This window comes from Pseudomonas sp. SWI7, assembly GCF_006351945.1.
In the GTDB taxonomy this organism is placed as follows: domain Bacteria; phylum Pseudomonadota; class Gammaproteobacteria; order Pseudomonadales; family Pseudomonadaceae; genus Aquipseudomonas; species Aquipseudomonas fulva.
This window is the reverse complement of sequence record NZ_CP040930.1, coordinates 3,857,801-3,970,596: the sequence shown is the minus strand read 5'-3', so window position 1 is coordinate 3,970,596 and position 112,796 is coordinate 3,857,801. Positions and strand designations below refer to the sequence as shown.

General features: G+C 62.2%; 108 protein-coding genes and 1 pseudogene (2 of these 109 running past the window's edge). 55 read left to right on the top strand and 54 right to left on the bottom strand.

Going from position 1 to position 112,796, the window contains the following annotated elements; genetic code table 11:
* The 4 genes in view from dapF to FH041_RS18110 are tightly spaced (at most 13 nt apart) and all read left to right on the top strand, a layout consistent with a single transcriptional unit that may run on beyond the window.
* Positions 1-556: the 3' portion of a diaminopimelate epimerase gene (gene dapF / locus FH041_RS18125; protein WP_027913408.1), read on the top strand. 275 nt of this gene lie to the left of the window's left edge; the window shows 556 of its 831 coding nt (coding positions 276-831); the start codon falls outside the window, past its left edge; it ends in the stop codon at positions 554-556.
* Positions 557-569: 13 nt separating this feature from the next.
* A complete protein-coding gene (locus FH041_RS18120) occupies positions 570-1,280 on the top strand; it encodes a DUF484 family protein (RefSeq protein ID WP_023532867.1) in 711 nt (236 codons plus the stop codon).
* A complete protein-coding gene (gene xerC, locus FH041_RS18115; protein ID WP_027913407.1) occupies positions 1,280-2,176 on the top strand; it encodes a tyrosine recombinase XerC in 897 nt (298 codons plus the stop codon). The genes FH041_RS18120 and xerC overlap by 1 nt, the downstream gene beginning before the upstream one ends.
* Positions 2,176-2,871: an HAD family hydrolase gene (locus FH041_RS18110; RefSeq protein WP_028686763.1), complete on the top strand. Its 696-nt coding sequence runs from the start codon at positions 2,176-2,178 to the stop codon at positions 2,869-2,871. Before xerC ends, FH041_RS18110 begins: the two co-directional genes overlap by 1 nt.
* Positions 2,872-2,948: 77 nt before the next feature.
* Here the strand turns inward: FH041_RS18110 and sutA are convergent, their stop codons facing one another.
* The 3 genes from sutA to glnK form a co-directional block, all read right to left on the bottom strand.
* Positions 2,949-3,278: a transcriptional regulator SutA gene (sutA, locus tag FH041_RS18105; RefSeq protein WP_023532471.1), complete on the bottom strand. Its 330-nt coding sequence runs from the start codon at positions 3,276-3,278 to the stop codon at positions 2,949-2,951.
* 517 nt (positions 3,279-3,795) lie between these two features.
* Entirely contained in the window at positions 3,796-5,127 is a 1,332-nt protein-coding gene (locus FH041_RS18100) for an ammonium transporter (protein ID WP_023532646.1), read from the bottom strand.
* A gap of 47 nt (positions 5,128-5,174) precedes the next feature.
* Positions 5,175-5,513, bottom strand: coding sequence for a P-II family nitrogen regulator (gene glnK, locus FH041_RS18095; RefSeq protein WP_002555808.1), 339 nt, complete (start codon positions 5,511-5,513; stop codon positions 5,175-5,177).
* 363 nt (positions 5,514-5,876) lie between these two features.
* Here glnK and FH041_RS18090 point away from each other — a divergent pair, with 363 nt between their 5' ends.
* A complete protein-coding gene (locus FH041_RS18090; RefSeq protein WP_027913405.1) occupies positions 5,877-6,134 on the top strand; it encodes an accessory factor UbiK family protein in 258 nt (85 codons plus the stop codon).
* 35 nt (positions 6,135-6,169) lie between these two features.
* Here FH041_RS18090 and FH041_RS18085 read toward each other — a convergent pair whose 3' ends face one another.
* Positions 6,170-8,179, bottom strand: a complete 2,010-nt coding sequence (locus tag FH041_RS18085; RefSeq protein ID WP_111475156.1) for a DUF4034 domain-containing protein — start codon at positions 8,177-8,179, stop codon at positions 6,170-6,172.
* Between the two features lie 232 nt (positions 8,180-8,411).
* On the opposite strand from FH041_RS18085, the gene FH041_RS18080 reads away from it, so the two are divergent.
* The 6 genes from FH041_RS18080 to FH041_RS18055 all read left to right on the top strand — a co-directional run bounded on the left by FH041_RS18080 (position 8,412) and on the right by FH041_RS18055 (position 13,947).
* Positions 8,412-9,902 (top strand): YifB family Mg chelatase-like AAA ATPase, encoded by a 1,491-nt coding sequence (locus FH041_RS18080; protein ID WP_125921885.1) that lies wholly within the window; start codon positions 8,412-8,414, stop codon positions 9,900-9,902.
* A gap of 212 nt (positions 9,903-10,114) precedes the next feature.
* Positions 10,115-10,582 carry a helix-turn-helix domain-containing protein gene (locus FH041_RS18075; RefSeq protein WP_027913402.1) on the top strand — a complete coding sequence of 156 codons (468 nt, stop codon included), beginning with the start codon at positions 10,115-10,117 and terminating at the stop codon, positions 10,580-10,582.
* Entirely contained in the window at positions 10,579-11,154 is a 576-nt protein-coding gene (locus FH041_RS18070) for a PIN domain-containing protein (protein WP_140174923.1), read from the top strand. The genes FH041_RS18075 and FH041_RS18070 overlap by 4 nt, the downstream gene beginning before the upstream one ends.
* A 179-nt stretch (positions 11,155-11,333) precedes the next feature.
* Positions 11,334-12,110, top strand: a complete 777-nt coding sequence (locus FH041_RS18065) for an alpha/beta fold hydrolase (RefSeq protein ID WP_027913400.1) — start codon at positions 11,334-11,336, stop codon at positions 12,108-12,110.
* Entirely contained in the window at positions 12,110-12,907 is a 798-nt protein-coding gene (locus tag FH041_RS18060) for an SDR family NAD(P)-dependent oxidoreductase (protein WP_028686766.1), read from the top strand. Before FH041_RS18065 ends, FH041_RS18060 begins: the two co-directional genes overlap by 1 nt.
* A 128-nt stretch (positions 12,908-13,035) precedes the next feature.
* Positions 13,036-13,947, top strand: a complete 912-nt coding sequence (locus FH041_RS18055; protein WP_027913398.1) for a LysR substrate-binding domain-containing protein — start codon at positions 13,036-13,038, stop codon at positions 13,945-13,947.
* A 285-nt stretch (positions 13,948-14,232) separates the two neighbouring features.
* Here FH041_RS18055 and FH041_RS18050 read toward each other — a convergent pair whose 3' ends face one another.
* The 4 genes from FH041_RS18050 to ycaC form a co-directional block, all read right to left on the bottom strand.
* The gene (locus FH041_RS18050) at positions 14,233-16,074 is read right to left on the bottom strand and encodes an amidohydrolase (RefSeq protein ID WP_049695298.1); all 1,842 of its coding nucleotides are present in this window, start codon (positions 16,072-16,074) and stop codon (positions 14,233-14,235) included.
* A 71-nt stretch (positions 16,075-16,145) separates the two neighbouring features.
* Positions 16,146-16,964, bottom strand: coding sequence for an alpha/beta fold hydrolase (locus FH041_RS18045; RefSeq protein ID WP_027913397.1), 819 nt, complete (start codon positions 16,962-16,964; stop codon positions 16,146-16,148).
* 37 nt (positions 16,965-17,001) lie between these two features.
* Positions 17,002-17,568 carry an antibiotic biosynthesis monooxygenase gene (locus FH041_RS18040; RefSeq protein WP_027913396.1) on the bottom strand — a complete coding sequence of 189 codons (567 nt, stop codon included), beginning with the start codon at positions 17,566-17,568 and terminating at the stop codon, positions 17,002-17,004.
* A 113-nt stretch (positions 17,569-17,681) separates the two neighbouring features.
* The gene (gene ycaC, locus FH041_RS18035) at positions 17,682-18,311 is read right to left on the bottom strand and encodes an isochorismate family cysteine hydrolase YcaC (protein ID WP_027913395.1); all 630 of its coding nucleotides are present in this window, start codon (positions 18,309-18,311) and stop codon (positions 17,682-17,684) included.
* 234 nt (positions 18,312-18,545) lie between these two features.
* On the opposite strand from ycaC, the gene FH041_RS18030 reads away from it, so the two are divergent.
* On the top strand, positions 18,546-19,973 hold the full coding sequence (locus FH041_RS18030) for a mechanosensitive ion channel family protein (protein WP_027913394.1): 1,428 nt from the start codon (positions 18,546-18,548) through the stop codon (positions 19,971-19,973).
* Positions 19,974-20,002: 29 nt separating this feature from the next.
* On the opposite strand, the gene FH041_RS18025 is transcribed toward FH041_RS18030, so the two are convergent.
* Together FH041_RS18025 and FH041_RS18020 are read right to left on the bottom strand one after the other, a co-directional pair.
* Complete coding sequence (locus tag FH041_RS18025; protein WP_027913393.1) at positions 20,003-21,289, bottom strand: FAD-binding oxidoreductase; 1,287 nt, start codon at positions 21,287-21,289, stop codon at positions 20,003-20,005.
* A 159-nt stretch (positions 21,290-21,448) separates the two neighbouring features.
* A complete protein-coding gene (locus tag FH041_RS18020; protein WP_027913392.1) occupies positions 21,449-22,939 on the bottom strand; it encodes an aldehyde dehydrogenase family protein in 1,491 nt (496 codons plus the stop codon).
* Between the two features lie 133 nt (positions 22,940-23,072).
* On the opposite strand from FH041_RS18020, the gene FH041_RS18015 reads away from it, so the two are divergent.
* Both FH041_RS18015 and FH041_RS18010 read left to right on the top strand, forming a co-directional pair.
* Entirely contained in the window at positions 23,073-23,963 is an 891-nt protein-coding gene (locus FH041_RS18015; protein ID WP_049695297.1) for a LysR family transcriptional regulator, read from the top strand.
* A gap of 136 nt (positions 23,964-24,099) precedes the next feature.
* Positions 24,100-25,494 (top strand): VOC family protein, encoded by a 1,395-nt coding sequence (locus FH041_RS18010; protein WP_104926641.1) that lies wholly within the window; start codon positions 24,100-24,102, stop codon positions 25,492-25,494.
* A 38-nt stretch (positions 25,495-25,532) separates the two neighbouring features.
* Here the strand turns inward: FH041_RS18010 and FH041_RS18005 are convergent.
* Positions 25,533-25,844: pseudogene (locus FH041_RS18005) on the bottom strand (methyl-accepting chemotaxis protein); the annotation flags it as partial.
* 26 nt (positions 25,845-25,870) lie between these two features.
* Positions 25,871-26,797, bottom strand: coding sequence for a LysR substrate-binding domain-containing protein (locus FH041_RS18000; RefSeq protein ID WP_027913388.1), 927 nt, complete (start codon positions 26,795-26,797; stop codon positions 25,871-25,873).
* A 154-nt stretch (positions 26,798-26,951) separates the two neighbouring features.
* On the opposite strand from FH041_RS18000, the gene FH041_RS17995 reads away from it, so the two are divergent.
* Positions 26,952-28,340: a NorM family multidrug efflux MATE transporter gene (locus tag FH041_RS17995; RefSeq protein WP_027913387.1), complete on the top strand. Its 1,389-nt coding sequence runs from the start codon at positions 26,952-26,954 to the stop codon at positions 28,338-28,340.
* A gap of 50 nt (positions 28,341-28,390) precedes the next feature.
* Here FH041_RS17995 and FH041_RS17990 read toward each other — a convergent pair whose 3' ends face one another.
* Complete coding sequence (locus tag FH041_RS17990) at positions 28,391-30,058, bottom strand: bifunctional diguanylate cyclase/phosphodiesterase (protein WP_111475526.1); 1,668 nt, start codon at positions 30,056-30,058, stop codon at positions 28,391-28,393.
* A 291-nt stretch (positions 30,059-30,349) separates the two neighbouring features.
* On the opposite strand from FH041_RS17990, the gene rep reads away from it, so the two are divergent.
* Both rep and xpt read left to right on the top strand, forming a co-directional pair.
* Positions 30,350-32,359: a DNA helicase Rep gene (gene rep / locus FH041_RS17985; protein WP_027913385.1), complete on the top strand. Its 2,010-nt coding sequence runs from the start codon at positions 30,350-30,352 to the stop codon at positions 32,357-32,359.
* Between the two features lie 62 nt (positions 32,360-32,421).
* Entirely contained in the window at positions 32,422-32,994 is a 573-nt protein-coding gene (gene xpt / locus FH041_RS17980) for a xanthine phosphoribosyltransferase (RefSeq protein ID WP_023532789.1), read from the top strand.
* Positions 32,995-33,054: 60 nt separating this feature from the next.
* Here the strand turns inward: xpt and FH041_RS17975 are convergent, their stop codons facing one another.
* From FH041_RS17975 to dadA, 5 genes are all read right to left on the bottom strand, one after another.
* The gene (locus tag FH041_RS17975; protein WP_140174921.1) at positions 33,055-34,911 is read right to left on the bottom strand and encodes an acetyl-CoA hydrolase/transferase C-terminal domain-containing protein; all 1,857 of its coding nucleotides are present in this window, start codon (positions 34,909-34,911) and stop codon (positions 33,055-33,057) included.
* 263 nt (positions 34,912-35,174) lie between these two features.
* Positions 35,175-35,624, bottom strand: coding sequence for a cytochrome c5 family protein (locus tag FH041_RS17970; RefSeq protein WP_225806663.1), 450 nt, complete (start codon positions 35,622-35,624; stop codon positions 35,175-35,177).
* 109 nt (positions 35,625-35,733) lie between these two features.
* The gene (locus tag FH041_RS17965; protein ID WP_023532512.1) at positions 35,734-36,282 is read right to left on the bottom strand and encodes a cupin domain-containing protein; all 549 of its coding nucleotides are present in this window, start codon (positions 36,280-36,282) and stop codon (positions 35,734-35,736) included.
* A gap of 94 nt (positions 36,283-36,376) precedes the next feature.
* Positions 36,377-37,450 carry an alanine racemase gene (gene alr / locus FH041_RS17960; protein WP_027913382.1) on the bottom strand — a complete coding sequence of 358 codons (1,074 nt, stop codon included), beginning with the start codon at positions 37,448-37,450 and terminating at the stop codon, positions 36,377-36,379.
* Between the two features lie 80 nt (positions 37,451-37,530).
* Positions 37,531-38,835: a D-amino acid dehydrogenase gene (dadA, locus tag FH041_RS17955; RefSeq protein ID WP_140174919.1), complete on the bottom strand. Its 1,305-nt coding sequence runs from the start codon at positions 38,833-38,835 to the stop codon at positions 37,531-37,533.
* A 154-nt stretch (positions 38,836-38,989) separates the two neighbouring features.
* On the opposite strand from dadA, the gene dadR reads away from it, so the two are divergent.
* Positions 38,990-39,478 (top strand): transcriptional regulator DadR, encoded by a 489-nt coding sequence (gene dadR / locus FH041_RS17950; protein WP_003258963.1) that lies wholly within the window; start codon positions 38,990-38,992, stop codon positions 39,476-39,478.
* Between the two features lie 22 nt (positions 39,479-39,500).
* Here dadR and FH041_RS17945 read toward each other — a convergent pair whose 3' ends face one another.
* Positions 39,501-39,854, bottom strand: a complete 354-nt coding sequence (locus FH041_RS17945; protein WP_027913380.1) for a YkgJ family cysteine cluster protein — start codon at positions 39,852-39,854, stop codon at positions 39,501-39,503.
* Between the two features lie 102 nt (positions 39,855-39,956).
* On the opposite strand from FH041_RS17945, the gene FH041_RS17940 reads away from it, so the two are divergent.
* Entirely contained in the window at positions 39,957-41,249 is a 1,293-nt protein-coding gene (locus FH041_RS17940) for an FAD-binding oxidoreductase (protein ID WP_088522819.1), read from the top strand.
* A gap of 6 nt (positions 41,250-41,255) precedes the next feature.
* Here FH041_RS17940 and FH041_RS17935 read toward each other — a convergent pair whose 3' ends face one another.
* Complete coding sequence (locus tag FH041_RS17935) at positions 41,256-41,486, bottom strand: DUF1127 domain-containing protein (protein WP_140174917.1); 231 nt, start codon at positions 41,484-41,486, stop codon at positions 41,256-41,258.
* A gap of 176 nt (positions 41,487-41,662) precedes the next feature.
* On the opposite strand from FH041_RS17935, the gene FH041_RS17930 reads away from it, so the two are divergent.
* Entirely contained in the window at positions 41,663-43,093 is a 1,431-nt protein-coding gene (locus FH041_RS17930; RefSeq protein WP_042138954.1) for a PLP-dependent aminotransferase family protein, read from the top strand.
* A gap of 58 nt (positions 43,094-43,151) precedes the next feature.
* The gene (locus FH041_RS17925) at positions 43,152-44,705 is read left to right on the top strand and encodes a phospholipase D family protein (protein WP_028686771.1); all 1,554 of its coding nucleotides are present in this window, start codon (positions 43,152-43,154) and stop codon (positions 44,703-44,705) included.
* Positions 44,706-44,715: 10 nt separating this feature from the next.
* On the opposite strand, the gene FH041_RS17920 is transcribed toward FH041_RS17925, so the two are convergent.
* On the bottom strand, positions 44,716-45,855 hold the full coding sequence (locus tag FH041_RS17920) for an MFS transporter (protein ID WP_027913375.1): 1,140 nt from the start codon (positions 45,853-45,855) through the stop codon (positions 44,716-44,718).
* A 181-nt stretch (positions 45,856-46,036) separates the two neighbouring features.
* Complete coding sequence (locus tag FH041_RS17915; RefSeq protein ID WP_023532569.1) at positions 46,037-47,530, bottom strand: aldehyde dehydrogenase; 1,494 nt, start codon at positions 47,528-47,530, stop codon at positions 46,037-46,039.
* 193 nt (positions 47,531-47,723) lie between these two features.
* Between FH041_RS17915 and FH041_RS17910 the strand changes: the two genes are divergently transcribed.
* Entirely contained in the window at positions 47,724-48,083 is a 360-nt protein-coding gene (locus tag FH041_RS17910; protein WP_028686773.1) for a cupin domain-containing protein, read from the top strand.
* An 83-nt stretch (positions 48,084-48,166) separates the two neighbouring features.
* Here FH041_RS17910 and rpmG read toward each other — a convergent pair whose 3' ends face one another.
* Together rpmG and rpmB are read right to left on the bottom strand one after the other, a co-directional pair.
* On the bottom strand, positions 48,167-48,322 hold the full coding sequence (rpmG, locus tag FH041_RS17905; protein WP_003253507.1) for a 50S ribosomal protein L33: 156 nt from the start codon (positions 48,320-48,322) through the stop codon (positions 48,167-48,169).
* Between the two features lie 11 nt (positions 48,323-48,333).
* Positions 48,334-48,570, bottom strand: coding sequence for a 50S ribosomal protein L28 (gene rpmB, locus FH041_RS17900; RefSeq protein ID WP_003253504.1), 237 nt, complete (start codon positions 48,568-48,570; stop codon positions 48,334-48,336).
* 361 nt (positions 48,571-48,931) lie between these two features.
* Between rpmB and FH041_RS17895 the strand changes: the two genes are divergently transcribed.
* A complete protein-coding gene (locus tag FH041_RS17895) occupies positions 48,932-50,521 on the top strand; it encodes an ABC transporter substrate-binding protein (RefSeq protein WP_140174915.1) in 1,590 nt (529 codons plus the stop codon).
* A gap of 100 nt (positions 50,522-50,621) precedes the next feature.
* Here FH041_RS17895 and radC read toward each other — a convergent pair whose 3' ends face one another.
* The gene (gene radC, locus FH041_RS17890; RefSeq protein ID WP_125921887.1) at positions 50,622-51,302 is read right to left on the bottom strand and encodes a DNA repair protein RadC; all 681 of its coding nucleotides are present in this window, start codon (positions 51,300-51,302) and stop codon (positions 50,622-50,624) included.
* Positions 51,303-51,425: 123 nt separating this feature from the next.
* On the opposite strand from radC, the gene coaBC reads away from it, so the two are divergent.
* The 4 genes from coaBC to argB all read left to right on the top strand — a co-directional run bounded on the left by coaBC (position 51,426) and on the right by argB (position 55,547).
* On the top strand, positions 51,426-52,637 hold the full coding sequence (gene coaBC, locus FH041_RS17885; RefSeq protein ID WP_023532606.1) for a bifunctional phosphopantothenoylcysteine decarboxylase/phosphopantothenate--cysteine ligase CoaBC: 1,212 nt from the start codon (positions 51,426-51,428) through the stop codon (positions 52,635-52,637).
* Between the two features lie 5 nt (positions 52,638-52,642).
* Positions 52,643-53,098, top strand: coding sequence for a dUTP diphosphatase (dut, locus tag FH041_RS17880; protein ID WP_027913372.1), 456 nt, complete (start codon positions 52,643-52,645; stop codon positions 53,096-53,098).
* A 119-nt stretch (positions 53,099-53,217) separates the two neighbouring features.
* A complete protein-coding gene (locus FH041_RS17875; protein ID WP_097223507.1) occupies positions 53,218-54,609 on the top strand; it encodes a phosphomannomutase/phosphoglucomutase in 1,392 nt (463 codons plus the stop codon).
* 29 nt (positions 54,610-54,638) lie between these two features.
* Complete coding sequence (argB, locus tag FH041_RS17870) at positions 54,639-55,547, top strand: acetylglutamate kinase (protein WP_023532327.1); 909 nt, start codon at positions 54,639-54,641, stop codon at positions 55,545-55,547.
* A 103-nt stretch (positions 55,548-55,650) separates the two neighbouring features.
* Here argB and pyrE read toward each other — a convergent pair whose 3' ends face one another.
* A complete protein-coding gene (gene pyrE / locus FH041_RS17865; protein WP_027913370.1) occupies positions 55,651-56,292 on the bottom strand; it encodes an orotate phosphoribosyltransferase in 642 nt (213 codons plus the stop codon).
* Positions 56,293-56,372: 80 nt separating this feature from the next.
* Between pyrE and FH041_RS17860 the strand changes: the two genes are divergently transcribed.
* On the top strand, positions 56,373-57,152 hold the full coding sequence (locus tag FH041_RS17860; RefSeq protein WP_023532406.1) for an exodeoxyribonuclease III: 780 nt from the start codon (positions 56,373-56,375) through the stop codon (positions 57,150-57,152).
* A gap of 34 nt (positions 57,153-57,186) precedes the next feature.
* Here FH041_RS17860 and FH041_RS17855 read toward each other — a convergent pair whose 3' ends face one another.
* Both FH041_RS17855 and rph read right to left on the bottom strand, forming a co-directional pair.
* Positions 57,187-57,555, bottom strand: a complete 369-nt coding sequence (locus FH041_RS17855; protein ID WP_023532399.1) for a DUF4870 domain-containing protein — start codon at positions 57,553-57,555, stop codon at positions 57,187-57,189.
* Positions 57,556-57,577: 22 nt separating this feature from the next.
* Positions 57,578-58,300: a ribonuclease PH gene (rph, locus tag FH041_RS17850; RefSeq protein ID WP_023532860.1), complete on the bottom strand. Its 723-nt coding sequence runs from the start codon at positions 58,298-58,300 to the stop codon at positions 57,578-57,580.
* A 225-nt stretch (positions 58,301-58,525) separates the two neighbouring features.
* On the opposite strand from rph, the gene FH041_RS17845 reads away from it, so the two are divergent.
* Both FH041_RS17845 and gmk read left to right on the top strand, forming a co-directional pair.
* Complete coding sequence (locus FH041_RS17845; RefSeq protein ID WP_027913369.1) at positions 58,526-59,389, top strand: YicC/YloC family endoribonuclease; 864 nt, start codon at positions 58,526-58,528, stop codon at positions 59,387-59,389.
* Between the two features lie 13 nt (positions 59,390-59,402).
* Positions 59,403-60,023, top strand: coding sequence for a guanylate kinase (gene gmk / locus FH041_RS17840; RefSeq protein WP_027913368.1), 621 nt, complete (start codon positions 59,403-59,405; stop codon positions 60,021-60,023).
* A 63-nt stretch (positions 60,024-60,086) separates the two neighbouring features.
* Here the strand turns inward: gmk and FH041_RS17835 are convergent, their stop codons facing one another.
* Entirely contained in the window at positions 60,087-61,628 is a 1,542-nt protein-coding gene (locus FH041_RS17835; protein WP_059183523.1) for an APC family permease, read from the bottom strand.
* A gap of 109 nt (positions 61,629-61,737) precedes the next feature.
* Positions 61,738-63,120: a glutamine synthetase family protein gene (locus FH041_RS17830; protein WP_140174914.1), complete on the bottom strand. Its 1,383-nt coding sequence runs from the start codon at positions 63,118-63,120 to the stop codon at positions 61,738-61,740.
* Positions 63,121-63,326: 206 nt separating this feature from the next.
* Between FH041_RS17830 and FH041_RS17825 the strand changes: the two genes are divergently transcribed.
* From FH041_RS17825 to FH041_RS17805, 5 genes are all read left to right on the top strand, one after another.
* Positions 63,327-64,199 carry a LysR family transcriptional regulator gene (locus tag FH041_RS17825; protein WP_027913365.1) on the top strand — a complete coding sequence of 291 codons (873 nt, stop codon included), beginning with the start codon at positions 63,327-63,329 and terminating at the stop codon, positions 64,197-64,199.
* 237 nt (positions 64,200-64,436) lie between these two features.
* Positions 64,437-64,700, top strand: a complete 264-nt coding sequence (gene rpoZ, locus FH041_RS17820; RefSeq protein WP_012312123.1) for a DNA-directed RNA polymerase subunit omega — start codon at positions 64,437-64,439, stop codon at positions 64,698-64,700.
* 59 nt (positions 64,701-64,759) lie between these two features.
* On the top strand, positions 64,760-66,868 hold the full coding sequence (spoT, locus tag FH041_RS17815; RefSeq protein ID WP_027913364.1) for a bifunctional GTP diphosphokinase/guanosine-3',5'-bis pyrophosphate 3'-pyrophosphohydrolase: 2,109 nt from the start codon (positions 64,760-64,762) through the stop codon (positions 66,866-66,868).
* Positions 66,869-66,891: 23 nt separating this feature from the next.
* Positions 66,892-67,272, top strand: a complete 381-nt coding sequence (locus FH041_RS17810) for a RidA family protein (protein WP_009684531.1) — start codon at positions 66,892-66,894, stop codon at positions 67,270-67,272.
* Between the two features lie 57 nt (positions 67,273-67,329).
* A complete protein-coding gene (locus FH041_RS17805; RefSeq protein WP_027913363.1) occupies positions 67,330-68,061 on the top strand; it encodes a hypothetical protein in 732 nt (243 codons plus the stop codon).
* A 60-nt stretch (positions 68,062-68,121) separates the two neighbouring features.
* Here FH041_RS17805 and FH041_RS17800 read toward each other — a convergent pair whose 3' ends face one another.
* The gene (locus FH041_RS17800) at positions 68,122-68,973 is read right to left on the bottom strand and encodes an SDR family oxidoreductase (RefSeq protein WP_027913362.1); all 852 of its coding nucleotides are present in this window, start codon (positions 68,971-68,973) and stop codon (positions 68,122-68,124) included.
* Between the two features lie 165 nt (positions 68,974-69,138).
* Here FH041_RS17800 and exbB point away from each other — a divergent pair, with 165 nt between their 5' ends.
* The 6 genes from exbB (at position 69,139) to FH041_RS17770 (ending at position 75,843) form a co-directional block, all read left to right on the top strand.
* Positions 69,139-70,101, top strand: a complete 963-nt coding sequence (exbB, locus tag FH041_RS17795; protein WP_028686778.1) for a tonB-system energizer ExbB — start codon at positions 69,139-69,141, stop codon at positions 70,099-70,101.
* Between the two features lie 3 nt (positions 70,102-70,104).
* Positions 70,105-70,533 carry a TonB system transport protein ExbD gene (gene exbD, locus FH041_RS17790; RefSeq protein ID WP_027913360.1) on the top strand — a complete coding sequence of 143 codons (429 nt, stop codon included), beginning with the start codon at positions 70,105-70,107 and terminating at the stop codon, positions 70,531-70,533.
* On the top strand, positions 70,530-71,261 hold the full coding sequence (locus FH041_RS17785; RefSeq protein WP_140174913.1) for an energy transducer TonB: 732 nt from the start codon (positions 70,530-70,532) through the stop codon (positions 71,259-71,261). Before exbD ends, FH041_RS17785 begins: the two co-directional genes overlap by 4 nt.
* A 94-nt stretch (positions 71,262-71,355) precedes the next feature.
* Positions 71,356-72,282 (top strand): hydrogen peroxide-inducible genes activator, encoded by a 927-nt coding sequence (locus FH041_RS17780; protein WP_023532770.1) that lies wholly within the window; start codon positions 71,356-71,358, stop codon positions 72,280-72,282.
* Between the two features lie 3 nt (positions 72,283-72,285).
* On the top strand, positions 72,286-74,364 hold the full coding sequence (gene recG / locus FH041_RS17775) for an ATP-dependent DNA helicase RecG (RefSeq protein WP_027913358.1): 2,079 nt from the start codon (positions 72,286-72,288) through the stop codon (positions 74,362-74,364).
* A gap of 75 nt (positions 74,365-74,439) precedes the next feature.
* Positions 74,440-75,843: an aminoacyl-tRNA deacylase and HDOD domain-containing protein gene (locus FH041_RS17770; RefSeq protein WP_027913357.1), complete on the top strand. Its 1,404-nt coding sequence runs from the start codon at positions 74,440-74,442 to the stop codon at positions 75,841-75,843.
* A 32-nt stretch (positions 75,844-75,875) separates the two neighbouring features.
* On the opposite strand, the gene FH041_RS17765 is transcribed toward FH041_RS17770, so the two are convergent.
* The 4 genes from FH041_RS17765 to FH041_RS17750 all read right to left on the bottom strand — a co-directional run bounded on the left by FH041_RS17765 (position 75,876) and on the right by FH041_RS17750 (position 78,216).
* Positions 75,876-76,250: a helicase gene (locus tag FH041_RS17765; RefSeq protein WP_140174911.1), complete on the bottom strand. Its 375-nt coding sequence runs from the start codon at positions 76,248-76,250 to the stop codon at positions 75,876-75,878.
* 146 nt (positions 76,251-76,396) lie between these two features.
* Entirely contained in the window at positions 76,397-76,696 is a 300-nt protein-coding gene (locus FH041_RS17760; protein ID WP_023532344.1) for an HU family DNA-binding protein, read from the bottom strand.
* A gap of 189 nt (positions 76,697-76,885) precedes the next feature.
* The gene (locus FH041_RS17755) at positions 76,886-78,034 is read right to left on the bottom strand and encodes an NAD(P)/FAD-dependent oxidoreductase (protein WP_027913355.1); all 1,149 of its coding nucleotides are present in this window, start codon (positions 78,032-78,034) and stop codon (positions 76,886-76,888) included.
* Positions 78,035-78,048: 14 nt separating this feature from the next.
* Positions 78,049-78,216: a rubredoxin gene (locus FH041_RS17750; protein WP_023532601.1), complete on the bottom strand. Its 168-nt coding sequence runs from the start codon at positions 78,214-78,216 to the stop codon at positions 78,049-78,051.
* A 167-nt stretch (positions 78,217-78,383) separates the two neighbouring features.
* Here FH041_RS17750 and FH041_RS17745 point away from each other — a divergent pair, with 167 nt between their 5' ends.
* The gene (locus FH041_RS17745; RefSeq protein ID WP_027913354.1) at positions 78,384-78,941 is read left to right on the top strand and encodes a chorismate lyase; all 558 of its coding nucleotides are present in this window, start codon (positions 78,384-78,386) and stop codon (positions 78,939-78,941) included.
* Entirely contained in the window at positions 78,941-79,831 is an 891-nt protein-coding gene (ubiA, locus tag FH041_RS17740; RefSeq protein ID WP_028686782.1) for a 4-hydroxybenzoate octaprenyltransferase, read from the top strand. Before FH041_RS17745 ends, ubiA begins: the two co-directional genes overlap by 1 nt.
* Before the next feature lie 94 nt (positions 79,832-79,925).
* Here the strand turns inward: ubiA and FH041_RS17735 are convergent, their stop codons facing one another.
* Complete coding sequence (locus FH041_RS17735) at positions 79,926-80,297, bottom strand: hypothetical protein (RefSeq protein WP_049695286.1); 372 nt, start codon at positions 80,295-80,297, stop codon at positions 79,926-79,928.
* A gap of 172 nt (positions 80,298-80,469) precedes the next feature.
* Here FH041_RS17735 and phoB point away from each other — a divergent pair, with 172 nt between their 5' ends.
* The 3 genes from phoB (at position 80,470) to FH041_RS17720 (ending at position 84,061) form a co-directional block, all read left to right on the top strand.
* The gene (gene phoB / locus FH041_RS17730; RefSeq protein WP_023532543.1) at positions 80,470-81,159 is read left to right on the top strand and encodes a phosphate regulon transcriptional regulator PhoB; all 690 of its coding nucleotides are present in this window, start codon (positions 80,470-80,472) and stop codon (positions 81,157-81,159) included.
* Between the two features lie 114 nt (positions 81,160-81,273).
* Positions 81,274-82,581 (top strand): phosphate regulon sensor histidine kinase PhoR, encoded by a 1,308-nt coding sequence (gene phoR / locus FH041_RS17725; RefSeq protein ID WP_027913351.1) that lies wholly within the window; start codon positions 81,274-81,276, stop codon positions 82,579-82,581.
* Between the two features lie 139 nt (positions 82,582-82,720).
* Positions 82,721-84,061, top strand: coding sequence for a hemolysin family protein (locus FH041_RS17720; RefSeq protein WP_027913350.1), 1,341 nt, complete (start codon positions 82,721-82,723; stop codon positions 84,059-84,061).
* Between the two features lie 33 nt (positions 84,062-84,094).
* Here FH041_RS17720 and FH041_RS17715 read toward each other — a convergent pair whose 3' ends face one another.
* The 8 genes from FH041_RS17715 to FH041_RS17680 form a co-directional block, all read right to left on the bottom strand.
* Positions 84,095-84,991, bottom strand: coding sequence for a M23 family metallopeptidase (locus FH041_RS17715; RefSeq protein WP_027913349.1), 897 nt, complete (start codon positions 84,989-84,991; stop codon positions 84,095-84,097).
* A 110-nt stretch (positions 84,992-85,101) separates the two neighbouring features.
* Positions 85,102-85,998, bottom strand: coding sequence for a response regulator (locus FH041_RS17710; RefSeq protein ID WP_027913348.1), 897 nt, complete (start codon positions 85,996-85,998; stop codon positions 85,102-85,104).
* Between the two features lie 165 nt (positions 85,999-86,163).
* A complete protein-coding gene (phoU, locus tag FH041_RS17705; RefSeq protein ID WP_027913347.1) occupies positions 86,164-86,934 on the bottom strand; it encodes a phosphate signaling complex protein PhoU in 771 nt (256 codons plus the stop codon).
* A 106-nt stretch (positions 86,935-87,040) separates the two neighbouring features.
* A complete protein-coding gene (gene pstB / locus FH041_RS17700; RefSeq protein WP_028686784.1) occupies positions 87,041-87,874 on the bottom strand; it encodes a phosphate ABC transporter ATP-binding protein PstB in 834 nt (277 codons plus the stop codon).
* Between the two features lie 104 nt (positions 87,875-87,978).
* A complete protein-coding gene (gene pstA, locus FH041_RS17695; RefSeq protein WP_177438171.1) occupies positions 87,979-89,595 on the bottom strand; it encodes a phosphate ABC transporter permease PstA in 1,617 nt (538 codons plus the stop codon).
* Positions 89,596-89,666: 71 nt separating this feature from the next.
* Positions 89,667-91,955: an ABC transporter permease subunit gene (locus tag FH041_RS17690; RefSeq protein ID WP_140174906.1), complete on the bottom strand. Its 2,289-nt coding sequence runs from the start codon at positions 91,953-91,955 to the stop codon at positions 89,667-89,669.
* 137 nt (positions 91,956-92,092) lie between these two features.
* A complete protein-coding gene (locus FH041_RS17685; RefSeq protein ID WP_088522815.1) occupies positions 92,093-93,091 on the bottom strand; it encodes a phosphate ABC transporter substrate-binding protein PstS in 999 nt (332 codons plus the stop codon).
* Positions 93,092-93,249: 158 nt separating this feature from the next.
* On the bottom strand, positions 93,250-94,539 hold the full coding sequence (locus tag FH041_RS17680) for an MFS transporter (RefSeq protein ID WP_140175147.1): 1,290 nt from the start codon (positions 94,537-94,539) through the stop codon (positions 93,250-93,252).
* A gap of 352 nt (positions 94,540-94,891) precedes the next feature.
* Here FH041_RS17680 and FH041_RS17675 point away from each other — a divergent pair, with 352 nt between their 5' ends.
* Positions 94,892-95,290, top strand: coding sequence for an acyl-CoA thioesterase (locus FH041_RS17675; protein ID WP_003253317.1), 399 nt, complete (start codon positions 94,892-94,894; stop codon positions 95,288-95,290).
* A 70-nt stretch (positions 95,291-95,360) separates the two neighbouring features.
* A complete protein-coding gene (locus tag FH041_RS17670; protein ID WP_088522814.1) occupies positions 95,361-96,266 on the top strand; it encodes a D-hexose-6-phosphate mutarotase in 906 nt (301 codons plus the stop codon).
* A 15-nt stretch (positions 96,267-96,281) separates the two neighbouring features.
* Here the strand turns inward: FH041_RS17670 and FH041_RS17665 are convergent, their stop codons facing one another.
* From FH041_RS17665 to FH041_RS17645, 5 genes are all read right to left on the bottom strand, one after another.
* A complete protein-coding gene (locus tag FH041_RS17665) occupies positions 96,282-96,815 on the bottom strand; it encodes a DUF3299 domain-containing protein (RefSeq protein ID WP_027913341.1) in 534 nt (177 codons plus the stop codon).
* 47 nt (positions 96,816-96,862) lie between these two features.
* Complete coding sequence (locus FH041_RS17660) at positions 96,863-97,108, bottom strand: GlsB/YeaQ/YmgE family stress response membrane protein (RefSeq protein ID WP_023532347.1); 246 nt, start codon at positions 97,106-97,108, stop codon at positions 96,863-96,865.
* 108 nt (positions 97,109-97,216) lie between these two features.
* A complete protein-coding gene (locus tag FH041_RS17655; RefSeq protein ID WP_028686788.1) occupies positions 97,217-98,299 on the bottom strand; it encodes a 5-(carboxyamino)imidazole ribonucleotide synthase in 1,083 nt (360 codons plus the stop codon).
* Positions 98,300-98,309: 10 nt separating this feature from the next.
* Entirely contained in the window at positions 98,310-98,801 is a 492-nt protein-coding gene (gene purE / locus FH041_RS17650; protein WP_023532690.1) for a 5-(carboxyamino)imidazole ribonucleotide mutase, read from the bottom strand.
* Positions 98,802-99,058: 257 nt separating this feature from the next.
* Entirely contained in the window at positions 99,059-99,976 is a 918-nt protein-coding gene (locus FH041_RS17645; RefSeq protein WP_027913339.1) for a LysR substrate-binding domain-containing protein, read from the bottom strand.
* Positions 99,977-100,158: 182 nt separating this feature from the next.
* Between FH041_RS17645 and aspA the strand changes: the two genes are divergently transcribed.
* The 4 genes from aspA to FH041_RS17625 all read left to right on the top strand — a co-directional run bounded on the left by aspA (position 100,159) and on the right by FH041_RS17625 (position 105,049).
* A complete protein-coding gene (aspA, locus tag FH041_RS17640; protein WP_023532531.1) occupies positions 100,159-101,583 on the top strand; it encodes an aspartate ammonia-lyase in 1,425 nt (474 codons plus the stop codon).
* Positions 101,584-101,760: 177 nt separating this feature from the next.
* Positions 101,761-102,753: an AraC family transcriptional regulator gene (locus FH041_RS17635; RefSeq protein WP_028686789.1), complete on the top strand. Its 993-nt coding sequence runs from the start codon at positions 101,761-101,763 to the stop codon at positions 102,751-102,753.
* Between the two features lie 149 nt (positions 102,754-102,902).
* Entirely contained in the window at positions 102,903-103,946 is a 1,044-nt protein-coding gene (locus FH041_RS17630) for a histone deacetylase family protein (protein WP_027913337.1), read from the top strand.
* Positions 103,946-105,049 (top strand): polyamine ABC transporter substrate-binding protein, encoded by a 1,104-nt coding sequence (locus tag FH041_RS17625; protein WP_140174904.1) that lies wholly within the window; start codon positions 103,946-103,948, stop codon positions 105,047-105,049. The genes FH041_RS17630 and FH041_RS17625 overlap by 1 nt, the downstream gene beginning before the upstream one ends.
* Before the next feature lie 49 nt (positions 105,050-105,098).
* Here the strand turns inward: FH041_RS17625 and FH041_RS17620 are convergent, their stop codons facing one another.
* A complete protein-coding gene (locus FH041_RS17620; RefSeq protein ID WP_225806664.1) occupies positions 105,099-106,628 on the bottom strand; it encodes a PLP-dependent aminotransferase family protein in 1,530 nt (509 codons plus the stop codon).
* Positions 106,629-106,752: 124 nt separating this feature from the next.
* Here FH041_RS17620 and FH041_RS17615 point away from each other — a divergent pair, with 124 nt between their 5' ends.
* Positions 106,753-107,199, top strand: coding sequence for a GNAT family N-acetyltransferase (locus FH041_RS17615; RefSeq protein ID WP_028686792.1), 447 nt, complete (start codon positions 106,753-106,755; stop codon positions 107,197-107,199).
* A 6-nt stretch (positions 107,200-107,205) separates the two neighbouring features.
* Entirely contained in the window at positions 107,206-107,883 is a 678-nt protein-coding gene (locus tag FH041_RS17610) for a GNAT family N-acetyltransferase (protein WP_104926654.1), read from the top strand.
* Positions 107,884-107,954: 71 nt separating this feature from the next.
* Here the strand turns inward: FH041_RS17610 and oadA are convergent, their stop codons facing one another.
* Together oadA and FH041_RS17600 are read right to left on the bottom strand one after the other, a co-directional pair.
* Positions 107,955-109,763 (bottom strand): sodium-extruding oxaloacetate decarboxylase subunit alpha, encoded by a 1,809-nt coding sequence (gene oadA, locus FH041_RS17605; protein ID WP_027913332.1) that lies wholly within the window; start codon positions 109,761-109,763, stop codon positions 107,955-107,957.
* A 97-nt stretch (positions 109,764-109,860) separates the two neighbouring features.
* On the bottom strand, positions 109,861-111,276 hold the full coding sequence (locus FH041_RS17600; RefSeq protein WP_027913331.1) for an acetyl-CoA carboxylase biotin carboxylase subunit: 1,416 nt from the start codon (positions 111,274-111,276) through the stop codon (positions 109,861-109,863).
* Positions 111,277-111,466: 190 nt separating this feature from the next.
* Between FH041_RS17600 and FH041_RS17595 the strand changes: the two genes are divergently transcribed.
* Positions 111,467-112,429: a LysR family transcriptional regulator gene (locus tag FH041_RS17595; RefSeq protein ID WP_027913330.1), complete on the top strand. Its 963-nt coding sequence runs from the start codon at positions 111,467-111,469 to the stop codon at positions 112,427-112,429.
* Here the strand turns inward: FH041_RS17595 and FH041_RS17590 are convergent.
* A complete protein-coding gene (locus FH041_RS17590; RefSeq protein ID WP_080992801.1) occupies positions 112,371-112,589 on the bottom strand; it encodes a PA3496 family putative envelope integrity protein in 219 nt (72 codons plus the stop codon). The genes FH041_RS17595 and FH041_RS17590 overlap by 59 nt on opposite strands.
* Positions 112,590-112,711: 122 nt before the next feature.
* Positions 112,712-112,796: the 3' portion of a transcriptional regulator HexR gene (gene hexR, locus FH041_RS17585; protein WP_023532857.1), read on the bottom strand. The gene runs 782 nt beyond the window's last position; the window shows 85 of its 867 coding nt (coding positions 783-867); the start codon falls outside the window, past its right edge; the stop codon is at positions 112,712-112,714.

Below are 112,796 nucleotides of genomic sequence, written 5' to 3'. Positions count from 1 at the left end.
CGCCAAGAAGCGCATACGCGTGGAAACCAAGAGCGGCATCATCGTGCTGGACGTACAGAACGACGGCCAGGTTAGTGTCGACATGGGTCCGCCACGCTTCGTCCCTGCCGACATCCCGTTCGTCGCCGACGAGCAGTCGGTGAGCTACCCGCTGGAGGTAGACGATCAGGTGCATTCGATTGCCGCGGTGTCCATGGGCAACCCTCACGCCGTACTGCGCGTGGACGACGTGGTCAGCGCCCCTGTGCATCAGCTGGGGCCGAAGATCGAACACCACCCGCGCTTCCCCCAGCGCGTCAATGCCGGCTTCCTGCAGGTCATTGACCGCCATCGCGGCAACTTGCGCGTGTGGGAGCGCGGTGCTGGGGAAACCCAGGCGTGTGGCACTGGCGCCTGTGCAGCTGCCGTGGCGGCCATCAGCCAAGGCTGGATGGACTCGCCCGTCGCACTTGACCTGCCGGGCGGGCGCTTGCATATCGAGTGGGCCGGGCCAGGCAAGCCGGTGGTGATGACCGGCCCGGCCGTACGCGTCTACGAAGGACAGGTTCGATTCTAAGCGAGTAACCGTCATGACCGATCACCCCAAGGATATACCCCAGCAGGCCGCTGAGCTCGATGCCGAAGCGGTGGTCGCCTACCTGCGTGCTCATCCAACCTTTTTCACCGAGCATGATGAGCTCTTGGTCGAGCAGCACATTCCCCACCAGCGCGGTGACAGTGTTTCGCTGGTCGAGCGCCAGCTCAAGTTGCTGCGCGACCGCAACATCGAGATGCGCCACCGCCTTTCGCAGTTGATGGACGTGGCCCGCGACAACGATCGGTTGTTCGACAAGACCAGACGCCTGATCCTGGACCTGCTCGATGCAACCACGCTGGAAGACGTGGTGATGGTCGTCGAAGACAGCCTGCGTCAGGAGTTCCAGGTACCTTTCGTCAGCCTGATCCTGTTTGGCGACAACGTAGCGCCGGTGGGGCGCTGGGTCAGCAACGCCGAAGCCCAGCAAGCGATCGGCCCGCTGCTCGGTAGCGGCAAGACCGTCAGCGGCAGCTTGCGCGAGCACGAGCTGGCGTTTCTGTTCGGTGAGGAGCAACGCCGCGACGTGGGCTCCAGCGCGGTGGCGACCTTGGAGCACCAGGGGTTGCATGGGGTGCTGGCCATTGGTAGCCGCGACCCGCAGCATTACAAGAGCAGTGTCGGCACGCTGTTCCTGAGCTATATCGCCGAGGTGCTGGGCCGTGTGGTCCCCCGCGTCAGCCAAAGCCTGCGCCCGGTGCGCTGATGGAGCGCCAGCTGGAAGCTTACTGCGCACACCTGCGCAATGAGCGCCAGGTCTCCGAGCACACGCTTGTGGGCTACCGCCGGGACCTGGAGAAGGTCATGGCGTACTGCAGCGAGCAGGCTATTGGTGGCTGGCAAGCCTTGCAGATTCAACACCTGCGCCAGCTGATCGCGCGCCAGCATCACCAGGGCCAGTCTTCGCGCAGCCTGTCCAGGCTGCTATCGGCGGTGCGGGGCCTGTACCGTTACCTCAACCGCGAAAAGATCTGCCAGCACGATCCTGCCAATGGCCTGAGCGCCCCCAAGGGGGAGCGTCGATTGCCCAAGGTGCTCGACACCGACCGTGCCTTGCAACTGCTCGATGGCGGCGTGGACGATGATTTCATTGCCCTGCGCGATCAAGCCATTCTCGAATTGTTCTATTCCTCGGGCCTTCGCCTTTCGGAGCTGACCAACCTTGACCTCGACCATGTCGACCTGGCCGGTGGCCTGGTACAGGTGCTGGGCAAGGGCGGCAAGGCCCGCGTGCTGCCGGTAGGGCGCAAGGCGCGGGAGGCACTGCAGGCGTGGTACCGCCTGCGCGGCGCCGGCAACCCCAGGGATCGCGCCGTCTTCATCACCCGGCAAGGCAATCGCATCAGCCCACGCGCCGTGCAACAGCGGGTCAAGGTGGCCGGGGAACGCGAGCTGGGCCAGCACCTGCATCCACACATGCTTCGCCATTCCTTTGCCAGCCACGTGCTGGAATCGTCCCAGGACCTGCGCGCTGTACAGGAAATGCTCGGACACGCCGACATCGGCACGACGCAAATCTATACGCACCTGGATTTCCAGCACCTGGCAACGGTGTACGACAGCGCCCATCCCAGGGCCAAACGCAGCAAAGGCAACGACTGATGAACATCAAGCTGATCACCTTCGACCTCGACGATACCCTTTGGGATACTGCGCCGGTCATTGCCAGTGCCGAAGTCGTGCTGCGCGACTGGCTTCAAGCCAATGCCCCGTTACTGGGCGATGTGCCTGTCGAACATCTGTTCGCCATCCGGGAACGGATCGTCCTGGCAGAGCCCGAGCTCAAGCACCGCATCAGCGCCTTACGCCGCCGCGTGCTGACCCGCGCCCTCGAAGACGTCGGCTACGGCCAGATGCAGGCACAGCAACTGGCCGAGCTGGGGTTCGAGGTGTTCTTGCAGGCCAGGCACAAGGTCGAGATATTCCCGGAAGTTCAACCGATGCTGGAATTACTGAGCCAGCATTACGCCCTGGGTGTCATCACCAATGGCAATGCCGATGTCAGCCGGCTGGGGCTGGCCGATTATTTCCGCTTCGCCTTGTGCGCGGAGGACCTGGGCATCGGCAAACCCGACCCGGCCCCGTTTGTAGAGGCCCTGCGCCGCAGCGGCGTGCCTGCCAGCGAAGCGGTGCACGTCGGCGATCATCCTCGCGATGACATTGCCGGTGCTCAGCGCGCCGGGCTGCGCGCGGTTTGGTTCAACCCCCAGGCCAAGGCGTGGCCCGGTGAGCAAGCACCCGACGCCGAAATTCAGCGCCTGTCGCACCTGCACGAGGTGCTCGCCCGCTGGCAATGACCTTGCCGACAGCACCTCCCTGCGCAAGCCAGGCATAAAAAAACCCGCAGCGACGGCGGGTTTTTCGAAGGCATCGCTTAGATAGGGCGACTGCCGTATTTATTGTCCGGCTTCTTGGGTGGGTCGGCGACCACGTTGGCCTCGACTTCCTGAACCTTGCCACCACGCGACAGGAACTCTTCCATGGCCTTGGCCAGGGCATCACGCTCCTTTTGCTTGGCTTCCAGGCTGGGCATCTCGTCTACCGAGACAGCCGCCTTGGATTTGCCCTTGGCAGCGGGTGCAGGACTGCTGTCGTCGTCGCCAGCGTCTTCTGCAACATCATCGGCAGCCGCTTCAAGGCCGTCATCAGCCTCGTCTTCATCACCGACCTCGAGGTCATCATTTTCCAGATCGTCGTCGCTCATGTTCTACCTCATGACGTGCAAAAGCAGGTTAGTTAGAGACCAGTGCTGCCGTAGACCGGCAGCTTCTGGTGAAAATTCCACTGGCCGTGGGTTCGACCACGGCCTTTGGGCCAACGCATCTGACGGACGGCTGTACCCGGGTGGGCCTGCACGTGGCAGTGCCGCACAAAACCTGTGACCCCTGCTGGGCCACGCGCTTTTTAGCCAGCCTGGCAAAGGCCGGCAGGGGTGATGAATGTACGTTCCAGCACCCTTCGGCGCGCATTCTAGCGCGCTCGCAGAAAAAGCAAAGCGCCATGAATGCCCCAACTTTTGTAAGTTTTGTACCCGTGTCACAAATAGACGGGATAAACCGTTTGCGCACGTGAAAATGCTGGGCAAGTGATCAAAAAAAATGGCAGCAGGTGCCGCTTCTGAGCGCCTTGCCAGCCCCCTGCGCGCACGCTTGATCAGGCCGACCTTAAACACAAGACGAAAAAATGCCCGGCGAGCCGGGCACATTTCTGCAGCGTCGTTGTTAGAGGTTGTAGCCGCGTTCGTTGTGCTGCGCCAGATCCAGACCAACGGATTCTTCTTCTTCGTTGACCCGAAGCCCCATCACCAGGTCCAGGACCTTGAGGATGATGTAGGTGACGATGGCGGTGTAGGCCACGGTGAAGATCACGCCTTTGGCCTGCACCCAGACCTGCATGCCGATATCGGTGACCGCGCCGAAGCCACCCAGCGCCGGGGCTGCGAACACGCCGGTCAGGATGGCGCCGACGATACCGCCGATGCCGTGTACGCCAAACGCATCCAGGGAGTCGTCGTAGCCCAGCTTGCGCTTGAGGCTGGTGGCGCAGAAGTAGCAGATCACGCCCGATGCCAGCCCGATGACCAGCGCGCCCATCGGCCCCACCGTGCCCGCTGCTGGCGTGATGGCAACCAGGCCAGCGACCACGCCCGAGGCGATACCCAGCGCACTGGGCTTACCGTGACCGATCCATTCGGCGAACATCCAGCCCAATGCCGCGGCAGCCGTGGCGATCTGGGTGACCAGCATGGCCATGCCCGCAGTGCCGTTGGCCGCAGCCGCCGAACCGGCGTTGAAACCGAACCAGCCGATCCACAGCATGGCCGCACCCATCAGCGTATAGCCCAGGTTGTGCGGTGCCATGGGTGTGGTCGGGTAGCCTTTACGCTTGCCCAGTACCAGGCAGCAGACCAGGCCTGCGATACCAGCGTTGATGTGCACGACGGTGCCGCCCGCGAAGTCCAGCACGCCCCAATCCCACATCAGGGCACCGTCACCGCTCCATACCATGTGGGCGATCGGAGCATAGACGAGGGTGAACCAGATGCCCATGAACACCAGCATGGCCGAGAACTTCATGCGTTCGGCGAAGGCACCCACGATCAAGGCTGGGGTGATGATGGCGAACGTCATCTGGAAGGTGATGAACACTGCTTCAGGGAACAGCGCCGTGGCCGAGGTCAGGCTGTCAGGCGTCACGCCGCTGAGAAATGCCTTGGAGAAGCCGCCGACGAAGGAGTTGAAATTGAGTACGCCCTTCTCCATACCGGTGGTATCGAAGGCCATGCTGTACCCGTAGACGACCCAGAGAATGCTCATCAAGCCAGTGATGGCGAAGCACTGCATCATCACCGACAGCACGTTCTTGGAGCGCACCATGCCGCCGTAGAACAGCGCCAGGCCTGGGATGGTCATGAACAGCACGAGCGCCGTGGCGGTGAGCATCCAGGCGGTGTCGCCGGAGTTGAGTGCTGGCGCGGCCTCCTCTGCAAGGGCGAGCCCTGGCATGACGAAGGACAATAGGGCTCCTAGCCCTGCGATCTTACGCAGAGTCATGTTGTTTTCTCCTGGGGCGTTGGGTTTGGTGAGGCTTGTGTTGCTGCTTAGATCGCGTCGGTATCGGTCTCGCCGGTACGGATGCGGATCGCCTGCTCCAGATTCACCACGAAGATCTTGCCGTCACCGATCTTGCCGGTGTTGGCAGCCTTGGTGATGGCCTCGATTACCCGATCCAGGTCTTTGTCATCGATAGCAACATCGATCTTCACCTTGGGCAGGAAATCGACCACGTATTCGGCACCGCGATACAGTTCGGTGTGACCCTTTTGACGCCCGAAGCCTTTGACTTCGGTGACGGTGATGCCCTGCACGCCGATTTCCGACAGTGACTCGCGCACGTCGTCCAGCTTGAACGGCTTGATGATGGCTGTGACTAGCTTCATGAAACTCTCTCCCGATTTGGTGGACTTGCCCCAGGAAAACAAACCCGTCTCAAGTCTAAGCGCAGCGGTTGCCTTTTGTAACGCGTCGTCGGCATGCGCACTGCCTGGTCACAAGGAACTGCATCAGTGCATGGCTCGCTTAGCACTTTGCAGAAACCTTGCCAGGTCTGTGAACACCAGCGAAATCAGGGGGTTGGCCCGACGTTACAGCTTTGGCTAATCGCCAGCACTCAACCTGTGCACCCATACGGTGCGAGGCTGGTTCGGGCTTTGCGCGAAAAACGTGCAACACCGCCTCGTCATGGGAGGCACAAGGGTGCGTGCTACACTGGCCGCCATTTCTCGACACTGGTGGACACCCTCATGCTCGCGCCCAAAGCCCTTCTCGACGCCCTGAGCGACCAGGCCTCGCGCCTGTTCAGCAGCGACAACACCCAGCCTCGGGCCGAGCTGGAAAGCCAGTTCAAGGCCTTGATGCAAGGCGCTTTGAGCAAGCTCGACGTGGTCAGCCGCGAGGAGTTCGACAGTCAGATGGTGGTGCTGGCACGCACCCGGGCTCGCCTGGAGGCGCTGGAACAACAAGTCGCAGAACTCGAAGCGCGCCTGGAAGGCAAGCGCTGACACCAAAGCTGCGTGACCCAGCCTCCTATCGACTTTCAGCGCGCTTCAAGCCTGCTGGCCGGTCGATCCAGGCCAGGTTTGGGCGGCAGTTCGCTGGGGCGTAGGGTGCCCCGGAACAACGCGGCGCCGTATTGCGTGAACAGCGTCCGTACCCTGTTGCGCGAATTGAGGACTTCGGCGTGAATGTCTTCGATGGCTGTGTCGCCAGGTCGCAGGCTCGCCGCATGGGTCACCCACTCAATGGCTGCATAGCGGCTTTGCCTGCGTGTACCTTGCCCCTGCATCCAGGCAAGCCCCAGCTCGGCACTGGCACGTGCTGCAATAGCGCTGTCCGGGTGCTCCACCAGGCTCAGCAAGTAGGCGACCGCCTCGGCTCGCTCACGCGGCTGGCCAAACTGGCGCAGCAATATGCCCAGGTGCAACCGTGCGCAGGCATTGGTCTGAGCATTGCCCAGGGCGTCTATCAACAGGCGCCTGACCTCGAGCATTTTTTCTCGATCACCCAGGTTCGTCCCCCCTTGCATCTGCAAGCAGGCCAACCGGTATTTGGCCTGGCGACTCCCTGTCTGGACGGCGCGCAGCAACCATTGCTCAGCCACTTCACAGTCCATGTATCGCCCAGGGGTATCGCTCCACTCACCCTGGTGAAGCTCGAACAGGCTTAATGCCGCACCTGACAGGGCTTGCTCGGCACCGCCTTGAAGCAAATAGTAGGCAACCTCATGCCGATCATGGGACCAGAGCAAGCGGGCCAGTTCCAGGATTTTCAGGCCGGGAGCCTGACCCGCCCGCTGGCGCTTGATCGCAATCGTCAGCCAGCGTTTGGCTTGATCGCCGCTGCGCGCCAGGCCCCACAAGCCAAAGTGATGTCCCGCGGCCCGCAGCGCGCAGGCAGCGGCGTGGGAGCGGCCATCGCTCAGGCGAAGAATCGCGGTATTGAGCAGTGCCTGCTCGTGCGCAGTGCTGCGTGTCAAAGCCGTGATGACCAAATGCCGAAGCGGTGGTCCCAGCGCCTGGATGCCGCCCAGGTCGGCAGGGCATGCAAGGCTTTGGGTAAAATCGGCCAGTGCCTTGTCATGGTCGCCCCAAACGCTCGCCTGCAACGCACCGCGCCATGCCAGCAATACGGCAGTCTCCCTAGGCCGCAGTGGGCGCACGGCCCAGTCTTCGAACAATTGCTGGTACTTGGCCACTGCGCTTGGGCGTTCGGCACTTGGGCGTTTCAAGCGTGCTTCCACGGCCATCCATCGCAGCGCGTTGCGCAACGGCTCGCTCCAGCCCCGGCAAGCCGGCATGTTGACCAACCGTTCTATGGACTCGACTTGCCCACGTCGGTCCTGCAATAGATACAACGCGTGGGCCTTGATGGCCTCGAAGCAGCCCGGCCGTGCGGTCAGTGCCTGGCTCAGCCAATAGGCCTGCGGCTCCTGGCGCTCTGTGCGCGGCTCAAGTCCATCGGGCAACATCCGAGGCAGCTCGGCCAAAGGCATCACGCCATGCCTGACCAAATACGGCGCGGCAGCCTCCTGCACCTCCACGTCCGCATGTGTACTGGGCCTGAAGCGGGCTGGCTGCTCATTGAACAGCTCGACCAGCCAGCCCGGCTCGCGAAACCTGGCACTGAGCAACTGCAAGCCTATGGCAGCCGCGACCGGCCGCTGCGAACGGGCCAAGGCTCTGAGTAAATGGGCAGTGGCGGTTTCGCACATTTGCTCGATCGCCAGCCAGCGTGCCGGTGTGCGGGCGCCGCCGTGGTCCACCTGGCAGGCACGGCTAAGGCAGTAGAAGCCCATGACGACCTGCGGGTGATAGGCCCTGGGGCAGGCATCGATCCAGGCGCGAAGCACTTGGCTCAGCGCCCTGTCCCCCTGGTCCGGGTCGACCAGCAGATGGCTCTCGACGGCTGAGAGATAGGCCGGGAACTCGCCCGGGGGCGCTTGGTACCAGCGAGCCTCCAGGGAATCGAAATAGCGATTGAGCTCGACGAACGCGTTGGTCTGAACCAGTTCGCGAATAACCTCACGGGTGTGGGTGAGCGTTTGCACAGCGCAATACCTCAAGTCCATTTCAAGGTCGAAGCGGTGCCATCCCATGGCATCGGTGGTTTGCTTGAACAACACTAAGCCAAAGAAGGCCGCTGCGCAAAACTATTGGATCCATTTCTAGGCGGTGCACAGGTAGAAATGATCAGAAGCACACTGGCATCCCCTGCCCCGTCTCGGCTCGCTATGCTGGGTCCATCCGCAGGAAGCGGTCTTGGCAGCGAATGGAGCGCCCATGTCTTTAGCCCTTGTTCACAGCCGCGCCCAGGTAGGCGTGCAGGCCCCGGCCGTCAGCGTTGAAACCCACCTGGCCAATGGCTTGCCTCATCTCACACTGGTCGGCTTGCCCGAAACCACGGTCAAGGAAAGCAAGGACCGCGTGCGCAGTGCCATCGTCAACAGTGGCCTGAACTACCCAGCCCGGCGCATCACGCAAAACCTCGCTCCGGCCGACCTGCCCAAGGACGGTGGCCGCTACGACCTGGCCATCGCCCTGGGCATCCTGGCGGCCGATGCCCAGGTGCCCGTGGCCACCCTGGCCGAGCTCGAATGCCTGGGCGAGCTGGCACTGTCGGGCGCGTTGCGGCCGGTACAGGGCGTCTTGCCCGCAGCGCTTGCCGCACGCCAGGCGGGGCGGGCACTGGTAGTGCCCCGTGAAAATGCCGAGGAAGCCAGCCTTGCCAGTGGCCTGGTGGTGTATGCCGTAGGCCATCTATTGGAGCTGGTGGCCCACCTGAACGGACAGGTACCGCTAGCTGCCTATGCCGCCAATGGCTTGCTCCTGAACCCTCGCCCCTACCCCGACCTGAGCGAGGTGCAGGGGCAACTGGCGGCCAAACGCGCGCTGCTACTGGCCGCTGCCGGGGCGCACAACCTGCTTTTCACCGGGCCGCCAGGTACTGGCAAAACCTTGTTGGCCAGCCGCCTGCCGGGCCTGCTGCCACCGCTGGATGAGCATGAAGCGCTGGAGGTCGCCGCCATCCAGTCGGTCAGCGGGCACACCCCGCTGAACAGCTGGCCACAACGGCCGTTTCGCCACCCTCATCATTCCGCCTCCGGACCTGCGCTGGTGGGTGGCGGAAGCCGGCCGCAGCCCGGGGAAATCACCTTGGCCCACCACGGGGTGCTGTTTCTGGACGAGTTGCCCGAATTCGAGCGCCGGGTACTGGAAGTGCTGCGTGAACCCCTGGAATCTGGCGAGATCGTAATCGCCAGGGCGCGGGATAAAGTGCGCTTTCCCGCCCGCTTTCAGCTCGTCGCTGCCATGAACCCCTGCCCTTGCGGCTACCTGGGCGACCCTACAGGGCGATGCCGCTGCAATACCGAGCAGATATCCCGTTATCGCAACAAACTGTCAGGCCCGCTACTGGACCGGATCGACTTGCACCTGACCGTGGCGCGCGAGAGCACCACGCTCAACAACCAGCCTTGCGGGCAAAGCAGCGCCGACGTCGCCCTTCAGGTCGCGCACGCCCGGGAGGTGCAACAACGTCGGCAAGGGTGCGCCAATGCATTCCTCAACCTCGATGGCCTGCGCCAGCACTGTAGCTTGGCAGCACCTGATCAAGCTTGGTTGGAAGGCGCCTGTGAACGATTGACGCTGTCGCTGCGAGCAGCACACCGATTGCTCAAGGTCGCCAGAACACTGGCAGACCTCGAGGGATGCACGGCAATTGGCCGGGCGCACCTGGCTGAGGCCCTGCAGTACCGTCCCGGGAGTGGTTGAGAGGCGAACGCGGTAGCTGGAAGCACTTGACCAGGCCGGAGCACCTCACCTCCTGTACATCGCATCAACCTCCAGGTGGGTAGACGCTCCTCCCCAAGCACTACTCGCCGTTTCGTTTGTTTCGAATATTGTGCATTTCGTTTGTTTCGAATATAAATTGGCTATCTGTCGTACTAGGCGCCGGAATTCTGTTTAACGACTGGAGACAACCCATGACTACCGCCGATCTCGCTCAAGCCATCCTTCCAGATGAAAAAGCGATCACCGCGGCTATTGAGTCAAGCCGCCAGATTGCCGCGTTCGTCTCAACCAAGTTGGATACTCAGCGCATTGAGTTGGTAGATGAAGCCCAGCAACGGCAGACTGTTGAACTGCCAACGTTCGCGCTCAGATTGCTTGGCGACATACTCAACGAGCTGGCCTTGGGCAACACCGTAAAGGTGGTGCCTATCCATGCGGAACTGACCACCCAGGAGGGCGCCGATATGCTCAACGTCTCGCGTCCTCACTTGGTCAAGCTGCTGGATGAGGGGCTAATCCCACACACCAAAACCGGCAGCCACCGCCGTGTAAAATTTACTGACCTAATGGCCTACAAGGCCGATCGTGATAAAGCAAGCCAGGCCGCCATGGATGAACTGGCTGCACAAGCCCAAGAACTTAATATGGGCTATCAATGAGGCACTCACCTTTTACAGTTATCTACGACGCCTGCGTGCTTTATCCAGCACCATTGCGTGACCTATTGATGCATCTGGCTCTGACTGGCGCGTATCGCGCGCGCTGGTCCGAGCAAATCCACGATGAATGGACACGAAACGTGTTAAGAAACCGTCCCGACGTGTCAGAAACACAGCTTTATCGCACAGTCGGACTCATGAATCGGGCGATTCCTGACTCTCTGGTAAATGACTACGAGCCACTTGTGCAGGGGCTTGACCTTCCAGACGAAGACGATAGACACGTCTTGGCAGCAGCGATCAAATGTGGCGCCTCGGTGATTGTCACGTACAACCTCAAAGATTTTCCGGCCGAGATTCTGAAACGTTTTGAGATCGAGGCGTTGCATCCCGATGTATTCCTCTCCGACATCAGGGACCTTGATCAGGCAGCTGTGCTCAAGGCCGTCCAGAAGCAGCGCGCAGCCCTTAACAATCCGGTTTACTCACCCCGCGAGCTGCTGGACATCCTCCTCAAGCAGCGGCTCCCAGAGACCGTCAAGCACCTCTCGAACTACGAGCTGCTGATCTAACCATCTTGGCCGGACGCACCTGGCTGAGGCCCTGCAGTACCGTCCCGGGAGTAGTTGAGGGGCGAACCCTGGTGCCCGCCCCCCCGCAGAAACAAGGCTGTCCAGCGCCCTCAATGCCTGAATGAACTTCCCCAGCCGCTTCGCTTTCCATCTACAAAGCGAACGATTTCAGGTGCTCGATGCTCCCACACAGCCAGCAAGGCCGCGGTCCCGTTACCTTCGTGTTGATGCATTTTTTGGGTGGTTCGCACCGAACATGGTCCGCCACGGTCCCTTACCTAGACCGAGCGCATGCCTGCATCGCCCTGAACACACCCGGGTACGGCGATGCCAATGCCGTCACCGGCTATACCGTTGAAGAAATGGCCGATCAGGTCGATGCGAGCATCCGTGAGCTTGGGCTCAAGCACTGCATCCTCGTTGGCCACTCGATGACCGGCAAAGTCGCGGTCGTGCTGGCCGCTCGTCGCCCGGACTACCTTCGGGGCCTGATCCTGGTGGCCCCATCGCCTCCCGGCCCCCAGCCGATGAGCGATGAAGACCGCGACCAGCAACGGGCCTACACCGCCAGCCGGGAGCAAGCCGAAGCCTTCGTCGACGACTCGAGCTACCACAGGCTGCCCGATGCGCTGCGCGAAGTCGCCATCGCCGACGCCCAGGCCGTCAACCTTGACGCCTGGCGTGCCTGGGTCGATCACGGCAGTCGCGAGGACTGGAGCGATCGCATCGGCCTGCTGCCCTATCCGGCCCTGCTGATCTGCGGCGCCGATGACCAGCAGGTGCCCGACGCCCAAGAGCAGCGGCGCACCACCTTGTCGCACTTCCCCAACGGCACCTTGCTTACCCTGCCCGGTGCGGGCCACCTGATGCCTTACCAGACCCCTCAGGCATTGGCCGAGCCGATGCTTGATTTCGCAAGACCAATCGCTGCTGAACTTTCCCTGGGAGATCGTTGATGGATTTAGGTTTGAAAAACCGTGTGGCCCTGATCAGCGGTGCAGCTGGCGGCATTGGCCTGGCCACTGCCCACCTCCTCGCCGAGGAAGGTGTGAAGCTGGTGTTGACTGACATCGACCAGGACAAGCTCGAAGATGCCGTCAAGGCGCTGGGTGGCGCGCCCTTGCTCATCGCGGCGGACATGACCAGTCAGGACGAGGTGGATAACTTGGTCCGGCAAGCCGAAGAGCGTTATGGCCAGGTGGATATCGTGGTGCATACCACGGGGGTAACAGGCGCCAAAGGCGACCCGCTGGAAATGAAGGACGAGGATTACCAGGAAGCCTGGGATACCGACTTCTTCACCGCCGTGCGCGTGGCGCGGGCCACCGTTCCGGCGATGCGCAAACGGGGCTGGGGGCGGTTGGTGTGCATCACCTCCGAGAATGCCGTGCAGCCTTACTGGGAAGAGGCGGTGTACAACGTCGCCAAGGCCGCACTGGCCGCGTTCATCAAGAACCTGTCCTACAAGGAAGCGGCGCATGGGGTGCTGTGCAACACGGTATCGCCGGCATTTATTGAAACCAACATGACCGATGGCATGATGAAGCAGCGCGCCGAAGAGAAAGGCGTGAGCTTCGAGGAGGCCATCGAAAGCTTCCTGGAAGAGGAACGACCCGGCATCGTACAGAAGCGCCGAGGCAAGCCAGAAGAGGTCGCGGCCGCGATCGCGCTGCTGGTTTCGGAGCGGGCTTCGTTCATCAATGGCAGCAACCTGCGGGTCGATGGCGGCTCGGTGCAAAGCGTCCAGAACTGAACCTGCACTGGCGCTCGGGCCAGGGCAAGCACGCACGCGCTGCGGCCCAAGCGCCAGATGCGGCATCCAGCTTCCAGGAACGTTAAACTGCGCAGGCCGCCCTTGGCGGGTTCTGTGGAGACGCATTCTTGGAAGACCTCAACTCGCTCTACTACTTCACGCAGGTGGTCGAGCACGGTGGCTTCGCCCCGGCGGGTCGGGCGCTGAACATGCCCAAGTCGAAACTCAGCCGACGCATTGCCGAGCTCGAAGAGCGTCTGGGCGTGCGCTTGCTGCAGCGCACCAGCCGCCGCTTCGCACTGACCGAGATCGGCCAGGCTTATTACAACCGCTGCCTGGCCATGCGCGTCGAAGCCGAGGGTGCGGCCGAGATCATCGAGCGCAACCGCAGCGAACCACGAGGGCTGGTGCGCATCAGTTGCCCGACCACCCTGCTCAACGCTTGGGTCGGGCCGATGTTGACGCGCTACATGCTCAAGTACCCGCAGGTGGAGCTGTTCATCGAAAGCACCAACCGGCGCGTCGATCTCTTGGATGAAGGCTTCGACATTGCCCTGCGTGTTCGTTTTCCGCCGCTGGAAAACACGGACATGGTGATGAAGGTGCTGAGCGACAGCACCCAGTGCCTGGTAGGCCATCCCCACCACCTGGCGCAATTGCCCGACGGTTTCGATCCTCAGCTACTGGGCACGCTGCCCAGCCTGCATTGGGGCAGTGCCCAGCGGGAGTATCACTGGGAGCTGTCCCGAGACGGTGACAACAACCAGAGCATCGTCATACCGCACATGCCGCGCATGGTCACCGACGACCTGTTCGCCCTGCGCCATTTCGTAGTGGCGGGTATCGGCATTGCGCACCTGCCACGGGTGGCCGTGCGTGACGACCTGGCAGCGGGCCGCCTGGTGGAGTTGCTGCCAGGCTGGTACCCGCGCAGTGGCATCGTGCACGCGATCTTCCCCTCACGACGCGGCTTGCTGCCTTCGGTGCGGGCATTGATCGATCACCTGGCGGACGAATTTGCGCTTTGCGACATGGCTTGAGGTTCGAGCCTGCAACGCCCATGGCCACCGCCCAAAATGTCCCGCCGCTACAGTTTCAGGGGGAGTGGGCGGCTGGTGATGGGGGCGCTCACTGATCGCGATGGGCTGCAAAGCGGCCCCGGCAAAATGAGCTGCCAAGCTGAAACCTTGGGGCCGCTGTGCGGCCCATTGCGGTCGGTTCGTCGCCCCGGCAAGGCCGCTTTCACAGAGTTAAGCGGGTTGAGGCCTGCGCTGTACTTGCAGGCTGGCTGCGACGGGTTGCTGCACAGCCCTCAGCATCTCGGCCTAGAAGGCAAAGCACGAGCAACCCAACGCGCCCCAGAACCCCTGGAAGTCATTGACCGGCACGCTGGAATGCCGGGCCTTTTCATGGCTGTGGGCATGGACACCGCACGGGCCCGAGCACTGGTGTGCCATGGCTGCCAGCGAGGGGGTGCCCACGCGCCAGTGGCCGGGCACCTTGGCGACCGGTGACCACTCAGGCAACACAGGCACCTGCGGTGGCCCCAGCTTGTCGAACTCGGCGGCGCCGTATACGACCTTGCCGTCTACCAGGGTGAGCACCGACTCGATACCCTTGATCGCCTCTTCCTCCACCGAGAAGAAATCCTGCGACAGCGCCGCCAGGTCGGCGAGCTGACCGACCTTGATCTGCCCCTTCTTGCCCTGCTCACTGGAAAACCAGGCACTGCCTTGGGTGAACAGCTGCAAGGCCGTGTCCCGGCTCAACCCTTCGGGATACAGTGCCATGCCGCCAACGGTCTTGCCGCTGACCAGCCAGTACAGCGAAGTCCACGGGTTGTAGCTGGACACGCGGGTCGCATCGGTGCCCGCCCCTACCGGCACCCCCATCTCCAGCATGCGCTTGATCGGTGGTGTCTGCTGCGCCGCTTGGGCGCCATAGCGGTCGACGAAATACTCGCCCTGGAAGGCCATGCGGTCCTGAATGGCAATGCCGCCACCCAGGGCGCGTACCCGCTCGATGTTACGGGGCGTGATGGTTTCGGCATGATCGAAGAACCACGGCAAGCCGTTGAACGGTACGTCGCGGTTGACCTTCTCGAACACGTCGAGCATGCGTGTGATCGACTCGTCATAGGTCGCATGCAGACGGAACGGCCAGCGTTGCTCGACCAAGTGCCGCACCACCGGCTCCAGTTCTTGCTCCATGGTCTGCGGCAGGTCCGGGCGCGGTTCCAGAAAGTCTTCGAAGTCAGCCGCCGAGAACACCAGCATTTCGCCCGCACCGTTGTGACGCAGGAAATCGGTGCCACTGTGCAGCTTGACGCTGGCAGTCCACTTGCGGAAATCGTCCAGCTCTTCCTTGGGCTTCTGGGTAAACAGGTTGTAGGCGATGCGCACCGTCAGTTGACCCTTGTCGGCCAGCTCCTGGATCACCGAATAATCGTCCGGGAAATTCTGGTAGCCGCCACCGGCATCGATGGCGCTGGTCAGCCCCAATCGGTTCAGTTCGCGCATGAACTGGCGCGTGGAGTTGACCTGGTATTCGAGTGGCAGCTTGGGGCCTTTTGCCAGCGTGGCGTAGAGAATCATGGCGTTCGGCCGCGCGATCAGCATGCCCGTGGGGTTGCCGAACGTGTCACGCTGGATTTCCCCGCCAGGCGGATTGGGCGTGGTCTTGTCATAGCCCACAGCCTTGAGCGCTGCACGATTGAGCAACGCCCGGTCGTACAGGTGCAGCAGGAACACCGGGGTATCCGGGGCAGCCTGGTTGATTTCCTCGAGGGTGGGCATGCGCTTTTCGGCGAACTGGAACTCGTTCCAGCCACCCACCACCCTGACCCATTGCGGGGTCGGCGTACGTGCGGCTTGGTCCTTGAGCATGCGCAGGGCATCGGCCACCGACGGCACCCCTTCCCAGCGCAGCTCCAAGTTGTAGTTGAGGCCCCCGCGGATCAGGTGCAGGTGCGAGTCGTTGAGCCCGGGAATGACGGTGCGCCGGCGCAGGTCGACAATCTGAGTGGCCGTTCCTTTGTGGGCCATGGCCTCGGCATCGCTGCCCACGGCGATAAAACGGCCATCCTTGATGGCCACGGCGGTGGCGTTGGGGTTCTCGCGGTCGACGGTGTGCAGCTTGCCGTTGAACAGAATCAGATCGGCGTCCATAGGGCCTCCTTGGAATGGAGTTCATAGGTCAGGCGCAGCGGCGTCGTCGCGACGCCGCTTGCCTGTCTGGCTCAGCGCTGGAGAAACGCCAGCAGATCTTCGTTCAGCTGTTGCGCATGGGTCACTGCGAACCCATGCGGCGCACCGGCATACACTTTCAACTCGGCGCCGGCGATCAACTGCGCGGCGCGCTTGCCGGTGGTTTCGAAGGGCACGACCTGGTCGGCGTCGCCGTGAATCACCAAGGTGGGCACGTCGACCTTGGCCAGGTCCTGCCGGAAATCGGTCTGCGAGAACGCCGTCACGCAGTCCAGCGTGGCCTTGAGCGAGGCCAGCAGCGCGATGTTCAAGGTCTGCGTCTGCACGCCCTGGGACACCTGCTGCCCCTGGTTCAGCCCGTAAAACGGGGCCGCGAAGTCGGCGATGAACTGGGCGCGGTCGGCCCGCAGCCCGGCCTCGATCCCTTCGAACACCGACAGGTCCACCCCGTCCGGATTGTCTGCGCGCTTGCCAAATACAGGCGTGACGGCCCCCAGCAGCACCAGCCCAGCCACCCGCCCGGTACCGTGGCGACCGATATAGCGGCTGACATCACCGCCCCCCATCGAAAAGCCCACCAGGGTGACCTCACGCAGGTCCAGGTGCTCGATCAATTGCGCGATGTCATCGGCGAAGGTGTCATAGTCGTAGCCGGTCCACGGCTGGCTCGACCGCCCGAAGCCACGGCGGTCAAAGGCGATGGTCCGGTAGCCGCGGCTGGCCAGGTACTCCATCTGCGTGTCCCACATGTCGGCATCCAGCGGCCAACCATGGCTGAACAGTACCGGCTTGCCAGTACCCCAGTCCTTGAAATAGATCGAAGTGCCATCACGCGTTTGGAACGTGCTCATATCGGTATCTCCTAGTGGTACGTGGAAAAAGGCTTGTTCAGCCGCGCAGCCAATGGGCGCAACGGCGGGTGATCCAGGGCATGATGTAGAACACCACAGGCAAGATGACGAACAGGTTACCGATCAGGGTGCCTCTGACCGGGCCAGCCAGTTGTGGCAAACGTTCGAATAACGGGGCCAGCAGGTGCGGCACCACCAACGTCATCGGGCAGATCACCAGGTACGTCAGCACCGCCTGTTTCCAACGCGGTGGTGGTACGGCGCGGGTGCCGGGTGGGGTGAACCAGAATTCCGGGTCCTCATGGACCTGAGGGCTGTCACCACCGTCGAGCAGCGGCAGCACGTCCCGGACCATCGCCTGGCGTTCTGCTGAGTTGACCCACGCCTGCAACAGGTCGGCGTTGGCGAACCGGACCACGGTGGTGAAGTGTAGACCGCCCTCATCGGGTCGAATGACATTGACGTCCAGGTGCCCCGCCTGGCGGCGGGCGGTGCCTACCGCATGCTTGAGCCACACTTCGTAGTCGTTCAGTGACGCGGCGCGGACCTTGTGCTGGATCACCAGGGTAACCACGTCGCGGTTGTCTTGGGCGGCGGTGTTCATCTGCATTCCTTGGGCTGAGCCTGCCCGCTTGCGCTGGGCAACAGTGGACGGGCTGAACGTTATCGAGGTGTGCGGCCCGGCGGGCACCGGCCGGGGTGCCCGCGGCGATGGGGTTACTTGCTGGCGTTGAAGGCGTTGTAGCTGGTCATCAGGTTGCGGTAGTCAGGGATATGGTTGGAGCACAGTGCGGCCAGGCCCTCGACGTCGTTGCGCCAGTCACGATGCAGTTCGCAGGCTACGCCGAACCAGGTCATCAACTGCGCGCCAGCACGGCTCATGCGGTCGTGGGCGGCATCGCGGGTCATGGCATTGAAGGTGCCGGACGCGTCGGTCACCACGAACACCTCGAATTCTTCCTCCAGGGCGGCCAGGGCCGGGAAGGCCACGCACACTTCGGTGACGACACCCGCGATGATCAACTGCTTCTTGCCAGTGGCTTTCACCGCCTTGACGAAGTCTTCGTTGTCCCAGGCGTTGATCTGGCCAGGACGCGCAATGTAAGGCGCGTCCGGGAACAGGGCCTTGAGCTCTGGCACCAATGGGCCGTTGGGGCCTTGCTCGAAGCTGGTGGTCAGGATGGTCGGCAGGTTGAAGAACTTGGCCAGGTCCGCCAGGGCCAGCACATTGTTCTTGAAGGTGTCGGGCTCGATATCGCGCACCAGCGACAGCAACCCAGCCTGGTGATCGACCAGCAGAACGGCAGCGTCGTCTTTGTTCAGGCGGTTGTATTTGAATTGAGTCATGGCGGTAGCTCCAGTAGTCGTGATTTGCAGTAGGTGGGGTGTTTCGCGTTGATGGGAGAAGATTAAAACCATCCAGTTTTCGGCGGTAGATAGCGTTTTTTGGCTTTAGCGTTCTATTTTATGAACGATGGTTCAGCGCCCTGTAGGGCCGGTTCTATGCAACGCCATGCCCATTGCCTCCTGCGTGAACCTGCTCTATTACTACCGGCAGCCCTTCCCTGTCCCGAGACCATCATGCTGGCGTTCATCCAGTCCTCCCCACTGCTGCTCGGCACCACCTTGTTGTTGCTCGACTTGATCGTTTGGCAGCTGATCCCGGCACAGCGCCATGCCTGGCGAATAGCCGCGCGGCTGACGCTGTTCCTGCTCTTCAGCCTGGTGCTGGTGGCGGCAGGGATGAGCCCGCTACAGCCCGCGCCCTGGGCCGACGACGTTGCCCGCAACTTGCTGGCCACGGTGCTTGCCATCGCATGGTGGCTGTTTGGCGCGCGCACCGTCACGGTGGTTTTCGGCCTGCTGTTGGTGGCGCGCGGCAGCCACGGCGGCCGGTTGCTGCAGGATGTGCTCGGGGCGTTGATCTTCATCGCCGCGGTGGTGGCGGCGGCCGGCTATGTACTGCAATTGCCCGTCAAAGGGCTGCTGGCCACATCGGGAGTGATGGCCATCGTCATCGGCCTGGCCTTGCAGAGCACCCTGGCGGACGTGTTCAGCGGCATCGTGCTCAACACCACGCGGCCCTATCAGATCGGTGACGCCGTTTCCATCGATGGCACGGAGGGCAAGGTGCTGGATATCGACTGGCGTGCCACGCGGCTGCTCACCAGCAGCGGTAGCCTGGCGGTCATTCCGAACTCCGTGGCTGCCAAGGCCCGCTTGCTCAACCATAGCCGTCCAACTGATGTGCATGGCGTGTCGATCAGCGTGGTCGTGCCTGCAAGCGTGCGCCCTGGCAAAGTGTTCGATGCGCTGGAAAAGGCGCTGCGCGGTACCCGTGCGCTCCTCCCTTCACCTGCCCCCAAGGTGGCCGTGAAAACCGCGACGCTCGATTCGGTGGAATACGAAGCCAGCGGTTTCATCGCCGATATGAGCGCCAAGAACGCTACGCGCAACCAGTTGTTCGACCTGGCCCATCGGCACCTGGAAGCGAACGGGGTCATCTGGAACCAGGACCTGGCGACGGCGCCGCGTAGCCGTCAACGGGAGGTGCTGGACGAAGTACGGGTGTTCCGCGCGCTGAGTGATGAAGAGCGCGACGCACTGAGCCAACACATGATCGCCGTTGAGTACCTGGCTGACACAACGATCCTGGAGGTGGGCAAGCAGTCCGAACACGTGCTGGTCATAGGGCGAGGTGTCGTATCAGCGGCGGTGCTGGAAGATGGCAAGCGCCTGGAGGCCGGACGCATGGGCCCAGGTGAAGTACTGGGTATCGACGGGCTCGTCGATGAAGACGACTCGCTGGTGGAGTTCAGAACCTTGACCAGTTGCCTGCTGTATCGCATCGACAAGCAACGAGTCAAAGCGTATCTGCAGCAGCACGGCGATGTGCAGACCGCCTTGGGCAAACTGCAACGCGTCCGACGTCAGGGTCGCGATTCGCTGCTCTTGCACAAGCCTGCTTCCATCAAGAAAGGCGGTTTCCTGAGCTGGCTGCACAAATGACGCGTCACCTGCCGTTGCGGAGCGTTGCCTTACAGCACCACGCGCAGGCACTGGCCGGCGTGGTACAGCGAGAACCCGGACTCGTAGAACGCGGTGCGCAGTGAGGTCGCGCTCACGCCTTTCATGGTCGAGAACGGTATCGGCAGGCTGGCGGCTTCCCCTTTGGACAGAAACTCGGCGAACGCCCGGCCAATGACGGTGCCAGTGGTATTGCCGCGCCCGTTATAGCCGGTGACCGCCACCAACCCTGGGGCGGGTTCGAACAAACGCATCAGGTGGTCGGGCGTAAAGTCGATGCAGCCGGTCCAGTGCATGTCCCATTCGACCTTGCCAAGCGTCGGGTAGTAGTGACGCTGGATACGGTCGGCCCAGCTGCGCACGAACCACGCGGGTTTATTGTCGACCCGGCCCAGGCTACCGAGCAGCAAACGGCCCTGATCATCGCGACGGATACTGCTGAGCACGGTGCGGGTATCCCAGGAGCCTTGGCCGTGAGGGAGTACCTTGTCGGCCTGCGCGCCCTGCAATGGCTTGGAGGCGACCTGGTAGTAATAGCCTTTGAAGAACTGCTTTTGCAGGTTGCTCCAGTCCCCTTCGGTGTAGGCGCCAGTGGAGATCACCACCTTCTCGGCGCGAACCGAACCGCGTGCAGTCTGCACACGCCAGCTGTCACCTTCGCGCGTCAGGCCCTGGACTGCGGACTGCTGGAACAGCTTGCCACCCAGGCGCACCACGGCAGCTGCCAGGCCCTGGGTGTAGCCCATCGGGTTGATGGTGCCGGCGCGCCGGTCCAGCAGGGCGGCGGCGATCTTGTCGGTGCCGCAATATTCCTGGCACTGTGCGCCGGTCAGCAGTTCGACATCGGCACCGCGCCGTCGCCATTGCTCGTGGCGGGCCTGCAGATCGGCGATGCCGGTCGCGTTATGTGCCATGTGCAGGGTGCCCTGGTGCCGCGCCTGACAGTCGATGCCCAGGCGTTCGATCATGGCGAACACATCGGCCGGGGCCTGACCCAGCACCGTGTTCAACCGGCTGCCTTGTTTCTGACCCAGGGTGGCCTCGACATCATCCGGGCGAATCCAGGTACCGGCATTGACCAGACCGACATTACGGCCGGAGCCGCCGTGGCCCACTTTCCAGGCCTCCAGCACGATCACCGACTTGCCCTGCTCGAGCAGGTGAATGGCTGCTGACAATCCGGTAATGCCGCCGCCGATCACGCAGACATCGGCGTGGTACTCCCCCGCCACGGCCTGGACAGTCACGCTCGGCACGGTGACGCATTCCCACAAGCATTCTTGACGCAGTTCGGACATGGCCCGGCTCCCGCAATTTATTCTTGTTCGAGACCGCCGTGCGGCCTTTCGCAGCCAAGCCCGCATGCCCAGATAGCGGTGCAAGCACACCGATCCTGATGGCCGCGGGCTTGGTCGCCCACCAGGGGCCGTGCCCCTGGTTCTACACCATTACGCTGATCAGTCGAACACGATGCCTTGCGCCAGTGGCAACTCACGGGAGTAGTTCACGGTGTTGGTCTGACGGCGCATATAGCCTTTCCAGGCATCTGAACCGGACTCACGGCCACCACCGGTCTCCTTCTCACCCCCGAACGCCCCGCCGATTTCGGCACCGCTGGTGCCGATGTTGACGTTGGCGATACCGCAATCGCTACCAGCCGCGCTCTGGAAACGCTCAGCCTCGCGTAGATCGGTGGTGAAGATGCAGGACGACAAGCCCTGCGGGACTTCGTTGTTCAGCCGCAAGGCTTCGTCGAAGTCATCGTAAGCCAGTACATAGAGAATCGGCGCGAACGTTTCATGGCGCACCACCTCGCTTTGCCCAGGCATTTCGGCAATGGCAGGCGACACGTAATAGGCATTGGGATACTGGTCGGCCAACTGACGCTCGCCCCCGAACACTTGGCCCCCTTCGTCGCGAGCCTTGGCCAGGGCGCCTTGCATGGCATCGAATGAGGCCTTGTCGATCAGGGGCCCAACCAGGTTGTCCTTGCGCGGGTCGCCAATGCGCACCTTGCCGTAGGCGGCCTTGACCCGAGCCACCACTTCGTCCTTGATCGAACGGTGCACGATGAGGCGGCGCAGCGTGGTACAGCGTTGCCCGGCAGTGCCGACTGCCGAGAAGAGAATGCCCCGCACGGCCAGGTCCAGGTCGGCGCTGGGTGCAAGGATCATGGCATTGTTGCCGCCAAGTTCCAGGATACTGCGCCCGAAACGTGCGGCTACACGCGGCCCGACTTCACGGCCCATGCGCGTGCTGCCGGTGGCACTCACCAGGGCCACGCGGGGGTCATCGACCAGGGCTTCGCCTGCTTCACGGCCACCGATGACCAGCTGCGCGAGACCTGCCGGCGCATCGCCGAAGGCTTTCAACGCCTTGTCGAACAACGCCTGGCACGCCAGGGCGGTCAATGGCGTTTTCTCGGAGGGCTTCCACACCACCGAGTTGCCGGCCACCAGGGCCAGGGCGGTGTTCCAGGACCAGACCGCCACCGGGAAGTTGAATGCGCTGATCACACCGACCACACCCAGCGGGTGCCAGCTTTCGCGCATGTGGTGACCCGGGCGTTCGGAGGCGATGGTCAGGCCGTACAACTGGCGTGACAGCCCCACTGCAAAGTCACAGATGTCGATCATTTCCTGCACTTCGCCCAGACCTTCCTGGGTGATCTTGCCTGCCTCGATCGAAACCAGTTCACCCAGGTCTGCCTTGTGCTCGCGCAGCACTTCGCCGAACAGGCGCACCAGCTCACCCCGGCGAGGGGCTGGCACGCTGCGCCATGCCTCGAAGGCCTGCTGAGCCTGCTCGATGCGCGCGGTAGTCTCGGCTTGACCGAGCAGTGTCACCGAAGCGATCTGGCTGCCGTCGATGGGCGTGTGTACAGCGTAATCGCCTTGCGTGTAAGCCTGGGCAGCAACCCCCAGGCGCTCGAGCAATCCAGCAACCATTGGTGTTCTCCTACATCGGTGGACAGGTTGGATATGATGTGGATCAGTATTAATCCGATCAGTTAAGCGCAACAAACGACCTTTATTCCGCATATCATTCCGTCAGGTAATGACTCGAGCCTTTGAGAACGCTATGTCAAAACGTCTGGTGCCTTCCATGACCGCCCTGCAGTGCTTCGAAGCTGCAGCCCGTCACTTGAGCTTCACCCGAGCCGCCGAAGAGCTGCACTTGACCCAGAGTGCGGTCAGCAAGCAGGTCGCGCAGCTTGAAGACCTGTTGCGTCACCATCTTTTCCTGCGCATTCGCCGACGTTTACAACTCACGCCAGCCGGCAGCCTCTATCTGGCCGAGGTGAACAAGATCCTCACGCAGGTCGATATGTCCAGCCGCTATGTGCTGACCTACGGGGAGCAGACCGAGATCCTGAAGGTCGCGACGCAGCCGAGCTTTGGTGTGCGGTGGCTGATCCCCCACCTCAAGGGCTTCGGCCGGCGGCACAGCAACATTCACTTGGACATCCGCAACGAAATGGAGCCCTTCTCGCTGTTGCAGGGCTCGGCCGACGTCGTGTTCTTCTACGGCCAGGGCACCTGGCCGGGGGCCAGCTGCATCGAGCTGTTCGGTGAAGAAGTGGTGCCGGTGTGCTCGCCAGAGTTACTGGCCGGCCGTGACCTGGCCAGTGCCGAGGCATTGACCGACCTGGTGTTGCTGCAAAGCACTTCACGGCCGGAAGCCTGGCACGAATGGTTCCTGGAGCAGGACCTGCAAAGCGTCAGCGCCTACCACGGCCCACGCTTTGACACCTTCTACATGGCACTAAGCGCTGCCCAGGCCGGCTGCGGGGTAGCGCTGGTGCCGCGCTATCTGGTCGCAAAGGAGTTGGCCGAAGGCAGCCTGGTCATGCCTTGGAACCATGCGATGCGCAGTGCCGGCGCGCACTACCTGGCGTACGCCGAACATGCCGCAGAAGTGCCCAAGGTGCGGGCGCTGGTGGATTGGATCGGTGAGCAGTTGCAGGCCTGATGCTCTAGACAGGCGTAGCGCCCTAGCCCGCCTACGTCGATCAAAAAAGGAATGACACACCTACTTTTTTTCGCTTGTAGACCGGGTGCATTCCCCGCTTTCATGTAAAGGTCAGCCATCAACCAGGAATCCAGCGATGCCCGCCCATGATTTCGTCAGCCCCGACAGCATCCGTGCGCAGTTTTCTGCCGCCATGTCGCTCATGTACAAACAGGAAGTGCCGTTGTACGGCACGCTGCTTGCGCTGGTGAGCGAAATCAACCAGCAGGTGATGGCCGAGCAGCCAGAAGTGACGCAGGCGCTGCGCTGGACCGGGGAGCTCGAACGGCTGGGCCATGAACGCCACGGGGCCATCCGAGTAGGTACGGCCCAGGAGCTGGCGACCATCGCGCGACTTTTTGCGGTCATGGGCATGCAGCCGGTGGGCTACTACGACCTCAGCAGTGCTGGGGTGCCGGTGCACTCCACCGCGTTCCGTGCCGTGCACGAGCAGTCGCTGCACGTCAGCCCCTTCCGCGTCTTCACCTCGCTGTTGCGCTTGGAGCTGATCGACAACTTGCCGTTGCGGGAAATGGCCAAGGATATCCTGGCCAAACGCCAGATCTTCACCCCTCGCGTACTCCATCTGATCGAGCAGCACGAACGCGATGGCGGCTTGAATGCCGCAGATGCTCAGGCTTTCGTAGAGCAAGCCCTGCAGACCTTCCGCTGGCACCACGACGCCACCGTCACCGCCGAGCAATACCAGCAGTTGCACGACCAGCACCGCCTGCTTGCCGATGTGGTCGCGTTCAGGGGTCCGCACATCAACCACCTGACTCCGCGCACCCTGGACATCGATGCCATCCAGCTCGGCATGCCAGCCAAGGGCATCACGCCCAAGGCCGTGGTCGAAGGCCCCCCTCCCCGCCGCCACCCAATCCTGCTGCGCCAGACCAGCTTCAAGGCCCTGCAGGAAAAGGTCGCATTCTGCGGTCAGCACGGTAGCGAAGGCAGCCACACCGCGCGCTTTGGGGAAATCGAGCAACGTGGCGCGGCGTTGACACCGAAGGGGCGCCAGCTCTATGACAAGCTGCTCGACACGACGCGTGTCGCATTGGGGGGTGCGCCCGTCGAGGCCAATGCCGCACGGTACATGGCGATACTCACCGACACCTTCGCCGCCTTCCCGGACGACCTGGCGCAGATGCGTGAACAGGGCCTGGCGTATTTTCGCTACTTCGCCACCGAGAAAGGCCTGGCCGCGCGCGATAAGCAAGGCAGGCCAACTACCCTGCAAGGGCTGATCGACGCAGACCACGTGCATTTCGAGGCGCTGGTGTACGAGGATTTCTTGCCGGTAAGCGCCGCAGGGATCTTCCAGTCCAACCTGGGCGACGATGCCCAGGCCGAGTACGGCAGCAACGCCAACCGCGCGGCCTTCGAAGCGGCGCTGGGGCTGCAGGTGCAGGATGAACTGGCGCTGTATGCGCAAAGCGAGCGCCGCTCGCTGCAGGCCTGCGCCCAGGCATTGAACCTGGTATCGCTGTAAGGCGACAGAGTGAAGGGGCACGTGGGTGCCCCACCGTGTCAGCGGAAGCGGTCCACTTCCTGACGCAACTGCGCAGCCAATCCTTCCAGCTCCCGCGCTGTGAGTGCCAGCTCGTTGGCCACCTCGCGCTGCTCACCGTTGGCCTGGGCGATGCTCTGCAAATTGCGGCTCAGCACGGTCGCTGTGCTGCTCTGCTCCTGGGTCGCCGTACTGATCACGGCAAACTGCTCACCCGCCGCACGGCTTTGTTCGTCGATGCGGGCAAGTGCTTGCGCGACCTTGTCGTTACGCTCAAGGCCGTCCTGCATCAGCTGGTTACTCTGCTCCAGTGTGGTGATGGCGTGCCCGGTGTCGGACCGGGATATAGCGCTCGCAATCAAAGGGCTGGCAGGATCACCACCTCGGGTAGCGCCATGGCAGCCACCTCTGCTTGCAGGAAGGCACTGAGGCGGCGCAGCCGCTCGCCGCCCGGTCGGGTCCGCGGCCATACCAGGTAGTAGTCCAAGCCGCTGGGGACCGCCGTGGGCCATGGCAGGCTCATGCGCCCCTGCGCCACATCTTCGGCCACCATGATCAGGTCGCCAATCGAAACACCGTAGCCACGGGCCGCTGCAATCATGCCCAGTTCCAGCGTGTCGAACACCTGGCCGCCCTTGAGCGAAACCCTGCTACCCAGGCCCAGGCGTTCCAGCCACACTCGCCAGTCGCGCTTGTCCATTGTGGGGTGCAGCAGTTCGCTGCTCGCAAGGCGCGCCGCGCACCAAGGCCCGTCATCCAGCAGCCCTGGTGCGCCCACCGGCACCAGCAGTTCGGGGAACAGCTTGCGCACCTCCCACTCCGCCGGGAACACCCCATCGCCCAGCAGCACCGCGCAATCGAAAGGTTCCTGGTTGAAGTCCACATGGTCGACGTCCATCCAGGCACTGGTCAGTTGCACTTCATTGCCAGGCTGCAGCCGACGGAAGCGGCTTAGCCGGGCCAGCAACCAACGCATGGTCAGGGTGGACGGCGCCTTCATGCGCAGCATGTCGTCTTCACCGCGCAACGTGTCACAGGCACGCTCAAGCGCGGCAAAGCCTTCGCGCACACCCGGTAGCAGCACCCGCGCCGCTTCGGTCAGTTGCAGGCTGCGGCCACTGCGCGTGAACAGGCGGCAGGCAAAGTGATCCTCCAGCGTGCGAATGTGCCGGCTGACCGCGCTTTGGGTAATGGACAACGCTTCGCCAGCACGGGTGAATGAGTTCAATCTCGCCGCGGCTTCGAATGCACGCAGCGCATACAGGGGTGGCAGCTTGCGGGTCATGAGATTCCTTGTTCGGTGGAGAAGCGGCGACCTGCGCATCATATCGCCATGATTGAAACTCATGCCAATGATCGCATTTATCCTTTTGTTAAAAGCTGACCCAAGCCTCAGAATCGCCCTTCGTCCGCCATTGTCTTTGCCAAGGATCACATCCATGCACGTCGCACCTACGCTCGAGCTCAAGGCATTACTGCGCTTGGCAGGCCCACTGATCGCCTCGCAGCTGGCGCACATGCTCATGGTACTGACCGACACCCTGATGATGGCACGCATCAGCCCGCAGGCCCTGGCCGGGGGCGGATTGGGCGCGGCGGGCTATTCGTTCGTGTCCATCTTCTGCCTGGGCGTCATCGCGGCGGTTGGCACCCTGGTAGCCTTCCGCAGGGGCGCCAATGACATCGAGGGCGCCACACGGCTGGCGCAAAGCGGTCTGTGGCTGGCCTGGGGCCTGGCCCTGTTCGCGGCGCTGGTGCTGTGGAACCTCGAACCTGTCCTGCTGCTCTTCGGGCAACAGCCTGACAACGTGGCCTCGGCGGCCGAGTTTCTCACCCTGCTGCCGTTGGCTTTGCCGGGCTACCTGACCTTCATGGCCTTGCGCGGCTTCACCAGCGCCCTGGGCCGCTCTACGCCGGTGATGGTCATCAGCCTGGTGGGTACCGTACTCAACTACTTGCTGAACGTTGCACTGATCGAGGGCATGTTCGGCCTGCCCAAGCTTGGCCTGATGGGCATCGGCCTGGTCACTGCGGTGGTCTCGATGGGCATGGCCATTGCCCTGGCGCTGTATATCCGCTGGCACCCGGCCTATGCGGCCTACCCACTGCGCAAAGGCCTGTCACGGCCATCGCTGCCAGCGTTGGGCGAGCTGTGGCGGCTGGGCCTGCCGATCGGCGGCACCTACATGGTGGAGGTAGGGCTGTTCGCCTTTGCGGCGCTGTGCATGGGCGTGCTGGGCAGTACCGAGTTGGGCGCGCATCAGATCGCCCTGCAGATCGTGTCGACCGCCTTCATGGTGCCCACTGGCCTGTCCTATGCCGTGACCATGCGCGTGGGCCATTACTACGGCGCGGGCAACTTGCTCGCAGCGCGCAGCGCAGGCCGGGTGGGTATCGGCTTCGGAGCCATGCTGATGTTCGCCTTCGCTGCCCTGTTCTGGTTGCTGCCAGACGCACTGGTAGGGCTGTTCATCGACCGGGCCGACCCGGCGTTTGCCGCCATCTTCCAACTGGCGGTCCAGCTGCTGATGGTCGCCGCCTGGTTCGAGCTCTTCGATGGCGTGCAGACCATCGCCATGGGCTCTATTCGCGGGCTGAAGGACGCCAAGACCACGTTCCTGATCGGGCTGGTGTGCTATTGGCTCATCGGGGCACCCAGCGCCTGGTTGTTCACCTTCGTCTTCGGCGGGGGCGCGGTGGGCGTCTGGTGGGGGCTGGCATTGGGGCTGGCGTGCGCCTCGGTGGCACTGACCTTCGGCTTCGAGTGGCGGATGCGGCGGTTGCTACGCCACGCCGGGACAAGCGCCGCAACGGCCACACCTGCCTGATGTCAACGACTTGATGTGGATTTGCGCATTGGCCAAGGGGGCGCGGCTGGCTAGCCTGCAAACCCCACCTGGCGATGGGACGCCTGGCGCAGGAACGGGATCAGCGCGTCTACCGGCAGGGGCTTGCTGACCAGGTAACCCTGTACCTGGTTGCAGCCAAACCCGCGCAGCAACGCCAATTGCGCTTCGCTTTCGACGCCCTCGGCCACCACTTCGAGGTTGAGGTTGTGGGCCAGGTTGATCATGGCATGCACCAGCTTGCGGTTCTCTTCGCGCATTTCCATCTGCGCAACGAAACTGCGGTCCACCTTGAGCAAGGTGATCGGCAGGCTGTTGAGGTGCACGAACGAAGAAAACCCTGTGCCAAAGTCGTCCAGCGAGAAGCGCACGCCCAGGCGCCCCAGTGCATCCATGGTCTGACGCACCCGCTCATTGCGCCGCATCACGGCCGTTTCGGTCAGCTCGAATTCCAGCCAGTGAGCATCGACACCGTACTCGGCGATCAGCCGGCTCAAGGTCGCCAGCAGCTGGCTGTCCTGGAACTGCCGGAAACTGAGGTTGACCGCCATGTGCAATGGCGCAAGTCCTTGGGTGTTCAGGGCCTGCATGTCGCGCAGGGCACGGGCGATGACCCAGTAACCCAGCGGCACGATCAGCCCGCTCTGCTCGGCCAGCGGCACGAACTCACTGGGCGGCAGCAAGCCCCGTTCGGCGTGGCGCCAGCGCACCAGCGCTTCGAGACCGACGACCCGCCCATCCGCCAGGTTCAGGCGCGGCTGATAGTGAAGTTCCAGCTCGTCACGGCGCAAGGCCCGGCGCAGCTCGCTTTCGAGATCGGCCAGGCTGCGTGCGTGGCGATTGATGCGCTCGTTGAAGACATGGAAGGTACAGCCCTGGATGGCCTTGGCCTGGCGCATGGCGATGTGCGCATGCCACATCAGCGGGTCGGCGCCGCCCTGGGCGCGGGCGTGGGCCAGCCCCAGGCTGCAGCCGAGCAGCAGGCTTTCGCCATCGACCCAGTAGGGCTCGGCCAATGCCTCCACGATGCGCTCCGCCATCCACTCGGCCCGCCCTGGGTCGCGGCGGGTGTCGATCAGCAAGGCGAACTCGTCACTGCCCAGGCGTGCCAGCTGGTCGCCTGCTTCGAGCTGATGCTTCAGACGTAGCACCACCTGCAGAATGAGGCGATCCCCACTCTGGTGCCCCAAGGCGTCATTGACGTGGCGAAAGTTGTCCAGATCCAGATGCCCCAAGGCAACGCCGCGCCCGTCATGGTCGGCCAGGCGCGTGGCCAGCAAGGCCTGAAAGCCCTGGCGGTTGGCGATGCCGGTCAAAGGGTCTTGTTCGGCCAAGCGCTGCAGGGTGGCCACCAGTGCACCTCGCTCGCGCACGTGGCGCAGGCAGCGACGCAGGCTGTCGCCATTGAGTTGGTCGCTCACCAGCCAGTCACTGACGCCGCCTGGCGCCGCCTCGGGTTCGCTGTGCAGCAGCAGGATGGTCGGCAGGTCACAGCGACCGGGTGCTGGCCGCAAGGCCGGCGTGGTCAGCACCACGGCCTGCCGGTCGCGGCTGAACAGACTGTCGACGGCATCCCAGTCGGGTGCCGTGAGCAGTACGGCCGTGCCCTTCAAGGCCGGCATGCACGCGTGCAGCAAGGCCGCCCACTCGGGCTCACTGGCCAACAGCAGCAAACGCATAGGTTCGACAGGCGCGGACAAGACGGCTCCTTAAAGCTCGACGATGCAAACGTTGACCGATAATGAGCCCAACGCAATTAATGGAAATGATTTTCACTCTTAAAAGCGGTTTTGGACAGCCTGGTCCGACGTATTTTGTCGTGCATCCTGCGCGAAAGCGGACAAACCGGCAAATACGATTTTTTCAGGCGCAAGTATTAGTGACGCTAATGATCGTTTCGAAAGTCTGACTCGAACGTCAGACGGTCACGCCACGAACACGCATGCCTGTTAGAATGCGCGGCTATTTTCTGGCGACCCCCGGTTTCTAGCATGTCCCGACTCAATCCCCGGCAGCAGGAAGCCCGTGACTATGTCGGCGGCCCTCTTTTGGTGCTCGCCGGTGCAGGTTCGGGCAAGACCAGCGTCATCACGCGCAAAATTGCCCACCTCATCCAGAACTGCGGTATTCGCGCCCAGTACATCGTGGCCATGACCTTCACCAACAAGGCCGCCCGCGAGATGAAGGAGCGGGTTGCCAGCCTGCTGCGTCCGGGCGAAGGCCGAGGGCTGACGGTCTGCACGTTCCACAACCTGGGCCTGAACATCATCCGCAAGGAGCACGACCGCCTGGGCTACAAGCCTGGGTTCTCGATCTTCGACGAATCGGATATCAAGGCCCTGCTGTCGGACATCATGCAGAAGGAGTACTCCGGCGACGACGGCATCGACGAAATCAAGAACATGATCGGTGCCTGGAAAAACGACCTGATCCTGCCTCCCGAGGCCCTTGAGAAGGCACGCAACCCGCGCGAGCAGACCGCTGCGGTCGTCTACACCCACTATCAGCGCACGCTCAAGGCGTTCAACGCCGTGGACTTCGACGACCTGATCCTGCAGCCGGTCAAGTTGTTCCAGGAAAACCCCGAGGTGCTCGAGCGCTGGCAGAACCGCGTGCGTTATCTGCTGGTCGACGAATACCAGGACACCAACGCCAGTCAGTACCTGCTGGTGAAGATGCTGATCGGCATGCGCAACCAGTTCACCGTCGTGGGCGACGACGACCAGTCGATCTACGCCTGGCGCGGCGCGCGCCCTGAGAACCTGATGCTGCTCAAGGAGGATTACCCCTCCCTGAAAGTGGTCATGCTGGAGCAGAACTACCGCTCCACCAGCCGCATCCTGCGTTGCGCCAACGTGTTGATCGCCAACAACCCGCACGCATTCGAGAAACAGCTCTGGAGCGAGATGGGCGTTGGCGACGAGATCCGGGTGATCCGTTGCAAGAACGAGGACGCCGAGGCCGAACGCGTGGCGATGGAAATCCTCACGCTGCACCTGCGCACCAACCGTCCCTACAGCGATTTCGCCATCCTGTACCGCGGTAACTACCAGGCCAAGCTGATCGAGCTGAAGTTGCAGCACCACCAAGTGCCTTACCGTCTTTCCGGCGGCAACAGCTTCTTCGGCCGTCAGGAAGTCAAAGACCTCATGGCCTATCTGCGCCTGCTGGTAAACCCTGACGACGACAACGCCTACCTGCGGGTCATCAACGTGCCGCGCCGGGAAATCGGCTCGACCACCCTGGAAAAGCTCGGCAACTATGCCACCGGCCGGGGTGTCTCGATGTATGCCGCCAGTGAGGAACTGGGGCTGGGCGAGCACCTGGATGCGCGCTACACCGAGCGCCTGCAGCGTTTCAAGCATTGGCTGGACGGCGTGCGCCACAAGGTGGCGCTGGATGATCCCATCGCCGCCCTGCATGAAATGATCCGCGACATCGACTACGAGAACTGGATCCGCCAGCAGACCGCCAGCGATAAGGCAGCGGAGTTTCGCATCAGCAACGTCTGGTTCCTGGTCGAAGCGCTGAAGAATACCCTCGAGAAGGACGAAGAGGGTGACATGACCATCGAGGACGCCATCGGCAAGTTAGTGCTGCGCGATATGCTCGAACGCCAGCAGGAAGAGGAAGAAAACGCCGACGGTGTGCAGATGATGACCCTGCACGCGTCCAAGGGCCTGGAATTTCCCTACGTGTTCATCATGGGCATGGAGGAGGAGATCCTGCCTCACCGCTCCAGCATCGAGGCCGACACCATCGAGGAAGAGCGCCGCCTGGCTTACGTGGGCATCACCCGCGCACGCCAGACGCTGGCGTTCACCTTCGCCGCCAAACGCAAGCAATACGGGGAAATCATCGACTGCACGCCCAGTCGCTTCCTCGACGAGCTGCCCCCCGAAGACCTGTCCTGGGAAGGACTGGACGATGCCCCGGTCGAGGTCAAGGCCGCACGCGGCAACAATGCCCTGGCCGACATCCGGGCGATGCTCAAACGCTGATCAACCATTACTCTTAAACACTGCCGCTGTTTGCGGCCATTTTTGTTCCGAGGAATACCATAGTGGAAGCACTGCATCAGAAGATTCGCGAAGAAGGCATCGTGCTTTCCGACCAGGTTCTCAAAGTCGATGCGTTTCTCAACCATCAGATCGACCCGGCGCTGATGCAGCTGATCGGTGACGAGTTCGCCCGCCTGTTCGCCGATGCCGGCGTGACCAAGATCGTCACCATCGAGGCGTCGGGTATCGCGCCTGCGGTGATGACCGGGCTGAAGCTGGGTGTGCCGGTGATCTTCGCACGCAAGCACCAGTCGCTGACCCTCACCGAGAACCTGCTGACGGCTTCTGTGTATTCGTTCACCAAGCAGACCGAGAACACCGTGGCCATTTCGCCGCGCCACCTGAGCAGCAGCGACCGGGTGCTGGTCATGGATGACTTCCTTGCCAACGGCAAGGCGTCCCAGGCGCTGATCTCGATCATCAAGCAGGCCGGAGCGACCGTGGTAGGGCTGGGGATCGTGATCGAGAAATCGTTCCAGGGCGGGCGCGCCGAGCTGGATCGCCAAGGCTATCGCGTGGAGTCGCTGGCGCGGGTGAAATCGCTGGAAGGCGGTGTGGTCAGCTTCATCGAGTGAGGCGGCACTGGCTCGCTTACATCCGGGCCACAAGGGGCTGCGCGGCAGCCCCTGTCGTCTTCAGGTCGCCGCCAGGCCTGCCAACAGCAACCGTTGGTACAGCTCTTCCTTGAGCCCCTGAGGCTGGTCAAGCTGCATCCGTGCCAGATGCCGCTCATACCCTTGGGGCCCTGGCGCGTCCAGCGCGGCTTTGCCCAGCTCAAGCGCCTCGCTGAGCTTGAACTTGCTTTTCAACCAGTTCAGCGCCCGTAACAAGTCCTGCTCTTCAGCCGTGAAGTCGGTCCCCATGGGGTACTCCGGGAACAGCTGTGGATGCTGCGCCCGGACTGCGGCCAGGCGCTGCGGCGTGTTATCGGCAAAACGCCTGTCGAGCTGAAAATCTTCCGCCAGCTTGCCAGCGTCCCTGGCCTGCTCGATGAGGCTTTGCTGGAACCGGGAGTCACACACCGCAAGCAATCGCGCAATGACCTCACTGTCGGTCTGCCCCCTGAGGTCAGCGATGCCATATTCGGTCACCACGATATCGCGCAGGTGGCGGGGAATGGTGCAATGGCCGTAGTTCCAGAAAATGTTCGATGAAACCTCGCCACCCGCTTCGCGCCAACTGCGCAGCAGCAGTATCGAGCGGCCACCTTCCAGCGCGTGCCCCTGGGCAACGAAGTTGTACTGCCCACCTACCCCGCTCAGCACGCGCCCGTCTTCGAGCTGATCGGCCACACCCGCGCCGAGCAGGGTCATGCCGAACACCGTATTGATGAAGCGTGCGTCCTGTCGCTGAGCACGCTTGAGCTGTTCATCACCGTAGAGCTCATTGACGAAGCCGATACCGGTCATGGCAAACCGCGCACGCTGCTCCAGGCTCATGTTGCGCAGGCGCTGGTAGAACGCTTGCGGGCCGAGGAAGAACCCTCCGTGCAGGACTACCCCCTGCTCATCGACAGCACGCCGCAGCAAGCCTGCTTCGGCCAGCGCCAGCAGCCCGTTGACGAACATCTCGCTACAGCCATACAGCCCATGCTCGAAGGGCGCGAGCCCGCCTTCCCGCTCGATCAGGGCCTGCGCGGTACTCGCGCCAAGGCTGTCGAGCGCTGCGCGGTAAGCAACGTTATCGCTCTGGCGAGCGAGCAGCGCGGCGGCAACCGCATCGCCCATGGCACCAATCCCGATCTGCAAGGTACCCCCGTCACGCACCAGGCTGCTGGCATGCAGGCCGATGCAGTGGTCCTGCGTGGTGACCGGCATGTTGGGCGTTGAAAACAATTGGCGCTGCTCGGCTTCGTCCAACAGCAGGTCGAAGGCATCCATTGGCAGCTCGGCATCACCGGGCATGTACGGCAACTGCGCATGCACCTGGCCCAGCATCAGAATGGTCTCGCCAGCGGCGCGGCGGCGTTCGACCATGGGTAACAGGTCCAGGGTGATGTCCGGGTTGCAGGCCAGGCTCAGGTGGACGGGCCGCTCCGGCGTAGCCGCCACCAGTTGGGCGATCAGGTTCAGGCCCTTGGCATTGATGTCTCGCGCGGCATGGCTGTAGTTGCTGCTGACGTAATCCTGTTGGGCCGATTCACTGGCAAGCAGGCTGCCGGGCTGCATGAAGAACTGTTCTACGCGAATGTTTGGCGGCAGGCTGTCATTGCGCAGGTCGGCCAGGTAGTGAAGCTCTTCGTAGTCGCCGAACACGCGCTCCACGAAGGGCTCGAGCAAGCGTCGCTGCAAGCCATCCCCGAGCGCCGGTCGACCCAGGGAAAGGGCCGTATAGATCGTCAGACGGCGTTCGGGCAATTCGCGGATGCGGGCATAGAGGGCGTTGACGAAAGCATTGGGTTTGCCCAGGCCCAGCGGCAGGCCCATGTGGATATGGGTTGGCAGGCGTGACAGGATCTGTTCGACGGCCTGGTCGATGGAGCTGAGGTGCATCGAGGCCTCCTGGTTCGTGCTTGGGTTCAGGAGGTTCGACAGGCAGGTAGACAGGTTGGTTGCCTGGACGGTAAGAGGAAGCCGCAGCCACCTGGGGTCTGGATAACTCGGTGGTCTTCAGCCACAGCGTAGGTCCACGCGTACGCGGTGCCTGAGCGCTCTCGCCGGGGCGCCGGACCGGCCGCGATGGGCCGCGAAGCGGCCCCGGCAAGGCAAGAGGCGAAGCTAGAATACTGGGACTGCTACGCGGCACATTGCGGTATTTACAGGCCAGACATCTTCTGAATAGCGGCCTTGAGCTCATCATCCGAGCAATCCGCGCAGGTGCCCTTCGGCGGCATGGCGTTGATGCCCGTGATGGCCTTGGCCAGGATGCCATCCAACCCACCCTGGTGGTCGGCACGCTCCTTCCAGGCTGCGTTGTCGCCCACTTTCGGCGCGCCGAGCAGCCCCGTGCCATGGCAGGCCGTGCAATGCTTGGCGATGATGTCATCCGGCGTCCTGGCAGACCCGGCACCCGTGCTGGCGGACACGGCCATGCCCTTGCATTCCTGGCCCTGGATACACACCTTGCCGACCGGCTCCAGGCGCTTGGCGATATCGTCGTTGGTCGCAGCGGTAGCGGTGATTGCCCACAGGGCCAGTACGGCGGCCGGGATGGCCAGCATCTTCTTGACTTGATTCACGCGAACACCCTCATGGTGGCTAATCATGCTCGCGGCCACGGATCCTCGAGCGCCGAAAAGTATAACGACAAGCCCGAGGCCGGGAAACGACCCTACACAGGAAAGGGGTATTGACGCGTCAATGCACTGCGCTGGATCAAAAGTTCGAGGGGGTAGCGGCACTGATCAAGCGTGCTGGCTGTTCGAACGGGTTGCGAAAACGGTGCGGGCGGGTGCTTTCGAAGTAGTAGCTGTCGCCTGCTTCGAGAATGAACAGCTCGGTACCGACCACCAACTCCAGGCGGCCTTCGAGCAGGATGCCGGTCTCTTCGCCATCATGGGTCAGCATTTCGGCGCCGGTGTCGGCGCCAGGCGGGTACACCTCGGTCAGAAAAGCGATGGCGCGGTTACGGTGCGATTTGCCAACCAGCTTCATGGTCACCGCACCATCGGAGATGTCGATCAGTTCGTGGGCCTTGTAGACGATTTGCGCAGGGCTCTCGGGTTCGAGCTCGACGGAAAAGAACTCGACCATGGACATGGGAATGCCGCTCAGTACCTTGCGCAGCGAACTGATCGATGGGCTCACACTGTTCTTCTCGATCATCGAGATGGTGCTGTTGGTAACGCCCGCGCGCTTGGCGAGTTCACGCTGGGACAGGCCCTTGAGCGTGCGGATGGCTTGCAGTCGTTCGCCGACGTCCAAAGCTGGAGCCTCCTGAGACGGGTATGCGGGTGGATGTGAACGATATCATGGCAACGCCGTTCAGTATTTACAACACACCACCCGCCCTGACGCCTTAGTCCCCCACGTATTCCCGGGGCACCCGCTTGAGGTTGCAGAAGATCTGGTAAGGGATAGTACCGGCCTGGCTCGCCACCTCAGTGGCATGGACCTGCTTGCCCCACAGTTCGACTGGGCTGCCGACCGTCGCTTGGGGCACGTCGGTCAGGTCGATGCTCAGCATGTCCATCGACACGCGACCAATGAGCGGGGCTCGACTGCCGGCAACGATGACCGGCGTGCCGTTGGGCGCCTGGCGCGGGTAACCGTCGGCGTAGCCCATGGCAACCACGCCTACACGGGTGGGCCGCGTGCTGACGAACGTGGCGCCGTAACCCACCGGCTCGCCAGCCGGCAGCTCCCGCACACTGATGACCCGCGACTGCAGTGTCATGACCGGCTGCAGGCGTTGGGCGTGTGCTTGAGGCATGTCGAACGGCGTGGCGCCATAGAGCATCAGGCCTGGCCGTACCCAATCACCGGCTGCCTGGGGCCAACCCAGCACGGCTGGGGAGTTGCGCAGGCTGCACTCTGCAGCCAAGCCCTGGCGCGCGGTTTCGAACACGGCAATCTGCTCGCTTGTGGCCTTAGCATCCAATTCATCGGCACGGGCGAAATGGCTCATGAGCACGATGCGCCCTACCTTGCCGCTGGCCAGCAGGCGTTCATAGGCATCGCGATAATCCTTGGGATGCAGCCCTACACGGTGCATGCCGGTATCGAGCTTGAGCCAGACGGTGAGTGGGCTGTGCAGCGGGCTTTTCTCGATGGCCTCCAACTGCCAGGCCGAATGCACGACGCACCACAGGTCATGTTCGACGATCAATGGCAGCTCACTGGCTTCGAAGAAGCCCTCCAACAGCAGTACTGGGCTCCTGATGCCGGCCGCACGCAGCTCCAGTGCCTCTTCGATGCAGGCCACGGCAAACCCGTCCGCCTCGGGCTCGAGCGCCAACGCGCAGCGCACGGCACCGTGACCGTAGGCGTCGGCCTTGATCACGGCAAGCGCCTTGGCGCCGGTCAGTTCACGGGCGAGACGGTAATTATGGCGCAGGGCCTGGAGGTCGATCAGGGCACGGGCGGGGCGCATGCGGCTGCCTTAAAAGTCATACGGGTTGAAATCGAAGCTGGGGCACGCGCAGGTCATTCGCGAGCACCCCAATGGATGGTTTACTGCTGATGGGCAGGCGAACCATGCCCGTGACGGGCCACTTCGCGGCTGCTGCCATAGCGCGAGATGTCCAGCCCTTGTGCACTGATCTGCGGTTTCTTGCGCGCGATCAGGTCAGCCAGCAGGCGACCCGAGCCACAGGCCATGGTCCAGCCCAGCGTGCCGTGCCCTGTGTTGAGGAACAGGTTACTGAAGGCGGTTGCACCCACGATGGGGGTGCCGTCTGGCGTCGCGGGACGCAGCCCGGTCCAGAAACTGGCTTGGCTCAAATCACCGCCGCGAGGATAAAGGTCGTTGACGATCATCTCCAGCGTTTCACGTCGACGGGGGTTGAGCGACAGGTCAAAGCCCGCGATTTCAGCCATGCCCCCAACCCGGATACGGTTGTCGAAACGGGTGATGGCAACCTTGTAGGTCTCGTCGAGGATGGTCGAGGCAGGCGCCATGTCGCCGTTGGTGATGGGCACGGTCAGGGAGTAACCCTTCAACGGATAGACCGGCGCCTTGATACCCAGAGGCTTGAGCATCTGCGGCGAATAGCTGCCCAATGCCAGCACATAGCGGTCGGCGGTTTCGAGCTTGCCATCGATCCAGACACCGTTGATGCGGTCACCTGCATGATCCAGACGCTGGATATCCTGCCCGAAGCGGAACTCCACGCCCAGGTTCAGGGCCATTTCCGCGAGCTTGGTGGTGAACAACTGGCAATCGCCGGTCTGGTCGTTAGGCAGGCGCAGTGCGCCGGCGAGGATGCCCTTCACACTGGCCAGGGCAGGTTCGACCCGGGCGATGCCATCGCGATCGAGCAATTCATAAGGCACGCCTGATTGCTCGAGCACGGCGATATCCTTGGCAGCTGCATCGACCTGGGCTTGGGTACGGAACAGCTGGGTAGTGCCCAGGCTACGGTTCTCGTACGCGATTCCGGTTTCGGCGCGCAGTTCGTCGAGGCAGTCGCGGCTGTACTCGGACAACCGCACCATGCGCTCCTTGTTCACGGCATAGCGGTTGGCCGTGCAGTTACGCAGCATCTGCGCCATCCACAGGTACTGGTCCACGTCACCGGTCAGCTTGATGGCAAGCGGAGCGTGACGCTCGAGCAACCACTTCACGGCTTTTAGAGGCACCCCTGGCGCCGCCCACGGTGAGGCATAGCCGGGCGAGATCTGGCCGGCGTTGGCGAAGCTGGTTTCCATGGCCACCGCTGGCTGGCGGTCCACCACCGTCACTTCGAACCCTTGCCGGGCCAGGTAATAGGCACTGGCGGTTCCAATCACGCCGCTACCAAGTACCAGAACTCGCATCGTTTCTTTCCCCTCGCGCACTGCCGCAGTGTGTTGTTGGACTGCCATTGATGGGCGAAGTATAGGAATTCGTGAGCAGTGCAATTCACTATATAAAAGCCTATTATTGGCGAGAATTCTCGGCACAATGGCCTTTCACGGAGGGGCATCCCCTATGAGAACCCAGCATCAAAGTAAGCGTGAGCTGGACAAGATCGACCGGAACATCCTGCGCATCCTGCAGAACGACGGGCGTATCTCCTTCACCGAATTGGGCGAGAAGGTCGGCCTCTCCACCACGCCGTGCACCGAGCGCGTACGTCGGCTGGAACGTGAAGGCATCATCATGGGCTACAACGCGCGCCTGAACCCACAGCACCTCAAGGGCAGCCTGCTGGTGTTCGTGGAAATCAGCCTGGACTACAAGTCTGGCGATACCTTCGAGGAGTTTCGTCGGGCAGTGCTCAAGCTGCCGCACGTGCTCGAATGCCACCTGGTTTCCGGCGACTTCGACTACCTGGTCAAGGCGCGCATTTCGGAAATGGCTTCGTATCGCAAGCTGCTTGGCGACATCCTGCTCAAGCTGCCCCACGTGCGTGAGTCCAAAAGCTACATCGTGATGGAGGAGGTGAAGGAAAGCCTCTGCCTGCCAATCCCGGACTGACGCCGGGCTCTACCGCGAACGCCTAGACCAGCACTTGCCGGGTGGTAGCAATGAACTGGTGCACCAGCTGCTCGGCCGCAGGGTCGATCATGGGTTCGGGCCCACGACCGCGTGGGCAGGCCAGGCGTGGGGTGGTGCCGAACAGGCGGCAGATCATTGGCCGCTCTTCATATACCGTGCAGCCCTGGGGCCCCAAATGCACGCAGTCCAGGCGCTCCAGGGCAGCGTCCTGCTCGGCCTGGGATTTGCGCGGCAGCCGAGCCATCTCTTGCGCCGAGGTAGTGACCGGTCCGCAACAGTCATGGCAGCCGGGCTCGCATTCGAACGAAGGGATGAGTTCGCGCAGGAAGTGGATTTTGTGGCGGTCGCAGGACATGACTAGGCACAGGCTGAAAATGTTCGCCCATTATAGGCCGGTTGCCCGCCCTGGGCCTGCGGCTTATCCTCCCGTTCCAGCCCATGCACCAGGACGCGTCCAATGATCCACAGCGCGCAGCACGCCGCTTCTTATTACGCCGCCAGCAGCGCGCCTCACCCTGATCATGCCTTTCTGCAGGGTGAGCACACCGCCGATGTGTGCATCGTCGGCGGTGGCTACTCTGGTCTGAACACGGCCCTGGAGTTGGCCGAGCGTGGCTTCTCGGTGATCCTGCTCGAAGCGCGCAAGATCGGCTGGGGCGCCAGTGGGCGCAACGGTGGGCAGTTGATTCGCGGGGTCGGCCATGGCCTGGAGCAGTTCCTGCCGGTCATCGGCGAGCAGGGCGTTCGCGACATGCAACGGATGGGATTGGAGGCCGTGCAGATCGTGCGCGACCGTGTAGCGCAGCACGCCATCGCCTGTGACCTGGTCTGGGGCTATTGCGACCTGGCCAACAAGCCGGCGCAAATGGCGGGCCTGGCCGAAGAGGCCGAACACTTGCGCAGCCTGGGTTACGCCCACGAACTGCGGCTGGTCGCAAAGGATGACATTCACGACGTGGTGGGCTCGCAGCGCTATGCAGGCGGGCTGGTGGACATGGGTTCTGGCCACTTGCACCCCCTCAACCTGGCCTTGGGCGAAGCCGCGGCAGCCGCGCGCCTGGGCGTGAAACTCCACGAGCAGTCCGAGGTGACCCGCATCGACTATGGCCCCCAGGTGCAGGTACACACTGCCCAAGGCCGGGTCCGGGCGCAAACGCTGGTCCTGTGCTGCAACGCCTACCTCAATGGGTTGCACGGTGAGCTGGGCGGTAAGGTATTGCCCGCCGGCAGTTACCTCATCGCTACCGAGCCGCTGGGTGAAGCGCGTGCACGTTCGCTGCTGCCACAGAACATGGCCGTGTGCGACCAGCGGGTGGCGCTGGACTACTACCGCCTGAGCGCAGATCACCGGTTGCTGTTCGGCGGCGCTTGCCATTATTCCGGGCGCGACCCAAAGGATATCGCCGCCTACATGCGGCCCAAGATGCTGCGGGTGTTCCCTCAACTGGCGGACGTCCGCATCGACTACCAGTGGGGTGGCATGATCGGGATCGGCGCCAACCGCCTGCCCCAGGTAGGCCGTCTGCCCGATCAGCCCAACGTCTACTACGCCCAGGCCTACGCAGGCCACGGGCTGAACGCGACCCATCTGGCCGCCCGGCTGCTCGGGGAGGCCATCAGTGGCCAGCAAAGCGGGCGCTTCGACCTGTTCGCCAAGGTGCCACACATGACGTTCCCAGGCGGCAAGCACTTGCGCTCACCTTTACTGGCATTGGGCATGCTGTGGCACAGGCTCAAGGAGCTGGCCTGAAAGCGGTCAAGGCCTCCAGAACGGCTTGCGGCCTTCCGAGCGCGCCTCTTGCCAGCTGAGCCCCACATCACGCAATTCATGGTCGCTCAACTGGAGCAGCGCCCTGCGGGTGCGCCAGCGGCGCAGCATCAACTGCAAGCGACTCGAAGCCTTTGGCGTAGCGTGGGTTTCGCTTCGCTGCAGGGCCTCTTTATCGCCTACCAACGGTTCATTGCGCACATCGCTCAAGCTTCCCATCGCTGCTGTCTCCCTTTCGATGACAATGTGGGGACAGCATGCAGGGTGCATGGCCTGACAATACAGATCCAAAAAAGCGTTATTATTTGGATACAGATCGGGCTTCCAGGTAACTGAATGTAGCCTTTTCAATCAATCTGTATGGTGCGTTACCCGGCGCAGCCCAGGAGTATGACGTGACGCTCTACCTGAACCTTGCCGAGGTACTCGGCGCGCGCATCGAACAGGGCCTCTATCGCCCCGGCCAGCGGCTGCCATCGGTGCGCGCACTAAGCGTGGAGCACGGGGTAAGCCTGAGCACCGTGCAACAGGCCTACCGCATGCTCGAAGACAGTGGCATGGTCTCGCCACGGCCAAAATCCGGCTATTTCGTGAGCGATCACCGCCACCTGCCGGCCTTGCCTGCGGTCAGCCGACCCGCCCAGCGCCCCGTGGACATCTCCCAGTGGGAGCAGGTACTGGAACTGGTGCGCAGTACTCCGCAGCCAGGGGTGATACAGCTTGGACGGGGCATGCCAGACATCGAGAGCCCTACCCTCAAGCCGCTGTTGCGCAGCCTCGCCCGACTCAGCCGTCGGCAGGACATGCCCGGGCTGTATTACGACAATATCCACGGCAACCTGGCCTTGCGTGAACAGGTGGCACGCCTGGCCCTGGACTCCGGTTGCAGGCTCTCCCCCTCGGAGCTGGTGGTGACGACAGGCTGTCACGAAGCCCTGTCGTGCAGCATCCGCGCCGTGTGCGAGCCTGGCGATATCGTTGCGGTGGACTCGCCCAGCTTCCATGGCGCCATGCAGACGCTCAAGGGCCTGGGCATGAAGGCGCTGGAGATCCCCACGGACCCGGTGACGGGCATCAGCCTCGAGGCGCTCGAACTGGCCCTCGAGCAGTGGCCGATCAAGCTCATCCAGATCACCCCAAGTTGCAACAACCCGCTGGGCTACATCATGCCCGAGGCTCGTAAAAAGGCCCTGTTGAAGCTTGCACAGCGCTACGACGTGGCCATTCTCGAGGACGATGTCTACGGTGACCTGGCCTACACCTACCCTCGGCCACGAACGGTCAAGTCATTCGATATGCAAGGCCGCGTGCTGTTGTGCAGTTCATTTTCAAAGACCCTTGCCCCTGGCCTGCGTGTCGGTTGGGTAGCGCCCGGACGCTACCTGGAGCGGGTCCTGCACATGAAGTACATCAGCACAGGCAGCACCGCCAGTCAGCCTCAATTGGCGGTAGCGGACTTCATCGCCAACGGGCACTACCAGCCCCATGTGCGACGGATGCGTAGCCAGTACCAACGCAGCCGTGAGTTGATGAGCGACTGGGTGACCCGGTATTTCCCACCCGGCACCCGCGTAAGCCGTCCGCAAGGCGGCTTTATGCTGTGGGTGGAATTGCCGGAACATTTCGATACCTTGCAACTCAATCACGCCTTACTGGAACAGGGCGTACAAGTGGCCGTGGGCAGCATCTTTTCCGCTTCCGGCAAGTTCCGTCATTGCCTGCGCATGAACTTCGCCGCCAGGCCTACAGCGCAAATCGAGGCGGCGGTGCGCAAGGTGGGTGAGACCGCCCAACGCTTGCTGGACGAGGACATCGTCGCGACGTAACTTTGCGTTGCCTGCCACTGTCCAACCCCAAAGCCCTGCTGCACAGGACGATCCACCGTTGAAACTCCAGCGAGCCCTACCCTTGCTGCTGACGCTGCTGCTCGGCGTCGGCGGCTGCGCCAGCGTCGATACGCCGCGCCAAACCAGCCAAGCCCTGCCGGCCGATGGCTCGGCGTTCGGCCGCTCGGTGTTGCGCCAGGCAGCACCTTATGAAGGCCGTTCCGGCTTTCGCCTGCTCCCCAACAGCAACGAGGCTTTCCGGGCGCGCGCCGAGCTGATACGCAATGCACAGGCCAGCATCGACGTGCAGTACTACATCGTCCATGACGGGCTCAGCACCCGCGCCCTGGTCCATGAACTGTTGCGGGCGGCAGACCGGGGGGTGCGGGTACGCATCCTGCTGGACGACACCACCAGTGACGGCCTGGATGCAATCATGGGCACCCTCGCCGCCCACCCGAACATCCAGATCCGCGTGTTCAACCCCCTGCACCTGGGACGCGCCACCGGGGTCACGCGCGCCATGGGCCGGTTGCTCAACCTGTCGCGTCAGCACCGGCGCATGCACAACAAGCTGTTCCTGGTGGACAACAGCATGGCCATCGTCGGCGGGCGAAACCTGGGCGACGAGTATTTCGACGCCGAGCCCAACCTGAACTTCACCGACATCGATCTGCTGGGCGTGGGCCCTATAGCAGAGCAGTTGGGACACAGTTTCGATCAGTACTGGAACAGCGCCCTGAGCCGCCCGATCACCGATTTCCTCTGGCACCAGCCCAATGCCAGCGACCTGCGCACCAGCCGCCATCGGCTGGAGGTCTCGCTGGCCGAAGCCAGAACTCGGCGCAAGGTCTTGTATGACCGCCTGATGGCCTATCAATCCCAGCCGCGGCTGGACACCTGGCGCAACGAACTCATATGGGCCCATGCCCAGGCGCTGTGGGACGCACCCAGCAAGGTGCTGGCCGATGACGAGCCTGACCCACAGCTGCTGCTGACACGGCAACTTGGCCCTGACCTGCGCGATGTGCGTCACGAACTGATTCTGGTCTCGGCTTATTTCGTGCCCGGCGAACCAGGGCTGCTTTACCTCACTCAGAGCGCCGACGCGGGCATTTCGGTAAAGCTGTTGACCAACTCGCTGGAGGCCACCGATGTGCCTGCCGTACACGGCGGTTATGCCCCTTACCGCAAGGCATTGCTGGAGCACGGGGTGAAGCTATACGAAATGCGCCGCCAACCCGGGGACCCCAGCGCGGGCAAGCTGAGTTTTCATGGCAGCTCCAATTCCAGCCTGCACAGCAAGGCGATCGTGTTCGACCGTCACAAGACGTTCATTGGCTCGTTCAATTTCGATCCGCGCTCGGTGTTGTGGAACACCGAAGTCGGCGTGTTGGTCGACAGCCCCGAACTTGCCGAATACACCCGTGCGCTGGCGGTGCAGGGCATGGCACCGGCCCTGAGCTACCAGCCTGAGCTCGTCGGCGGCAAGCTGGTCTGGGTGACCGAGGAGGACGGACAGCGGCGGGTGCTCACGTCAGAGCCTGGTAGCCTGTGGCGGCGGTTCAATGCCTGGATCAGCAAGGCGGTCGGGCTGGAAAAGATGCTCTAGCGCTGCGCAGTCACGCCGCCGCAGGCTCGAACGCTCCGGGCCGCCGGGTCAGCACCACAAGCCCAGCGGCGCCTGCTGCCATCAGCAGCGGCAAGGCGTGCCCGCTGATCCACTGGCTACCTGCGCCGGCCAGCAACGGACCCAGCAGGCAACCGATGCCCCACAGCTGGGCCACGTGGGCATTGGCTCGCACCAGGGCATCGTCTCGATAGCGCTCACCGATCAATACCAGCGACAAGGTGAACAACCCACCGGCGCTTGCGCCGAACAATACCCACACAGGCCAGATCGCCCAGGTGTGCAACAGCAGGGGGATGGCAAGGCTCGACCCCAACAATGCCGAGGCGCAACCGGTGAACAGCGCGCGCCGCGACATGTGGTCCGCCAGTGCGCCAATGGGCAACTGCAGCACCGCATCGCCGACCACCACCGTACTGACCATGAACAACGCGATTTCCGTGCTCAGGCCCTGTTGCAGGCAGTATATCGGCAGCAGGGTCAGGATCATGGCTTCGAACGAAGCGAACAATGCGATGGCCCAGGCGATCACGGGCAGCCTTCTGCAGAAGGCAAACAGGTCGGCAAAGGTGACATTGCATGCTTGCGTAGAGGGCGCGCCACCGCGGCCCAGCAACAGCAAGGGCGACACCAGCAGCAGACCGGTCGCCGCCCAGAAGCCGAAGTCGTCGTCCGACCCCAGCATGCCCAGCACCAACGGCCCTGCCAGTTGGCTCAGCGCATAGCTACTCCCGTACAGGGCTACCAGCCGTCCGCGCCACTGCTCGACCACCAGTTGGTTGATCCAACTCTCACCCAGCACGAACACCACGGTCAACGCCATGCCGATCAACAGCCGCAGCAGCAACCAAAGCGGGTAGCTTGGCAGCAGGGCCAACAGGCCGATGGACAATGCCCCACCCCACAGGCACAGGCGCATGGCCGCAGGCACGCCTACCCACCCGGCAAGACGGCTGGCTAGGCTGGCGCCGGCCAGCACGCCCAGAGCAGGCATGGCGGCCATGACGCCAATGGCGAAGCCGCCATACCCCCAGGCCTCCAGACGCAAGGACACCAACGGCATGCTCACACCCAATGCGAGTCCGACGCTCAGCACCGACGCCAGCACGGCAAAATAGGTTCCCCAACGCATGACGGCCTCCCAGGCAGCATTGTTGTATGACAGAAACAACGAAGCCGGGACGGTATGAGCCGCCCCGGCCAGTGGTGGAGTGTCCGCCCCGCGTGCAATCGAGCTGCCTCAGGCCCTGCTCAGCTCGCAACAGCGATACCAGGCACTTGGAAGCCGAATTGCCTGCTACAGGCTGCTGGAATTACAGCTTGATCCAGGTGGCCTTGAGCTCGGTGTACTTCTCCAGCGCGTGCAGCGACTTGTCACGGCCGTTGCCCGACTGCTTGAAGCCACCGAATGGCGCGGTCATGTCGCCGCCATCATATTGGTTGACCCAGACACTGCCGGCGCGCACGGCGCGGGCCGTCCTGTGCGCCTTGGAAATGTCCGAAGTCCAGATGCCCGCCGCCAGCCCATAGGGTGTGTCGTTAGCGATGGCAACCGCCTCTTCGGCCGTGTCGAAAGCAATCACGGACAGGACGGGGCCGAAGATTTCTTCCTGGGCGATCTTCATGGCATTGGTCACGCCATCGAAGATGGTCGGCTCGACGTAGGTGCCGCCGGTATCTTCCAGCGTCCGCTTGCCACCGGTCAGCAGCTTGGCACCGTCCTTGTGGCCGGCCTCGATGTACGACAGCACGGTATTCATCTGCTGGGTATCGACCAGGGCACCAACGGTGGTCTGCGGGTCCAGCGGGTTGCCGGGCTTCCAGGCCTTGAGGGCCTCGACCACCATGGGCAGGAAGGTGTCCTTGATCGAGCGCTCCACCAGCAAGCGAGAACCTGCGGTGCACACTTCTCCCTGGTTGAAGGCGATGGCGCTGGCAGCAGCCTGGGCGGCGGCCTCAAGGTCGGGCGCGTCGGCAAAGACGATGTTCGGGCTCTTGCCACCGGCTTCCAGCCAGATGCGTTTCATGTTCGATTCGCCTGCATACACCATCAGCTGCTTGGCGATCTTGGTGGAACCTGTGAATACCAGGGTGTCGACGTCCATGTGCAGGGCCAGGGCCTTGCCCACGGTGTGGCCATAGCCAGGCAGCACGTTCAGCACACCTGCCGGGATGCCGGCTTGCACCGCCAACTGAGCGATGCGAATGGCCGTCAGCGGCGATTTCTCGGAAGGCTTGAGCACAACCGAGTTGCCCGTAGCCAATGCGGGGCCCAACTTCCAGCTCGCCATCAGCAGCGGGAAGTTCCACGGGACGATGGCACCCACCACGCCTACCGGCTCGCGGGTGACCAGGCCCAGTTGATCGTGAGGCGTAGGAGCGACTTCGTCGTACACCTTGTCGATGGCTTCGGCTGTCCAGTGAATGGCATTGGCAGCGCCTGGGATATCGATGCTGGAGGCGTCACCGATCGGCTTGCCCATGTCCAGCGTTTCAAGCAGCGCCAGCTCTTCGACGTTCTTGCGCAGCAGGTCGGCGAAGCGGATCAGAATGGCCTTGCGCTTGGCCGGAGCCAGCTGTGACCATACGCCCGAATTAAAGGTCGCGCGGGCGTTTTCGACCGCGCGGTTGGCGTCGGCCAGGTCGCAGCTGGCAACCTTGGCCAGGAAGCGTCCGTCGACCGGGCTCAGGCATTCGAAGGTTTCACCGGATGCGGCATCGGTGTATTCGCCGTTGATGAAGGCGCGGCCTTCGATCTTCAGTTGCTGGGCACGTTGTTCCCAGTCTGCACGAGTCAGGGTGGTCATACGAAACTCCTCCTCTTGTTTAGGTGCAACGCTGCACTGAGGACTTGCAGGCGTTGTCGGGGTCCGGGCGTGCGACAGGCGCACACAGGCATGCAATACCCTAAACCAGCCCTTTCAAACTATCAATATATTTGACACTATCGGCTCAAACGCCCAGCGATGTTAATTTTATTGAACATACAGGAGCCCCCTCATGAGCATCGACAGCATCATCGATTTCGCCCAGGCCATTACCGAGGCCGAGCGCTATCGCCCCGCAGCCGAAAAGGTTCTCAAGGGCGAGCCGGACCAGGCCGTGTACAACCACTATGCAAGCCCCTGCGGGCAGTTTGCCGCTGGCGTCTGGGAGGGGGAAGTCGGCCAGTGGAAGGTCAACTACACCGAGCATGAGTACTGCGAAATCGTGCAGGGCGTGTCGGTGCTGCGTGACGAAAAAGGCGCCAGCAAGACACTGCGTGCGGGTGATCGGTTCGTCATACCCGCCGGGTTCAAAGGGACATGGGAAGTGCTGGAGCCTTGCCGCAAGATCTATGCATTGTTCGAGCAGAAGTAACCCCTGGCCTGCCCACCCTTTCGGCCAGGCATAAAAAAACCCGCCTCTGTTCAGAGGCGGGTTTTTTTCAGGTCGCCGATCAATTACTTGATCTTGGCTTCCTTGTACACCACGTGCTTGCGAACAACGGGATCGTATTTCTTGATCTCGATTTTGTCCGGGGTGGTGCGCTTGTTCTTGTCGGTGGTGTAGAAGTGGCCGGTACCGGCACTCGAAACCAGACGGATCAATTCACGCATGATGCTCTCCCTTAAACCTTGGCGCCAGCTTTACGGATGTCAACCAGAACGGCATCGATGCCGCGCTTGTCGATGATGCGCATGCCTTTGGCGGAAACGCGCAGACGCACGAAACGCTTCTCGGACTCAACCCAGAAACGGTGGTGCTGCAGGTTTGGCAGGAAACGACGACGGGTTTTGTTGTTTGCGTGGGAAATGTTGTTCCCGGTTACTGGACCCTTACCAGTAACTTGACAGACTCTCGACATGACTCAGCCCTCTAAAACCACATGCCCAACCCGGCATGGGTTGGCCGCTTAATCTCTCAGTCTTTGGCGCCGAGGCGCCGTGATTCTGGAGGTCTTATCGACCGGATTCGCTGATGCGACAGGCCGAGCCCCTAGAAAAGAGCGCTGCTTTATACCAGAAAGACTCGATTGCAACAATACCTGATCAACATTCGAGCCGGGGCGAACCGCCGCGGGCGGCACGGCCGCAGGCCCTATCGGACGCTGACCGCTCGTCGCCAAGATTGTAAAAAAGAGTGTGGTCATTTTCCGGCAGTCACACTAGGGTAGGCCTTTTCCAGACTGCACTGGCAGATGGGCCACTGACAGCCAAGGAGCCACCATGCGTGCCGCCGCTCTTTCCTTATTGTTCACTTCCCTGCTTGCCGTGGGTGCAGCCCAGGCAGCGCCACTGAGCGTTTGCAGCGAAGCCAGCCCCGAAGGCTTCGACGTGGTGCAGTACAATTCGCTGACTACCACCAATGCCACGGCCGATGTCCTGATGAACCGCCTGGTGGAGTTCGATGCCGGCAAAGGCAAAGTGGTGCCGAGCCTGGCCGCCAGCTGGACGGTGTCGGCCGATGGCCTGGTGTACGATTTCACCTTGCGCGACAACGTGAAATTCCATACCACCGGCTACTTCAAGCCCAGCCGTACGCTCAATGCCGACGACGTGCTGTTCAGCTTCCAGCGCATGCTCTACCCCGCCCACGCCTGGCACAAGACGGCACCCGGCGGCTACCCCCATGCCCAGTCGCTGCAACTGGGCAGCCTGATCAAAACGATCGACGCACCAGCGCCCAATACCGTGCGCTTTACCCTCACCCACCCGGATGCGACCTTCCTGGCTACCCTGAGCATGGGCTTTGCCTCGATCTACTCCGCCGAATACGCCGACACGTTGCTCAAGGCAGGCACTCCCGAGAAGCTCAACAGCCAACCCATCGGCACCGGGCCATTCGTCTTCCAGCGATTCCAGAAGGATGCGGTGGTGCGCTATCGCGCCAACCCTGACTACTTTGCCGGCAAACCGGCCGTCGACCCGCTGATCTTCGCCATCACCACCGATGCGAACGTGCGCCTGCAGAAGCTCAAACGCAATGAGTGCCAGGTAGCCCTGTCGCCCAAACCACTGGACATTGCCGAGGCCAGCCAGGACAGCAGCCTCAAGGTGGCCAGCACGCCAGCGTTCATGACGGCATTCATCGCGCTCAACAGCCAGCACCCACCCCTGGACAAGCCAGAGGTGCGTCAGGCCATCAACCTGGCTTTCGACAAACAGGCCTACGTGAAGGCTGTTTTCGAAGACTCGGCCATCGCGGCCAATGGCCCGTACCCGCCTAATACCTGGAGCTATGCCAAGGACCTGCCCGGTTACCCACTGGATGTGAAGAAAGCCAAGGCCTTGCTGGCCAAGGCCGGCCTGGCGGACGGCTTCAGCACGACGATCTGGACACGTCCATCGGGTAGCCTGCTCAACCCCAACCCCAGCCTGGGCGCGCAGATGCTGCAGGCTGATCTCGCCAAGGTGGGCATCAAGGCTGACATTCGGGTGATCGAATGGGGCGAGCTGATCCGCCGCGCCAAGGCCGGCGAGCACGACCTGCTGTTCATGGGCTGGGCAGGTGACAACGGTGACCCGGATAACTTCCTCACCCCGCAGTTCTCCTGTGCAGCGGTCAAGTCCGGGACCAACTTCGCGCGGTTCTGTGACAATCGCCTGGACCAGCTGATCAGTGCCGGTCGCACCACCAATGATCAGAGCGTGCGCAGCCGGCTGTACCAGCAGGCGCAGACCCTGATCCAGCAGCAGGCGCTGTGGGTGCCATTGGCGCATCCGAATGCGGCGGCCCTGCTGCGCCAGGGTGTCGAGGCTTATCAGGTCAACCCGTTCGGCCGGCTGGACTTCAGCAAGGTGAGCGTGACCAAGTAAGCCCTGGCCACGCCTCGCCCTTGTCATGAACGGGGGAAGGCGCCCCTTCCCCGGTCATGACAGGTCGTCTTGGGCAGCGCCGCCACCACAGCGGCGTGCCCTAAGTCACGACCCACCCGTGCTCGGCCATGGACAGCGGCTCCCCGTCGCCAATGATGATGTGATCCAGCACACGCACATCGATCAAGGCCAGCCCACGCTTGAGCGACAAGGTCAGGTGCACATCCTCCTTGCTCGGTTCGCTGTTCCCCGAAGGGTGGTTGTGACACAGGATCAGCGCCGCGGCGTTGTGCATCAATGCCCGTCGCACGACTTCCCGCGGATAGACACTGGCTCGGTCGATGGTACCCCTGAACAGAATCTCGAACGCCAGTGGCCGGTGCTTGGTGTCCAGAAACAGGCAGCCGAACACCTCGCTGGGTTCATGGCGCAGCATGGCCTTGAGGTAGCGTCGTACGGCCTGGGGGTCCTCCAACGCCGCTGCGCGGGTGATCCCCTCATCGAGGTAGCGACGACCGATTTCCAGCAATGCCTGCAGCTGTGCGTATTTGACCTCCCCTATGCCAGGCTCACGCAAGACGGCCCGCCGATCGGCCTCCAGAAACGGCCGTAAGCCGCCAAAACGCACCAACAAGCCGCGCGCCAAGTCGAGCACGTTGTGCCCTGCAACGCCTGACCCCAGCAGCACAGCCAGCAGCTCGGCGTCAGACAGCACCGCCGCCCCACGCTGCAGCAGCTTTTCCCTTGGCCGATCCTGAACCGGCCATTCCCTGATGTTCATCGCGTCCCTGCCCTTGCTGCGGCCCATTTAGGCCCTGTGTTAATCTATTTGCCCTCGTACATGCGACGTTCTGCCGCACGCAGTTTCTGTCGCCGCCCGCTTTCACTGGAAAAAGGCAACCCTATGCAGCGGCTGTATCGCAAGCGCATCGTTCTTGGCGTCGGTGGTGGCATCGCCGCCTACAAGAGCGCCGAACTGATCCGCCGACTCCTGGAGCACGGCGCCCAAGTGCGTGTCGTCATGACCCGCGGTGGCGCCGAATTCATCACGCCGCTGACCTTGCAGGCGTTGTCCGGCCATCCGGTGCACCTGGACCTCCTCGACCCGGCAGCAGAGGCGGCCATGGGCCATATCGAGCTGGCCAAATGGGCTGATCTGGTGCTGATCGCTCCGGCCACCGCCGACCTCATGGCACGCCTGGCCCAGGGCATGGCCGATGACCTCTTGACGACCCTGGTGCTGGCCACCGACGCCACCGTCGCCGTCGCCCCCGCCATGAACCAGGCCATGTGGCGTGACGCTGCCACCCAGGCCAACCTCCAAGTGCTCAGGAGCCGAGGCATTCAGGTGTTCGGCCCTGCCTCGGGTAGCCAGGCCTGTGGCGACGTGGGCCTGGGCCGCATGCTCGAGGCCACCGACCTGGCCTGGTGCGCCGCCGAAAGCTTCAAGCGCCAGGCATTGACCGGCAAGCACGTGCTGATCACCGCCGGCCCCACTCAGGAGAACATCGACCCGGTGCGCTACATCACCAATCATAGCTCCGGGAAGATGGGCTTCGCCCTGGCCGAGGCGGCCGCCGAAGCCGGGGCTCGGGTGACCCTCGTGACCGGTCCCGTCCACCTGCCTACCCCCGACCGGGTCAGCCGTATCGACGTGGTCAGCGCGCGGGACATGCTGGCAGCCTGTGAGGCGGCCATGCCATGCGACCTGTTCATCGCTTCGGCGGCGGTGGCGGACTACCGCCCAGAGGTCATAGCGCCACAAAAGCTGAAGAAAGATCCTACGACTGGCGATGGCATGCTGCTGCAGATGGTGCGCAATCCCGATATCCTTGCCACCCTGGCCGGTCGCACCGACCGCCCTTTCAGTGTCGGCTTCGCCGCCGAGACCGAACACTTGCTCGATTACGCCACGCGCAAGCTCAAGGACAAGAACCTCGACCTGATCGTCGCCAACGATGTGGCCAACCCCAGCATCGGCTTCAACAGTGAAGAGAACGCCTTGACCGTGATCGATCGCCAGCAGCACCAGACCCTCTTCGCGCAGACCAGCAAGGGCAAGATCGCCCGTCAGCTGGTTGCCTTCATCGCCGAACGGCTCAATCAGGTTCAGTAAGTTACATGCACGCATTACAAGCCAAGATCCTCGACCCACGCCTGGGTACCGAATTCCCGTTGCCGCAGTACGCCACTCCGGGCTCCGCCGGCCTTGACCTGCGCGCCCTGCTCACGCAGGACACGGTGCTCGAACCCGGCCAGACGGTCCTGATTCCAACGGGCCTGTCCATCCATATCAGCGACCCGGGTCTTGCCGCACTCGTGCTGCCGCGCTCGGGCCTGGGCCACAAGCATGGCATCGTGCTGGGCAACCTGGTCGGGCTGATCGATTCGGACTACCAGGGCGAACTGATGGTGTCGTGCTGGAACCGCGGCACCACCGCCTTCACCATCGCTGTCGGTGAGCGTATCGCCCAGCTGGTGCTCGTGCCCGTGGTACAGGCGCAGTTCGAGATCGTCGAATCGTTCGATCAAAGCCAGCGCGGCGCCGGTGGCTTCGGTCACTCCGGCACCCGTTGAACCGGACATGAGCACATTCGCCATGGATGGCGAACTCCGGGCCGCAACCTTCGTCCAAGCGCTCTGCGTGCGCCTGCAACCGAGCGCTTCTGACTGATGGGGTTTTCCAGATGAACGACATGGCCCCGGCGGGCCGCGCCCACTTGCCTCCTGGTATTTTTCGCGCTTACGACATCCGCGGCATCGTCGGCAAGACGCTGCACGCTGATACCGCCTACTGGATAGGCCGCGCCGTCGGCGCACAGAGCCTGGCCATGGGCGAACCCCAGGTCAGCGTGGGCCGCGATGGTCGCCTGTCCGGCCCGCTGCTCGTCGAGCCGCTGATCCGCGGCCTGGTCGAAGCAGGCTGCCATGTGAACGACCTTGGTCTGGTACCCACGCCGGCGCTGTACTACGCCACTCACGAACTGGGCGGCAAATCGGGCGTGATGCTCACCGGTAGTCACAACCCCCCGGACTACAACGGCTTCAAGATCGTCATTGCAGGCGACACCCTGGCCAACGAGCAGATCCAGGCGCTGCTCGGCCGCTTGCAGGCCAATGACCTGACCCTGGGCACAGGGCACGTGCAGCAGGTAGCGATTCTGGAGCGCTATTTCCAGCGGATCGTCAGTGACGTGAAGCTGGCCAGAAGGCTCAAGGTGGTCGTGGACTGTGGCAACGGCGTCGCTGGCGTGATCGCCCCGCAACTGATCGAAGCGTTGGGTTGCGAGGTGATTGCGCTGTTCAGCGAAGTGGATGGCAACTTCCCGAACCATCACCCCGACCCCAGCAAGGCGCAGAACCTTCAGGTGCTGATCGACACGGTCAAGCGCACGGGTGCGGACCTCGGCCTGGCATTCGACGGCGACGCGGATCGCGTCGGCGTGGTGACCGAGGCCGGCAGCATCATCTACGCCGACCGCTTGCTGATGCTGTTCGCCCAGGATGTCCTGGCTCGTAACCCAGGCGCCGAAATCATCTTCGACGTCAAGTGCACCCGACGCCTCATCCCCCTGATCGAACGATTGGGCGGTCGTACCCTGATGTGGAAGACCGGTCATTCGTTGATGAAGAAGAAGATGCATCAGACCGGCGCCTTGCTCGCAGGCGAGATGAGCGGTCATCTCTTCATCAAGGAACGTTGGTACGGTTTCGACGACGGCATCTACAGCGCTGCGCGCCTGTTGGAAATCCTCAGCAAGACCGAACAGAGTGCCGAAACCGTGTTCGCCGCTTTTCCTGATGATATTTCCACGCCGGAACTCAATATTGATGTGACCGATGAACGTAAATTCAGCATCATTGATGCACTGCAACGCGACGCCGATTGGGGTGACGCGCGCCTGACCACCATCGACGGTGTGCGGGTGGACTATGCACAGGGCTGGGGCCTGGTGCGTGCCTCCAACACCACACCGGTTCTGGTACTGCGCTTCGAGGCCGACAGCGACGCCGAGTTGCAGCGTATCAAGGATGTTTTCCGCACTCAGTTGCTGCGGGTAGAACCTGACCTGCAACTGCCGTTCTGACCGACTATCTGGCCTCACAGGAGCCCTGCATGACCCTCGATCGCGATGCCGCCACCCACGTAGCCGAAGTTCTGTCCGAAGCCTTGCCCTACATTCGCCGCTTCGTCGGCAAGACGCTGGTGATCAAGTACGGCGGCAACGCGATGGAAAGCGAGGAGCTCAAGACGGGCTTCGCCCGCGACATCGTGCTGATGAAGGCCGTGGGCATCAACCCGGTGGTAGTGCACGGGGGTGGCCCGCAGATCGGTGATCTGCTCAAGCGGCTTTCCATCGAAAGCCATTTCATCGACGGCATGCGCGTGACCGATTCGGCGACCATGGACGTTGTGGAAATGGTACTGGGCGGCCAGGTCAACAAGGACATCGTCAACCTTATCAACCGGCACGGTGGCAGCGCCATCGGCCTGACTGGCAAGGACGCGGAACTGATCCGTGCACGCAAGCTCACCGTCAGCCGCCAGACGCCGGAAATGACCACCGCCGAGATCATCGACATCGGCCATGTGGGTGAAGTGGTGAGCGTGAACACCGACCTGCTGAACATGCTGGTCAAGGGTGATTTCATCCCGGTGATCGCCCCCATCGGCGTCGGCATCAATGGCGAGTCCTACAACATCAATGCCGACCTGGTAGCAGGCAAGGTGGCCGAAGCGCTGCAGGCCGAGAAGCTGATGCTGCTGACCAACATCGCCGGGCTGATGGACAAGCAGGGCCAGGTCTTGACCGGTCTGACCACAGAGCAGGTCAACGAACTGATCGCCGACGGCACCATCTACGGTGGCATGCTTCCGAAGATCAAATGCGCCCTGGATGCGGTGCAAGGCGGCGTGAACAGCTCGCACATCATCGATGGCCGCGTGCCGAACGCGGTGCTGCTGGAAATCTTCACCGACAGCGGCGTGGGCACCTTGATCACCAACCACAAGTCGCTTTCCTGACCTGCCAGGCCTGTCGCCGCCAAGCCGGCGACAGGCCAGAACTGGCGGCACAAAAAAGGCGACCTCTAACCGAGGTCGCCTTTTTTTGCTTCCAGACCCTGGGTCAGATCCCGTACTGCGCCCGGTAGGCCTCGACCGCCGGCAGGTGCTGCTTGAGTTGCGGGTCGTCAGCCAGGAACTCCAGCACCTGGGTCAGCGAGACGATGCTGACCACCGGTATGCCGAAGTCGCGCTCCACTTCCTGGATGGCCGACAGCTCGCCATTGCCACGCTCCTCGCGGTTCAACGCAATCAGCACGCCAGCGGCGTTGGCCTGCTGCGCCTTGATGATCTGCATGACTTCGCGAATGGCGGTACCGGCAGTGATCACGTCGTCGATGATCAGCACATCGCCTGCCAGAGGCGCACCGACCAGGCTGCCGCCCTCGCCGTGATCCTTGGCTTCCTTGCGGTTGAAGCACCAGGGCACATCTTGCCCATGCTGGTCAGCCAGCGCGACGGCAGTGGTCGCGGCCAGGGGAATACCCTTGTAGGCCGGGCCGAACAGCACGTCGAACGAGATCTTGCTGTCGACGATGGCGGCGGCGTAGCAACGCCCCAGCTCGGCCAGTGCCGAACCTGTGTTGAACAGGCCAGCGTTGAAGAAGTACGGGCTGGTACGCCCGGACTTGAGAGTGAACTCACCGAAACGCAGGACCCCGCGATCGATGGCAAAACGGATGAAGTCGCGCTGATACGGCTGCATGGAAAGTCCCGGACACCACGGATTTAGCTAAATGGGTTGAGCTCGGGTATCATACACGCACGAGATTTATGGGGCCATTTATGCGGATCATCAGTGTGAACGTTAATGGCATTCAGGCTGCGGCCGAGCGTGGTTTGCTCAGCTGGCTACAGGCCCAGAATGCCGACGTCATCTGCCTTCAGGATACCCGCGCCTCGGCCTTTGAACTCGATGACCCAGCTTTCCAGCTCGATGGCTATTTCCTTTATGCCTGCGACGCGGAGGTGCCTGCCCAAGGTGGTGTGGCCCTTTATTCGCGCATGCAGCCCAAGGCAGTCATCACCGGCCTGGGCTTCGAGACAGCCGACCGTTACGGGCGTTACCTGCAAGCAGATTTCGACAAAGTCAGTATTGCCAGCCTGCTCCTGCCTTCGGGCATGAACGGGGATGAAGACTTGAACCAGAAATTCAAGTTGATGGACGACTTCGCCAAGTACCTGGACAAGCAGCGTCGCAAGCGCCGTGAGTACATCTACTGTGGGTCGTTCTATGTTGCCCAGCAGAAGCTCGACATCAAGAACTGGCGTGACAGCCAGCAGTCGCCGGGTTTCCTGCCGCCAGAGCGTGCCTGGATGGATGCCATCACCGGCGAGATGGGTTACGTGGATGCCCTGCGCGAAGTCAGCCGTGAGGGTGACCAGTACAGCTGGTGGCCGGACAACGAGCAGGCCGAAATGCTGAACCTGGGCTACCGGTTCGACTACCAGATCCTCACCCCAGGCCTGCGCCGCTTCGTGCGCAACGCGCGCTTGCCACGTCAGCCGCGCTTCTCCCAGCATGCGCCATTGATCGTCGACTACGACTGGACGCTGACTATCTGAACAACCAGTGGGGCTGCCTTGCAGCCCCACTTGGCTATTTGATCGGCCGCCAGATCATCGGGTAGCGGTAAGGCTTGCCTTCGTTGGCGCGTACCGCAGCGATGACGATCAGAATCATCACCGCCACTGACAGCACGGCAAACAGCACCAGCCCGATCACCACGAATATCAGCAGCAGGCAGATGAACCCTGCCACGGTCACGCTGATCTGGAAATTCAGCGCTTCCTTGCCTTGCGCATCGATGAACGGGTCCTGCTCGCGCTTGAGGTGCCACAGCACCAACGGCCCCAGCAGGTGCCCGAGCGGGATCACCAGGCCAAGGAGCGCGGAAAGGTGACAGAGCATCGCCCACTGCCTGACCTCGGCACTGGGCGGGATGATCGAAAGATTCGGATCGGTCATGCCTGCACCCTCCTGATCAGGTTCAGTCTGCCAGCGCGGCTTGCTGCAGCTGGAAGATCTCATCCATGCCCTTCTGCGCCAGGGCGAGCATGGCGTTGAAGTCTTCTGGCTGGAACGGCGCACCTTCTGCCGTACCCTGCACCTCGATGAAACCGCCAGCGCTGGTCATGACCACGTTCAGGTCGGTTTCGGCTGCCGAGTCCTCCAGGTAGTCCAGGTCGAGCACCGCTTCACCCTGATACATGCCCACCGACACGGCGGCGATCATGTGCTTGAGCGGGTTGCCCGCCTTCAGGCCACCACGCTTCTTGATCACGGCCAGGGCATCGCAGACGGCAACCATGGCACCGGTGATGGAGGCTGTACGGGTGCCGCCATCGGCCTGGATGACATCGCAATCAATGTACAGCGTAATGTCACCGAGCTTGCTCATGTCCAGCGCTGCGCGCAGTGAGCGGCCGATCAGGCGCTGGATCTCCAGCGTGCGACCGCCTTGCTTGCCACGGCTGGCTTCGCGTTGGTTACGTTCGCCCGTCGAGCGCGGCAGCATGCCGTATTCGGCGGTCAACCAACCTTGGCCCTGGCCTTTGAGAAAGCGCGGCACGCCGTTTTCCACGCTGACCGTGCAGATGACTTTCGTGTCACCGAACTCGACCAGTACCGACCCTTCGGCGTGCTTGGTGTAGTTGCGGGTGATGCGGATCGAGCGGAGCTGATCGGCGGCGCGACCACTTGGACGTTTCATCTGGGATACCTGTACTGGGACATTGAATCTGGCAGGCATTATAGAGCCCGTAGCCTAGTGAGGACACGCCTATCGTCGCTGACGGTCGTGCGCGCCTGCATTTGCGACGGTCCTGTCCGTCGCTCAGGCGCACTGGCGCATTGGGTCGCAAGGCCCCAGTGCGCTACAATCCTGCGCCTCGCAGCCAGCAGGCTGCCATGTCCAATCTTTATGCGAGGTACCCCCATGGTGCACAGCATGACCGCGTTTGCGCGGGTCGAGCGCGCCGGCAGCCAAGGCACCCTGGTCTGGGAGCTGCGCTCGGTCAACCATCGTTACCTGGAACCGCACCTGCGTCTGCCCGACGCCCTGCGTGACCTTGAAGGTGGCGTGCGCGAAGGCCTGCGCCAAGGCCTTTCCCGAGGCAAGGTGGAATGCACCCTGCGCCTGAACGAGGACAGCAGCGGCAAGCCGTTGCAGGTCGACCGCGAGCGCGCTGCGCAGCTAGTGGCCGCCGCCGAGCAAGTGGCAGCGCTGATCCAGCAGCCGGCGCCGCTCAACCCGTTGGAAGTGCTGTCCTGGCCGGGCGTACTGGTCGCTGACGCCAGCGACCCACAGGCACTCAATGCCCAAGCCATGGCGCTGTTCAACGACGCGCTTGCCGAACTCAAGGCCGGGCGTCAGCGCGAAGGCCAGGAATTGGCCCGTCTGATCAACGAGCGCCTGGACAGCATGGCCGAAGAGGTCACGACGCTGCGAGCGCTGGTGCCACAGATGCTGGCCGCGCAACGCCAGAAGATCCTGGATCGCTTCAACGACCTTCAGGCCGAAATCGACCCGCAGCGCCTGGAGCAGGAAATGGTCCTGCTGGCCCAGAAGAGCGACGTGGCCGAGGAGCTTGATCGCCTCGACACCCATGTCGCCGAAGTACGGCGCGTACTCAAGGGTGCAGGTGCCGCCGGGCGCCGCCTGGATTTCCTGATGCAAGAGCTCAATCGCGAAGCCAACACGCTCGGTTCCAAAGCCTTCGATCCCCGCAGCACGCAGGCGGCGGTCAACCTGAAGGTCCTGATCGAACAGATGCGTGAACAAGTACAGAACATCGAGTAAGGCCACACCGACCATGAACCACACCAGCGGCACCCTCTATATCGTTTCCGCTCCGTCCGGCGCCGGCAAGACCAGCCTGGTCAACGCCCTGACCCAGGACGACAAGCAGATTCGTGTTTCCGTCTCGCACACCACCCGGGCCATGCGTCCTGGCGAGCAGCATGGTGTGAACTACCACTTCGTCGAGCATGACGCGTTCAGGGCACTGATCGAACAGGGCGATTTTCTGGAGCATGCCGAGGTGTTCGGCAACTTCTATGGCACCTCTCGCAGTGCATTGCAGCAGACGCTGGACCAAGGCTTCGACCTGATCCTGGAAATCGACTGGCAAGGCGCGCAGCAGGTACGCAAGCTGATGCCACAGGCGTTGTCGGTCTTCATCCTGCCGCCAAGCCAGGCCGCATTGCGCGAGCGCCTCGATGGCCGCGGCCAGGACAGCGACGCGATCATCGCCGGGCGCATGAAAGAGGCCGTCAGCGAGATGGTGCATTACGACGAGTACGACTACGTGATCATCAACGATGTTTTCGATACGGCACTGGCGGACTTGAAAGCCGTGTTCCGCGCCAATCGCCTGCTCCTGAAGAAGCAGCAACACCGCCATGGGGCGCTGCTCGAGCAGTTGATCGGCTGACGCGCGCGGGCCTTCCGGAAGGCCCTCGCGCAATCTTCTGCACGTCGCAGGTAGTGGCCCTGGTCAGTCCTGCAACGGCAAGGTAGCGTGCTGACGCAGCGTGGCTCCCAGGAAGTAGGCGGGGGCTCGCAGCCGGGACATCAGCATCAGCACGATCCCCAGGACGGAAATAATCCCCGCGATCACGAAGACCAGCCCGACCCCGCCGACGTGCGAGCCACTGCCGAAGTCCGGCGAGGCGCTGTCGATGGCTGTGCGCACGAAGATCACCGACAGGATGACACCGCCCACCAAAGGGCATAGCCCGCGCATGAGCAAATGCCGAAGGCTGCCGAACAGACTGCTGCGGAAATACCAGACGCAGGCGAACGCCGTGAGTGAGTAATAGAAGCAGATCATCATGCCCAGGGCGGTGATGGTGTCGGCCAGTACGTTTTCGCTGAGCGTGCGCATGGTGACGTAGAACAGCCCGGCGGCCACCCCGGCGCATACCGTGGCGTAACGCGGCGTCTGCGAGCGCGGGCAGACCTTGGCAAACTTCTGCGGTACCGCCCCGTAATAGCCCATGGCAAGCAAGGTGCGCGCAGGCGAAACGAAGGTCGATTGCAGGGAAGCAGCGGTGCTGGCCAGTACCGCGATGGACATCAGGATCGCCAGCGGCCCCATGACCGGGCCGGCCAGATGGGCGAACACGTTTTCCTGGATGCGCGGGTTGTTCAGGCCCAGCCCCGACTCGCTGATGCCGGCGAACTGCAACGTGGCAATGGCCGTCAGCAAGTACAGCCCCAGAATCAACAACACGGTCCAGGTGGCCGCCTTGCCCGGAACCTCTTCGCTGCCTACCGATTCTTCACTGACGGTCAGGCATACGTCCCAGCCCCAGAAAATGAAGATCGACAACGACAGCCCGGCGGCGAACGCCGAGAAGGATTCGACCCCGAACGGGTTGAACCAGGCGAAATCGAATGCCAGGGGCGGTGGCGCCGTCGTTTCGCCGAATGCTGCGAAGGCGAAACCAACCAGTACCAGCAGTTGCAACGCCACCAGACCGTACTGCACGGTCATGGTCGTGGTCATGCCCCGGCAACAGATCCACACGGCCAAGGCGATGAACACGCAACAGGTCACGATATTGATCAGCAAGTTGTCGGCAAGCGCCGCCAGTCCAGGGTTGCCTGTGATCTGGCCGAGGAACAGGTAGAAAAAGTCCACTGCCACACCGGCCAGGTTCGACAGCACGATGGTGGTCGCCACCACCAGCCCCCAACCGCCGATCCATCCAATCATCGGGCCGAAGGCTCGCGCCGACCAGGTGAACGACGTACCGCTGTCCGGCTCGGCCGAATTCAGCTCGCGATAGCCCAGGGCGACCAGCAGCATGGGCAGGAACCCGACGATGAACACCGCCGGCAGGTGAGCGCCGACCTCGCGCACGGTCGGGCCCAAGGCGCCGGTAAGGGTGTAGACCGGGGCGATGGTGGAGATGCCCAGCACCACGCTGGCCAACAGCCCTAACCGGCCTTTGGCCAGGCCCTTGCCACCCTGTTGGATGCTTTCGCCAGCCGCCACATCGGGTGGGCGGCCGGCTTCTGTGTAATCGCTCATGAATATCAGCCGTAGTGTTGGAATTGTTTTTAACAAGCCTCTCGCCAAGGCCTGCCCACTCAGAGCCCGCTGCAAAACCTTCCCCTGGCTTCATGCAGGCGCCTTGGCGCTACACGGTGTGCAGGTACCAGTTGTATTCGAGGTCGGAAATCGACACCTCGAATTCGGCCAGCTCGCTGTCCTTGCAGGCCACGAAGATATCGATGTAATGCGCACTGATGTACCGCTTGAGCACTTCGCTGTCTTCCAGCGCGCGCAGCGCGTCGCGCAGGTTGTTCGCAAGGCTCTGTTCCAGTTGCTCGAAGGCATTGCCTTCAATGGGCGCCTGCGGCTTGATCTGATGGGTCAGGCCATGGTGAACGCCAGCAAGAATCACCGCAAGCGTCAGGTAAGGGTTGGCGTCTGCACCTGCCACGCGATGTTCCAGGCGGGCGCTGTGGCTGTTTTCTGTGGGCACACGCAGGGCCACGGTACGGTTATCCAAGCCCCAGCCTGGGGCGTTTGGTACATTGAACTGGGCGCCGAACCTGCGATACGAATTGATGTTCGGGCACAGGAAGGCCATCGACGCGGGAAGTGTCTCCAGTACACCGCCGATGGCATGGCGCAGCGCTTCGCACCTGAGCGGTTCGTCGCTTGCAAAGAGGTTCTTGCCGCTGTGTTTTTCTACAAGCGACAGGTGAACATGCAGACCATTGCCCGCCTGATCGGGATAGGGCTTGGCCATGAATGTCGTGTCCATTTCATGGTCGTAGGCAACGTTCTTGATCAGGCGCTTGAGCAGGATCGCTTGATCACAGGCTTTCAGAGGGTCGGCCACGTGATGCAGATTGACCTTGAACTGCGCAGGCGCGCTTTCCTTGACGATGGCATCGACAGGCAAGCCTTGGGCCTTTGCCGCTTGGAGGATGTCCTGCAAACAGTCGGCGTACTCGTCCAGGTCGTCGATGAAGTAGGCCTGGGTCGAATGCGCACGCTTTCCGGACAACGGCGAGCGCGGCGGCTGCGGTCGCCCATTGAGGTTGTCCTGATCGATCAGGTAAAACTCGAGCGCCAATGCAACGCGCAGGGTCAGGCCAAGCGCTTCGAACCGGCCCACGACCTGACGCAAGACTTCGCGCGGATCGGCGAAGAACGGCTGGCCGTCCAGTTCGTGCATGGTCATGAGCAACTGGGCGGTGGGGCGCTTCTGCCAAGGTTCATGCGCAAGCGTACCGGCAATGGGGTGGCAGATGCGATCGGCATCGCCCATGTCCAGGCCCAGTCCAGTGCTTTCCACGGTAGCGCCGTTGATGTCGAGCGCAAACAGCGATGCCGGCAGATTGATACCTCGCTCATACACCTTGTGCAAGCTCGCCCGCTCGATGCGCTTGCCACGCACGACTCCATTCATATCGGCAATCAGCAAGTCGACGTATTGGGTGTCGGGGTGTGCCTGCAGGAAGTCATTCATCTCGCGTGAGAAGCGGGCGCACGGGGCTAGCGACGTCATGGCTGTACATCCTTTGCTTGGCTGCGGCGATGTGGAGAGACGGCTGGCGCCTGGTAGGCGACGATGGTTGCAGCTGTTGTTGTTTTCACTTTCCCATCGTGGGGATCGGTAACCGCAGCGGGCGCATTGATTCCCGGGGGTCGTTTCACTATAAAATGGCCCTGACGCAACAGACATTGGCAATTCGGCAACGAGAGCGTGCACCGATGCAATATCAAATTACCCATGCCGACCTTTCGCTGGTCCTGGCGTTGGAACGCGGGCGCTCTCTGGCCAAGGCGGCCGAGTTGCTCAAGGTGGACGTGTCGACCGTTTTCCGGTCGATACGTCGCCTGGAATCAGCGCTGGGCACGGCCCTGTTCGTCAAGAGCCGCAAAGGCTACTTGCCCACCGACACTGCACAGGCCCTGGCCGAGCAGGCCGAGCGCGCAGAACAGGCACTCGAGGCGGCGCGCATTGCCATGACCAGCGGTGAACAGGTCGTCAGTGGTACCGTGCGGCTGACCTGCACGGAGGCCGTCATGCACAGCCTGCTGCTGCCTGCACTGGCCGACTTCATGCAGAATTACCCCGCGCTGTCGCTGGAGATGGGCACCTCCAATGTGTTCGCCAACCTCAGCCGGCGAGACGCAGACATCGCCCTGCGCCTGACCAACACGCCGCCCGAGCACCTGGTGGGGCGCAACCTGGGTTCGACTTCCTATGTGATATGCGGCCAACCCCATTGGCGCGACCGCCTCGGTGAAAGCGCCAGCGCGGTGCCATGGATCGCGCCGGATGATGCCATGCAGGACCATCCGACGGTGGTCTGGCGCAACCAGCAACACCCTGGCCTGAGCCCGCGCTACCAGTGCAGCGGTATGTCCACCATTGCCCAACTGGTCACCGCTGGCCTGGGCGTGGCAGCGCTGCCGGACTACATGGTGCATAGCCTGCCAGGGGTCGATGCACTCAGCGGGCCGTTGCCGGGTTGCGACACCCAGTTGTGGCTCTTGACCCGACCGGACTGCCGCGCGCTGCGCTCGGTGCAGACCCTCTTCGAGGAGCTCACCCCACGGTTGCGTGACGCAATGCTCTGAGGTTATTGTCAGGGCCATTGCAAGGCGTCTATGGCGGTCCTTGCACTGCGTTCCAGCGGTATGATCAGGCCTGGCAAACGCGGACATGCATCGAAGTACCTGAATGATTCGCACCGCACCGCACGGCGACGCTCGACAAAACAGCGCTTCCCTATTGGCTGGTGAATTTTTATACTATCGAGTCCGCCTGCCCACTAATGGGCTGCACGCCTACCGCATTTGCTACTGAGGAAGACCATGGCCCGCGTAACTGTTGAAGACTGCCTGGAACACGTGGATAACCGTTTTGAGCTGGTCATGCTCTCGACCAAGCGCGCTCGCCAGCTGGCGACCGGCGGTAAAGAGCCACGCGTTGCATGGGAAAACGACAAACCTACCGTCGTCGCCCTGCGCGAAATCGCCGAAGGCATCGTGACCAACGAATTCATCGCCGCTGAAGAAATTGTCACCGAGGATCCGGTCTTTGCCGCGTTCGAGGACGAGTCGAACGAGGCTGTCTGATTGATGCCCGGTCGACGTCGCGAGGCGCAAGGCCCCCTATCTCGGCAGGAGGCTAAGCCATGCCGGGTATAGAGGCCTTGGCCGAACGGCTGTCGACTTACCTGGGCCCCGAACAGGTCAACCTGGTACGGCGCGCCTACTTCTACGCCGAACAGGCGCACGATGGGCAACGTCGTCGCAGCGGTGAGCCCTACGTGACGCACCCGCTGGCCGTGGCCAGCATCCTTGCCGACATGCACATGGACCATCAAAGCCTGATGGCGGCCATGCTCCATGACGTGATCGAAGACACTGGTATTGCCAAGGAAGCCCTCAGCCAGCAATTTGGCGAGACGGTTGCCGAGCTGGTGGACGGGGTCAGCAAGCTGACCCAGATGAACTTCGAAACCAAGGCCGAGGCGCAAGCCGAGAACTTCCAGAAGATGGCCATGGCCATGGCACGCGACATTCGCGTGATCCTGGTCAAGCTGGCCGACCGCCTGCACAACATGCGCACCCTGGAAGTGCTGTCCGGCGAGAAACGGCGCCGGATCGCCAAGGAAACCCTCGAGATCTACGCCCCCATCGCCAACCGCCTGGGGATGCACACGGTACGCGTCGAGTTCGAAGACCTTGGCTTCAAGGCCATGCACCCGATGCGCTCGTCGCTGATCCATCGCGCCGTCAAGAGTGCACGGGGCAACCGCAAGGAAATCGTCGCCAAGATCGAGCAGTCGCTGGCCAACTGCCTGGCTGCCGACGGTATCGAAGGCGAGATCAGTGGTCGACAAAAACACCTCTATGGCATCTACAAGAAGATGCGCGGCAAGCGTCGCGCCTTCAACGAGATCATGGACGTGTATGCCTTCCGCATCATCGTCGACAAGGTCGATACCTGCTACCGCGTCCTCGGTGCCGTGCACAACCTGTACAAGCCGCTGCCAGGGCGGTTCAAGGACTACATCGCCATTCCCAAGGCCAACGGCTACCAGTCGTTGCACACCACCTTGTTCGGCATGCACGGCGTGCCCATCGAAATCCAGATCCGTACGCGCGAAATGGAAGAGATGGCCAACAACGGTATCGCTGCGCACTGGCTGTACAAGGCCAATGGGGATGAGCAGCCCAAGGGCAACCATGCCCGTGCCAGGCAGTGGGTCAAAGGCATTCTTGAATTGCAGCAGCGTGCAGGCAACTCGCTGGAGTTCATCGAGAGCGTCAAGATCGACCTGTTCCCGGACGAGGTTTACGTTTTCACGCCCAAAGGCCGCATCATGGAGCTGCCCAAGGGCTCCACTGCCGTGGACTTCGCCTACGCGGTGCACACCGACGTCGGCAACAGCTGCATCGCTTGCCGTATCAACCGGCGCCTGGCACCGCTCTCCGAGCCGTTGCAGAGTGGCTCGACGGTAGAGATCGTCAGCGCACCAGGGGCCCGACCCAATCCGGCCTGGCTCAATTTCGTGGTCACCGGCAAAGCGCGCACACATATTCGCCATGCGCTCAAGCAGCAGCGCCGCTCCGAATCCATCAGCCTGGGCGAGCGGCTGCTCAACAAGGTGCTGACCGGTTTCGACAGCGCGCTGGAACAGATTCCGCGCGAGCGCGTGCAGGCCATCCTCAGCGAATACCGCCTGGAGTTGATCGAAGACCTGCTCGAAGACATCGGGCTGGGCAACCGCATGGCCTACGTGGTCGCTCGCCGCCTGCTGTCTGCAGAAGGCGAGCAACTGCCGGCCCCTGAAGGCCCGCTGGCGATTCGCGGCACCGAAGGCCTGGTGCTCAGCTATGCCAAGTGTTGTACGCCGATTCCGGGCGACCCGATCGTGGGCCACCTTTCGGCGGGCAAGGGTATGGTCGTGCACCTTGAGAACTGCCGAAACATCAGTGAAATTCGTCACAATCCCGAGAAATGCGTCCAGCTTTCCTGGGCCAAGGACATCACTGGCGAATTCAACGTCGAATTGCGCGTAGAGCTGGAGCACCAGCGCGGCCTGATCGCCTTGCTGGCCAGCAGCGTCAACGCGGCCGATGGCAACATCGAGAAGATCAGCATGGACGAACGCGACGGCCGTATCAGCGTGGTCCAACTGGTGGTCAGCGTGCACGACCGCGTGCACCTGGCGCGTGTGATCAAGAAGCTGCGTACCCTGACTGGTGTAGTTCGCATCACCCGCATGCGTACGTAGTCCGCCAACCGCAAGGAGTCATCATGAGCAAGACCGTCATCAACAGCGACAAGGCCCCTGCCGCCATCGGCACCTACTCGCAGGCGATCAAGGCCGGTAACACCGTGTACATGTCTGGCCAGATCCCGCTGGACCCCAAGACCATGGAACTGGTCGAAGGCTTCGAGGCCCAGACCGTCCAGGTGTTCGAGAACCTCAAGGCTGTGGCCGAAGCAGCAGGCGGTTCGTTCAAGGACATCGTCAAGCTGAACATCTTCCTGACCGACTTGAGCCATTTCGCCAAGGTCAACGAGGTAATGGGTCGCTACTTCGAGCAGCCTTATCCCGCTCGCGCCGCCATTGGCGTAGCCGCGCTGCCAAAAGGCGCGCAGGTCGAGATGGACGCCATCCTCGTCATCGAGTGATGCCCCAGGCGGCGAGCATTGCCTTCGCCGCCCTCTCTCTCCTGAAAGGTTCCCGTCATGCGCATAGCTTTGCCTCTCACGCTGGCAGCCCTGGTTCTGGGCGGCTGCGCCAGCCACAAACCTGAAGACTTCAACGGCACCTGGATCAATCAGGACGCCATCACTGCGGCCGTCAAGCAAGGCAACCTTCGCCAGGCCCTGAACGAGCATGGCCCGGTGTTCGAGTGGAAGCTCGATGTTGCCACCCAGCGCGCCAGCTACAGCAATGGGTTCGAGGCCTCGGACGGTCAGCTCAGCGCCAATGACAAGCAGTGGCTGGCCACCTTCGAAGGCGGTGCCACCGAGCAATTGTCGCTGGACGGCGACGAACTGCAAACGGTCGACCAGCAGGGCGCCAAACAGCGCTTTGAGCGCGCCAAGACGCCCAGTGGCAACAATGCGCCATTGGGAAGCAGCTTCGAGCAGGCGCTGTATCAGGCCTGGCTCGGCGGCGCCTGGACGATCATGGAGGGCCCAGGCAAGGGTGCCAACGTGACGTTCAGCGACAGCGGCAACGTCACCGGCCTACCTGGTCCGGATCGCTTTGCCCTGTGCCTGGCCGGTGATTGCGCAACGATGGGCGGCAGCAATGACAGCCTATGGCTGGAGCGCAACCAGCGCGGGGCGCCATTCATCATCAAGCGCAATGGCAACCAGCTGGAAATCTTCCAGGCGGTAAACCGCGCCCAGCCGGATGAAATGCCGATGCTGGCCGCCGGCAAGCGTCAGTGGCTCCTGCAACACAACTGACCCTACCCGTCCAGTCAGCGCTCAGGTAGCACGCAGGCTACCTGAGCGTCAGCCAGGGGATCACTGCCCAAGGATTGCCCCGTAGCCTTCCTTGTAGCTGGGGTACTGCGGCGACCAGCCTAGCCCCCGTGCGCGGGCGTTGCTGCAGCGCTTGCTGCCCGTGCGACGCACTCGCTCCTCATCGGACCACTGCGTGACCCCCAACTGATGACGCAGCCAAGTTACGACGTCAGCCAGTGGCGCCGGGCTGTCGTCCACGCCGATGTAGCAATCGTCCAGCGCCTTGCCTTCGCTGTCGCATTGCAGCAGGAATGCCAGCAGACTGGCAGCATCGTCTACATGAATGCGGTTGCCATACAAAGGCGGTTGCTCGGCGACGCGATAACCCTGACGCACCTGACGCAACAGCCACTCGCGGCCTGGGCCATAGATGCCGGTCAGGCGAACCACGCTGGCTGGGACAGCACCGGATAACGCCAGCCTTTCAGCCTCGAGCATGATGCGCCCCGAGTAGCCGTCAGGTTCGGTGGCCGATTGCTCATCAACCCACTCGCCCCCCTTTTGCCCAAATACGCTGCTGCTGGATACGAACAAAAGGCGTCGTGGTCGTTGCCCTCGCTCGGCCAGCCAGCGCTGCACATGACGCAACCCCTGGACATACGCCGCCTCATAACCTGCCTCGTCATGCTGGCTGGCAGCCACGCAATACACCAGGTAGTCAGGTGCCTGCTCAGGCCAGGCGGCTGGAATGGTCGGGTCCGACAGATCAGCCGCGATCGGCACTACACCTTCAGGCAACTGCGCCACCGAACGGCGCAAACCGCTGACCTGCCAACCACGCGCTAGCATTTGTCGCGCGAGGCGACTACCGACGTCACCACATCCTACGATCAACACACTCAAGTCAGACATCTGAAGCCCTCTAGGGCCGATTACTCAGCCCGCCTGCAGGAGAAAAAGCAACAATATTACTTTTGTTAACAAGAATTACTTGCAATAATGGCGGCCAAATTGTTCTCGGCCTGCCTCGAGGCCTTGAAGAACGCTCACCCATCATCTTCATCAGGTCCGGCCAGCATGACACGTACCCAACCTTTCGCTTCGCCAACCCCATCGCGCGCCTGGCGCGCCACCGCTGCGCTGATTCTCAGCCTGGCGCTGGCCCCGGTCGCCATGGCCGATGAGCCCAATGCCACCGCTCCGGTAACGGCCCCGGCGGCCAGCGCTGCAGCGCCCGCTAGCGCTCCGGCCGGCGAAGCGGCACCGGGTACCGTCGCACCGGCTCCTGTTGCTGCAGACCCTAACGTGCAAGCCCTGGTGGAAGATACCTCGCTCGGCATGGCCCATGACCTGTCGCCCTGGGGCATGTACAAAAACGCCGATGTCGTGGTCAAGGCCGTCATGATCGGCCTGGCCATCGCCTCGATCATCACTTGGACCATCTGGATCGCCAAAGGCTTCGAATTGATGGGTGCCAAGCGCCGCCTGCGCGGGGAAATCGCCCGCCTGAAGAAATCGGCCAGCCTCAAGGAAGCCAGCGAAGTCTCCAACAAGGAAGGCACCCTGGCCCACACCCTGGTTCACGATGCGCTCGAGGAAATGCGCCTGTCGGCCAATGCCCGTGAAAAGGAAGGCATCAAGGAGCGCGTGAGCTTCCGTCTGGAACGACTGGTCCACGCCAGCGGACGTAACATGAGCAGCGGCACGGGCGTGCTGGCCACCATCGGCTCCACTGCGCCCTTCGTGGGTCTGTTCGGCACCGTGTGGGGCATCATGAACAGCTTCATCGGCATCGCCAAGACCCAGACCACCAACCTCGCCGTGGTCGCCCCGGGTATTGCAGAAGCGCTGCTGGCCACTGCACTGGGCCTGGTTGCCGCCATCCCCGCCGTGGTCATCTACAACGTCTTCGCCCGCTCTATCGCCGGCTACAAGGCGCAGGTGTCCGACGCGTCGGCCCAGGTACTGCTGCTGGTCAGCCGTGACCTGGACCATCAGGGTAGCGATCGCGCCGCCCCGCACATGGTGAAAGTGGGGTAAGCCATGGGCCTGCATCTGAACGAAGGTGGCGACGACCTCGCCGAAAACCACGAAATCAACGTGACGCCGTTCATCGACGTGATGTTGGTACTGCTGATCATCTTCATGGTCGCAGCGCCCCTTGCCACGGTCGACATCAAGGTCGACCTGCCTGCCTCGACGGCCAAGCCGGCGCCCAGGCCCGAGAAGCCTGTCTTCGTCAGCGTCAAGGCCGACCAGAAGCTCTATGTCGGTGATGACCCGGTTCCGGCGCCCGAGCGCCTTGGCCCGATGCTGGACGCCAAGACCAAGGGTGACAAGGACACCACCATTTTCTTCCAGGCCGACAAAGGCGTGGATTACGGTGACCTGATGGAAGTGATGAACAACATGCGCGCGGCCGGCTACCTCAAAGTCGGTCTGGTAGGTCTTGAGACGGCAGCCAAGAAATGACGAAGACGCGGCACAATCTGGCGCGTTACAGCGGCAGCCTGGCGCTCGTGCTGGGTGTCCATGCCGTCGCTGTGCTGCTCATGCTCAACTGGTCGGTGCCCCAGGCCATCGAGCTGCCCCCGGCAGCCATGATGGTCGAGCTGGCACCACTGCCGGAGCCTGCGCCACCACCTCCTCCCAAAGCAGTTCCCCAACCACCGGCGCCGGTCGAAGAACCCCCGCTGCCGAAGGTAGTGGAAGCCCCTAAACCCAAAATCGCCATTCCCAAGCCGCCCAAGCCGAAGGCCAAGCCACAGCCGCCCAAGCCTGAGAAAAAGCCTGAGCCGCCGAAGGAAGCGTCGCCTACCAAGGAAACGGTAGACGCACCACCCAGCAATACGCCGCCGCAGAAATCCGCAGCACCGGCACCGAGCGTCGCATCCAACAGCACCGCACTGCCGACCTGGCAGAGTGACCTGCTGCGCCACCTGGCGAAGTACAAGCGATACCCGGAAGACGCGCGCCGCAGAGGCTTGCAGGGCATCAATCGCCTGCGCTTCGTGGTCGATGCCGAGGGCAAGGTCGTGTCGTATTCACTGGCCGGGGGGTCGGGTAGCGCGTCACTGGACCGGGCGACCATGGAAATGATTCGGCGAGCGGGCAAGGTGCCCAAACCGCCGGCTGAGCTGCTGAACAACGGGACGATCGAAGTCGTCGCGCCGTTCGTGTACTCACTGGACCGCCGCTGACGCTTTTGTTTCTGTCACAAATCGGCAAGTCTGATAACGTGCGTCTATCGATTGCAGCCGCTATGCTGGGCTCGCAACTTCATGGACGCACGTTATGACCCTCACAGAACTCCGTTACATCGTCACACTCGCCCAGGAACAGCACTTCGGCCATGCAGCCGAGCGTTGCCACGTGAGCCAGCCTACCCTTTCGGTGGGTGTGAAGAAGCTCGAGGATGAGCTCGGCGTACTGATCTTCGAGCGCAGCAAGAGCGCGGTGCGCCTCACGCCAGTTGGCGAAGGCATCGTGGCCCAGGCTCAGAAAGTCCTCGAACAGGCTCAGGGCATCCGCGAGCTGGCACAGGCCGGCAAAAACCAATTGACCGCTCCGCTCAAGGTGGGCGCGATCTACACGGTCGGCCCTTACCTCTTTCCTCACCTGATCCCACAGCTGCACCGCGTGGCACCGCAGATGCCGTTGTACATCGAGGAAAATTTCACCCATGTGCTGCGTGAGAAGCTGCGTAACGGTGAACTGGATGCGGTGATCGTCGCCCTCCCCTTCAACGAGGCCGACGTGCTGACCCTGCCGCTCTACGACGAGCCTTTCTGCGCACTGATGCCAGCCGACCACCCATGGACGGCGAAGAAAACCATCGATGCGGCATCGCTCAACGACAAGAGCCTGTTGCTGCTGGGCGAGGGTCACTGCTTCCGCGACCAGGTGCTGGAGGCGTGCCCCACCTTGAACAAGGGCGGTGAAGGCGCACGCCACACCACGGTCGAATCCAGTTCGCTGGAAACCATTCGCCACATGGTGGCCTCTGGGCTGGGGGTCTCTATTCTGCCGCTGTCGGCCGTGCACAGCCATCACTATGCACCGGGCGTGATCGAGGTGCGCCCGCTGACTGCACCAGCGCCATTTCGTACCGTGGCGATCGCGTGGCGCGCCAGTTTCCCGCGGCCCAAAGCCATCGAGATTCTTGCCGACTCGATCCGCCTGTGCTCGGTCGCCAAAACGCCCACTGAGCAAACTGCCTGAGCCATGAGTGAGTTGTCGAAGGTACCGGTCACGGTACTCAAGGGTGTCGGAGACGCCATGGCGCAGAAGCTTGCCAAGGTGGGCCTGGAGAACCTGCAGGATGTGTTGTTCCACCTGCCCTTGCGCTACCAGGACCGCACCCGCGTGGTGCCGATCGGGCAACTCCGGCCGGGGCAGGATGCGGTGATCGAGGGCGTGGTCAGCGGCGCGGACGTGACCATGGGCAAGCGACGTAGCCTCGTCGTTCGTCTCGGCGACGGGAGCGGCGTGCTGAGCCTGCGCTTCTACCATTTCAGCAACGCACAGAAGGAAGGGCTCAAACGCGGCACCCACCTGCGTTGCTACGGCGAAGCCCGGCCGGGCGCGTCGGGCCTGGAGATCTATCACCCGGAATACCGTGCACTGAACGGCGACGAACCGCCGCCGCCGGTCGAACAGACGCTTACCCCGATTTACCCGTCCACCGAGGGGCTCACCCAGCAACGGCTGCGCCTGCTCTGCCAACAGAGCCTCGCCCTGCTCGGGCCGCGCAGCTTGCCGGACTGGCTACCCGAGGAGCTTGCACGCGATTATCAGCTGGCCCCGCTGGACGATGCCATACGTTACTTGCACAACCCGCCGGCTGACGCCGACCTCGATGAGCTTGCCGAAGGCCACCACTGGGCCCAGCACCGCCTGGCATTCGAAGAACTGCTGACCCACCAGCTGTCGCAGCAGCGACTGCGCGAAAGCCTGCGCAGCCTGCGCGCGCCGGTGCTGCCCAAGCCCTCACGCCTGCAGGACGAGTACCTGGCCAATCTCGGCTTCAAGCCTACCGGGGCGCAGCAGCGGGTCGCCAATGAAATTGCCTACGACCTCAGCCAGCACGAACCCATGCTGCGCCTGGTTCAAGGTGATGTGGGGGCCGGCAAGACCGTGGTTGCGGCACTGGCAGCCCTTCAGGCGTTGGAGGCGGGTTACCAGGTTGCGCTGATGGCGCCTACCGAGATTCTTGCCGAGCAGCACTACATCACCTTCAAGCGCTGGCTGGAGCCACTGGGCATCGAAGTCGCCTGGCTCGCTGGCAAGCTCAAGGGCAAGGCCCGGGCCAGTGCACTGGAGCAGATCGCCGTCGGTGCGCCAATGGTGGTGGGTACCCATGCCCTGTTCCAGGAAGAGGTCAAGTTCAAGCACCTCGCCCTGGCCATCATCGACGAGCAGCACCGTTTTGGCGTCCAGCAGCGCCTGGCCTTGCGCAAAAAGGGTGTGAATGGCGAGTTGTGTCCGCATCAGCTGATCATGACGGCGACGCCCATTCCGCGTACGTTGGCCATGAGCGCCTATGCTGACCTGGATACGTCCGTGCTGGACGAATTGCCTCCCGGGCGTACACCGGTCAACACGGTGCTGGTGGCCGACAGCCGCCGCTTCGAAGTGGTCGAACGGGTACGCGCTGCCTGCGCTGAAGGCCGTCAGGCCTATTGGGTCTGTACCCTCATCGAAGAGTCTGAAGAGTTGACCTGCCAGGCCGCCGAGAGCACTTACGAGGAACTTGGCAGCGCCCTGGGCGAGTTGCGGGTCGGGCTGATTCACGGGCGCATGAAACCGGCAGAAAAAGCCGAGATCATGGCCCAATTCAAAGCCGGTGATCTGCAACTGCTGGTTGCCACGACCGTGATCGAAGTCGGCGTCGATGTGCCCAACGCCAGCCTGATGATCATCGAAAACCCGGAACGCCTGGGGTTGGCCCAGCTGCACCAGTTGCGTGGGCGGGTGGGCCGTGGCAGCGCTGCCAGCCACTGCGTCCTGCTGTATCACCCGCCCTTGTCACAGGTGGGCCGCGAACGCCTGGGCATCATGCGCGAAACCAACGATGGCTTCATCATCGCGGAAAAGGACCTGGAGCTGCGCGGCCCTGGCGAGATGCTCGGCACGCGCCAGACGGGCCTGCTGCAGTTCAAGGTCGCTGACCTGATGCGCGATGCCGATCTGCTTCCGGCCGTTCGTGATGCAGCCCAGGCATTGGTGGCCCGCTGGCCGGAACATGTCAGCCCCTTGCTTGAACGCTGGCTGCGTCACGGGCAGCAGTACGGCCAAGTCTGACCCAAGTGGTCAATGGATCCAGCCTCCCGGCGAGGCTGGTTATACTTCGCTTTTAGGAATCAGTGGACACGGACCATGACTCAAGCTGCCTTGGACACCGCAACCCCACAAACACCGTCGGTTATCCGGTTGCTGCTCGACAAGCTCGGCGTCGCCTACCGTGAGGTGTTGGCACATTCACGCCCGCCGGCTCAGGCCTGTGTGCAGGCGGTGCTACTGGACGACGAGGTGGGCGCACTCATGGTGCTGCTGCCGCAAAGCCAACTGCTGGACCTGAGCCGGCTTACCGAGCTGACCGGCCGCACGCTCACCGCTGTGCCGGTGCCCCGCTTGCGCCAAATGCTGGAAAAACACCATCTCAAGGTTCTCCCGGGCATACCGGCGCTGACCAGCTCACCTTGCCAGTACGAAAAAAGCCTGCTCGAACCGGCGACCGTATTCATCCAGTCAGGCCAAGAGGGCCTGCTGCTGGCCATCGACCGTGACCCGTTCAAACGCCTGCTGAGCAAAGCCAGCGCCAGTGCCTTCGGGCAGGAGGTGCAGGCCATTACCCTCAACCTGGACCGCCCGGACGATGACACCCGCGAGATCAACCAGGCAGTTCAGGCCTTCACTGCGCGACGCATTCAGAAGCGGCTCGAAGAAACCATTGAAATTCCGCCTCTGGCCGATACCGCGCAGAAGATCATGAAGCTGCGTGTCGACCCCAATGCCAGCATCGACGATATCACCGGCGTGGTGGAAACCGACCCGGCACTGGCGGCGCAGGTCGTGAGCTGGGCGGCATCGCCCTATTACGCCTCGCCCGGCAAGGTACGCTCGGTCGAAGATGCGATTGTCAGGGTGCTGGGTTTCGATCTGGTGATCAACCTGGCCTTGGGCCTGGCGATGGGCAAGACGCTCAGCCTGCCCAAGGACCAGCCTCAGCAAGCGACGCCTTACTGGCAGCACTCTATCTACACGGCAGCTGTCATCGAGGGTCTCACTCGTGCAATGCCCCGTGCCGAACGACCCGAGGCAGGGCTCACCTACCTTGCCGGCCTTCTGCACAATTTCGGGTACTTGCTGCTGGCGCATGTGTTTCCGCCGCATTTTTCGCTGATCTGCCGGCACCTGGAGGTCAACCCACATCTATGCCACACCTATGTGGAGCGCCACCTGTTGGGAATCAGCCGCGAGCAGATTGGTGCCTGGCTGATGAAGCTGTGGGACATGCCCGAGGAGTTGTCCACGGCGCTGCGCTTCCAGCATGACCCCACCTACGACGGCGATTATGCAGCCTTTCCCAACCTGGTTTTCCTCGCCACCCGATTGCTTCGCTCACGGGGTATCGGTTCGGGCCCGAAAGAGGAGATTCCCGATGCATTGCTTGAGCGGCTCGGGCTTTCCCGCGACAAGGCCGAGGATGCCGTGAACAAGGTACTCGATGCCGAGGCCTTGCTGCGCGAGCTTGCCTCTCAGTTCGCGGCGCCGCACTGACTGACAGGGGCGCTAGCTCGGCCCCTGCGCGGTCAATGCTTCTTTTTTGGTTTCAGGTACTTCATCAGGCCCTGAAACCACATCACCAAAGCCGGGTTGCCCTTGATCTGGATCGCCTTGTCCTGGATGCCCTGCATGAATGCCAGCTGCTTGTTGCGCGCCTGCAAGGTAGTGAAGCCATAGGCAGCGTCCTTGAAGGCGATGGCGAAGGCAGGCTGCGCGAACGCGCCACTTTTGCTACGGATGCGTTCGTTGGCGACGATGAAATGACGGGCGATCCTGCCATCGAGGGTCTGCATCTGGAATACCAGATCCTTGCCCTTGAGCTGCTGCTGGAAAGCCGGATTGTTTCGGCTTGCCCTGGCCATCAGCAGGCCCATGACCCAGAGAAGTAAGCGGAACTTCATTCAAGCGTCTCGTATAAAAAGTGACTGTGAGCGCCAGTCTATCCGCTTTATATGCTTTGCAGGGGCTCAACGAATCTTTTTTCGCATGCAACGGCAACGGGCGCTGTCAGCGCCCGTTCGATCGTCATGACGCTGACAGGCCTGGGTTATTTCGTCTTTTTGGCAGGCTTGGCAGGCACGTTGATACTGTCGCGCAAATTCTTGCCTGGCTTGAAGGCTACCGTGTTACTTGCCTTGATCTTGACGGGCTCACCCGTCTGCGGGTTTTTACCGGTCCGCGCCCCACGATGACGCTTCTCGAAGGTGCCGAAACCCACCAGCGTCACTGTATCGTTGTTCACAGCCTGGGTAATGCTTTCGAGGATCGCGTTCAGCACCTGGTTGGCCTGGTCTTTGGTCAGGTCGGTCTTCTCGGCGATGACAGCGGCGAGTTCTGGTTTGCGCATGATGATGAAGCCTCTTTGACGGGATTCTTGTTGTTATGCCGTGCCGCCTCGTGGGCAGCGTTCAAGGCGCCACAGGCTCTAAGCCGCAGCAGACGAGTGTGAGAATGGCACGCGCTTGAGTACCGCGCCAGTATCGGTACGGACATAATGCATGCGCAAAAAAGGCATACACGACAGTTCGGGCGCCATTTACGCCATAACCGGTGGCAGCTGGCGATTGAGGGTCAGTCGTTCCATCACGGCATTGCCCGTAAGGGCGTACCCGATCAGCTGGCCATCGGCTGCATGGCAGAGCGCCTTGACGTCATTGCCCTCCCCCTCCGCCTGCCACGTCCCGACTTGTCCATTCGGTGGTGGCGAAACCACCAGAGGACAGGCAGGCGTCTTGACCGTGATGGGCATGGGCCCATAGCTGACGGCAGTGGGGGTGCCTGTCAGCGTCTGCGCCAGTGCTCGAACACCACTCATCAACGGCATGACGTACAGCAGGTTGATGCCGTCCACCTCGGCGCAGTCGCCCAAGGCGTGGATATTGGCATGAGAGGTACGCAGAAACCGGTCCACACGGATACCCCGCCCCGTCTGCAGGCCCGCTGCGGCAGCCAGGTCCGTTCGGGGGCGCAGGCCTACGGCCGACACGACCAGATCGCATGCGATGACCTGGCCGTCGGACAACTGTGCGCACACGCCGTCACCCTGGCGCTGCAAGCGCGTCAGCACGGGCCCGAGATGAAAACGAATACCGATACCCTGCAGCCCGCCCTGTACCGCCTGTGCCGCCGCCGGGTGCAACAGGGTGGGCATGATCTGCTCGCAGGGCGCGACTACGTCGACCTCGAAGCCGCCAAGACGCATGTCGTTGGCAAACTCACAGCCGATAAGACCGGCGCCCAGGATCAACACCCGCTGCTTGCCGTCAGCCGCAGCACGCAGGCGCGCGTAGTCTTCAAGGTCGTTGATCGGGAACATCAGGTCGCTGGCATCCCCTTCGACAGGCACGCTGATGGTCTGTGCACCCAGCGCCAGGACGAGGTCACGATAGGGCACTGCCTCCTCGCCGATCCACAGGCGCTTGTGGCCTGGGTCGATACCCGTTATGCGCGTATGCGTGCGCACCTCGACGTTCAATTGCTCGGCCATGGCGCCGGGCTCGGCCATGCACAACCCCTCGGCGTCCTTCTGCTTGGCAAAGCCGGTCGAAAGCATGGGCTTGGAATAGGACCGCCCATCATCGGCAGTGATCATCAGCACGGGTGTGAGCGCATCAAACTTGCGCAATTCCCGGGCGAGGTTGTAGCCCGCAAGCCCGGTGCCGATGATGACTATAGGAGGCGTCATAGGGGTTTCCTCGATCAACCGATGGCGATCATTTCAAAGTCGCTCTTGCCAACCCCGCAGTCCGGGCAGAGCCAGTCTTCGGGTACGTCTTCCCAACGCGTGCCGGGTGCGATTCCATCATCCGGCCAGCCATCGGCTTCGTCATAGATCAGACCGCAGACAATACATTGCCACTTTTTCATCGGAACGGGTTTCCTCGGTTCAGGCTCGGCTTGGGTTTGAACTTGCGGCCTCTTCACGGGCCAAGGTGCAATCGAAAGGCTTTGTAGCGGCCCTGCCGGCAGTATGCAAGCAGTCGGGGCATTCATGCTAAGCTCGCGGCCTCTTTGGTTGTAACAAGCAGACCGACGTGTCGTACCCAACCCCGCACGCAGCCGCTGTCGCGTGGCTAGCGTATCCACAGGTGCAGGCCAGCCTCGCCCCCTCCATGCTGGACTGGTTATTCGATGAGGGCTCGCTCACACGTCGGCTGACTCGACTGTCCGGCGACGATTTCTGCGTAACGCCACTGTTCGAAGGCTGGCAGCCGCTGCGCGAGGATGAATGCCTGGCCCTTGGTATCGCACCCGGCGCCCAAGGTTGGGTCAGGGAGGTGTTCCTGCGCGGGCATGGCCAGCCGTGGGTATTTGCCCGCAGCGTGGCCAGCCGTGTGGCGCTGGAACGTGGCGGCCTGGACCTCGAGTCGCTCGGCAGTCGCTCGCTGGGCGAGCTGCTGTTCTGCGACCGAGCGTTCACCCGCCACCCCTTGCAGGCATGCCATTACCCCGAAACCTGGCTGCCCGCTGAAGTCGCAAGCCCAGGCCTGTGGGGACGCCGTTCACGCTTCTCCCGAGATGGACTCGACCTGCTTGTCGCCGAAGTATTTCTGCCGGCGTTGTGGCAGGCGGCACGCGAGGATACCCGTTGATGTACGTGCAACTGCTCAAGTCGTTGAACCGCCTTCACCCGCGCGCCTGGGACTTTGTCCAGCTAAGCCGTATGGACAGGCCCATCGGCATTTATCTGCTGCTCTGGCCAACCCTGTCGGCGGTGTGGATTGCCGGTCAGGGTTCACCGACGTTGGCCAATGTGCTGATCTTCGGGTTGGGTGTGGTGCTCATGCGCGCCGCCGGTTGCTGCATCAATGATTTTGCCGACCGCAAAGTGGATGGGCACGTCAAGCGCACCGCCGATCGACCTTTGGCCAGTGGGCGTGTACGCCCACGCGAAGCGCTGACGCTGTTTGCCGTCCTGGTGGGCGTGAGTTTCCTGCTGGTGCTGTGCACCAACAGCGAAACCGTCTGGCTTTCGTTCGCGGCGGTCGCGCTCGCGTTCTGCTACCCCTTCATGAAGCGCTACACCTATTACCCACAAGTGGTGCTGGGCGCCGCCTATTCATGGGGCATTCCCATGGCCTTCACCGCGGCCGGCGGTGAGCTGCCGGCCGCCGCCTGGCTGTTGTACATCGCCAACCTGCTGTGGACGGTGGCTTACGATACCTACTACGCCATGGTCGATCGCGACGATGACCTGAAGATCGGTGTGAAGTCCACGGCCATCCTGTTCGGCGAGGCTGATCGGGTGATCATCCTCAGCTTGCAGGGGCTTTCGCTGGGCTGCCTGATGCTGGCCGGCAGCAGCTTTGCCCTCGGCGGCTGGTTCTACCTGGGCCTGCTGGGCGCCGCGTGCTGTTTCGTCTGGGAGTTCTGGTCCACACGCCGCCTGGACCGAGAGGCATGCTTCAAGGCGTTCCTGCATAACCACTGGGCCGGGTTGCTGGTGTTCATGGGCGTGGTACTGGATTACGCGCTGCGTTGAGCGGTGCGCTGAGGCGCGGTACCGCCTCAGCAAGGTCCGCGTGGTCCACACCGCATGGCGACCTGTTCAGGTGAGATGCCGTGTGGCTAACCCATCAGGGTTTGGCAATGTGCCAGACGTCCTTGACCCCGTCACCGTGCCTGTCCCCCGCCTGCTTGTCCTTGACGAAGGTATACAGCGGCTTGCCGGCATAGGCCCATTGCTTGCTGCCGTCATCACGCATGACCACGGTCCATTTGCCTTCGGCTGTCTGATCCTCGGCCTTGACCATCAAGGGCGGCCAATTGCTGGCACACTCGCCGTTGCACATCGACTTGCCACCGGTGTCCTTGTCGAAGGTATAGAGCGTCATGCCCTGGTCATTCACCCACATGCCCTCCTTTTCCATGGCCGGCTCGGCCAAGGCGATGCCCGGTAGCGAAAAGGCCGCGCAAAGGGCCATCCAGCTCAGCGTATGTCGTGTCATTGGATTCACCGTGTCGTGAGGAAAAGGTTCGGTTGCAGGCGCAACCGCCGCCCTGTGAAGCCTAGCCCAGTCATTGAATGTCGCGAGAACCGCCAATACCCTGTCACACAGCTGCAATAATTCCGTTATCTAATGCGGGGCCAAGACAGCGAATCCAGGAGAGGTTTTGAGCATGGCTGGCAGGAATATTCTGATCGTCGACGACGAGGCGCCCATCCGCGAGATGATAGCCGTGGCCCTGGAGATGGCAGGTTATGAGTGCCTGGAAGCAGAAAGCTCCCAACAGGCCCATGCTATCATCGTCGACCGTAAGCCGGACCTGATCCTGCTGGACTGGATGCTTCCCGGCACCTCGGGCATCGAGCTGGCCCGGCGGCTGAAGCGCGACGAGCTGACCGGGGACATTCCGATCATCATGCTTACCGCCAAGGGCGAGGAAGACAACAAGATCCAAGGCCTGGAAGTGGGTGCGGACGACTACATCACCAAGCCGTTTTCGCCGCGTGAACTGGTGGCCCGCCTCAAGGCAGTGCTGCGACGCACCGGCCCCAGTGATGGCGAGACACCCATCGAGGTCGGCGGACTGCTGCTGGACCCTATCAGCCATCGCGTCACCATCGATGGCAAGCCGGCCGAGATGGGGCCTACCGAGTACCGCCTGCTGCAATTCTTCATGACCCACCAGGAACGCGCCTATACCCGCGGCCAGTTGCTGGACCAGGTCTGGGGGGGCAATGTCTACGTCGAGGAACGCACGGTCGATGTCCACATTCGCCGCTTGCGAAAGGCGCTGGGTGAGGCCTATGAAAATCTGGTACAAACGGTGCGCGGCACAGGCTACCGCTTTTCGACCAAGGTCTGACCTGAAACGCAGCTCTCGGCTCAAGGCCGTCGAATGGACGTGAACGCGCTACCGATCCGCTTCTGCGTGCAGGTTCGTACTTGCTGTTGATCGCTGGATTCGAAGGATCCCCAATTGAACCAGAACTGGCATGCGACCCTGATCCGCCACCTGCTGCTGTTGATCACCCTCTGCCTGATCGGTGGCCTGATCAGTGGCTACTATGGCTGGAGCCTGGCCATTGGCCTGGCCCTCTACCTGGGCTGGACGCTCAAGCAACTGCTGCGCCTGCATGCTTGGCTGCGCAATCACCAACCGGACGAAGCACCGCCTGACGGCTACGGCCTGTGGGGCGAGGTGTTCGACAGCATCTACCATCTGCAACGCCGCGATCAGCGTGTGCGTGGCAGGCTTCAAGCAGTGATCGACAGGGTTCAGGAGTCCACCGCGGCGCTACGTGACGCGGTGATCATGCTCGACAGCCACGGCAACCTGGAGTGGTGGAACCGCGCAGCCGAGACGCTCCTGGGCTTCAAGACACCCCAGGACGGCGGCCAGCAGGTCACCAACCTGGTGCGACATCCGCGCTTCAAGGAATACTTCGAAGCCGAGAACTATGTCGAGCCACTGGAGATTCCCTCACCCATCAACGATCGCATGCGGGTGCAACTGCACATCACACGCTACGGCAACAACGAGCACCTGATGCTGGTTCGGGACGTGACCCGCATCCACCAGCTCGAACAGATGCGCAAGGATTTCGTAGCCAACGTGTCCCACGAACTGCGAACGCCGCTGACCGTGATCGCCGGCTACCTGGAAACCCTGCTGGATAACGTCGAGGACGTGAACCCCCGCTGGCGTCGAGCGTTGCAGCAGATGAGCCAACAGGGCTCGCGCATGCAAACGCTGCTCAACGACCTGCTGCTGTTGGCCAAGCTGGAGGCCACCGACTACCCATCCGACAACCAGCCAGTGGCCGTGGACACCCTGCTCAATGCGATCAAGCAGGACGCGCAGGCGTTGTCCGGGCCCCGCAATCAGCGCATCACCCTGGAAGCCGAGCCAGGCATCTGGCTCAAAGGCAGCGAGTCGGAATTGCGCAGCGCTTTTTCCAACCTGGTATTCAATGCCGTCAAGTACACGCAGGACGAGGGCAGCATTCGCATTCGTTGGTGGGCCGATGCCCAGGGCGCCCATCTGTCGGTGCAGGACTCAGGGCCCGGCATCGATGCCAAGCACCTGCCACGGCTGACGGAGCGGTTCTATCGGGTGGATTCGAGCCGTGCGTCCCATACCGGTGGTACGGGCCTTGGGCTGGCCATCGTCAAGCATGTGCTGATGCGCCACCGCGGGCGCCTGGAGATCAGCAGCGTGCCAGGCCACGGCAGCACCTTCACCTGCCATTTTGCAGCGGCGCAACAGATCACGGGCACGGTTTGAGGCCGTTCGGGCCACTTTGCAGCACCGATCAATGGGCTGCCCTTTGCTTTTGCGGCCCTAGCCGCTACATTTGATCCCTTGCGCCGGCTGGAGCCGGCACTTTTCTCATCTTCAAGACGGATCCCGTAAAAACTCCATCATGGACCCTTCCCCTGGTATCAGCTTCACCTCCCTGTTCGCCGATTTCGGCATGATCATTTTTGCTTTGGTCCTGGTGCTGCTCAACGGCTTCTTCGTCGCCGCCGAGTTCGCCATGGTCAAGCTGCGCGCAACCCGCGTGGACGCCATCGCCGAGCAGCACGGCTGGCGCGGCAGCATTCTGCGCAAGGTTCACAACCAGCTCGATGCCTACCTCTCGGCATGCCAGCTCGGCATCACCCTGGCTTCGCTAGGGCTGGGCTGGGTGGGCGAGCCGGCCTTCGCGCACTTGCTCGAACCGCTGCTGGCCTACTTTGGCGTTGATACCCCCGAGCTGATCAAGGCCGTCTCGTTCTTCGTCGCCTTCTTCGTGATCTCCTACCTGCACATCGTGGTCGGTGAGCTGGCGCCCAAATCGTGGGCCATTCGCAAGCCGGAACTGTTGTCGCTGTGGACCGCAGTACCGCTGTACCTGTTCTACTGGTTGATGTACCCGGCCATCTACCTGCTCAATGCCAGCGCCAACACCATCCTGCGCATTGCCGGCCAGGGCGAACCCGGCCCGCACCACGAGCATCATTACAGCCGGGAAGAGCTCAAGCTGATCCTGCACTCCAGCCGTGGCCAGGACCCAAGCGATCAAGGCATGCGCGTGCTGGCATCCGCCGTGGAAATGGGTGAACTGGAGGTGGTGGACTGGGCCAACTCTCGCGAAGACATGGTCATCATTGATGCCCATGCCCCGCTCAAGCAGATACTGGCCCTGATCCGTCGTCACAAGTTCAGCCGCTACCCGGTGTACGACACCGAGCGTGAGGAGTTCACGGGCCTGCTGCACATCAAGGACCTGCTGCTCGAACTCGCCGAACTCGAGCACCTGCCAGAAACCATTGACCTGGAAGACCTGGCTCGTCCCCTGGAGCGCGTTTCCAGGCACATGCCGCTGTCCCAGTTGCTCGAGCAGTTCCGCAAGGGCGGTGCGCACTTCGTGCTGGTCGAGGAGGCCGATGGCAAGGTCATCGGTTACCTGACCATGGAGGATGTGCTGGAAGTGCTGGTGGGCGACATCCAGGACGAACACCGCAAGACCGAGCGCGGCATCCTGGCCTATCAGCCAGGAAAGCTGTTGGTGCGCGGCGATACCCCGCTGTTCAAGGTCGAGCGCTTGCTGGGCGTGGACCTGGACCATATCGAGGCAGAAACACTGGCCGGCCTGGTCTACGAAACGCTCAAGCGCGTACCGGAAGAAGAAGAAGTGCTCGAGGTCGAAGGGCTGCGCATCATCGTCAAGAAGATGAAAGGCCCCAAGATCGTGCTGGCCAAAGTGCTCAAGCTGGACTGAGCTTATAAAACCCCTGGCTCGGTCCAGCCCTGATCAGGGGTTGCCTGCGGTGTAGTCGGGCAGCCCACTGATCGGCCGGTCGAACCGATAGGGAATCGACTCGAGCGCCAGCCCCACGTTGCGCTGAACCACGAAGTGCAGATGGGGCCCGGTGCTGTTACCCGTGTTGCCCGACCTGGCCAGCACCTGCCCTTGGCGCACACGCTGCCCAGACGCGACCACGATCGACCCCCTCATCAAGTGCAGGTACACCCCCATGGTGCCGTCAGGGTGCAGGATGCGGACAAAGTTGCCCGAGGGATTGTCCCCTCGCCCGCTCTGCTCGCTACGCGTGCTCACCACCACCCCTTCGCGTGCCGCCACAATGGTCGTGCCTTCGGGCATGGCGATGTCCATTGCATAGCGCCCTTTGGGCCCGAAGTGGCTGAACCTGCCATTGGGCCCCTGGGTCACCCGAAACGGCCCACCCACCCATGGAAACGCATAACGATAACCTTGCGGGCGCTTGCCGGGGTCGCCCATGGCCTGCAGCAGCGTCGAACGGTAGTTGAGCAACTTGCCTGGCTGTCCCCGGACGATGCTGAGTACTTGCGTCGATCGCGGCGGCAACAGACGCCGCACGGTTCGCGGCGCATCGCCACCCTGCGCATTCACCAGATTATCCAGGCGCAGTTCCACCTGCACCGCGACTGGCAATTCGTTGCGGGCCGAGAAGCTCACACCGCCCTGAAACACGATCGCGTTGAGGCGCACGTCGTGTTCGTTGATTTCCACGGTGGACTCATCCACGACCGTGGGCTTGATGCCCGGGCCGGGTCGCTGCGCATAGGAAACCCTGCCCGTTTCGTCGGTGACGGGGTGCAGTGTCACCCCCAGGCTAGAGGCGCTGACCAGGGTTAACGTACACAGCAGCAGAAAGCGCAGATGCATGATGATGGCTTTTTGACAGTGGAGGACCTGTCCAAGCCTAGCAGCAGGCACCCTGTTCACCATGACAGTTGGTCGGATGCTGCTGGCCAGCTCGCTGTTGCGGCGGCCCGTCAGGCCCCTGGCGTGAAATGCTTCTGGGCAGTGCCGCGGGCGATCAGGCGGGACAGGTAATCCAGCTTCTGGGCGTCTTGATCGACGAACTTGAACGTCAATTGCAGCCAGTCGCTGTCCGGCTTGGGCTCGAAGGCCGCCACCGCGTGCAGATAACCGTTCAAACGCGCCACCTCTGCGTTTTCGCCCTGCTCCAGGTTCAGCACAGCGCCTTCGAGTACCTGCGGCAGTGTCTCACTGCGCCGCACGACCAGCAGGGCTTCCTTCAGGCTCAACGCCTTGATCACGCAGGCCTGCATGCCGCTCGCCAAACGCAGCTGGCCCTGGCCGCGACCGCTGGGTGCGGGTGTCGCTACGCTAGGTTTGCCAGGGGTGGCGGCCACCTTGGTTGGAACAGGTGCTGGCGCAGCCACCTTGACGGCTTCGGGCCGCCCAGCCGTCAGGGCGTTGAGCGAGTCATTGGCGAACGCGGCATTGGCCCGCGCAGGCCCTGGGCTCATGAGGCTGTCGAGCTTGCCGATCTTGGCCAAGGCCTTCTTTACCTTGGTCAGCAACTGCTCGTTGGTGAACGGCTTGCCGACGAAATCCGACACGCCGGCCTGAATCGCCTGGATGACATTTTCCTTGTCGCCACGGCTGGTCACCATGATGAACTGAAGGCCTTTCAGCTCAGGTTGCTGACGGCACCAGGTGAGTAGCTCCAAGCCCGACATTTCCGGCATTTCCCAGTCGCACAGCACCAGGTCGAACGCTTCCTTGCCCAACAGGGTCATGGCCTTGCGACCGTTGACGGCATCCTCCACGGTCATGCCAGGAAACGCGTTGCGCAGGCACTTACGGATCAGGTCACGGATAAATGGCGCGTCATCCACCACCAGCACATTCACTTTACTCATCGATACTCCTTCTGAACCCGACTAGCCTACTGCCATTTGCTGGCCACTTGCTACCACCTGTGTGTTACGCCGGGTCATCTACAGCCGGTCGATGGTCTCTGGCACCTCCAGGCGGACTAACGAAAACGCCCGGCACAAGCCGGGCGCCGATGCTCGGAGAGAACTTTATTTATCGTCCGCCTCGGCTGGAACATTAGGTATTTCACCATCGACACTGGCTCGACCCTGCACCTCCGCGGTCATGCGCTTGAGGCCCATGTGGCGTACATCGGTGCCGCGCACCAGGTAGATCACCAGTTCGGAGATGTTGCGTGCATGGTCGCCGATGCGCTCCAGCGAGCGCAGGACCCAGATGACACTCAGCACACGGGAGATCGAGCGGGGATCTTCCATCATGTAGGTCACCAGCTCGCGCAAGGCTGTCTTGTATTCACGGTCGATGGTCTTGTCGTATTGAGCCACCGACAAGGCCAGGTCGGCATCGAAGCGGGCGAAGGCGTCGAGTGCGTCGCGCACCATGTTGCGCACCTGATCGCCGATGTGCCGAACTTCTACATAGCCCCGCGGGGATTCACCCTCCTCGCAGAGCTGGATGGCCCGCCGGGCGATCTTGGTCGATTCGTCACCGATACGCTCAAGGTCGATCACCGATTTGGAGATGCTGATGATCAGGCGCAGGTCCGATGCCGCCGGCTGGCGACGCGCCAGAATGCGCAGGCATTCCTCGTCGATGTTGCGCTCCATCTGGTTGATCTGCTCGTCGACCTCGCGCACCTGCTGAGCCAGGCCGGAATCGGCCTCGATCAGCGCAGTGACCGCATCGTTGACCTGTTTCTCGACCAGCCCGCCCATGGCCAGCAGGTGACTGCGAACCTCTTCGAGCTCGGCGTTGAACTGCTGGGAAATATGATGCGTCAGGCTTTCTTTGTTGATCATGCTGTGGCTCCGCGAAGCTGCTGGCTGCAAGCTTCAAGTCGTTCGAGGCGTGCCCCTGCCTGCGCCGAGTGCCTCCACCCGGCGAGCAGCAGTGCGCGGTGCTTCTTCAGCCGTATCGGCCAGTGATGTAGTCTTCGGTCTGCTTCTTGGCGGGGTTGGTGAACAGGGTATCGGTGTCGCCGAATTCCACCAGTTTGCCCATGTACATGAAGGCGGTGTAATCCGATACCCGGGCCGCCTGCTGCATGTTGTGGGTCACGATGACGATGGTGAACTTGGTTTTCAACTCGTAGATGAGCTCTTCGACCTTGAGCGTGGAAATCGGGTCCAGCGCCGAGCAAGGCTCGTCCAGCAACAGGACCTCGGGCTCTACCGCGATGGTGCGTGCGATGACCAGGCGCTGCTGCTGCCCACCGGACAGACCCAGCGCCGACTCGTGCAGACGGTCCTTGACTTCGTCCCACAGTGCCGCGCCCTTGAGGGCCCACTCTACGGCCTCGTCCAGGACCCGCTTTTTATTGATGCCTTGAATCCGCAGGCCATAGACCACGTTCTCGTAGATGGTCTTGGGGAAGGGGTTGGGTTTCTGGAACACCATGCCCACGCGGCGACGCAGCTCGGCTACGTCCTCGCCCTTGCGGTAGATGTCATGGCCGTACAGGTTGACGGCGCCTTGCACACGGCAGCCGTCTACCAGGTCGTTCATGCGGTTGAAGGTGCGCAGCAAGGTGGACTTGCCGCAGCCGGACGGGCCAATGAACGCCGTCACGCGCTGCTTGGGAATATTCATGCTGACATCGAACAGGGCCTGCTTGTCACCGTAGAACAGGCTCAGCCCAGGCACTTCGATGGCAACCGTTTCCTCGGCCAGGCGCAGGCCCTGTTTGCTGCGGCCCAGGGCGGACATGTCGATGCCGTGGTTAGGCGGTTGTTGCTGCATGGTCTCACTCCATTGGGAGCTGCCGGCGTATGGCCGCCAGTAGCACGTTGGGACGAAGCGGACGCCTCGCGTCGGCGACGCCGCTTGAACGTTCGACGCCTGGCTCAGCTGTCGAGCGCCTTGTATTTCTCACGAAGGTGGTTACGGATCCACACGGCCGACAGGTTCAGTGTCGCGATGACCATCACAAGCAGCAGTGCCGTGGCGTACACCAGTGGCCGCGCCGCTTCCACGTTCGGGCTCTGGAAGCCCACATCGTAGATATGAAAGCCCAGGTGCATGATCTTCTGATCCAGGTGCAGGTAGGGGTAATTGCCATCCACCGGCAGCGACGGCGCCAGCTTGACCACGCCCACCAGCATCAGCGGTGCGACTTCACCCGCGGCGCGAGCAACGGCCAGGATCATGCCGGTCATCATGGCCGGGCTGGCCATGGGCAGAACGATCTTCCACAGCGTTTCGGCCTTGGTGGCACCCAAGGCCAACGAACCCTCGCGCAGGGTGCGCGGAATGCGCGCCAGCCCTTCCTCGGTGGCCACGATCACCACCGGCACGGCCAACAATGCCAGTGTCAGTGACGCCCACAACAGGCCCGGCGTGCCCAGGGTGGGCGCCGGCAAGGCTTCGGCGAAGAACAGGCGATCGATCGAGCCGCCCAGCACGTACACGAAGAAGCCCAGGCCGAAAACGCCGTAGACGATGGCCGGTACACCGGCAAGGTTGTTGACGGCGATGCGGATCAGGCGTGTCACCGGCCCCTGCCGGGCATACTCGCGCAGATAGACCGCTGCCAGCACGCCAAAGGGCGTGACGATCACGGCCATGATCAGGGTCATCATCACCGTGCCGAAAATGGCCGGGAAGATACCGCCCTCCGTGTTGGCCTCACGCGGGTCGTCGCTGAGAAACTCCCACACCTTGGCGAAGTACACCCCCAGCTTGGCCAGGGTCGACATGCCGTTGGGCTGGATGGCATGGACCACCTTGCTGAGGTTGATCTCGACTTCACGGCCATTGCCATCGCGCGCCACCAGTGTGTCGCGGGCAAAATCCCGATGAAGCGTGGTCAGGCGATCTTCGATGGCTTTGTAGCGGCTGTTGAGCTCGGCGCGGTCAGCCTCGATGTCAGCCTGGGCCGCTGCGTCCAGCTTGCCTTCGAGCTCGAGTTTGCGCGCCTGCAGGCGCAACCGCTCCAGGCCATGGTTGATGGCACCGATGTCTTTCTTCTCCAGCGCTTGCAGCGTCTTGTTGAGCTCGCTGGCCCGGGCCAGGCGCGCTTGCAGCTCACCCCAGGCCGCAGCCCCTTGCGCCACCACTCGGCCTTGTTCCTTGACGCTCACCAGATAGCCATAGAAGTTGCCCCACTCGCGGCGTTCCAGGGCCATCAGCTGTCCGGGGCGCTGCTGATCGACAAGCCAGTCGCCCACGACCCAAGTGAAGTCGCTGCCATTGAGGTCCCGGTTTCCGACCTTGATCAATTCGCGTGTCATGAACTCCGGGCCCTGGTCGGGCACGGGCAAACCGGCGCCCTTGAGGCGCGCACGCGGCACTTCTTCCTGCTGTACCACTTCACCGATGACCGTCTGCTGGGCCTGGCCCGGCACGGCGTAGGTGGCCTGGATCAAATCGGCCGGCCAGAAATGCCCCAGGCCGCGTACGGCGATCACTGCCAGCAGGCCAACGGTCATGATCACCGCCATGGCCACCGCGCCGCCGCTCATCCATACACCGGGGGCACCGCTCTTGAACCAGCCTTTGAGGGAATCCTTTTTCACGGATCGCTACCTTTCTATCAAAGCGACGAGTATTTCTTGCGCAGACGCTGGCGAATCAGCTCGGCCAAGGTGTTCATGACGAAGGTGAACATCAGCAGCACCAACGCGGCGAGGAACAGCACCCGGTAGTGACTGCCCCCGACTTCGGATTCCGGCATTTCCACCGCTACGTTGGCAGCCAGCGTGCGCATGCCTTCGAACAGGTTCATCTCCATCACCGGTGTGTTACCGGTGGCCATCAGCACGATCATGGTTTCACCGACAGCCCGGCCCATGCCGATCATCAGCGCCGAGAAAATGCCGGGGCTGGCGGTCAGGATCACTACCCGGGTGAGGGTCTGCCAAGGCGTTGCACCCAGTGCCAGGGAGCCCAGCGTCAGGCTGCGCGGCACGCTGAAGACGGCGTCCTCGGCAATCGAGTAAATGTTGGGAATGACGGCAAAACCCATCGCGATCCCGACCACCAGTGCATTGCGTTGGTCATAGGTGATACCCAGGTCATTGGTGATCCACAGGCGCATGTCGCCGCCAAAGAGCCAGCTTTCAAGGTACGGGCTCATGCCAAGGGCAAACCAGCCGGTGAGTAGAATGACCGGGATAAGAATGGCCGCCTCCCAGCCATCCGGTACCCGCAGGCGAATGGATTCAGGCAGCCGGCTCCAGGTGAACCCTGCCAGCAGGATGCCGACCGGCATGAGCAGGAACAGGCTGAAGACCCCTGGCAGGTGGCCTTCCAGGTACGGCGCCAAAAACAGCCCCGCGAAGAACCCCAGGATGACCGTGGGCATCGCCTCCATCAGTTCGATCACCGGCTTGACCTTGCGGCGCATGCCAGGGGCCATGAAGTAGGCTGTGTAGATCGCGGCGGCAATGGCCAGCGGCGCGGCAAGGATCATGGCGTAGAAGGCAGCCTTGAGCGTACCGAAGGTCAGCGGCGAAAGGCTCAGCTTGGGCTCGAAATCGGTATTGGACGCGGTCGACTGCCACACGTACTTGGGCGCGTCGTAATTCTCGTACCACACCTTGCCCCACAGCGCGCTGAAAGACACTTCCGGATGGGGGTTGTGCAGCTTCAATGGCAGCAACCTGCCGGGCTCTTCGAGCATGATCCGGTTGGCGCGCGGTGACAGGGCAAGGATACCCGGGCCCTGGGCCACGGACTCGACCAAGAGGGTGCGGTGCGCCGTGCTGTGGAAAACACCCAGCTTGCCTTCTGCGTCCAGGGCGATGAAGCCCTTGCGGCGCTCTTCGGCGTCAATCTGCACGATGGGCGACGTGCCCAGCTGGAAGGTACGAATCTGCTTGAAACGGGATTCCCCGTCCGGGTCACGGGCCATGAACCACTGGGCCAGCCCACCGTGCGAGTCACCGATGATCAGTGAAATGCCGCCTACCAACTGCGCAGTGGCCGTCACTTCGGTATCAGCGCTCTGCGCCAGGGTGTAGCGCCCGTTGAGGCTCTTGTCGCGCAGGCTGAACACGTCGGCAGTGGCACGACCATTGATCACGTACAGCCACTGCTGGCGCGGATCGATGAAGATGTTCTTCACCGTTTCGGTCATTTGCGGCAGCTCGATGCGGGTCTGCTCGGTCGTGACTTCGGCGGTCATCATGTTTTCGCTGCGCGTCAACGCGATGACCTGCAGGTGCGCCCCCGTGGAGCCAGCCAGCAACAGCGTGTCGCCATTGACGCTGGCGCTGACGTGCTCCAGCACCCGCGCCTGTTCATCCAGCACGAAAGGCTGTTTGCCATAGGGGTAGTCGATGGTCGGCGTGATGGTTTTCTTGTTGTCGGGGTAGGTGATCTTGTAGGTATGGGTGAACACCAACGCCTGGCCATTGGACAACCCCAGCATCACCATTGAGCTGCCTGGCTGGTCGGTACCGATCGAAGAGACCTGTACGCCGGCAGGGATGGGCAGGTCGACGCGCTCGAGCGCTTCGCCGGTCTTGGTGTCGAAGAACAGCACCTGGCCCTGGTCCGAAACCCGCATGCCAACCAGGTTCTGCTCCTCGAGGGCGATCATCAACGGCTTGCCCGCCTCCTCCTTGAGCCAGGCAGGTTGCAATGCCTGCCTGCTGGTCAGTTCCGCGCCCTGGAACAACGGAAGGACCACATACGCCAGGTAAAAGAAGATCAAGGTGATCGCGGCCAGCACAGCCAGCCCGCCCACCAGCACATACCAGCGCGTCAGGCGGTCCTTGAGCGCACGCAGGCGTCGCTTGCGCTGCAACTCCGGCGTGTTGAAATCGATGCGTGCAGGCTGGGAATCTTGGGTCATTGTGGAGTTGGCCAGATCATTCATGGGGCACACCCTAGCGGTCCCGTATGACAAAAACATGACAATGCAGTGACGCACGAAAGCCCGAAGCACAGTAAGGCTGGCCCCGGGCTGGGAGTGCTGAAGAGGCTAGCCCAACGGCTTGCCCCTGCAGGGTTCGATTACTGCTTGGCGACGTTGCCGGCGTGGGACAGGCCCAGGTCGGCCAGGGTCTTGTCGACGACTTTGGCAGGCAGCGGGATGTAGCCATCCTTGACGACCACCTGCTGGCCGGCCTGCGACAGTACCAGCTTCACGAACTCGGCCTCCAGCGGGGCCAGCGGCTTGTTCGGCGCCTTGTTGACGTAAACGTACAGGAAGCGCGAGAGCGGGTAGCTGCCGTTCAGGGCGTTGGTCTCGTTGTCCTCGACGAACTCGCCGCCCTCCTTCTTGGCCAGCGGCACGGTCCTGACGCTGGCCGTCTTGTAGCCGATACCCGAGTAGCCGATACCGTTGAGCGACGAGCTGATGGACTGCACCACCGAGGCGGAACCAGGTTGCTCGTTGACGTTGGGCTTGAAATCCCCTTTGCACAGGGCTTCTTCCTTGAAGTAACCATACGTGCCGGACACCGAGTTACGGCCGAAGAGCTGGATCGGCTTGTTGGCAAGGTCGCCGGTTACTCCGGCATCGCCCCAGGTCTTGATCTCGGCCTTGCCACCACACAGGCGGGTCGAAGAGAAAATGGCATCGACCTGGGCCATGGTCAGACCCTTGATCGGGTTGTCCTTGTGCACGAACACCGCCAGGGCGTCGACCGCAACCGGAATGGCGGTCGGTTTGTAGCCATACTTCTGCTCAAACGCCTGCAATTCGACGTCCTTCATCTTGCGGCTCATGGGGCCGAGGTTGGCGGTGCCTTCGGTCAGCGCCGGTGGCGCCGTGGACGAACCCGCTGCCTGGATCTGGATGTTGACGTTCGGGTATTCCTTTTTGTAGGCCTCGGCCCACAGGGTCATCAGGTTCGCGAGGGTATCGGAGCCGACGCTGGAGAGGTTGCCCGAAACACCCGTGGTCTTGGTGTAGGTCGGGATAGCAGGATCGACAGCGGCCACTGCGTTGGCGGTTGCAACGCCAGCGGCGGCAAAGGTAAGGGCCGCCATCAAACGCTTCAATTTCATGCCTTGCTCCTAGCTGGAATGGGGGTGCAGAGAGGGAACGGGGGCCAGTATCTGCAGCGCGCATGAACACGATATGACTTGATTGTGACAATTGGATGAAATGCCATCATCGTGTCGAAGCGCTGCTACAGGGAGCAAGTGTCAGTGGCCAAGGCGATTCAACGCTTGTTGGCGAGCAAGTACAGACCTACCGAAAAGCCGACCATGCACAGGACAGCCACATAGTAAGCGGGCGCCATGGAGCTGACCTTCAGAAGCCCGGTCACCGCCATCGGCGTCAGGCCGCCAAAAATGGCATAGGCGACGTTGTAGGAAAACGACAAGCCGCTGAAGCGCACCGCAGCCGGAAATGCCTTGACCATCACGTAGGGCACTGCGCCAATCACGCCCACGCACAGGCCGGTCACCGCATACAACGGGAACAACAGCTCGGGCCGTGTGGGCAAGCTGTGGTAAAACGCCCAGGAACTGACCAACAGCATCAGGCTGCCGACCACGAACACACGGCCCGCGCCGAAGCGATCGGCCAGGCTACCGGCGCCAATGCAACCCAGGCTCAGCAGCACGATGGCCAGGCTGTTGGCCTTGAGCGAGTCGGTAGGGCTGATGTGGTAGATGCTCTGCAACAAGGCTGGCGTCATGAGGATCACCACCACGATGCCTGCCGACAGCATCCAGGTCAGCAACATGGACAGCACGATGGGCCCGCGATGATCGCGCAGCACCGCCCGCAGCGGCAGCTCTTCGGCCAAGGCTTTGCGTTGCTGCATTTCTGCGAACACCGGGGTTTCATGCAGCCAACGGCGCAGGTAGACCGAAAACAGACCGAACACACCGCCCAGCAGAAACGGAATTCGCCAGGCATAGCTGGCCACTTCTTCAGCGCTGTAGACGCTGTTGATCAAGGTCGCGACCAGCGAGCCCAGCAAGATACCGGCCGTCAAACCGGCAGTGAGTGTGCCGCAGGCATAGCCGGTATTGCGCGCCGGCACGTGCTCCGAGACGAATACCCACGCGCCCGGCACTTCCCCGCCGATGGCCGCCCCCTGGATCACCCGCATCAACAGCAACAGGATCGGCGCCCACAGGCCAATCTGCGCGTAGGTCGGCAACAGGCCCATGATCAGGGTGGGCAGGGCCATCATGAAGATGCTCAAGGTGAACATCTTCTTGCGGCCCAGCAGGTCGCCGAAATGCGCCATGATGATGCCGCCCAGGGGCCGCGCCAGATAGCCTGCGGCAAAAATGCCGAACGTCTGCATCAACCGCAGCCACTCTGGCATGTCGGCCGGGAAGAACAGCTTGCCGACCACGGTGGCGAAGAACACGAAGATGATGAAGTCGTAGAACTCCAGCGCCCCGCCCAGCGCAGACAGCGAAAGGGTCTTGTAGTCACTGCGGGTCAGCGGCCGCGGGGCCTGCTCGATACTGCTCGGCGCGGAAGTCATCACGGTTATTCTCTTTATAGGGCAAGGCCACACGGGATGCGGCTTGTTCAAGGCGAAGGCGAAGATAGCAAATTGCCGAACGCGGCTGAAAGCGACACGCAATCCATACCGACCTGCAAGAACGCATGGTCGTCGCTTGCGTAGATGCTCTATATACTGGCGTTTCGTACGAAATGTGTCCTGCTAGCGTGGGATATTGTGCGAAAACTCCGGTCACTATACTCAGACGGTTTCGAAGCATTTCCCACGGCCGTCTCGTCATACGAATCGGCGTAGTATGTTGTCAGCTGAATCGTTTACCGGCCTAAGCGCCGCATCCAGGAAAAGCGTCACGGGTCAGAGGCCCCACCGCATGATTGAGCTCGAACAAGAAGATCCAATTCCGCAGGGTGACCTTGCTTTGCAGATCACCGCACTGCCACGCGAAACAAACGGCTTTGGCGATATCTTCGGCGGCTGGCTGGTCGCCCAGATGGACCTGGCAGGTACCGCCATGGCCAGCCGTGTTGCCGGTGGCCGCGTCGCTACCGTGGCGATAGATCGCATGGCGTTTCTGGTACCGGTGGCCGTGGGCGCACAGTTGTCCTTCTATACCCAGACGCTGGAGATCGGGCGCAGCTCCATCCAGATGATGGTCGAGGTATGGAGCGACGATCCACTGTCCAGCGAATGGCGCAAGGTGACCGAAGCCGTCTTCGTCTTCGTCGCAATCGATGGCAGCGGCCGCACCCGTTCCGTCCCTCGTCGCTGAGGCCTGCCAGCGGTAAACTCATTGCCTGCGCCCGGGTCCAAGGCCCACTGGCAACCAATGAGATGACGCAATGGCCACCTTCCAGGTAACGACCGAGCAACATGGCGAGCTTCACTGCTGGCGTATCCGCAGCAGCTTCGCCGAACTACTGATCGCCCGCCAGGGTGCACAGGTCCTCAGCTACCAGCGCACAGGCGAGCCACCGTTGCTGTGGTTGAGCGACAAGGCCATTTTCCGCCAGGGGAAGTCGGTTCGGGCAGGGGCGCCTGTATGCTGGCCATGGTTTGGCGACCTGCAGCGCAACCCTGAAACCGTCCAGTCCATGTACCACGCTGAACAAGCGCCAGCCCACGGCCTTGTCCGCACGCGTGACTGGCAATTGCTGAGCCTGGAGGAAGTGGGCGAAACCCTGCGGATCGAGTTCGAAATGGCCGAAGCGCAAGGTGGATTGCCCGGGTGGCCGCACACCGTGGCGCTGAAGCTGGTGGTCGTGCTGGACGAGGCGTTGACGCTGCAACTGACCAGCCGCAACCTTGGCGATAGCCCGGTCACTATCAGCCAGGCCCTGCACAATTATTTTGCCGTCAGTGATGTGCGCCAGGCCAAGGTCGACGGTGTCGAGGGGTTGGCTTACATCGAAACCCTGGCCGACTGGCAACAGCGCCTGCAGCAGGGTGCGCTGGCGTTTACCGGCGAGACGGACCGGATCTATCTGGATACGCCGCCAACGCTGAGCATCGTCGACCCGGCCTGGGGCAGGCGGATCATCCTGACCAGCAGTGGATCCCGCTCGGCGGTGATCTGGAACCCCTGGACCGCACGGGCCAAGGAATTGCCGGACATGGCCGATGACGGCTGGCAACGCATGCTGTGCATCGAGACGGCGAACGTCTGGGACGACGTGGTGCAGTTGCAGCCCGGGGCCAGCAGTTCGCTGGGGGTCAGGATCGATTGTGAAGTGACCCCGCGCGACTAGCCACTCGGACACGCCTCAAAGATCGGCGTCCACCACTACCCTCACCTTCGCGGCGTCCAAGGCATAGGCCGCGTCGGCCAGGTCGTTGCTGACCTTTTCCACCTTCAGCGTGCCGCTGACCCACAGCGGCGTGTAGATGTCATCGATCTTCAGCCCTTTTGGATAGCGCACCAACACCAGCTGGTTGGGTGGCGGTGGCGGGACGTGGATGCATGCACCTGGGTATGGCACCAGGAAGAACAAGGTGCTGTGGCCCTTGGCATCGCTTTCAAGCGGCACGGGGTAGCCACCCAGGCGAATGCTCTTACCGTTCAGGGCGGGCACGGTTTTCGTCGAGTACATGACCGCAGGCAGCCCCTTGCCCTGCTTCAAGCCACCTTTGGCGGTGAAGGTGCCCATGGCTTCGGGAGAGTTATGGTCGATTTCGGGCATCTGCTCGAGCGCCTTCTGGTCCGACTTGGGCATCAGTTCCAGCCAGTCGGTCTCGGGCAATTCGGCATGGGCCAGGGAGCTGGCCGACAACAGGAGGGCAATGAAGAAGGCACGCATGGAATGCTCGGCAACTCGGGATGAATTGCCGGCATTCTAACCAGTATTCAGCGTTTCTTGATGAATCCGTAGATCACCAGAAGAAGGATGGCGCCTACCAGTGCGCCAAAGAAGCCGGCTGCCTGACCTGCCTGGTAGATACCAAGCGCCTGACCGCCATAGGTGGCCAACAGCGAGCCCGCGATACCGAGCAGGATGGTCATGATCCAGCCCATGCTGTCGTCGCCCGGTTTGATGAAACGAGCCAGCAGGCCGACGATGAGGCCGATGAAGATGGTTCCGATGATACCCATGGCAATCCCCTTGCAGTAAAGATGGAACAAGCCAAAGCCTAGGCAGCGCTTTGGCTTGTTGCCACTTCAGAGGGCCAGCCGGATGCAGAAGTTCGAATTGGCGCTCGATCAGTTGCCGATCAGCGCCTGGACTTGCGCAATCTTGTGCTCGAGTGTGGCCATGTCCTGGCACCGCAATGTGGCATGGCCAACCTTGCGTCCGGCCTTGAACGCCTTGCCATAGTGGTGCAGGTGGCAGTCGTCGATGGCCACGACCTGCTCCACTGGGGGGACTTCACCGATGAAGTTGAGCATGGCGCTCTCTCCGACCTTGGCAGTCGAACCCAATGGCAAACCGGCGATGGCACGCACGTGGTTTTCGAACTGGCTGCACTCGGCGCCTTCGATGGTCCAGTGCCCGGAGTTGTGCACGCGCGGTGCAATTTCATTGGCCTTGAGCCCACCGTCGACCTCGAAGAATTCGAACGCCATGACCCCGACATAATCGAGTTGTTGCAACACGCGACCGACGTAGTCTTCAGCCAGCGCTTGCAACGGATGCGCCTGACTGGCGACCGACAGGTGCAGGATGCCGCTGTCGTGCGTGTTGTGCACCAGCGGATAGAACCGCGTTTCACCATCGCGGGCCCGGACCGCGACCAGCGATACTTCACCGGTAAAGGGTACGAAGCCTTCGAGCAGGCACGGCACGCTGCCCAGTTCGGCAAAGGTGCCGACCACGTCTTGCGCGGTGCGCAGGACTTTCTGGCCCTTGCCGTCATAGCCCAGGGTGCGGGTCTTGAGCACCGCTGGCAGGCCGATGCTCGCCACTGCGGCGTCCAGGTCTGCCTGGGACAGGATGTCGGCGAACGCGGGGGTGGGGATCCCCAGGTCACGGAACATGCTTTTCTCGAACAAGCGGTCACGGGCGATGCGCAGGGCCTCGGCACTTGGGTACACCGGCACGAACTGCGAAAGAAACGCCACGGTCTCGGCCGGAACGCTCTCGAACTCGAAGGTAACCAGGTCAACCTGATCGGCCAGCTGACGCAGGTGTTCCTGGTCGCCATAGCCCGCGAGCAGGTGCTCGCCCAGAGAGGCGGCACAGGCATCGGGCGCCGGGTCGAGGAAGGCGAAGTTCATGCCCAGCGGAGTACCCGCCAGTGCTAGCATGCGGCCCAACTGGCCGCCACCGATTACACCGATTTTCATGGGTTGAACCTCAAGCCTGACGCGGATCTGGATTGTCCAGCACGGTGTCGGTCTGTTCCGTGCGGAACTGCTTCAACGCCGCGTGGTACTGAGGGTGCTTGGCGCCAAGGATGCTGGCCGACAACAGCGCGGCATTGATTGCGCCCGCGCGGCCGATAGCCAGGGTGGCAACCGGCACGCCGGCAGGCATCTGCACGATCGACAGCAACGAATCAACGCCCGAAAGCATCGACGACTGCACTGGCACGCCCAGCACCGGCAGGTGGGTCTTGGCCGCGCACATGCCAGGCAAGTGGGCTGCACCACCGGCACCGGCGATGATCACCTCGATGCCCCGGCCATCAGCCTCTTCGGCGTACTGGAACAGCAGATCCGGCGTACGGTGGGCGGAAACCACCTTCACCTCGTAAGGAATGCCGAGTTTTTCCAGCATATCGGCGGTGTGGCTAAGGGTGGACCAATCGGACTTGGAGCCCATGATCACGCCAACCAGTGCACTCATCGTCGAGCCTCTCCTGCAAGCGCCTTCTGGCGCGCTAAAAGCAACAAGCCACGCAGGTGGACCGGCGTGGCTCGTCATACGGATTATGAATCGACCGGGTCGGCCGAAGGCGCAGGATTGTAGCGTATTCATGGAGGGAGCGCCCACCCCCATAAGCACATGCCGGATCAAAGGGCAAGCTGTCTCGCGGGACAAGTTTTCCCGCTCGAACGGCTATGGCTACAGCGACAAGAATCGCGGATTATCTGAAATACACTTCAAATTGATGCCTCGCCCTGAACGCCGGTCGACTCCAGTTTGCGCCACAGCAAACGGACGTTGGCCTTGCGGACCAAGGCGCAGCGGTACAGGCGAATTTCCAGCGGCACGTGCCACTGGCTGCCACCACAGATCGCAAGTTCTCCACGCTCCAGTTCGCCGCGCATGGACAGGCGCGGTACCCATGCCACCCCCATCCCCTCCAGGGCCATGCTCTTGAGGCTGTCAGCCATGGCGGTTTCATAGACGGTGGTGTAACGCAGATTGCGCTGGCGCAGCAGCAGGTTCACCGAACGACCCAGGAAGGCCCCGGCGCTGTAGGCCAATAATGGCACGCTGGTTTCACCCTCCAGGGTAAACAACGGTTTGCCTTCTGCATCCACGGCACAAACGGGCAGCATTTCGGTGGTGCCCATGTGCAGCGAGGGAAAGATTTCGGCATCCATCTGCAAGGCTGCGTCAGGGTCGTAGAACGCTAGCATCAGGTCGCAGCCGCCTTCCCTCAAGGCATGCACTGCATCGCCGACGTTGGTGGCAACAAGCCGGGTGGCGATGTTCAGCCCATCGTTGCGCAGTTGGGCCACCCAGCGTGGGAAGAAGCCCGATGCGAGCGAGTGCGCGGCTGCCACTTGAATCACTTCGCCCTGACCACCTTCAAGATGATGCAAATGGCGAAGAATTTCGCTCAGCTGGTCGACAACCGTGCGGGCCGTTACCAAAAACAGCTGGCCCGCCTCTGTCAGCTCGATGGGGGTGCGGGATCGGTTGACCAGGGTAAGGCCCAGGGCCGCCTCCAGGCTACGAATCCGCCGGCTGAAGGCCGGCTGCGTTACGAAGCGCCGCTCCGCCGCCTGGGAAAAACTGCGGGTCGAGGCCAGGGCACTGAAGTCCTCCAGCCATTTGCTTTCTAGGTTCATCGGGCCGCTCCCCTGCCGTGCACCAAAATGGAACACGCTCGAAAATCAATCGGCGTCACATCTATCACTATGCCGTTTGTGCATAGGTTAGCGTGCAACAGCATTGGCCGCAAAAACACCTTAGGGCCTAGGATTGGCGCCATTCCGGCATGTGCCGGGTCAAACTCGAGATGATATTTATCATGTCCGCTGCTGCATCGTTCCGCGTCGAAAAAGATCTGTTGGGCACCCTTGAAGTTCCTGCCGATGCCTACTACGGCATCCAGACCCTGCGCGCTGCCAACAACTTCCACCTCTCTGGCGTTCCTCTGTCGCACTACCCCAAGCTGGTCGTGGCCCTGGCCATGGTCAAGCAGGCCGCTGCCGACGCCAACCGTGAGCTGGGCCACCTGAGCGATGCCAAGCACGCTGCCATCAGTGCAGCCTGCGCCCGTCTGATCAAGGGCGACTACCACGAGCAGTTCGTGGTCGACATGATCCAAGGGGGTGCCGGTACCTCCACCAACATGAACGCCAACGAAGTCATCGCCAACGTCGCGTTGGAGGCCATGGGTCACCAGAAAGGTGAGTACCAGTACCTGCACCCCAACAACGATGTGAACATGGCGCAGTCGACCAACGACGCCTACCCCACTGCTATTCGCCTGGGCTTGCTGCTGGGTCACGACGCCCTGCTGGCCAGCCTTGAGAGCCTGATCCAGGCCTTCGCCGCCAAAGGCAAGGAATTCGACCACGTACTGAAGATGGGTCGCACCCAGCTGCAGGATGCCGTGCCGATGACCCTGGGCCAGGAATTCCGCGCCTTCGCCACCACCATGACCGAAGACCTGCAGCGTCTGCGCTCGCTGGCACCTGAGCTGCTCACCGAGATCAACCTGGGTGGCACCGCGATTGGTACCGGCATCAACGCCGACCCGGGCTACCAGGCCCTGGCTGTACAGCGTCTGGCAACCATCAGTGGCCAGCCGCTGGTACCGGCTGCGGACCTCATCGAAGCCACCTCCGACATGGGCGCCTTCGTACTGTTCTCCGGCATGCTCAAACGCACCGCGGTCAAGTTGTCGAAGATCTGCAACGACCTGCGCCTGCTGTCCAGCGGCCCACGTACCGGCATCAACGAGATCAACCTGCCGGCTCGTCAGCCCGGCAGCTCGATCATGCCAGGCAAGGTGAACCCGGTGATCCCGGAAGCCGTAAACCAAGTGGCCTTTGCCATCATGGGCAACGACCTGGCCCTGACCGTCGCGGCCGAAGGCGGCCAGCTTCAGCTGAACGTGATGGAGCCGTTGATCGCCTACAAGATCTTCGACTCGATTCGCCTGCTGCAACGCGCCATGGACATGCTGCGCGAGCATTGCATCGTCGGCATCACCGCCAACGAACAGCGCTGCCGTGAACTGGTCGAGCACTCGATCGGCCTGGTCACCGCCCTGAACCCTTACATCGGCTACGAAAACGCCACCCGTATCGCTCGCGTTGCCCTGGAAACCGGCCGCGGTGTGCTTGAACTGGTGCGTGAAGAGAAGCTGCTGGACGACGCGATGCTCGACGACATCCTGCGTCCGGAAAACATGATCGCCCCGCGTCTGGTTCCGCTGAAGGCCTGACCAGAACGCTGTAACCGTCTCACCAGGTCGAGGGACTAGACACCTCTCAACCTTTCCTAAGCCCGGGCGTATGCTTCGGGCTTTTTTTTGCCCGCCCGGTGCCGATTGGCAGCCATCGACGACACTCGGCATACAACTTGCTCGATAATGCGTCCCAGACCCACGGGACCACTCCGCATGCTGCACAGCCACCTGACTACCCTCAACGCGGTTTCGCTGATCCTCAACGTCTTTCAGGCCCAAGGCTGCGAGGCCTCGGAGCTGCTAGCCGGCAGCGGCATAGGCCCAGCGGACCTTGGCCATGCCGATGCACGCATCACGACCCAGCAGGAACTGCAGGTCTGTGCCAACGCCGTGGCCCGCCGGGAGGACATTGGCCTGGAGTTGGGCCAGCGCATGCGCGTGTCTGCCTACGGCATGCTGGGGTACGCGCTGCTGTCCAGTGCCACTTTGGGTGACGCCCTGGGCCTGGCATTGCAGTATCCGGCACTGCTGGGAACAGTTTTCACCTTGCGCCTGCTCGACGACGGCCACCGTGTCTGGCTCAGCGCCAGCGATTACCGGGATAGTCCTGCGCTGAGCGCTTTCAACGCCGAATTCTGCCTGGTGTCGTTGAAGGTCATCTGCGACGACTTGCTAGGCCATGATCTGCCGCTGCTTGGGGCGCGCTTTGAGCACCTGCGCCCGGGTTACCACGCGCGCTACAGGCGCCTGTTTCAGTGCCCAATCACCTTCGCCTCGCCTGACAACGCCTTCGCCTTCGAGCGGCACTGGCTGAACGCGCCACTGCCTCTGGCCGACCCGATCACCCACAAGGCCATGAAGGAGCGATGCCGACGCCTGAACCTAGAATTCACCGGCCGGCAGGCATGGTTGGGGCGCGTTCGCCAACTGCTTGTCAACCAACTGGAAGCGGCGCCGGGCCTGGAGGGCCTGGCACGGCAGATGAATTGCTCGTCCCGTACACTTCGCCGTCACCTGCAGGCGCTGGGCAGCAGCTATCAGCAATTGCTCGATGAGTTGAAGTTCGAACGGGCCAAGGAACTGCTCGCCGACGGGCACATGCCGATCCACCGCATTGCCGAAACGCTTGGGTACAGCGAGACGGCCAGTTTCCGTCACGCCTTTGTGCGCTGGAGTGGCGTGGCGCCGACTCGGTTTCGCGGGTAAGCCTGCTGGTAGGCCTAGGGTAGCTGCCTCACACGATGAAGGTGTTCGACGTTGGCCATATCTATCCCCTTTTGGCCGGTTCAGATGTTCTCGCTGAGCGGCCCCGTTCGTGACAATGAAGGCACGCCAGTACCCACCGGAGAACAACAATGCTGACGATCTATTCCGATGATCACCGCCTGCACCATGGCCGCTGCGAGCTGATCGATGGCAAGCTCATGCCTTGCTTCGAGATGCCTTCGCGTGCCGACCATGTCCTGGCCCAAGTCCGCAAACGCGAGCTGGGTGAGGTCAAAGGCCCTGATGATTTTGGCCGTACGCCATTGCTGCGCGTGCACAGCGCCGATTATCTCGACTTCTTCGAAGGCGCCTGGGCGCGCTGGGCGGCCATGGGCCAGGAGGGCGATCTGCTCCCCTATACCTGGCCTGCTCGCACGCTGCGGGCGGTCAAGCCTACAGGGTTGCACGGCGAGCTTGGTTACTACAGCTTCGATGCAGGTGCTCCGATCACGGCAGGCACCTGGCAGGCCGCCTACAGCGCAGCCCAGGTCGCGCTCACGGCGCAAGCGGCCATCGAGCAGGGTGCCCACGCCGCGTTCGCATTGTGTCGTCCACCGGGGCACCACGCGGCAGGCGACGTCATGGGGGGCTACTGCTACCTGAACAATGCAGCCATCGCTGCCCAGGCCTTCATCGACCAAGGACGGGCAAAGGTTGCCATCCTCGACGTGGACTACCACCACGGCAATGGTACCCAAGACATTTTCTACAGCCGCGCCGATGTTTTCTTCGCCTCCATCCATGGTGATCCTCAGGACGAATTCCCCTTCTTCCTGGGCTATGCCGACGAAACCGGGGCGGGTGCCGGCGAGGGCTGCAATGTGAATTATCCGCTACCGGCGGGCAGTGACTGGTCGACCTGGCGCGCAGCCCTGGAAGACGCTTGCGAACGCATCGCCGCGTATGAGCCTGAGGTAGTGGTGGTGTCGCTGGGGGTGGACACGTTCAAGGATGATCCGATCTCCCAGTTCAAGCTCGACAGCCCTGATTACCTGGAGATGGGCAAGCGCATCGCGCAGCTCGGCAAGCCCACCCTGTTCGTGATGGAAGGTGGCTATGCCGTGGAAGAAATCGGCATCAACGCCGTCAACGTGCTCGAAGGCTTCCAGCGCGCACAACCCGGAGCTCGATAATGGCCACGATCAAACAGCTACTCGCCCCTCTCGTCGCTGCGGTACTGTGCGCAGGCACCCTGCCCGCCCAGGCCGAACAGCGCACGCTGCGCGTGTACAACTGGTTCGACTACATCACCCCGCAGACGCTGACCGACTTCCAGAAGGACAGCGGTGTGAAGCTGGTGTATGACATCTTCGACACCAATGAAGCGCTGGAAGCCAAGTTGCTGACCGGCAACTCTGGTTACGATGTGGTGGTGCCGTCCAACGTGTTTCTGGCCAAGCAGATCGAGGCCGGCGTATTCCAGCCGCTCGATCGCAGCAAACTGCCGAACTGGCAGCACCTGGACCCGGCCCTGATGAAGTTGATCGAAGCCAATGACCCCGGTAACCGCTTTGCCGTGCCGTACATGTACGGCACCATACTGATCGGCTTCAACCCGGCCAAGGTCAAGGCTGCGTTGGGGGAAAACGCACCTGTGGACAGTTGGGGCCTGATCTTCAAGGAAGAGAACATCGCCAGGCTCAAGCAATGTGGCGTGGCCCTGCTCGACTCACCCTCCGAGATCATGCCGCTGGCCCTTCAATACCTGGGCCTGCCGCCCAACAGCGAAAACCCGCAGGACTACAAGAAAGCCGAAGCCCTGTTGCTGAAAATTCGCCCATCCGTCACCTACTTCCACTCCTCCAAGTACATGGCAGACATGGCCAACGGTGACATCTGCGTCGCTGTGGGCTACAGCGGCAGTTTCTCGCAGGCTGCCAACCGTGCCCGCGAGGCCAACAACGGTGTCGTGGTGGACATGCGCCTGCCCAAGGAAGGGGCGCCGATCTGGTTCGACATGCTGGCAATTCCAAAAAATGCTGCCAATCCGCAGGACGCTCACGCCTTTATCAATTACCTGCTCCGGCCTGAAGTGATTGCGCCGATCAGTGACTTCGTGGGCTATCCGAACCCGAATAAAGACGCTACGGACAAGGTGAGCCCAGCGATTCGCAACAACCCCAACTTGTATCCAACCGCCGATGCAATGACCAAGCTGTATACGCTAAAGCCACTGGCTCGCGATGCAGAGCGCGCACGCACACGGGCATGGACACGCATCAAGTCCGGATCATGACCACCTGCGGCTGGGGTCGTGGCCCCAGCCGCTCTTCACGGTGCGCCGTTCAAGACCGCCAGGCCTTGCGTAGCTTCAGCAAGGCCTCGGCGATTTCCCTTTCAGGCACTGCCGCAAAGCCCACTACCAGCCCTGCCCGTTTATCCACAGGGCACGTGCTGTCATCCAGCCAAAAATGGCTCAAGGGCGTTACTTCCACGCCAACTGCTTCGGCCTGGGCCACCAACGCCCTTTCCCGGCTAACGTTATCCACAGCCAGTGTGACATGCAGGCCAGCTGCGATATCCGGCATGGCGCCCATGCCTTGGATGCCGGTAGGCCATCCGGCCAGTATCGCGTCGCGCCGTGCAAGGGCGGCCTTGCGCATGCGCCTTATATGCCGCTGAAAATGCCCACGCGCCATGAACTCCGCCATCACGCATTGACTGCTGATTTCCGAATGCCGGGAGGCCAGCGCCCTGCCCTGGCTGAAGGGTTCGGCCAATGCGGGCGGTAACACAAGATAACCAAGGCGCAAGGCTGGGAAAGCGATCTTGCCGAAGGTACCGATGTACAGGACCCGTCCATGTTGGTCCAGCGCAGCCAAGGGCGCCAGGGGCGCACCGCTGTAACGGTACTCGCCGTCGTAATCGTCTTCGATGATCCAGCCCTGGGTACGGCGGGCCCAGGCCAGCAGCTGTAGGCGTCGGGCCAGGCTCATGGTGACACCTGTCGGGTACTGGTGAGCCGGAGTCACGTAGGCCAGCCGACATTTTTCCAGCCGTTCGAGCTCGGTGCAATCCATTCCCTGTGCATCAACGGCGATACCCTTTACCTCAGCTCCGCTCAAAGCAAAGGCATGGCCCGCGGCGCGATAGCCCGGGTTTTCCACAGCCACGGTATCGCCAGCGCCTAGCAGCAACTGTGAACAAAGACTGATGGCGTCCTGTGCGCCATGGGTGATCACAATTTGTGCAGCTGTACAATTCAGCCCTCGCGAACGGCGCATGTAAGTAGCGATCAGCTCACGCAAGGCGGGTTCACCCGCCGGGTCCCCATAGCTCAACCTGGCTGGAGACGGATTACGCCAGAAAGCCGCTTGCAGCTTGGCCCAGACGTCGAAAGGAAATAGGTCGAACGCGGGCAGGCCGACGCGAAACGCTCGTGGCTTGCCACCTCTGGGGGGTGCCAGATGATGTTTTTCGAGCAGTTGCAAGGCGGTATCAGCACGGCTGTAACTGGATAAATCCTCAGTGTCAAACGAAGAGTTTGTGGATAACCTTGTTGATAACCCAGGGTATAAGCCTGTGGATAGATGTGTGGACAGTTTGCTCGATGTTCCTACATAGGTCCCATCACCGACCCGCGACTCGATGAAACCCTCCGCGTGAAGCTGCTCGTAGGCCTGGACAACGCTGTTGCGCGAAATGCCCAACATCCTGGCTATTTCCCGGGTTGCAGGCAGCCGAGTACCGCTGCCCAGGCGACCATCGAGCATTCGTTCCCGTAGGGCTTGATACAACTGCTGGCTGAGCCCCAGACGGCGGTCTAGCGTGATCCCGGCAGGGTCGAAGGAAAGATCGTGATGCAACTCGCTCACGGCATTGGCTCTATCAAAAGCGGAGTAAATGGCTCTTACCGAGAGCCAATCTTGTGCATAGCATCACCCTTATACCTGCAATCGAACAGGCTGCGCACACGTGCCAGCCGCCAAGGGATAGCCCATGACGAACATTACCGTACGCCCGGTAACTGCCAACGACCACGCCAGTTGGCTTGCCCTGTGGCAGGCCTACTTGCAGTTCTACAAGACAGAACTGTCCGAGACGGTCAGTCTCACGACCTGGGGGCGTCTGCTCGATACTCGCGAGCCCACGCACTCGGCGCTCGCCTGGCTGGATGAGAAAGCGGTGGGCATGGTCAACTTCATCTACCATCGTTCCAACTGGAGCATCGAGAATGCCTGCTACCTGCAAGACCTGTACGTGGCTGGCGAGCAGCGTGGCTTGGGTATTGGCCGCCAACTGATTCAGCACGTCTATCAGGCGGCGAGCGCGGACGGCTGCACCAAGGTGCACTGGTTAACCCATGAAACCAATTCCACTGCCATCGACCTGTATGAGCGGGTAGCCGAGCGCTCAGGGTTCATTCAATTCCGTAAAGGGGTTTAGGCCAGCATGAGCGATATATTGAACTGGAAGCCGGCCAGCGCGCCCACGGCGCAGCCTATCGATGGACATTTCATTCGCCTGGAGAAACTCGAGCCTGCACGGCATGGCGACGATCTATGGGAGGTGCTGCAAGGTGCGGCTGCCGATCCAGCGCTGTGGGACTACCTGCCTTATGGCCCATTTGCCGAGCGCGCTGGGTTCGACCGTTGGCTGCAAGCCAACGCTGCGGGTACAGACCCACTGTTCTTCACCGTCATCGATCGCACCTCGGGCCAGGCGCAGGGGCTGCTCAGCTTGATGTCGATCGTGCCCGATCATGGTCGCATCGAGATTGGTCACGTTGCCTTCGGAGCCGCGATGCAGCGAACGCCCAAGGGCACCGAGGCGGTGTATCTGCTGGCAAGACTTAGCTTTGCGCTCGGTAACCGACGCCTCGAATGGAAGTGCAACAACGCCAATGCTCGCTCCAGACGCGCAGCTGAGCGATTGGGCTTCGTTTTCGAAGGCGTGTTCCGAAAGCATCTGGTGGTAAAGGATCACAACCGGGATACCGCCTGGTATTCGATTACCGATGACGAGTGGCCGCAGGTGGCCGCCGCTTTCGAGCGCTGGTTGAGCGCTGAGAACCAAAGCCCGGCAGGTCAGTTGCGAACGCTCGAGGCATGCCGCCTGGCAAGCCCTTGAAGCAACGTACCCTGATAAAAAAGGGGAGCATTGCGCTCCCCCGAGGTTAACCCATGGTCAAGGGATCAGGTTCAGCCCTCGATCTCGATCAGGATTTCGCCCGGCGTCACGCGATCGCCCTTGCCCACGTGGATGGCCACGACCTTGCCCGCGATAGCCGCCTGCACTTCGGTTTCCATTTTCATCGCCTCGGTGATGAGCACAGCCTGCCCGGCTTTGACCGTATCACCTTCCTTGACCAGCACATCGACGATGTTGCCAGGCATGGTGGTGCTGACATGGCCCGGGGCGCTGGCCTGCTTGCGCTTGCTGCTACCGCCGCTGACGAACTCGTTGAGCGGCTCGAACACCACCTCTTCCGGCATGCCGTCGATCGACAGGTAGAAGTGACGCTTGCCCTCTGCCTTGACGCCTACACCGGTGATGTCCACGCGGTAGGTTTCACCGTGCACATCGATCACGAATTCGGTCGGTACGCCTTCTCCGCCCGGGGCGGAAACGGCGCCGGCTTCAGGGATAGGCAGCAGCGCTTCGGGGGCCAGGGTGCCGGCCTCGCGCTCTTCCAGGAACTTGCGGCCAATGTCCGGGAACATGGCGAACGTCAGCACGTCCTCTTCACAGCGCGCCAGGGCCCCGATGTCGGCACGCAGCTTGGTCATCTCCGGTTTGAGCAGATCGGCCGGGCGTACATCGATCACCTCTTCGCTGCCGATCGCTTGCCGACGCAGTTGCTCGTTGACCACCCCCGGCGCCTTGCCGTAACCGCCTTGCAGGTACAGCTTCACCTCGTTGGTGATGGTCTTGTAGCGCTCACCGGCCAGTACGTTGAAGAATGCCTGGGTGCCGACGATCTGCGAAGTGGGGGTAACCAGCGGTGGAAAGCCCAGGTCTTCACGCACACGCGGGATTTCCGCCAGCACTTCGTTCATGCGGTTCAGCGCGCCCTGCTCCTTGAGCTGGTTGGCCAGGTTGGAAATCATGCCGCCTGGGACCTGGTTGACCTGCACGCGGGTATCCACGGCAGTGAACTCGCTTTCGAACTGGTGATATTTCTTGCGTACGGCATAGAAATACAGGCCGATCTCCTGCAGCAGCTCCAGGTCCAGCCCGGTATCGAACTCGCTGCCTTTGAGCGCCGCCACCATGGACTCGGTACCCGGATGGCTGGTGCCCCAGGCGAAGCTGGAAATGGCGGTATCGATATGATCAGCGCCGTTTTCCACAGCCTTGAGCTGACACATGGCAGCCAGGCCCGCGGTGTCGTGCGAGTGAATGAAGACCGGCAGCGACTGCTCGGCTTTGAGTGCCTTGACCAACTCGCCGGTGGCAAACGGGGTGAGCAGGCCGGCCATGTCCTTGATGGCGATCGAGTCGCAACCCATGGCCTCCATCTGCCTGGCCTGATTCACGAACGCCTCGATGGTGTGCACCGGGCTGGTGGTGTAGGCGATGGTCCCCTGGGCGTGCTTGCCCGAGGCTTTGACCGCCTCGATGGCCACACGCAGGTTACGCACATCGTTCATGGCGTCGAAGATGCGGAATACATCGATGCCATTGACGGCGGCCTTGGCGACGAATGCCCTGACCACATCGTCGCTGTAGTGACGGTAACCCAGCAGGTTCTGGCCGCGCAGCAGCATTTGCAGGCGCGTGTTGGGCAGTGCTGCACGCAGCTTGCGCAGGCGCTCCCACGGGTCTTCCTTCAAGAAACGCACACAAGCATCGAAGGTGGCGCCACCCCAGACTTCCAGTGACCAATAACCGACCTTGTCGAGTTTCTCGCAGATCGGCAGCATGTCTTCGGTGCGCATGCGGGTGGCCAACAGGGACTGGTGGGCGTCGCGCAGGATCGTATCGGTTACGTGAATCTTCTTGGACATTGTTATCTCCTCGTCGCGGCAAGCTTCGCGCCTCAGTCGGCCTGCACAGACGCGTTGGCGCCGGCTGGCAATCTGGGTTCGCAGCGTGCAGCTGTATTCAAATGCCTGCGTGGGCGGCGATGGCGGCAGCGATGGCCAGGGCCAGCTCTTCGGGTTTGCGCTTGATCGAATAGTTGGTCAGTTCCGGGTGGGTCTCAACGAAGCTGGTGTTGAACTGACCGCTGCGAAATTCCGGATTACGCAGGATTTCCTGGTAGTACGCCGCGGTGGTCTTGACCCCCTGAACGCGCATGTCATCCAAGGCCCGCAGGCCGCGATCCATGGCCTCCTCCCACGTCAATGCCCACACCACCAGCTTCAGGCACATCGAGTCGTAGAACGGTGGAATGGTGTAGCCGGTGTAAATGGCGGTATCGGTACGTACACCTGGGCCACCCGGCGCGTAATAACGGGTGATCTTGCCAAAGCTGGGCAGGAAGTTGTTCTTCGGGTCTTCGGCATTGATCCGAAACTGCAGGGCATAACCACGGTGCTGGATATCTTCCTGCTTCACCGACAGGGGCAGGCCCGATGCGATGCGGATCTGCTCACGCACGATATCGATACCGGTGATTTCCTCGGTGATGGTGTGCTCGACCTGCACGCGTGTGTTCATTTCCATGAAGTACACTTCGCCATCGGCCAGCAGAAACTCCACGGTACCGGCATTCTCGTAGTCCACCGCCTTGGCTGCACGCACTGCCAGGTCGCCGATGTATGCGCGTTGCTCGGGCGTGAGTTGAGGGCTCGGAGCAATTTCGATGAGCTTCTGGTTACGCCGCTGGATGGAGCAGTCGCGCTCGAACAAGTGCACGACGTTGCCAAAGCTGTCGCCGAGAATCTGCGCCTCGATGTGCTTGGGGTTGACGATGCACTTTTCCAGGAACACTTCTGCCGAACCGAATGCCTTGGTGGCCTCGGAGATCACACGCGGGAAGTTCTGCTCCAATTCTTCACGGCTGTTGCAGCGGCGGATACCACGGCCGCCACCGCCCGACGTCGCCTTGAGCATGACCGGATAACCAATGCGATCGCCTTCACTGAGCGCCTCGTGAATGTCGGCGACGTTACCCTCTGTGCCAGGGGTGACCGGAACGCCTGCGGCGATCATGGTGCGGCGCGCTTCGGTCTTGTCGCCCATGCGGCGAATGACGTCGGCAGCGGGCCCGATGAACTTGATCCCGCGCTCGGCGCAGATCTCGGCCAACTCCGCGTTTTCCGAGAGAAAACCATAGCCAGGGTGCAGGGCATCGCAGCCCGTTTCCACGGCCAGGTTCACCAGCTTGCGCGGGTTCAAATAACCGGCCAGTGGCTCTGCGCCAATGCTGTAAGCCTCGTCTGCACGCTTTACATGCAGCGCATGCCGGTCGGCGTCGGAAAAGATCGCTACCGAGCGGATGCCCATTTCGGCGCAAGCGCGCACGATCCGAACTGCAATTTCACCTCGGTTGGCGATCAGGATTTTTTTTATCACTGGATTCTTCCCAAAGCCGTATGAACAGTCGACACGGTTCTACCGGTCGGCGCGTGACCCGTTGTTGTTTGGCCAGTCGCAGATTCACCCTAGCGCTGTAGGTCGATAAACAAAAATCAATATTTGTTAGGGACAGTATTAGCAAAAGCTTATAGTGAAGTTACAAGGTATTGCCGACGAGACGAATAAAATGCGTAAGTCCTTGATGCGTATGACATTGCGCCAGTTGCAGATCTTCAATGAGGTGTGTGACCTTCGCTCCTATAGCCGCGCGGCCGAAGAGATGGCACTCACGCAACCCGCCGTTAGTCTACAGATCCGCCAACTCGAAGAGCTGATTGGCCAGCCGTTGTTCGAATACGTGGGCAAGAAGTTGTACCTCACGGAAGCCGCCGAAGCGCTGCAACGCGCCAGTCACGACATCTTCGGGCGTCTGGAAAGCCTGGATATGCAGTTGTCGGACATGCAGGGGTCTTTGCAAGGGCAGTTGAAGCTGGCGATCGAGTCCAGCGCCAAGTACTTCGTGCCGCATCTGTTCGCGGCATTCAAGCAGCGCCATCCGGAGGTCAACTTGACCTTGACCGTGGTCAACCGGGCACAGGCCATCAGGCGGCTGTCCGATAACCGTGATGACCTGATCATCATGTCCATGGTACCGCAGGACATGGGGCTGGACTTCCTGCCGTTCCTGAACAACCCGATCATCGCCGTCGCACCGCCCGAGCATGCCCTGTGCAGGCTGCCGCAGCTGCGCCTGCAGGACCTCGAGCCCCACACGCTGCTGGTACGCGAACAAGGCTCAGGCACACGCAAGGCCTGTGAGGAATATTTCAAGGAAAAGCGCGTGCACTTCACGCAAACCCTCGAAGTGGCCTCGGCCGATGCCCAGCGTGAATGCGTGATCGCCGGGCTGGGCATCGCGTTGTTGACCCGCCATGCCGTGAACATGGAGCTGGCCACGAGAAACCTAATCGAACTGCCCGTCGAAGAATTACCGCTGTACCGCAGCTGGTGCGTCGTTCAATCCAAGGCCAAGCGGCAATCGCCGGTCGCACTCGCCTTTCAGGCGTTCATACGCAGCGAGCGGTCACTGATCAGCGCATTGGTCGAGCGATTTTCAGGTCAGTCGGTGCCGCTGTCTGCCAGGCAGTGAGCCCTTCGAAGTCAGGGTAATCGGCGACATCACGCAGGAGCTGCCGTTGGTCACAGTAGCTTTCGATGGCGCGGCGATACGCCATGCGTCGCTGGTCCTTTTCCTGCTGCTTGCGAGCCTTGGCGTTAGGTTGGTAGATACCGTCGTGGTCACGAGCCATTGCCTGATTCCCAGAAAGGATGCGGAAGGCTCAGACTGACCCAGCGGTTTTACCGTTTGGAGGCGCGATGATGACAGCGTCGTGACCGATGATGGCTTCTACTCGAAGAACCGAAGCAGGCCTCAGTCGTCATGAGCCTTGATCGACTTGGGCGAGAGTCGCAGGCTACGTAGGCTGCGCTTCACGCTCTTGAGGTGGTTGACCAGG

Excerpts from the sequence above, each read along its gene's own strand:
- FH041_RS18120 (WP_023532867.1), top strand. The coding sequence starts at position 570 with ATGACCGATCACCCCAAGGATATACCCCAGCAGGCCGCTGAGCTCGAT.
- xerC (WP_027913407.1), top strand. The coding sequence starts at position 1,280 with ATGGAGCGCCAGCTGGAAGCTTACTGCGCACACCTGCGCAATGAGCGC.
- FH041_RS18110 (WP_028686763.1), top strand. The coding sequence starts at position 2,176 with ATGAACATCAAGCTGATCACCTTCGACCTCGACGATACCCTTTGGGAT.
- sutA (WP_023532471.1), bottom strand. The coding sequence starts at position 3,278 with ATGAGCGACGACGATCTGGAAAATGATGACCTCGAGGTCGGTGATGAA.
- FH041_RS18100 (WP_023532646.1), bottom strand. The coding sequence starts at position 5,127 with ATGACTCTGCGTAAGATCGCAGGGCTAGGAGCCCTATTGTCCTTCGTC.
- glnK (WP_002555808.1), bottom strand. The coding sequence starts at position 5,513 with ATGAAGCTAGTCACAGCCATCATCAAGCCGTTCAAGCTGGACGACGTG.
- FH041_RS18090 (WP_027913405.1), top strand. The coding sequence starts at position 5,877 with ATGCTCGCGCCCAAAGCCCTTCTCGACGCCCTGAGCGACCAGGCCTCG.
- FH041_RS18080 (WP_125921885.1), top strand. The coding sequence starts at position 8,412 with ATGTCTTTAGCCCTTGTTCACAGCCGCGCCCAGGTAGGCGTGCAGGCC.
- FH041_RS18075 (WP_027913402.1), top strand. The coding sequence starts at position 10,115 with ATGACTACCGCCGATCTCGCTCAAGCCATCCTTCCAGATGAAAAAGCG.
- FH041_RS18070 (WP_140174923.1), top strand. The coding sequence starts at position 10,579 with ATGAGGCACTCACCTTTTACAGTTATCTACGACGCCTGCGTGCTTTAT.
- FH041_RS18065 (WP_027913400.1), top strand. The coding sequence starts at position 11,334 with ATGCTCCCACACAGCCAGCAAGGCCGCGGTCCCGTTACCTTCGTGTTG.
- FH041_RS18060 (WP_028686766.1), top strand. The coding sequence starts at position 12,110 with ATGGATTTAGGTTTGAAAAACCGTGTGGCCCTGATCAGCGGTGCAGCT.
- FH041_RS18050 (WP_049695298.1), bottom strand. The coding sequence starts at position 16,074 with ATGGACGCCGATCTGATTCTGTTCAACGGCAAGCTGCACACCGTCGAC.
- FH041_RS18045 (WP_027913397.1), bottom strand. The coding sequence starts at position 16,964 with ATGAGCACGTTCCAAACGCGTGATGGCACTTCGATCTATTTCAAGGAC.
- FH041_RS18040 (WP_027913396.1), bottom strand. The coding sequence starts at position 17,568 with ATGAACACCGCCGCCCAAGACAACCGCGACGTGGTTACCCTGGTGATC.
- ycaC (WP_027913395.1), bottom strand. The coding sequence starts at position 18,311 with ATGACTCAATTCAAATACAACCGCCTGAACAAAGACGACGCTGCCGTT.
- FH041_RS18030 (WP_027913394.1), top strand. The coding sequence starts at position 18,546 with ATGCTGGCGTTCATCCAGTCCTCCCCACTGCTGCTCGGCACCACCTTG.
- FH041_RS18025 (WP_027913393.1), bottom strand. The coding sequence starts at position 21,289 with ATGTCCGAACTGCGTCAAGAATGCTTGTGGGAATGCGTCACCGTGCCG.
- FH041_RS18020 (WP_027913392.1), bottom strand. The coding sequence starts at position 22,939 with ATGGTTGCTGGATTGCTCGAGCGCCTGGGGGTTGCTGCCCAGGCTTAC.
- FH041_RS18015 (WP_049695297.1), top strand. The coding sequence starts at position 23,073 with ATGTCAAAACGTCTGGTGCCTTCCATGACCGCCCTGCAGTGCTTCGAA.
- FH041_RS18010 (WP_104926641.1), top strand. The coding sequence starts at position 24,100 with ATGCCCGCCCATGATTTCGTCAGCCCCGACAGCATCCGTGCGCAGTTT.
- FH041_RS18000 (WP_027913388.1), bottom strand. The coding sequence starts at position 26,797 with ATGACCCGCAAGCTGCCACCCCTGTATGCGCTGCGTGCATTCGAAGCC.
- FH041_RS17995 (WP_027913387.1), top strand. The coding sequence starts at position 26,952 with ATGCACGTCGCACCTACGCTCGAGCTCAAGGCATTACTGCGCTTGGCA.
- rep (WP_027913385.1), top strand. The coding sequence starts at position 30,350 with ATGTCCCGACTCAATCCCCGGCAGCAGGAAGCCCGTGACTATGTCGGC.
- FH041_RS17975 (WP_140174921.1), bottom strand. The coding sequence starts at position 34,911 with ATGCACCTCAGCTCCATCGACCAGGCCGTCGAACAGATCCTGTCACGC.
- FH041_RS17970 (WP_225806663.1), bottom strand. The coding sequence starts at position 35,624 with ATGATTAGCCACCATGAGGGTGTTCGCGTGAATCAAGTCAAGAAGATG.
- alr (WP_027913382.1), bottom strand. The coding sequence starts at position 37,450 with ATGCGCCCCGCCCGTGCCCTGATCGACCTCCAGGCCCTGCGCCATAAT.
- dadA (WP_140174919.1), bottom strand. The coding sequence starts at position 38,835 with ATGCGAGTTCTGGTACTTGGTAGCGGCGTGATTGGAACCGCCAGTGCC.
- dadR (WP_003258963.1), top strand. The coding sequence starts at position 38,990 with ATGAGAACCCAGCATCAAAGTAAGCGTGAGCTGGACAAGATCGACCGG.
- FH041_RS17945 (WP_027913380.1), bottom strand. The coding sequence starts at position 39,854 with ATGTCCTGCGACCGCCACAAAATCCACTTCCTGCGCGAACTCATCCCT.
- FH041_RS17940 (WP_088522819.1), top strand. The coding sequence starts at position 39,957 with ATGATCCACAGCGCGCAGCACGCCGCTTCTTATTACGCCGCCAGCAGC.
- FH041_RS17935 (WP_140174917.1), bottom strand. The coding sequence starts at position 41,486 with ATGGGAAGCTTGAGCGATGTGCGCAATGAACCGTTGGTAGGCGATAAA.
- FH041_RS17920 (WP_027913375.1), bottom strand. The coding sequence starts at position 45,855 with ATGCGTTGGGGAACCTATTTTGCCGTGCTGGCGTCGGTGCTGAGCGTC.
- FH041_RS17915 (WP_023532569.1), bottom strand. The coding sequence starts at position 47,530 with ATGACCACCCTGACTCGTGCAGACTGGGAACAACGTGCCCAGCAACTG.
- FH041_RS17910 (WP_028686773.1), top strand. The coding sequence starts at position 47,724 with ATGAGCATCGACAGCATCATCGATTTCGCCCAGGCCATTACCGAGGCC.
- rpmG (WP_003253507.1), bottom strand. The coding sequence starts at position 48,322 with ATGCGTGAATTGATCCGTCTGGTTTCGAGTGCCGGTACCGGCCACTTC.
- rpmB (WP_003253504.1), bottom strand. The coding sequence starts at position 48,570 with ATGTCGAGAGTCTGTCAAGTTACTGGTAAGGGTCCAGTAACCGGGAAC.
- FH041_RS17895 (WP_140174915.1), top strand. The coding sequence starts at position 48,932 with ATGCGTGCCGCCGCTCTTTCCTTATTGTTCACTTCCCTGCTTGCCGTG.
- radC (WP_125921887.1), bottom strand. The coding sequence starts at position 51,302 with ATGAACATCAGGGAATGGCCGGTTCAGGATCGGCCAAGGGAAAAGCTG.
- coaBC (WP_023532606.1), top strand. The coding sequence starts at position 51,426 with ATGCAGCGGCTGTATCGCAAGCGCATCGTTCTTGGCGTCGGTGGTGGC.
- dut (WP_027913372.1), top strand. The coding sequence starts at position 52,643 with ATGCACGCATTACAAGCCAAGATCCTCGACCCACGCCTGGGTACCGAA.
- FH041_RS17875 (WP_097223507.1), top strand. The coding sequence starts at position 53,218 with ATGGCCCCGGCGGGCCGCGCCCACTTGCCTCCTGGTATTTTTCGCGCT.
- argB (WP_023532327.1), top strand. The coding sequence starts at position 54,639 with ATGACCCTCGATCGCGATGCCGCCACCCACGTAGCCGAAGTTCTGTCC.
- pyrE (WP_027913370.1), bottom strand. The coding sequence starts at position 56,292 with ATGCAGCCGTATCAGCGCGACTTCATCCGTTTTGCCATCGATCGCGGG.
- FH041_RS17860 (WP_023532406.1), top strand. The coding sequence starts at position 56,373 with ATGCGGATCATCAGTGTGAACGTTAATGGCATTCAGGCTGCGGCCGAG.
- FH041_RS17855 (WP_023532399.1), bottom strand. The coding sequence starts at position 57,555 with ATGACCGATCCGAATCTTTCGATCATCCCGCCCAGTGCCGAGGTCAGG.
- rph (WP_023532860.1), bottom strand. The coding sequence starts at position 58,300 with ATGAAACGTCCAAGTGGTCGCGCCGCCGATCAGCTCCGCTCGATCCGC.
- FH041_RS17845 (WP_027913369.1), top strand. The coding sequence starts at position 58,526 with ATGGTGCACAGCATGACCGCGTTTGCGCGGGTCGAGCGCGCCGGCAGC.
- gmk (WP_027913368.1), top strand. The coding sequence starts at position 59,403 with ATGAACCACACCAGCGGCACCCTCTATATCGTTTCCGCTCCGTCCGGC.
- FH041_RS17835 (WP_059183523.1), bottom strand. The coding sequence starts at position 61,628 with ATGAGCGATTACACAGAAGCCGGCCGCCCACCCGATGTGGCGGCTGGC.
- FH041_RS17830 (WP_140174914.1), bottom strand. The coding sequence starts at position 63,120 with ATGACGTCGCTAGCCCCGTGCGCCCGCTTCTCACGCGAGATGAATGAC.
- FH041_RS17825 (WP_027913365.1), top strand. The coding sequence starts at position 63,327 with ATGCAATATCAAATTACCCATGCCGACCTTTCGCTGGTCCTGGCGTTG.
- rpoZ (WP_012312123.1), top strand. The coding sequence starts at position 64,437 with ATGGCCCGCGTAACTGTTGAAGACTGCCTGGAACACGTGGATAACCGT.
- spoT (WP_027913364.1), top strand. The coding sequence starts at position 64,760 with ATGCCGGGTATAGAGGCCTTGGCCGAACGGCTGTCGACTTACCTGGGC.
- FH041_RS17810 (WP_009684531.1), top strand. The coding sequence starts at position 66,892 with ATGAGCAAGACCGTCATCAACAGCGACAAGGCCCCTGCCGCCATCGGC.
- FH041_RS17805 (WP_027913363.1), top strand. The coding sequence starts at position 67,330 with ATGCGCATAGCTTTGCCTCTCACGCTGGCAGCCCTGGTTCTGGGCGGC.
- FH041_RS17800 (WP_027913362.1), bottom strand. The coding sequence starts at position 68,973 with ATGTCTGACTTGAGTGTGTTGATCGTAGGATGTGGTGACGTCGGTAGT.
- exbB (WP_028686778.1), top strand. The coding sequence starts at position 69,139 with ATGACACGTACCCAACCTTTCGCTTCGCCAACCCCATCGCGCGCCTGG.
- exbD (WP_027913360.1), top strand. The coding sequence starts at position 70,105 with ATGGGCCTGCATCTGAACGAAGGTGGCGACGACCTCGCCGAAAACCAC.
- FH041_RS17785 (WP_140174913.1), top strand. The coding sequence starts at position 70,530 with ATGACGAAGACGCGGCACAATCTGGCGCGTTACAGCGGCAGCCTGGCG.
- FH041_RS17780 (WP_023532770.1), top strand. The coding sequence starts at position 71,356 with ATGACCCTCACAGAACTCCGTTACATCGTCACACTCGCCCAGGAACAG.
- recG (WP_027913358.1), top strand. The coding sequence starts at position 72,286 with ATGAGTGAGTTGTCGAAGGTACCGGTCACGGTACTCAAGGGTGTCGGA.
- FH041_RS17770 (WP_027913357.1), top strand. The coding sequence starts at position 74,440 with ATGACTCAAGCTGCCTTGGACACCGCAACCCCACAAACACCGTCGGTT.
- FH041_RS17765 (WP_140174911.1), bottom strand. The coding sequence starts at position 76,250 with ATGAAGTTCCGCTTACTTCTCTGGGTCATGGGCCTGCTGATGGCCAGG.
- FH041_RS17760 (WP_023532344.1), bottom strand. The coding sequence starts at position 76,696 with ATGCGCAAACCAGAACTCGCCGCTGTCATCGCCGAGAAGACCGACCTG.
- FH041_RS17755 (WP_027913355.1), bottom strand. The coding sequence starts at position 78,034 with ATGACGCCTCCTATAGTCATCATCGGCACCGGGCTTGCGGGCTACAAC.
- FH041_RS17750 (WP_023532601.1), bottom strand. The coding sequence starts at position 78,216 with ATGAAAAAGTGGCAATGTATTGTCTGCGGTCTGATCTATGACGAAGCC.
- ubiA (WP_028686782.1), top strand. The coding sequence starts at position 78,941 with ATGTACGTGCAACTGCTCAAGTCGTTGAACCGCCTTCACCCGCGCGCC.
- FH041_RS17735 (WP_049695286.1), bottom strand. The coding sequence starts at position 80,297 with ATGACACGACATACGCTGAGCTGGATGGCCCTTTGCGCGGCCTTTTCG.
- phoB (WP_023532543.1), top strand. The coding sequence starts at position 80,470 with ATGGCTGGCAGGAATATTCTGATCGTCGACGACGAGGCGCCCATCCGC.
- FH041_RS17720 (WP_027913350.1), top strand. The coding sequence starts at position 82,721 with ATGGACCCTTCCCCTGGTATCAGCTTCACCTCCCTGTTCGCCGATTTC.
- FH041_RS17715 (WP_027913349.1), bottom strand. The coding sequence starts at position 84,991 with ATGCATCTGCGCTTTCTGCTGCTGTGTACGTTAACCCTGGTCAGCGCC.
- FH041_RS17710 (WP_027913348.1), bottom strand. The coding sequence starts at position 85,998 with ATGAGTAAAGTGAATGTGCTGGTGGTGGATGACGCGCCATTTATCCGT.
- phoU (WP_027913347.1), bottom strand. The coding sequence starts at position 86,934 with ATGATCAACAAAGAAAGCCTGACGCATCATATTTCCCAGCAGTTCAAC.
- pstB (WP_028686784.1), bottom strand. The coding sequence starts at position 87,874 with ATGCAGCAACAACCGCCTAACCACGGCATCGACATGTCCGCCCTGGGC.
- pstA (WP_177438171.1), bottom strand. The coding sequence starts at position 89,595 with ATGAGCGGCGGCGCGGTGGCCATGGCGGTGATCATGACCGTTGGCCTG.
- FH041_RS17690 (WP_140174906.1), bottom strand. The coding sequence starts at position 91,955 with ATGAATGATCTGGCCAACTCCACAATGACCCAAGATTCCCAGCCTGCA.
- FH041_RS17685 (WP_088522815.1), bottom strand. The coding sequence starts at position 93,091 with ATGAAATTGAAGCGTTTGATGGCGGCCCTTACCTTTGCCGCCGCTGGC.
- FH041_RS17680 (WP_140175147.1), bottom strand. The coding sequence starts at position 94,539 with ATGACTTCCGCGCCGAGCAGTATCGAGCAGGCCCCGCGGCCGCTGACC.
- FH041_RS17675 (WP_003253317.1), top strand. The coding sequence starts at position 94,892 with ATGATTGAGCTCGAACAAGAAGATCCAATTCCGCAGGGTGACCTTGCT.
- FH041_RS17670 (WP_088522814.1), top strand. The coding sequence starts at position 95,361 with ATGGCCACCTTCCAGGTAACGACCGAGCAACATGGCGAGCTTCACTGC.
- FH041_RS17665 (WP_027913341.1), bottom strand. The coding sequence starts at position 96,815 with ATGCGTGCCTTCTTCATTGCCCTCCTGTTGTCGGCCAGCTCCCTGGCC.
- FH041_RS17660 (WP_023532347.1), bottom strand. The coding sequence starts at position 97,108 with ATGGGTATCATCGGAACCATCTTCATCGGCCTCATCGTCGGCCTGCTG.
- FH041_RS17655 (WP_028686788.1), bottom strand. The coding sequence starts at position 98,299 with ATGAAAATCGGTGTAATCGGTGGCGGCCAGTTGGGCCGCATGCTAGCA.
- purE (WP_023532690.1), bottom strand. The coding sequence starts at position 98,801 with ATGAGTGCACTGGTTGGCGTGATCATGGGCTCCAAGTCCGATTGGTCC.
- FH041_RS17645 (WP_027913339.1), bottom strand. The coding sequence starts at position 99,976 with ATGAACCTAGAAAGCAAATGGCTGGAGGACTTCAGTGCCCTGGCCTCG.
- aspA (WP_023532531.1), top strand. The coding sequence starts at position 100,159 with ATGTCCGCTGCTGCATCGTTCCGCGTCGAAAAAGATCTGTTGGGCACC.
- FH041_RS17635 (WP_028686789.1), top strand. The coding sequence starts at position 101,761 with ATGCTGCACAGCCACCTGACTACCCTCAACGCGGTTTCGCTGATCCTC.
- FH041_RS17630 (WP_027913337.1), top strand. The coding sequence starts at position 102,903 with ATGCTGACGATCTATTCCGATGATCACCGCCTGCACCATGGCCGCTGC.
- FH041_RS17625 (WP_140174904.1), top strand. The coding sequence starts at position 103,946 with ATGGCCACGATCAAACAGCTACTCGCCCCTCTCGTCGCTGCGGTACTG.
- FH041_RS17615 (WP_028686792.1), top strand. The coding sequence starts at position 106,753 with ATGACGAACATTACCGTACGCCCGGTAACTGCCAACGACCACGCCAGT.
- FH041_RS17610 (WP_104926654.1), top strand. The coding sequence starts at position 107,206 with ATGAGCGATATATTGAACTGGAAGCCGGCCAGCGCGCCCACGGCGCAG.
- oadA (WP_027913332.1), bottom strand. The coding sequence starts at position 109,763 with ATGTCCAAGAAGATTCACGTAACCGATACGATCCTGCGCGACGCCCAC.
- FH041_RS17595 (WP_027913330.1), top strand. The coding sequence starts at position 111,467 with ATGCGTAAGTCCTTGATGCGTATGACATTGCGCCAGTTGCAGATCTTC.
- FH041_RS17590 (WP_080992801.1), bottom strand. The coding sequence starts at position 112,589 with ATGGCTCGTGACCACGACGGTATCTACCAACCTAACGCCAAGGCTCGC.